Origin of the sequence: Pandoraea captiosa (genome assembly GCF_902459775.1) — a bacterium.
GTDB classification, from domain to species: Bacteria; Pseudomonadota; Gammaproteobacteria; order Burkholderiales; family Burkholderiaceae; genus Pandoraea; species Pandoraea captiosa.
The window spans coordinates 229,819-344,213 of record NZ_CABPSQ010000003.1; the positions used below are offsets into that span (position 1 = coordinate 229,819).

The 114,395-nt window shown below is 62.5% G+C and carries 101 protein-coding genes and 2 tRNA genes (1 of these 103 running past the window's edge); 55 read left to right on the forward strand and 48 right to left on the reverse strand.

Features of this window, described 5'->3' with window-relative positions; all coding sequences use genetic code 11:
• The 4 genes from mobA to PCA31118_RS11610 all read left to right on the forward strand — a co-directional run.
• Window positions 1–140, forward strand: the 3' portion of a protein-coding gene (mobA, locus tag PCA31118_RS11595; RefSeq protein WP_150625371.1) for a molybdenum cofactor guanylyltransferase MobA. 502 nt of this gene lie to the left of the window's left edge; the window shows 140 of its 642 coding nt (coding positions 503–642); its start codon lies off the left edge, out of view; it ends in the stop codon at window positions 138–140.
• A 132-nt stretch (window positions 141–272) separates the two neighbouring features.
• Window positions 273–1,556 (forward strand): molybdopterin molybdotransferase MoeA, encoded by a 1,284-nt coding sequence (moeA, locus tag PCA31118_RS11600; RefSeq protein ID WP_150625372.1) that lies wholly within the window; start codon window positions 273–275, stop codon window positions 1,554–1,556.
• Window positions 1,557–1,690: 134 nt separating this feature from the next.
• Entirely contained in the window at window positions 1,691–1,975 is a 285-nt protein-coding gene (locus tag PCA31118_RS11605) for a hypothetical protein (RefSeq protein WP_047905858.1), read from the forward strand.
• A 93-nt stretch (window positions 1,976–2,068) separates the two neighbouring features.
• On the forward strand, window positions 2,069–2,557 hold the full coding sequence (locus tag PCA31118_RS11610; RefSeq protein ID WP_150625373.1) for a GNAT family N-acetyltransferase: 489 nt from the start codon (window positions 2,069–2,071) through the stop codon (window positions 2,555–2,557).
• A gap of 122 nt (window positions 2,558–2,679) precedes the next feature.
• Here PCA31118_RS11610 and PCA31118_RS11615 read toward each other — a convergent pair whose 3' ends face one another.
• The 5 genes from PCA31118_RS11615 to pncB all read right to left on the reverse strand — a co-directional run bounded on the left by PCA31118_RS11615 (window position 2,680) and on the right by pncB (window position 9,117).
• Window positions 2,680–4,143 carry a DNA recombination protein RmuC gene (locus PCA31118_RS11615; RefSeq protein ID WP_150625374.1) on the reverse strand — a complete coding sequence of 488 codons (1,464 nt, stop codon included), beginning with the start codon at window positions 4,141–4,143 and terminating at the stop codon, window positions 2,680–2,682.
• Window positions 4,144–4,274: 131 nt separating this feature from the next.
• Complete coding sequence (locus PCA31118_RS11620; protein WP_246190215.1) at window positions 4,275–5,267, reverse strand: 2-hydroxyacid dehydrogenase; 993 nt, start codon at window positions 5,265–5,267, stop codon at window positions 4,275–4,277.
• Window positions 5,268–5,305: 38 nt separating this feature from the next.
• Window positions 5,306–6,724, reverse strand: coding sequence for a sodium:proton antiporter (locus PCA31118_RS11625; RefSeq protein WP_150625376.1), 1,419 nt, complete (start codon window positions 6,722–6,724; stop codon window positions 5,306–5,308).
• Between the two features lie 297 nt (window positions 6,725–7,021).
• Window positions 7,022–7,684 carry a LutC/YkgG family protein gene (locus PCA31118_RS11630; RefSeq protein ID WP_150625377.1) on the reverse strand — a complete coding sequence of 221 codons (663 nt, stop codon included), beginning with the start codon at window positions 7,682–7,684 and terminating at the stop codon, window positions 7,022–7,024.
• Window positions 7,685–7,923: 239 nt separating this feature from the next.
• Entirely contained in the window at window positions 7,924–9,117 is a 1,194-nt protein-coding gene (pncB, locus tag PCA31118_RS11635; RefSeq protein WP_150625378.1) for a nicotinate phosphoribosyltransferase, read from the reverse strand.
• Window positions 9,118–9,410: 293 nt separating this feature from the next.
• Here pncB and fdxA point away from each other — a divergent pair, with 293 nt between their 5' ends.
• The 3 genes from fdxA (at window position 9,411) to PCA31118_RS11650 (ending at window position 10,100) form a co-directional block, all read left to right on the forward strand.
• Complete coding sequence (gene fdxA, locus PCA31118_RS11640) at window positions 9,411–9,734, forward strand: ferredoxin FdxA (RefSeq protein ID WP_150625379.1); 324 nt, start codon at window positions 9,411–9,413, stop codon at window positions 9,732–9,734.
• A 128-nt stretch (window positions 9,735–9,862) separates the two neighbouring features.
• Window positions 9,863–9,938: transfer RNA gene (locus PCA31118_RS11645), tRNA-Asn, on the forward strand.
• An 86-nt stretch (window positions 9,939–10,024) separates the two neighbouring features.
• Window positions 10,025–10,100, forward strand: a tRNA-Asn gene (locus tag PCA31118_RS11650).
• A gap of 185 nt (window positions 10,101–10,285) precedes the next feature.
• Here the strand turns inward: PCA31118_RS11650 and oxlT are convergent.
• Window positions 10,286–11,611: an oxalate/formate MFS antiporter gene (oxlT, locus tag PCA31118_RS11655; protein ID WP_150625380.1), complete on the reverse strand. Its 1,326-nt coding sequence runs from the start codon at window positions 11,609–11,611 to the stop codon at window positions 10,286–10,288.
• Between the two features lie 1,233 nt (window positions 11,612–12,844).
• Window positions 12,845–13,663, reverse strand: a complete 819-nt coding sequence (locus PCA31118_RS11660) for a FadR/GntR family transcriptional regulator (RefSeq protein ID WP_174990433.1) — start codon at window positions 13,661–13,663, stop codon at window positions 12,845–12,847.
• Window positions 13,664–14,101: 438 nt separating this feature from the next.
• Here PCA31118_RS11660 and PCA31118_RS11665 point away from each other — a divergent pair, with 438 nt between their 5' ends.
• From PCA31118_RS11665 to PCA31118_RS11700, 8 genes are all read left to right on the forward strand, one after another.
• Entirely contained in the window at window positions 14,102–15,628 is a 1,527-nt protein-coding gene (locus PCA31118_RS11665; RefSeq protein WP_150625382.1) for an FAD-linked oxidase C-terminal domain-containing protein, read from the forward strand.
• The gene (glcE, locus tag PCA31118_RS11670) at window positions 15,628–16,761 is read left to right on the forward strand and encodes a glycolate oxidase subunit GlcE (protein ID WP_150625383.1); all 1,134 of its coding nucleotides are present in this window, start codon (window positions 15,628–15,630) and stop codon (window positions 16,759–16,761) included. Before PCA31118_RS11665 ends, glcE begins: the two co-directional genes overlap by 1 nt.
• Window positions 16,762–16,779: 18 nt before the next feature.
• Entirely contained in the window at window positions 16,780–18,039 is a 1,260-nt protein-coding gene (glcF, locus tag PCA31118_RS11675) for a glycolate oxidase subunit GlcF (protein WP_150625384.1), read from the forward strand.
• Window positions 18,040–18,218: 179 nt separating this feature from the next.
• Window positions 18,219–18,623: a DoxX family protein gene (locus PCA31118_RS11680; protein WP_150625385.1), complete on the forward strand. Its 405-nt coding sequence runs from the start codon at window positions 18,219–18,221 to the stop codon at window positions 18,621–18,623.
• A gap of 103 nt (window positions 18,624–18,726) precedes the next feature.
• Window positions 18,727–19,554, forward strand: a complete 828-nt coding sequence (locus tag PCA31118_RS11685) for a dioxygenase family protein (protein ID WP_150625386.1) — start codon at window positions 18,727–18,729, stop codon at window positions 19,552–19,554.
• Window positions 19,555–19,675: 121 nt separating this feature from the next.
• Entirely contained in the window at window positions 19,676–20,587 is a 912-nt protein-coding gene (locus PCA31118_RS11690; RefSeq protein WP_150625387.1) for a LysR family transcriptional regulator, read from the forward strand.
• A gap of 246 nt (window positions 20,588–20,833) precedes the next feature.
• Window positions 20,834–22,183 (forward strand): hemolysin family protein, encoded by a 1,350-nt coding sequence (locus PCA31118_RS11695; protein WP_150625388.1) that lies wholly within the window; start codon window positions 20,834–20,836, stop codon window positions 22,181–22,183.
• 163 nt (window positions 22,184–22,346) lie between these two features.
• A complete protein-coding gene (locus PCA31118_RS11700) occupies window positions 22,347–23,477 on the forward strand; it encodes a helix-turn-helix transcriptional regulator (RefSeq protein WP_150625389.1) in 1,131 nt (376 codons plus the stop codon).
• A 28-nt stretch (window positions 23,478–23,505) separates the two neighbouring features.
• On the opposite strand, the gene PCA31118_RS11705 is transcribed toward PCA31118_RS11700, so the two are convergent.
• The 3 genes from PCA31118_RS11705 to PCA31118_RS11715 form a co-directional block, all read right to left on the reverse strand.
• Window positions 23,506–24,273, reverse strand: a complete 768-nt coding sequence (locus PCA31118_RS11705) for a flagellar brake protein (RefSeq protein ID WP_174990434.1) — start codon at window positions 24,271–24,273, stop codon at window positions 23,506–23,508.
• A 332-nt stretch (window positions 24,274–24,605) separates the two neighbouring features.
• On the reverse strand, window positions 24,606–25,244 hold the full coding sequence (locus PCA31118_RS11710) for a LysE family translocator (RefSeq protein ID WP_150625391.1): 639 nt from the start codon (window positions 25,242–25,244) through the stop codon (window positions 24,606–24,608).
• 230 nt (window positions 25,245–25,474) lie between these two features.
• Window positions 25,475–25,678 carry a cold-shock protein gene (locus PCA31118_RS11715; RefSeq protein ID WP_044456973.1) on the reverse strand — a complete coding sequence of 68 codons (204 nt, stop codon included), beginning with the start codon at window positions 25,676–25,678 and terminating at the stop codon, window positions 25,475–25,477.
• Window positions 25,679–26,178: 500 nt separating this feature from the next.
• Between PCA31118_RS11715 and PCA31118_RS11720 the strand changes: the two genes are divergently transcribed.
• A complete protein-coding gene (locus PCA31118_RS11720; protein WP_150625392.1) occupies window positions 26,179–26,943 on the forward strand; it encodes a peptidoglycan DD-metalloendopeptidase family protein in 765 nt (254 codons plus the stop codon).
• Window positions 26,944–27,053: 110 nt separating this feature from the next.
• Here the strand turns inward: PCA31118_RS11720 and mdoH are convergent, their stop codons facing one another.
• The 3 genes from mdoH to PCA31118_RS11740 form a co-directional block, all read right to left on the reverse strand.
• Window positions 27,054–29,786, reverse strand: coding sequence for a glucans biosynthesis glucosyltransferase MdoH (mdoH, locus tag PCA31118_RS11725; protein WP_425495358.1), 2,733 nt, complete (start codon window positions 29,784–29,786; stop codon window positions 27,054–27,056).
• Window positions 29,750–31,273, reverse strand: coding sequence for a glucan biosynthesis protein G (locus PCA31118_RS11730; protein ID WP_150625674.1), 1,524 nt, complete (start codon window positions 31,271–31,273; stop codon window positions 29,750–29,752). Before PCA31118_RS11730 ends, mdoH begins: the two co-directional genes overlap by 37 nt.
• Before the next feature lie 374 nt (window positions 31,274–31,647).
• Window positions 31,648–32,298, reverse strand: coding sequence for a LysE family translocator (locus PCA31118_RS11740; protein ID WP_150625394.1), 651 nt, complete (start codon window positions 32,296–32,298; stop codon window positions 31,648–31,650).
• Window positions 32,299–32,400: 102 nt separating this feature from the next.
• Between PCA31118_RS11740 and PCA31118_RS11745 the strand changes: the two genes are divergently transcribed.
• Window positions 32,401–33,318: a LysR family transcriptional regulator gene (locus tag PCA31118_RS11745; RefSeq protein WP_150625395.1), complete on the forward strand. Its 918-nt coding sequence runs from the start codon at window positions 32,401–32,403 to the stop codon at window positions 33,316–33,318.
• A 24-nt stretch (window positions 33,319–33,342) separates the two neighbouring features.
• On the opposite strand, the gene PCA31118_RS11750 is transcribed toward PCA31118_RS11745, so the two are convergent.
• The 6 genes from PCA31118_RS11750 to PCA31118_RS11775 all read right to left on the reverse strand — a co-directional run bounded on the left by PCA31118_RS11750 (window position 33,343) and on the right by PCA31118_RS11775 (window position 40,255).
• Entirely contained in the window at window positions 33,343–34,824 is a 1,482-nt protein-coding gene (locus PCA31118_RS11750) for an MATE family efflux transporter (RefSeq protein ID WP_150625396.1), read from the reverse strand.
• 8 nt (window positions 34,825–34,832) lie between these two features.
• Entirely contained in the window at window positions 34,833–35,621 is a 789-nt protein-coding gene (locus PCA31118_RS11755) for an alpha/beta hydrolase family protein (RefSeq protein WP_150625397.1), read from the reverse strand.
• A gap of 413 nt (window positions 35,622–36,034) precedes the next feature.
• Window positions 36,035–37,321, reverse strand: a complete 1,287-nt coding sequence (locus PCA31118_RS11760) for an MFS transporter (protein WP_150625398.1) — start codon at window positions 37,319–37,321, stop codon at window positions 36,035–36,037.
• Entirely contained in the window at window positions 37,318–38,544 is a 1,227-nt protein-coding gene (locus PCA31118_RS11765) for an amidohydrolase family protein (protein ID WP_150625399.1), read from the reverse strand. Before PCA31118_RS11765 ends, PCA31118_RS11760 begins: the two co-directional genes overlap by 4 nt.
• Complete coding sequence (locus PCA31118_RS11770) at window positions 38,541–40,016, reverse strand: sodium:solute symporter family protein (RefSeq protein ID WP_150625400.1); 1,476 nt, start codon at window positions 40,014–40,016, stop codon at window positions 38,541–38,543. Before PCA31118_RS11770 ends, PCA31118_RS11765 begins: the two co-directional genes overlap by 4 nt.
• Entirely contained in the window at window positions 40,013–40,255 is a 243-nt protein-coding gene (locus PCA31118_RS11775) for a DUF3311 domain-containing protein (protein WP_150625401.1), read from the reverse strand. Before PCA31118_RS11775 ends, PCA31118_RS11770 begins: the two co-directional genes overlap by 4 nt.
• Window positions 40,256–40,612: 357 nt before the next feature.
• Between PCA31118_RS11775 and PCA31118_RS11780 the strand changes: the two genes are divergently transcribed.
• The 4 genes from PCA31118_RS11780 to PCA31118_RS11795 all read left to right on the forward strand — a co-directional run bounded on the left by PCA31118_RS11780 (window position 40,613) and on the right by PCA31118_RS11795 (window position 46,981).
• Window positions 40,613–41,488 carry a GntR family transcriptional regulator gene (locus PCA31118_RS11780; RefSeq protein WP_150625402.1) on the forward strand — a complete coding sequence of 292 codons (876 nt, stop codon included), beginning with the start codon at window positions 40,613–40,615 and terminating at the stop codon, window positions 41,486–41,488.
• 119 nt (window positions 41,489–41,607) lie between these two features.
• Window positions 41,608–42,909 carry a UDP-N-acetylglucosamine 1-carboxyvinyltransferase gene (locus PCA31118_RS11785; RefSeq protein ID WP_150625403.1) on the forward strand — a complete coding sequence of 434 codons (1,302 nt, stop codon included), beginning with the start codon at window positions 41,608–41,610 and terminating at the stop codon, window positions 42,907–42,909.
• A gap of 410 nt (window positions 42,910–43,319) precedes the next feature.
• Window positions 43,320–44,108, forward strand: coding sequence for a response regulator transcription factor (locus PCA31118_RS11790; RefSeq protein ID WP_246190216.1), 789 nt, complete (start codon window positions 43,320–43,322; stop codon window positions 44,106–44,108).
• Window positions 44,105–46,981: a hybrid sensor histidine kinase/response regulator gene (locus PCA31118_RS11795; protein WP_150625405.1), complete on the forward strand. Its 2,877-nt coding sequence runs from the start codon at window positions 44,105–44,107 to the stop codon at window positions 46,979–46,981. Before PCA31118_RS11790 ends, PCA31118_RS11795 begins: the two co-directional genes overlap by 4 nt.
• A 107-nt stretch (window positions 46,982–47,088) precedes the next feature.
• On the opposite strand, the gene PCA31118_RS11800 is transcribed toward PCA31118_RS11795, so the two are convergent.
• The 3 genes from PCA31118_RS11800 to PCA31118_RS11810 form a co-directional block, all read right to left on the reverse strand.
• Window positions 47,089–48,438 (reverse strand): MFS transporter, encoded by a 1,350-nt coding sequence (locus PCA31118_RS11800; RefSeq protein ID WP_150625406.1) that lies wholly within the window; start codon window positions 48,436–48,438, stop codon window positions 47,089–47,091.
• A gap of 78 nt (window positions 48,439–48,516) precedes the next feature.
• The gene (locus tag PCA31118_RS11805; RefSeq protein ID WP_150625407.1) at window positions 48,517–49,170 is read right to left on the reverse strand and encodes a DUF4286 family protein; all 654 of its coding nucleotides are present in this window, start codon (window positions 49,168–49,170) and stop codon (window positions 48,517–48,519) included.
• 208 nt (window positions 49,171–49,378) lie between these two features.
• Window positions 49,379–50,332 (reverse strand): LysR family transcriptional regulator, encoded by a 954-nt coding sequence (locus PCA31118_RS11810; RefSeq protein WP_150625675.1) that lies wholly within the window; start codon window positions 50,330–50,332, stop codon window positions 49,379–49,381.
• Window positions 50,333–50,634: 302 nt separating this feature from the next.
• Here PCA31118_RS11810 and PCA31118_RS11815 point away from each other — a divergent pair, with 302 nt between their 5' ends.
• The 4 genes from PCA31118_RS11815 (at window position 50,635) to PCA31118_RS11830 (ending at window position 53,605) form a co-directional block, all read left to right on the forward strand.
• Complete coding sequence (locus PCA31118_RS11815) at window positions 50,635–50,847, forward strand: hypothetical protein (protein WP_150625408.1); 213 nt, start codon at window positions 50,635–50,637, stop codon at window positions 50,845–50,847.
• Between the two features lie 57 nt (window positions 50,848–50,904).
• Entirely contained in the window at window positions 50,905–51,255 is a 351-nt protein-coding gene (locus tag PCA31118_RS11820; RefSeq protein ID WP_150625409.1) for a hypothetical protein, read from the forward strand.
• 130 nt (window positions 51,256–51,385) lie between these two features.
• A complete protein-coding gene (locus tag PCA31118_RS11825; protein ID WP_150625410.1) occupies window positions 51,386–52,684 on the forward strand; it encodes an O-antigen ligase family protein in 1,299 nt (432 codons plus the stop codon).
• Between the two features lie 27 nt (window positions 52,685–52,711).
• Window positions 52,712–53,605: a glycosyltransferase family 2 protein gene (locus PCA31118_RS11830; RefSeq protein ID WP_150625411.1), complete on the forward strand. Its 894-nt coding sequence runs from the start codon at window positions 52,712–52,714 to the stop codon at window positions 53,603–53,605.
• A gap of 46 nt (window positions 53,606–53,651) precedes the next feature.
• On the opposite strand, the gene PCA31118_RS27010 is transcribed toward PCA31118_RS11830, so the two are convergent.
• Both PCA31118_RS27010 and PCA31118_RS11835 read right to left on the reverse strand, forming a co-directional pair.
• The gene (locus PCA31118_RS27010) at window positions 53,652–53,822 is read right to left on the reverse strand and encodes a hypothetical protein (RefSeq protein ID WP_157123251.1); all 171 of its coding nucleotides are present in this window, start codon (window positions 53,820–53,822) and stop codon (window positions 53,652–53,654) included.
• 129 nt (window positions 53,823–53,951) lie between these two features.
• Window positions 53,952–55,013, reverse strand: coding sequence for a YeiH family protein (locus tag PCA31118_RS11835; protein ID WP_246190198.1), 1,062 nt, complete (start codon window positions 55,011–55,013; stop codon window positions 53,952–53,954).
• Between the two features lie 256 nt (window positions 55,014–55,269).
• Here PCA31118_RS11835 and PCA31118_RS11840 point away from each other — a divergent pair, with 256 nt between their 5' ends.
• Window positions 55,270–55,932: a 2-hydroxychromene-2-carboxylate isomerase gene (locus PCA31118_RS11840; protein WP_150625412.1), complete on the forward strand. Its 663-nt coding sequence runs from the start codon at window positions 55,270–55,272 to the stop codon at window positions 55,930–55,932.
• Window positions 55,933–55,995: 63 nt separating this feature from the next.
• On the opposite strand, the gene PCA31118_RS11845 is transcribed toward PCA31118_RS11840, so the two are convergent.
• The 4 genes from PCA31118_RS11845 to yfiR all read right to left on the reverse strand — a co-directional run bounded on the left by PCA31118_RS11845 (window position 55,996) and on the right by yfiR (window position 60,388).
• Window positions 55,996–57,402 (reverse strand): SGNH/GDSL hydrolase family protein, encoded by a 1,407-nt coding sequence (locus PCA31118_RS11845; RefSeq protein WP_246190199.1) that lies wholly within the window; start codon window positions 57,400–57,402, stop codon window positions 55,996–55,998.
• Window positions 57,403–57,618: 216 nt separating this feature from the next.
• Complete coding sequence (yfiB, locus tag PCA31118_RS11850) at window positions 57,619–58,152, reverse strand: outer membrane lipoprotein YfiB (RefSeq protein WP_484549324.1); 534 nt, start codon at window positions 58,150–58,152, stop codon at window positions 57,619–57,621.
• Window positions 58,153–58,277: 125 nt separating this feature from the next.
• The gene (gene dgcN / locus PCA31118_RS11855; RefSeq protein WP_150625678.1) at window positions 58,278–59,510 is read right to left on the reverse strand and encodes a diguanylate cyclase DgcN/YfiN; all 1,233 of its coding nucleotides are present in this window, start codon (window positions 59,508–59,510) and stop codon (window positions 58,278–58,280) included.
• A 224-nt stretch (window positions 59,511–59,734) separates the two neighbouring features.
• Window positions 59,735–60,388, reverse strand: a complete 654-nt coding sequence (gene yfiR, locus PCA31118_RS11860) for a regulatory sequestration protein YfiR (protein WP_246190200.1) — start codon at window positions 60,386–60,388, stop codon at window positions 59,735–59,737.
• 394 nt (window positions 60,389–60,782) lie between these two features.
• On the opposite strand from yfiR, the gene PCA31118_RS11865 reads away from it, so the two are divergent.
• The 5 genes from PCA31118_RS11865 (at window position 60,783) to PCA31118_RS11885 (ending at window position 67,892) form a co-directional block, all read left to right on the forward strand.
• Window positions 60,783–62,504, forward strand: coding sequence for a putative bifunctional diguanylate cyclase/phosphodiesterase (locus tag PCA31118_RS11865; protein ID WP_150625414.1), 1,722 nt, complete (start codon window positions 60,783–60,785; stop codon window positions 62,502–62,504).
• Between the two features lie 178 nt (window positions 62,505–62,682).
• Window positions 62,683–63,789 (forward strand): S-(hydroxymethyl)glutathione dehydrogenase/class III alcohol dehydrogenase, encoded by a 1,107-nt coding sequence (locus PCA31118_RS11870; protein ID WP_150560610.1) that lies wholly within the window; start codon window positions 62,683–62,685, stop codon window positions 63,787–63,789.
• 359 nt (window positions 63,790–64,148) lie between these two features.
• Window positions 64,149–64,871: an SH3 domain-containing protein gene (locus tag PCA31118_RS11875; RefSeq protein WP_150625415.1), complete on the forward strand. Its 723-nt coding sequence runs from the start codon at window positions 64,149–64,151 to the stop codon at window positions 64,869–64,871.
• A 771-nt stretch (window positions 64,872–65,642) separates the two neighbouring features.
• Complete coding sequence (gene bcaP / locus PCA31118_RS11880) at window positions 65,643–67,037, forward strand: branched-chain amino acid transporter BcaP (RefSeq protein WP_150625416.1); 1,395 nt, start codon at window positions 65,643–65,645, stop codon at window positions 67,035–67,037.
• Between the two features lie 360 nt (window positions 67,038–67,397).
• Window positions 67,398–67,892 (forward strand): cupin domain-containing protein, encoded by a 495-nt coding sequence (locus tag PCA31118_RS11885; RefSeq protein WP_150625417.1) that lies wholly within the window; start codon window positions 67,398–67,400, stop codon window positions 67,890–67,892.
• Between the two features lie 70 nt (window positions 67,893–67,962).
• Here the strand turns inward: PCA31118_RS11885 and PCA31118_RS11890 are convergent, their stop codons facing one another.
• The gene (locus PCA31118_RS11890) at window positions 67,963–68,256 is read right to left on the reverse strand and encodes a hypothetical protein (RefSeq protein ID WP_150625418.1); all 294 of its coding nucleotides are present in this window, start codon (window positions 68,254–68,256) and stop codon (window positions 67,963–67,965) included.
• A 292-nt stretch (window positions 68,257–68,548) separates the two neighbouring features.
• Here PCA31118_RS11890 and kefF point away from each other — a divergent pair, with 292 nt between their 5' ends.
• Both kefF and kefC read left to right on the forward strand, forming a co-directional pair.
• Entirely contained in the window at window positions 68,549–69,274 is a 726-nt protein-coding gene (kefF, locus tag PCA31118_RS11895; RefSeq protein WP_150625419.1) for a glutathione-regulated potassium-efflux system oxidoreductase KefF, read from the forward strand.
• A complete protein-coding gene (gene kefC / locus PCA31118_RS11900) occupies window positions 69,274–71,211 on the forward strand; it encodes a glutathione-regulated potassium-efflux system protein KefC (RefSeq protein WP_150625420.1) in 1,938 nt (645 codons plus the stop codon). Before kefF ends, kefC begins: the two co-directional genes overlap by 1 nt.
• A 92-nt stretch (window positions 71,212–71,303) precedes the next feature.
• Here kefC and PCA31118_RS11905 read toward each other — a convergent pair whose 3' ends face one another.
• Complete coding sequence (locus PCA31118_RS11905) at window positions 71,304–71,729, reverse strand: hypothetical protein (protein WP_150625421.1); 426 nt, start codon at window positions 71,727–71,729, stop codon at window positions 71,304–71,306.
• A gap of 261 nt (window positions 71,730–71,990) precedes the next feature.
• On the opposite strand from PCA31118_RS11905, the gene PCA31118_RS11910 reads away from it, so the two are divergent.
• Window positions 71,991–72,893, forward strand: coding sequence for a ferritin-like domain-containing protein (locus tag PCA31118_RS11910; protein ID WP_150625680.1), 903 nt, complete (start codon window positions 71,991–71,993; stop codon window positions 72,891–72,893).
• Window positions 72,894–73,023: 130 nt separating this feature from the next.
• Here the strand turns inward: PCA31118_RS11910 and PCA31118_RS11915 are convergent, their stop codons facing one another.
• Entirely contained in the window at window positions 73,024–73,431 is a 408-nt protein-coding gene (locus PCA31118_RS11915) for a DUF4148 domain-containing protein (protein ID WP_174990435.1), read from the reverse strand.
• 49 nt (window positions 73,432–73,480) lie between these two features.
• Between PCA31118_RS11915 and PCA31118_RS27015 the strand changes: the two genes are divergently transcribed.
• On the forward strand, window positions 73,481–73,702 hold the full coding sequence (locus PCA31118_RS27015) for a hypothetical protein (protein ID WP_174990436.1): 222 nt from the start codon (window positions 73,481–73,483) through the stop codon (window positions 73,700–73,702).
• On the opposite strand, the gene PCA31118_RS11920 is transcribed toward PCA31118_RS27015, so the two are convergent.
• The 6 genes from PCA31118_RS11920 to PCA31118_RS11945 all read right to left on the reverse strand — a co-directional run bounded on the left by PCA31118_RS11920 (window position 73,688) and on the right by PCA31118_RS11945 (window position 79,961).
• A complete protein-coding gene (locus PCA31118_RS11920; RefSeq protein WP_150625423.1) occupies window positions 73,688–74,635 on the reverse strand; it encodes an SRPBCC family protein in 948 nt (315 codons plus the stop codon). The two genes, PCA31118_RS27015 and PCA31118_RS11920, sit on opposite strands and share 15 nt — an antisense overlap.
• Window positions 74,619–74,975 (reverse strand): ArsR/SmtB family transcription factor, encoded by a 357-nt coding sequence (locus tag PCA31118_RS11925; RefSeq protein ID WP_044456996.1) that lies wholly within the window; start codon window positions 74,973–74,975, stop codon window positions 74,619–74,621. The genes PCA31118_RS11920 and PCA31118_RS11925 overlap by 17 nt, the downstream gene beginning before the upstream one ends.
• Window positions 74,976–75,053: 78 nt before the next feature.
• Window positions 75,054–75,965, reverse strand: coding sequence for a bestrophin family protein (locus PCA31118_RS11930; protein ID WP_150625424.1), 912 nt, complete (start codon window positions 75,963–75,965; stop codon window positions 75,054–75,056).
• Between the two features lie 214 nt (window positions 75,966–76,179).
• Window positions 76,180–77,130, reverse strand: a complete 951-nt coding sequence (mmsB, locus tag PCA31118_RS11935) for a 3-hydroxyisobutyrate dehydrogenase (protein ID WP_150625425.1) — start codon at window positions 77,128–77,130, stop codon at window positions 76,180–76,182.
• Window positions 77,131–77,172: 42 nt separating this feature from the next.
• On the reverse strand, window positions 77,173–78,672 hold the full coding sequence (locus tag PCA31118_RS11940) for a CoA-acylating methylmalonate-semialdehyde dehydrogenase (protein ID WP_044456999.1): 1,500 nt from the start codon (window positions 78,670–78,672) through the stop codon (window positions 77,173–77,175).
• Between the two features lie 50 nt (window positions 78,673–78,722).
• Complete coding sequence (locus PCA31118_RS11945) at window positions 78,723–79,961, reverse strand: ABC transporter substrate-binding protein (RefSeq protein ID WP_150625426.1); 1,239 nt, start codon at window positions 79,959–79,961, stop codon at window positions 78,723–78,725.
• A gap of 194 nt (window positions 79,962–80,155) precedes the next feature.
• Here PCA31118_RS11945 and PCA31118_RS11950 point away from each other — a divergent pair, with 194 nt between their 5' ends.
• Window positions 80,156–81,115: a LysR family transcriptional regulator gene (locus tag PCA31118_RS11950; RefSeq protein WP_150625681.1), complete on the forward strand. Its 960-nt coding sequence runs from the start codon at window positions 80,156–80,158 to the stop codon at window positions 81,113–81,115.
• A gap of 80 nt (window positions 81,116–81,195) precedes the next feature.
• Here PCA31118_RS11950 and PCA31118_RS11955 read toward each other — a convergent pair whose 3' ends face one another.
• The gene (locus tag PCA31118_RS11955) at window positions 81,196–82,176 is read right to left on the reverse strand and encodes a LysR family transcriptional regulator (protein ID WP_246190201.1); all 981 of its coding nucleotides are present in this window, start codon (window positions 82,174–82,176) and stop codon (window positions 81,196–81,198) included.
• A 98-nt stretch (window positions 82,177–82,274) separates the two neighbouring features.
• Between PCA31118_RS11955 and PCA31118_RS11960 the strand changes: the two genes are divergently transcribed.
• Complete coding sequence (locus PCA31118_RS11960) at window positions 82,275–83,501, forward strand: MFS transporter (protein ID WP_150625427.1); 1,227 nt, start codon at window positions 82,275–82,277, stop codon at window positions 83,499–83,501.
• 131 nt (window positions 83,502–83,632) lie between these two features.
• On the opposite strand, the gene PCA31118_RS11965 is transcribed toward PCA31118_RS11960, so the two are convergent.
• Both PCA31118_RS11965 and PCA31118_RS11970 read right to left on the reverse strand, forming a co-directional pair.
• Window positions 83,633–84,493 carry an arylamine N-acetyltransferase family protein gene (locus PCA31118_RS11965; protein ID WP_150625428.1) on the reverse strand — a complete coding sequence of 287 codons (861 nt, stop codon included), beginning with the start codon at window positions 84,491–84,493 and terminating at the stop codon, window positions 83,633–83,635.
• 14 nt (window positions 84,494–84,507) lie between these two features.
• Window positions 84,508–85,041: a glyoxalase superfamily protein gene (locus PCA31118_RS11970; protein WP_150625429.1), complete on the reverse strand. Its 534-nt coding sequence runs from the start codon at window positions 85,039–85,041 to the stop codon at window positions 84,508–84,510.
• A 418-nt stretch (window positions 85,042–85,459) separates the two neighbouring features.
• Here PCA31118_RS11970 and zapE point away from each other — a divergent pair, with 418 nt between their 5' ends.
• The gene (gene zapE, locus PCA31118_RS11975) at window positions 85,460–86,542 is read left to right on the forward strand and encodes a cell division protein ZapE (RefSeq protein ID WP_150625430.1); all 1,083 of its coding nucleotides are present in this window, start codon (window positions 85,460–85,462) and stop codon (window positions 86,540–86,542) included.
• 15 nt (window positions 86,543–86,557) lie between these two features.
• On the opposite strand, the gene PCA31118_RS11980 is transcribed toward zapE, so the two are convergent.
• Window positions 86,558–87,451, reverse strand: coding sequence for a LysR family transcriptional regulator (locus tag PCA31118_RS11980; protein ID WP_150625431.1), 894 nt, complete (start codon window positions 87,449–87,451; stop codon window positions 86,558–86,560).
• Window positions 87,452–87,595: 144 nt separating this feature from the next.
• On the opposite strand from PCA31118_RS11980, the gene PCA31118_RS11985 reads away from it, so the two are divergent.
• The gene (locus PCA31118_RS11985; RefSeq protein WP_150625432.1) at window positions 87,596–88,372 is read left to right on the forward strand and encodes an NAD(P)H-dependent oxidoreductase; all 777 of its coding nucleotides are present in this window, start codon (window positions 87,596–87,598) and stop codon (window positions 88,370–88,372) included.
• 170 nt (window positions 88,373–88,542) lie between these two features.
• The gene (locus PCA31118_RS11990; protein ID WP_150625433.1) at window positions 88,543–89,169 is read left to right on the forward strand and encodes a LysE family translocator; all 627 of its coding nucleotides are present in this window, start codon (window positions 88,543–88,545) and stop codon (window positions 89,167–89,169) included.
• A 160-nt stretch (window positions 89,170–89,329) separates the two neighbouring features.
• Here PCA31118_RS11990 and aceE read toward each other — a convergent pair whose 3' ends face one another.
• Window positions 89,330–92,008 (reverse strand): pyruvate dehydrogenase (acetyl-transferring), homodimeric type, encoded by a 2,679-nt coding sequence (gene aceE / locus PCA31118_RS11995; protein WP_150625434.1) that lies wholly within the window; start codon window positions 92,006–92,008, stop codon window positions 89,330–89,332.
• Window positions 92,009–92,138: 130 nt separating this feature from the next.
• Here aceE and PCA31118_RS12000 point away from each other — a divergent pair, with 130 nt between their 5' ends.
• Window positions 92,139–92,600 carry a MarR family winged helix-turn-helix transcriptional regulator gene (locus tag PCA31118_RS12000; protein WP_150625435.1) on the forward strand — a complete coding sequence of 154 codons (462 nt, stop codon included), beginning with the start codon at window positions 92,139–92,141 and terminating at the stop codon, window positions 92,598–92,600.
• 48 nt (window positions 92,601–92,648) lie between these two features.
• Here PCA31118_RS12000 and PCA31118_RS12005 read toward each other — a convergent pair whose 3' ends face one another.
• Window positions 92,649–93,950, reverse strand: coding sequence for a transketolase-like TK C-terminal-containing protein (locus PCA31118_RS12005; RefSeq protein ID WP_150625436.1), 1,302 nt, complete (start codon window positions 93,948–93,950; stop codon window positions 92,649–92,651).
• 123 nt (window positions 93,951–94,073) lie between these two features.
• Here PCA31118_RS12005 and PCA31118_RS12010 point away from each other — a divergent pair, with 123 nt between their 5' ends.
• From PCA31118_RS12010 to PCA31118_RS12020, 3 genes are all read left to right on the forward strand, one after another.
• The gene (locus tag PCA31118_RS12010) at window positions 94,074–94,733 is read left to right on the forward strand and encodes a glutathione S-transferase family protein (RefSeq protein ID WP_150625437.1); all 660 of its coding nucleotides are present in this window, start codon (window positions 94,074–94,076) and stop codon (window positions 94,731–94,733) included.
• 4 nt (window positions 94,734–94,737) lie between these two features.
• Window positions 94,738–95,064, forward strand: coding sequence for a DMT family transporter (locus tag PCA31118_RS12015; RefSeq protein ID WP_150625438.1), 327 nt, complete (start codon window positions 94,738–94,740; stop codon window positions 95,062–95,064).
• A 140-nt stretch (window positions 95,065–95,204) separates the two neighbouring features.
• Window positions 95,205–95,819: a pyridoxamine 5'-phosphate oxidase family protein gene (locus tag PCA31118_RS12020; RefSeq protein WP_150625439.1), complete on the forward strand. Its 615-nt coding sequence runs from the start codon at window positions 95,205–95,207 to the stop codon at window positions 95,817–95,819.
• A gap of 129 nt (window positions 95,820–95,948) precedes the next feature.
• Here PCA31118_RS12020 and PCA31118_RS12025 read toward each other — a convergent pair whose 3' ends face one another.
• Together PCA31118_RS12025 and PCA31118_RS12030 are read right to left on the reverse strand one after the other, a co-directional pair.
• Window positions 95,949–96,911, reverse strand: a complete 963-nt coding sequence (locus tag PCA31118_RS12025; protein ID WP_150625440.1) for a hypothetical protein — start codon at window positions 96,909–96,911, stop codon at window positions 95,949–95,951.
• A gap of 148 nt (window positions 96,912–97,059) precedes the next feature.
• Complete coding sequence (locus tag PCA31118_RS12030; RefSeq protein WP_150625441.1) at window positions 97,060–98,745, reverse strand: hypothetical protein; 1,686 nt, start codon at window positions 98,743–98,745, stop codon at window positions 97,060–97,062.
• Between the two features lie 172 nt (window positions 98,746–98,917).
• On the opposite strand from PCA31118_RS12030, the gene PCA31118_RS12035 reads away from it, so the two are divergent.
• Together PCA31118_RS12035 and PCA31118_RS12040 are read left to right on the forward strand one after the other, a co-directional pair.
• Entirely contained in the window at window positions 98,918–99,610 is a 693-nt protein-coding gene (locus PCA31118_RS12035) for a hypothetical protein (RefSeq protein ID WP_150625442.1), read from the forward strand.
• Window positions 99,611–99,680: 70 nt separating this feature from the next.
• Window positions 99,681–100,385, forward strand: coding sequence for a hypothetical protein (locus tag PCA31118_RS12040; RefSeq protein WP_150625443.1), 705 nt, complete (start codon window positions 99,681–99,683; stop codon window positions 100,383–100,385).
• A 98-nt stretch (window positions 100,386–100,483) separates the two neighbouring features.
• Here the strand turns inward: PCA31118_RS12040 and PCA31118_RS12045 are convergent, their stop codons facing one another.
• On the reverse strand, window positions 100,484–100,792 hold the full coding sequence (locus PCA31118_RS12045) for a DUF1272 domain-containing protein (RefSeq protein WP_150625444.1): 309 nt from the start codon (window positions 100,790–100,792) through the stop codon (window positions 100,484–100,486).
• 1,037 nt (window positions 100,793–101,829) lie between these two features.
• Between PCA31118_RS12045 and PCA31118_RS12050 the strand changes: the two genes are divergently transcribed.
• From PCA31118_RS12050 to PCA31118_RS12085, 8 genes are all read left to right on the forward strand, one after another.
• Window positions 101,830–102,072, forward strand: coding sequence for a helix-turn-helix domain-containing protein (locus PCA31118_RS12050; protein WP_150625445.1), 243 nt, complete (start codon window positions 101,830–101,832; stop codon window positions 102,070–102,072).
• A gap of 38 nt (window positions 102,073–102,110) precedes the next feature.
• Complete coding sequence (locus tag PCA31118_RS12055) at window positions 102,111–102,851, forward strand: abortive infection system antitoxin AbiGi family protein (protein ID WP_150625446.1); 741 nt, start codon at window positions 102,111–102,113, stop codon at window positions 102,849–102,851.
• A 649-nt stretch (window positions 102,852–103,500) separates the two neighbouring features.
• Complete coding sequence (locus PCA31118_RS12060) at window positions 103,501–104,082, forward strand: hypothetical protein (protein WP_150625447.1); 582 nt, start codon at window positions 103,501–103,503, stop codon at window positions 104,080–104,082.
• A 27-nt stretch (window positions 104,083–104,109) separates the two neighbouring features.
• Window positions 104,110–105,042: a hypothetical protein gene (locus tag PCA31118_RS12065; protein WP_150625448.1), complete on the forward strand. Its 933-nt coding sequence runs from the start codon at window positions 104,110–104,112 to the stop codon at window positions 105,040–105,042.
• 144 nt (window positions 105,043–105,186) lie between these two features.
• A complete protein-coding gene (locus PCA31118_RS12070; protein WP_150625449.1) occupies window positions 105,187–105,429 on the forward strand; it encodes a helix-turn-helix domain-containing protein in 243 nt (80 codons plus the stop codon).
• 287 nt (window positions 105,430–105,716) lie between these two features.
• Window positions 105,717–106,592, forward strand: coding sequence for a hypothetical protein (locus PCA31118_RS12075; protein WP_150625450.1), 876 nt, complete (start codon window positions 105,717–105,719; stop codon window positions 106,590–106,592).
• 485 nt (window positions 106,593–107,077) lie between these two features.
• Complete coding sequence (locus PCA31118_RS12080; protein WP_150625451.1) at window positions 107,078–108,472, forward strand: SIR2 family protein; 1,395 nt, start codon at window positions 107,078–107,080, stop codon at window positions 108,470–108,472.
• Between the two features lie 68 nt (window positions 108,473–108,540).
• Window positions 108,541–108,852: a hypothetical protein gene (locus PCA31118_RS12085; protein WP_150625452.1), complete on the forward strand. Its 312-nt coding sequence runs from the start codon at window positions 108,541–108,543 to the stop codon at window positions 108,850–108,852.
• 59 nt (window positions 108,853–108,911) lie between these two features.
• Here PCA31118_RS12085 and PCA31118_RS12090 read toward each other — a convergent pair whose 3' ends face one another.
• Both PCA31118_RS12090 and PCA31118_RS12095 read right to left on the reverse strand, forming a co-directional pair.
• The gene (locus PCA31118_RS12090) at window positions 108,912–109,172 is read right to left on the reverse strand and encodes a hypothetical protein (RefSeq protein WP_150625453.1); all 261 of its coding nucleotides are present in this window, start codon (window positions 109,170–109,172) and stop codon (window positions 108,912–108,914) included.
• A gap of 65 nt (window positions 109,173–109,237) precedes the next feature.
• Window positions 109,238–112,375, reverse strand: a complete 3,138-nt coding sequence (locus tag PCA31118_RS12095) for a plasmid replication protein, CyRepA1 family (protein ID WP_150625454.1) — start codon at window positions 112,373–112,375, stop codon at window positions 109,238–109,240.
• A 3-nt stretch (window positions 112,376–112,378) separates the two neighbouring features.
• Between PCA31118_RS12095 and PCA31118_RS12100 the strand changes: the two genes are divergently transcribed.
• Window positions 112,379–113,614, forward strand: a complete 1,236-nt coding sequence (locus PCA31118_RS12100) for a tyrosine-type recombinase/integrase (protein WP_150625455.1) — start codon at window positions 112,379–112,381, stop codon at window positions 113,612–113,614.
• Window positions 113,615–114,395 lie beyond the last annotated feature (781 nt).

Consider the following 114,395-nt stretch of genomic DNA (forward strand, 5'->3'; position numbering starts at 1 on the left):
CGTTGTCGGCAGGTGAGCACCGCGTGCGAGCGTGGTTGTCACGCCACAAGGCCGTACAAGTTAACTTCGGTGACGAGCGTCCGTTTTACAATATCAACACGCTGGACGACCTCCATACCGATTCGCCGCACGCCCCCTGAAACGCCGGGCATCGACGCGGCCCGATCCGTCGTCGCCGCTTTAATTGGGATAGATGCGGGATAGATGCTGGATTCATGCGGAATTCATGCGAGATCCGTACCGCATACGTGCCGGATGACGACGCCACACCGATGACAACACTAAACGAAGCCCTGGCCGGCTTGCCGGACTACGACCCCGACCATATGACGGTCGAGGCGGCACGCGCCGTCATCTCGCGTACCGCCAGTCCGGTGTCCGCGATCGAACAAGTTGCCGTGCGCAGCGCACTGGGTCGCGTGCTCGGCCGCGATGTCATTTCCCCGTTGGACGTTCCCGCCTTCGACAATGCGGCGATGGATGGCTACGCATTCGCCGGCAGCGCGCTAAGCGCCGGTGGCCAGGTGCGTCTGCGTGTCGCAGGTCGCTCGTTCGCCGGCCACCCGTTCGACGGCGTGGCCGCTGCCGGAGAGTGCGTACGCATCATGACAGGCGCGCTGCTGCCCGCCGGTTGCGACACGGTCATTCCGCAAGAACACGTGCAGCGCGAAAGCGATGCCGACATCGTCACGTTCGACGCGAGCGCGGTGACCCCGGGCCGGCATGTCCGCCATGTCGGCGAAGACCTTGCTGCCGGTCATGCGGCGTTGCATGCTGGCAAGCGGCTTCGGCCGGCCGCGCTGGGTTTGCTGGCCTCGCTCGGCATCGCCGAAGTGCCCGTGCGCCGACGCATCCGGGTTGCCTTCTTCTCGACCGGCGACGAACTTCGTTCGGTGGGTGAGCCGCTCGCGCCGGGCAATCTGTACGACAGCAACCGCTACACGCTCTTCGGCATGCTGCAGCGCCTGGGCGTCGAAGTGCTGGATCTGGGCGTAGTACGCGATGACCCGCAGGCCATTGAAGACACCTTGCGTACGGCTTGCCGCGAGGCCGATGCCGTGATTACTTCCGGGGGAGTGTCGGTCGGCGAAGCCGATTTCACGCGCGAGATGATGACCCGACTGGGCAACGTCGCGTTCTGGAAAATGGCCATGCGCCCCGGCCGCCCGTTCGCCTTCGGTGAGCTGGAAAGCGAAGGCAAGCGCGCCTTGCTCTTTGGCCTGCCGGGCAACCCGGCCGCCGTGATGGCATCGTTCTACCATCTGGTGCGCGACGGTCTGTTCGTGCTGATGGGCGCCGAGCCGCAGGTCACACCGAGCTTGCCCGTGCCGACGACGACGGCCATTGCCAAACGCCCCGGGCGTACCGAATTCCTTCGCGGGATTCTCGCCGCCGATGCCCACGGTCGCTGGCAGGTCACCGTCGCCGACGCGCAGAGTGCCGGGATTCTGCGCACGATGAGCGAGGCCAATTGCTTTGTGACGCTGGGCACCAAACGCGGTGACGTCGCTGCGGGCGAGTTGGTCGACGTCATTGCATTCGACGGGCTGGTCTGATCACTCACCGCACGAGCGCCTTGGCCGGAACGTCACCGCGCACTTACCCAAAAAGCGAAGCAACGAATCAGCAAAAAACGCCGGCGTCGGCGCTTCGACGACGCTGGCACCACACAAACTGAAAGCACACGGCAATGACAACAAAAAAACAGATCACGTACATCAGTCCCGGCCAAACGGCCAAAGCGCTGGTGCTGGTCTACCTCACCTTCAGCATTCCGCTGGTTTTGCTGGCCTTCCTGGCAGCGTTCATTCGCTACGGCGAACTGCCGGGGCTGGCGATCATCTCCGCACTGGTGCTCAACGCCATTGTGGGTTTTGTGCTCCTCTGGATCGCCTGCCATCTGTATAACTGGGTGGCGGTCAGATTCGGCGGTATCGAAATCGCCCTGAGCGACGCACCGGAAGAAGAGTACTAACAGGCATCCCGTTCCCCCTCGCACTGGCGGCGACTGACGGCGGGGCATTCCCGTCGAAGTGCCGCTTTTTCTTTTTTTGGAGACCCTTCCCCCATGTCCCTGATCCTGCGCGCTGCCACCGCCGAAGACGTCGGCGCCATCCACGGCCTGATGCGAGAACTGGCCGTCTTCGAAAAGCTGCTGGACATTTTCGAGGCCACGCCCGAGAGCGTGCACGAAGCCTTGTTCGGGGACCACCCGGCGGCCGAATGTTTGATGGCGGTATGGGAAGGCAAGCCGGTGGGCTATGCGCTGTACTTCCACAACTTCTCGACCTTCCTCGGTCGGCGTGGTCTGTATCTGGAAGATGTCTACGTGCAACCGACCATGCGCGGACGTGGCGTGGGGCAGAAACTGCTTCGCCAGCTCGCGCGCATCGCCATCGAACGCAACTGCGGACGCTTCGAGTGGACGGTGCTCGACTGGAACCAGCCGGCCATCGACTTCTACGCGTCGCAGGGCGCAACGGTGTTGCCCGACTGGCGCGTCGTGCGCATGACGGGCGACGCGCTTACGCGATTCGCCAACGCTGAGGGCGCTTGAGCGTGCTCAAACGTCCTCAAACGTCCTTATCCTTAGGCTGATTCAAGCAGCATCAAGCGACGCTAAACGGCTTTAAGCGGCTGTAGGCGGCTTTAGGCGGCTTTAGGCGGCTGTAGGCGGCTTTAAGCGTCCTCGTCGCCGTCCAGCTCCACGCCGAGCAGTTCGACGGCCTGCTCGCCGGGCAACGCCTCCACCGCCTTGAGCTGACGCGCCATCGCGCGCGTGCGCACTTCGGCCTTGTCGATCGATCGCGTCACCGTCTCCAGTTGCGACTTCGTCTTGGCGAGTACGTCGCCGAACTTGGTGAACTCAGTCTTGACGGCGCCAAGCACCTGCCAGACTTCGCTGGACCGACGCTCAATTGCCAGCGTACGGAAGCCCATCTGGAGACTGTTGAGCAATGCGGTGAGTGTCGTGGGTCCGGCGACGGTTACACGGTATTCGCGTTGCAGGAGATCGGAGAGACCCGGACGACGCAACACTTCGGCGTACAGACCTTCGGTCGGCAGGAAGAGCAGCGCGAAGTCGGTGGTATGCGGCGGGGCAAGGTACTTGTCGGCAATGGTCTTCGCCTCGAGCCGGATGCGCGTCTCCAACGCCTTCGACGCCTCCTCGACCGCGACCGGATCGGCGCGCTCCTGTGCGTCGAGCAGACGTTCGTAATCTTCGCGCGGGAACTTGGCGTCGATGGGCAGCCAGACCGGCTTGTTGCTGTCGCCGTTTTGTCCCGGCAACGCAATGGCGAATTCCACGCGCTCCGTGCTGCCCGGGCGCGTGGCGACGTTCTTCGCGAACTGCTCCGGCGTGAGCAACTGCTCGAGCAACGCCTGCAATTGCACTTCCCCCCAGATACCTCGCGTCTTCACGTTGGTCAGCACACGCTTGAGATCGCCGACACCGGCGGCCAGCGTCTGCATCTCGCCCAGACCGCGATGCACCTGCTCCAGTCGATCCGAGACCAGCTTGAAGGACTCGCCGAGACGCTGCTCGAGCGTGGCGTGCAGCTTCTCATCGACCGTACGGCGCATCTCTTCGAGCTTGGTCGCGTTATTGACTTCAATGTCCTTGAGTTTCTGTTCGAGCGTGGCGCGCACCTCCGCCAGACGACGCTCGTTGCCCTCGGCCAGTTGCGTCAGTTGTTGATGCTGCGACTCTCCGAAGCGGCGCAACGTCGACGCCTGCTCCTCACGCATTAGCTGTCCGCTTTGTACCAGACTCTGACGCACCGCCTCGATCTGCGCGGCGTTCGACTCGGTAAGCTTGGCGAGCTGTTGCGCGAAGCCGTCGATCTGGTTGTTCTGCACGGTGGCGACACTCGTCATTTGTGCGGCGAGCGTCTGCTGGAACTGCGCCATTTGCGCGCTCTGTTCCCCGCGACCGGCACGCGCCGTCTCGGCGAACTCCTGACGCAGGCCCCGCTCGCTACGATCCGCCGCCTGCAGCAAATCATCGCGGACATGGGCGAGCGAGTCGACGATCGAGGCGTGCAGCGATGCTTCGCCGCCGCGTTGCCACACCCTCACCGCAATCGCGATCATCACCAACAGATTCAGCGCAGCCAGCGCTACCAACACCATCTCGACCATCGCGTTACAACTCCCGTTGACTCACGTTGAGTCCCGTTGACTCACGTTCTACTCACGCTTCATCCTGCCGATCTTGCAACAAACCGGACCCGAATGCCGCTCACTGTCAGCGACCCTTCGGGCCGAAAAATTCAGGCGCGACGTGCCGCCGGATTGAGCAAACACGGCGGCTTGCCCGCTGCCGCACCGAAGCCCAGTGCCGCGATGAGATTGTCGGCCGCGAGACTCGCCATGCCGCGGCGGGTGGCCGCCGATGCACTCGCGATATGGGGCGTGAGCACGACGTTCGGGACCTTCAACAACTCCGGGTGCACGCTCGGTTCACCTTCGAAGACGTCGAGTCCGGCCGCCGCAATCTGTCGCTTCGCGAGCGCCGCCGCCAGCGCCGCATCGTCAACGATGCCGCCTCGCGCCAGATTCACGAGCGTGGCCGTCGGCTTCATGCGCGCGAGTTCGTCAGCGCCAATCGTGTGATGTGTCGCTGCCGAGTACGGCAGCACGAGGATCACGTGATCGGCCGTGCGCAGCAACGTGTCCTTGTCGGCGTAGCTGGCTTTGCATGCGGCTTCGGTGACGGCATCCAGGCGCGAGCGATTGTGATAGATCACCCGCATGTTGAAACCGATCGCCCGACGCGCGATCGCCTGTCCGATGCGTCCCATGCCGATGATGCCTAGCGTGCTGCCGTGCAAATCGGCGCCGAGGAACATGTCATATGCCCACTTGTCCCAGTGCCCCTCGCGCAACCAGCGCTCCGACTCCGTAATACGACGGGCGGTCGCCATCAGCAACGCCCAACCGAAATCGGCCGTGGTCTCATTGAGCACATCCGGCGTGTTCGTCGCCATGACGCCTGCCGCGGTCATCGCCTCGATATCGAAGTTGTTGTAACCCACCGCCATATTGGCCACCACACGCAGATTCGGTGCACCGGCGAGCACCGAGGCGTCGATGCGCTCGCTCGCCGTGGTAATCGCACCGACCTTGTCGGCCAGACGAGCGCGTAATTCGTCGCGCGAAAATACCGTGTCGGCATCGTTGCGCTCGACATCGAAATACTGCGCCAGACGCTCGATCACGTCCGGGAAAATGGCTCGGGCTACCAGAATCTTCGGTTTCACCAGTTGTCTCGCAGAGATTGGCCGCGTGGCAATGCCGCGGCTCAGAAGAATATCAGGGTCATCACAACGAACAGCGGCAGCAGAATCGCGCCCGACCACAGCATATAGCCAAAGAAGCTCGGCATGCGAATGCCGCGTTGCTCCGCAATCGCCTTGACCATGAAGTTCGGTGCATTGCCGATGTACGTGTTGGCCCCCATGAACACCGCCCCGGCCGAAATGGCCGCGAGCGTGGCGGCGCCGGTCGTCATTAACGTGGCCGCGTCACCGCCTGCCGTATTGAAGAAGACCAGATAGGTCGGTGCGTTGTCGAGGAACGACGAGAGCACCCCCGTCGCCCAGAAGTACATCACGTTGTCCGGCGCACCGCCAGGCCCTGTCACCAGACGAATCACCCAGCCCAGCGCACCCGCTTCGCCCGCGCGCAGAATGGCCACTACCGGAATGATCGTGAGGAAGATGCCTGCGAACAGTTTCGCAACCTCCTTCATGGGCTCCCAGTTGAAGCCGTTCCCCTCACGCGCGGTGCGGGGCGTGATTGCCAGCGAGATCAAGGTGACGACGACGAGGCCCGCATCACGCGCGAGATTCTGCAGCGCCACCGGCGTGCCGAACACGTTGAATTCGACGCCGGGCTTCCAGACGCCACTCATCAGCACCAGCCCCACGGCGGCGGCGAGCAACAGGAAATTGCGCTTGCCTTCGAGTCGCAACGGTGCGGCATGCGGTGTCGGGTCCAGTTCGTCGATCTGACGTTCGGTCTTCTGGCGAAAGTAATACGCATCGATCAGGAAGAACAGTCCCAACAGCACCGCACAGACGAAGAGCGTTTCCGGCCAGATGTGCGCGGTCGTCCAGAAGAAGTCCACCCCTTGCAGGAAGCCGAGGAAGAGCGGCGGATCGCCCAGCGGCGTGAGTGAGCCACCGGCGTTCGCCACCAGGAAAATGAAGAACACCACGACATGCACGTTGTGCTTGCGGTTGTCGTTGGCGCGAATGAGCGGGCGAATCAGCAGCATGGCCGCCCCGGTCGTGCCCATGATGCTTGCAAGCACGGTGCCCAACGCCAGCAGCCCGGTGTTGAGCCACGGCCCGCCACGCAGGTTGCCGTGAACGCAGATGCCGCCGGCCGTGGTGAAAAGCGCGGTTAGCAGGACGACGAACGGGATGTACTCCGCGACAACGGCATGGACCGCGCCATACCATGCGGCGCCCGCGCCGTAGACCAGCGCGAAAGGCAGCAGGAACGCAGCCCCCCAGAACGCGGCGATCTTGCCGAAATGGTGATGCCAGAACGCGGGCGCAAGCAGTGGCCCGAGCGCGATCGAGAGCAGCAACCCGGCAAACGGCACACCCCACCAGGCGACGAGCTGCGCGCCATCCGGTCCGGCAGCGAACGCCGCCGGGCTTGCCACTGCGAGCCCCGCCGCAGCCGATGCTCCCAAAATCCCCTTATGCATTGTTTCTGGTTCCTAGTGATTGATGGTCGACTGGGTACGAGTCGACATCCGCGCCGGAGTGCCCATAGCAGCATCAGCTTGGGATATATCCCAAAATCATCTGATGTATCTCGCGAAAACACCGATGCCGTCGACGTCCGGTCGCTTTGCGCAAGCAACGTGCCCTGCCGCCGCGCTCCGGAACGCACGGATGAAAGACAGGGCCGATTCAACGTGGCTTGCGTGGCTTCGTTATGACGTCGTTATGGCGTCGCGTCGTCGTCAGCGCGTTGCATCGCTGTCGTCGCGCCGCGCCGCTCAGGCGCCGTCGACGATGATGAGATGGACGCGGTAGGGGCCATGCGCCCCCAGCACCAGCGTTTGTTCGATATCGGCGGTGCGCGACGGGCCCGCAATGAAATTGGTCGCCCGCGAGAGCTGACCGCGCTCGCTGCGCATCAGCGCGAAGCCGTCTTCATGCCCTGCCACGACGCGCGAGGCCGGCACGATCGCAATGTGCGTTTCCGGCAGCAATGTGGCGGAGGCAAAGGTCTCGGGACCCGACATCATCATCAGCGCGCCGGTCTCGGCAATGGCACAGAAGCAGCCGGTAATGCCGACGAGGTCTTCGCCATGCGGCTTGCGGAATTCCACCTGGCATCCCGCACTGGCCCAATCGAGCTCCCGCAGCGTCGGCCACGCGACCGCTTGCGTCGTGAGTGCGTTGGCTTGCAGGTAGGTTGCCGCGGCCGCCGGCACGTCCCGCATGGCGGGCACGCGTGTGATCGTGCTCGACAGCGCTTCGGCCTTGGCAATGAACGTTGCGATGAGGTCGGCGGACATGGCCGGACGCGGTCCCTGCGGGTGCCGCGCGAGATAGTCCTCGGCCGCTGCCTGCTCGTTCGCGCGAGCCACATCGGGACGATGCTGCGCGTTGCGAATGCGGGCAAAAATGCGATTGCGGGCGTCGGAGGTATCCATGAGCTGTCCTGTGAAGCCAACGCGCCGGTCTGCGGCCGGCGTCGTCACGTGTCGTCTCTCGAGGGCGCCGGCGCAAAGTCCGGCGGGCGTTGCGCAATTATAGCGGGTGGCCCCGAGCGCGCGACGCGCGTTCGCGCACTATCGGAATCGTCTGCCCCTGCGCTCGGACATCGCCGTAGCGCATGCCTACATCAGTGCACCGATCAGCACGCTAATCCGCACGTTTATCAGGACATCTATCAACGCACTTTCACCGGCTCGGGAGCAATCTCGAACACTTGACGCAGATATGCCAGATAAGCATCGTCGTCGCACATGTTCTTGCCCGGCGAGTCCGAGAGCTTCGCCACCGGCTGCCCGTTGCAGCGCACCATCTTGATGACGATTTGCAGCGGCTGATAACCGAGGTCGTTGGTCAGGTTCGTGCCGACGCCGAACGCCAGCTTGCAGCGATCGCGAAAGCGTTCGAACAGTTGCAGCACCTTCGGAATATCGAGTCCGTCCGAGAAGATCATGGTCTTGGTGTGGGCGTCGACACGGTTCTGCGCGTAGTGCTCCAGCAGACGTTCGCCCCAGGCGAAGGGATCGCCGGAATCGTGGCGCGCCCCGTCGAACAACTTGCAGAAGTACATATCGAAGTCGCGCAGGAAGGCGGACATGCCGTAGACGTCCGAGAGCGCAATGCCCAGGTCGCCGCGATACTCCTTCGCCCATGTCTCGAAGCCGAATATCTGCGAATCGCGCAGCCGCGGGCCGAGCGCCTGACACGCCTGAAGGTATTCGTGCGCCATGGTGCCGAGCGGTGTCAAACCGAGCTTCGAGGCGTAGTAGACATTGCTCGTACCTGCGAACTGGTCGCCGAGCTCGTCGCGCAGCGTGTGGATCACTTCCTCGTGCCACTCCTTCGAGAAGCGGCGGCGTGTCCCGTAATCGGCGATTTTGCAGTCGCGATAGTCCACGCGCTCGGCGAGCATGCAGATCTTGTCCTTCAGGCGCTGTCGCCCTTCTTCATACGCCGGGGTGCGCTGCGTGTTGCGGAAGTACACCTCGTTGACGATGGCAAGGACCGGGATCTCGAAAAGAATCGTGTGAAGCCACGGGCCCCGTATCGTGATGTCGATCTCGCCATTGCCTTTGGGCGACGGCTGCACGGTGATGTACTTCTCGTTCAGATGGAACAGGTCGAGAAAGTCGATGAAATCGCTCTTGATGAAGCGCATTGCGCCGAGATAGTGCAGTTCCGACTCGGTAAAGCGCAAGCCGCACAGCAGACGAATCTCGTCGCGGATTTCGTCGACATAGGGCGTGAGGTCCACGCCCTCGGTGCGACACTTGAAGCGGTATTCGACCTGTGCGGCGGGGAAGTGATGCAGGACCACCTGCATCATCGTGAACTTGTAGAGATCGGTATCGAGCAGCGACGTGATGATCATGACGACAGGCTCCGCTAGGAGCACTCACGAGAAAGCATCGAACGCTGCCACGCACGGGTGCATTCGCACATTCGCCAGGCAGCGCACAGGAACATCGATCATCGTACCGCAAAGCGGCGTCACGCATGACATCGCAGCCCGATTCGCGGCGCAGGCGCCTGCCTTCCGACGGGGATGTGTCGTGCCGCATCCAATGCCATTCGGCTCTCGCACCTGCGGCGGCGGGCTGCGTTACAATACGCGTTTTAACGGCCGGTCGAAGCCGTTTCGCGCCCTACTCTGGAGTTGTTGGCATGACGCACGTTGTCACCGAAAGCTGCATCAAGTGTAAATTCACCGACTGTGTGGACGTTTGCCCCGTGGACTGCTTCCGCGAAGGCCCGAACTTCCTGTCCATCGATCCGGACGAGTGCATCGACTGCGCGGTCTGCGTGGCCGAATGCCCGGTGAATGCCATTTATGCCGAAGAGGACGTGCCGGGCGACCAGCAGGAATTCATCGCACTGAACGCCGAACTCTCGCCGAACTGGCCGAGCATCACCAAGACGAAGCCGTCGCTGCCGGACGCCGACGACTGGAAGGACGTCAAGGAAAAGCTGCATCTGCTCGAGCGTTAATCGGCGTCGAGGCGAACGCCGAGCCGCAAGCGTGACTCCGGCGGCTTTCGCACTGTGAACGCAGAAAAAATGCGCTCTGAGTGTTGACAGCGTGTAAAAACCGCCACTATAATCGCTTTCTCTTTTGATCCCCGATAGCTCAGTTGGTAGAGCGCCGGACTGTTAATCCGTAGGTCCCTGGTTCGAGCCCAGGTCGGGGAGCCAAGAATACCGAAGCGATGGCCTCGCTCCCGCGAGGCTTTTGTTTTAGTCGATGCATCGTGACAGCGGTGCATGACTGCCAAGTTTGATCCTCGATAGCTCAGTCGGTAGAGCGCCGGACTGTTAATCCGTAGGTCCCTGGTTCGAGCCCAGGTCGAGGAGCCAAAACACGAAAAAGCCCGTCTTTGACGGGCTTTTTTGTTTTCTGCGACGCAAACGACACCGCACCGACGCAGTCACCTGCCAATGCACTGAAGAAGCCAGCGAAGCCAAAGAAAGCGGGGCGCACTCAGGCGCCCCGCGTTCACATCAAAACCCACCGAATTGCTTCACCGTCCACCGTTGGAGACTCACTCGCTCGCGGGCGCACCGATGGCAACCGACGGGCTCGTCGACGTCTTCGCGCTGTGGCTGTTCTCGGCTTCGATCCAACGGCGACGCATCGGGGCAAGCACGAACTTCGCCCCCACAGCCGCCACGATGCTGATGCTCGCCGCCGCAATGAACACACGGTCCCAGTGACCGCCGACCGCCAGCACCGAAGCCAGCGGCACCAGCAAGGCTGCCGTGCCCTTGGCGGTGTACAGCGTACCGGCATTGGACGCCGCATTCTTGCTGCCAAACGTGTCCGCGCACAGCGCCGGGAAAATCGAGAAGATTTCGCCCCAGCACAGGAAGGTCATCGCTGCGAAGAACACGAACATGTACGGGTTCTGACCGAAGTGCATCAGACCGAGCATCGCCACACCTTCACCAAGGAAGATGATGAACATGGCATTCTCGCGGCCGATCTTGTCCGAGACGAAGCCACACAGCGGACGCGTAAAGCCGTTGCACAGGTTGTCGATCGACAGGGTCATCGTCAGCAGCGGCAGCGTGGCGCCGAACAGCGTCATCGGCATCGATGCAATGCCGTAGTCCTTCGCGATCGGGCCAATCTGCGCCGTCGCCATCAGACCGCCTGCGGCCACGGCAACGAAGCAGATGTAGATCACCCAGAACACCGGTGTGCGAATCATCTGACCCGACGTGTAATCCTGCTTGGTCGCCAGATTGCGTCGCGACACGGTCGCGCCCTTCGGCGCACGCGGCTTGACCAGCAGCAGCGCGAGGATGAAGATCGCCACGCCCTGCACGATACCGAAGTTGAAGAACGCGGCCTCGTAACCCGACGAACGAATCATGTTCGCAATCGGAATCACCGTGATGGCAGCACCGGCGCCGAAGCCCGCCGCCGTGAGACCTGCGGCAAGACCGCGCTTGTCCGGGAACCACTTCAACGCATTACCCACGCAGGTGCCGTACACGCAACCCGCCCCGATCCCTGCGATGACCGCCGCCGTGTACAGCACGGTCAGCGATTCGGCGTAGGAATACATGATCCACGACAGACCCACGCAAACCGCGCCACCCGCGACCACGGGACGCGGGCCAAACCGGTCCACGAGCCAGCCCTCGATCGGCACCAGCCACGTTTCCACCACGATGAAGATCGAGAACGCCACCTGAATGGCCGCCACGCCCCAATGGTGCTTTGCCTCCATCGGTTCGACGAATAGCGTCCACGAATATTGCAGATTGGCCACAAGGCCCATACAGATAATGCCGATCACCAGTTGTGACCAGCGCCCTCCCAGAAAAGAGGTCTTCTCCTCCGGTTGCGCAGCTGCTTGCATGACTTGCCTCCTGTTCCTGTCAGACGATTGACGTCGGCCCGCGATTCGTTGTGCGGTGCCCGACGCCATCGCGTGCGGCCGCGCGCCCCACAAAGGGGTTCGCGCAAACGGCACGCCTCCTGGCGTTGCGTGCGGCTCATGCGTGGCCGCTTGATCGCGGAGCGCTACCTGGCGGCAGGCTCGCAGGGCTTGTGCCCCGGCTGACTGACTCTCGGAAGTGCCAAGGGACACTTCCGGCCCCCACTTCGGCGCGGCGACGCAGACTTTTTCGGGAAGTCCACGCCGGCAAGTTGCCGACTGCCGAAGGGTGACTGGTGATGCAAATTCGAGTGCGGACCGGCTTGCGTTGTCGGCGTATCACGATGGACCGCGTAGATCGCATCGCAAGCCTGGTCCCGTCACTCAGGCGGGCGCGCCTCGCGGACGCGTAATCGCCGGATCGCCTGCCCACGACTGGCAGCAGGGAGATGAGGAACACCCCAGTACACGAACGACTTCCGTGAGTACTGAAGGCGGATGCGACAGGGCAGCCGGTGCGCGACAAACGTCGCACGAAGACTGCCCGAAAGAAAATGCGTGCTTACCCAACTGATGTCTCCGATGAATACCGTGCCGCCTCGACCCCATCGAATTTCCCCCGGCGATTTCACGGGCGCACGACAGGCCGTTTCGACACTTTGAATCTGATATACAAGATTCAATATATCGAATTAAGTATTTTTTATGGTTCCAAAATTAGTCGATGGCCGGAGCACTGTCAACCCGAGAGCGCCCTGAGGGGCGTGTCGAACGTGTCAGGCCGGCCCCGGAGGCGTCGCTTGAAATGCCCCGGAGGTAAGCGCTCGATAACCGGCAAACCGAGACAGACCGCGCCGTTGCGAGGGGCGATGCTTCAGATCGACAGTCGGGCTGCCCCCGGCAGATGAATGCCACCGGGTACCGAGGTCAGGGAAAACGATGAGAGTTTGACGGGTCTTGTCCGCCCTCCGAGCGAGGGCTTCCGTCATGGGGTGGTCCGGGATTGTCCCCGGACTCTCGTGGGACTGTTGCCGCAAGAATCAGACAGGAAAAATCGGAAGAAACTGGGGAGAAGCCGCCTGAGAGCCACCTGAGAGCCACCTGAGAGCCACCTGAGAGCCGTCAGCGTGTCGCCTGGAAGTTGCATTTTCAGCACTACCGGCGCTCGGCGCGCGCGGGAAACGTCGATCCAGGCGACCAGGTCGCTCCGGCCGATCAGGCCGATTCAGTCGGATCGCCGGAATTGTTGCGGATGAAGGTCAGGTGCTCGTGCAACGACCGCTGCGCACTGCCGACATCGTGGGACGCCACGGCATTGAAGATGCGGCGGTGCTGGTCGATGAGTTCCGCCAGATCTGCCCCATGTCCGACAATCGCGCGGTAATTGTCGACGACCGATCCTCTCAGCAACTCGAAGATCGCGTGCATCAGATGCACCAGCACGAGGTTGTGCGTGGCTTCCGCGAGCGCCAGGTGAAAGTGCGCGTCGAGTTCCGGCACGCGGGTCAGAAGCGATTGCCCCCGGGCATCTCCCTCGCCATCGAGTCCGTCGCGCCCGGCTGCGTAAGCCGCCTCCAGCGCTTCGAGCGCTTGCGACAGTCGGGCGATGTCCTCCGGCGTGGCGCGCTCCGCAGCCAGTTCCACAGCCTTGGCTTCCAGCACTTCGCGCATTTCCAGTACGTCGTCCACCGTCTTGCTATGACGCGACATCAATTGCGACAGCGGTTCGGCGAGCAGCGGCTGGCTGGCGTTGGCGACCAGATAACCGCCGCCGGCGCGGCCGACGATCAGTCCCCGCGACTCAAGACGCAAAAGGGCTTCGCGCAGCGACGGACGCGACACGCCCATCTGCTGCGCCAGATCGCGCTCGGACGGCAACGCGGAGCCCGGTGCGAGCCGGCCTTCGACGACCATCGTCTCCAGTTGTTCGTAGACCATGTCGGACAGCCGCAGGCGCGGCGGTGGCGTGACCGGCGCAAAACTGGCGACGGCCCCCGACGACCCGTTGGATTCGCTGGCAGAAAGAGTGGACATAGGCAGGGACGACTCGTTGGACGGCATGTCGGCTTCGGTTCTCGACAGAAAAATCACAGACGCCACGATACAGGATGCGGCTCGGCTTCGGGCGTACCCACTTCACCGTCCCTAGCCCGGCGCGACTAGAGGATCTTCCTCAAATATAGGGTTAACCCGGTAGTCGAAATCGGATCATTCCCTTTACGATGACGTCATCCGACAACTGGTCGACCAGTCTACCAGTAGACCAACGCCAGTGAACTGTCATTACACGTCAACGATCGTCCGAGAGCAAGCCCCATGGGATCGAATGTGTCGTCCGCTGCCAGTCAGCGTAATCCCCACGATAGCCCCGCCAGCGGGGTGAACGGCCAGCCAGACCTGGCACGTCATCCGCACGCGACCCCGGCCCCTACCCCTACCCCTACCCCTACCCCGTTAACGTCGTCTGCGGTCATGGCCACAGCAACCGACTCGGCCCGCTCGGTCGCCATCGACGACGAACCCGTGCTCGACGCGTTGACCGACGCCACGCGCACGGCCCGCCTCGCCGCGTTGCGTGCCGCGGTGCCCGACGCCCAATGGCTCACCGACCGCGAGCAGATCACGCCGTACGAATGCGACGGTCTGGCCGCCTACCGCAAGCTCCCGCTCGCGGTGGTGCTGCCCGCCGACGAAGATCAGGTCTGCCGCATCCTGCGCGCATGTCATGCACACGGCGTCCCTGTTGTCCCGCGTGGTGCGGGCACGGGCCTGTCCGGCGGCGCCATGCCGATTACCGACGGCATCGTGCTGTCGCTGGCGAAATTCAAACGCATTCTCGAAGTCGACGCGTATGCCCGTACCGCTACCGTGCAACCGGGCGTGCGCAACCTCGCCGTCTCGGAAGCCGCAGCACCCTACGGTCTTTATTACGCCCCCGATCCGTCGTCGCAGATCGCCTGCACCATCGGCGGCAATGTCTCCGAAAACTCGGGCGGCGTGCACTGCCTGAAGTACGGCCTCACCGTGCACAACGTGCTGCGTGTGCGTGCGGTGACGATGGACGGCGAGATCGTCGAGTTCGGCTCCCATGCACTGGATTCGCCGGGCCTCGACCTGCTCTCGGTGTTCATCGGCAGCGAGGGCATGTTCTGCGTCGTGACCGAAGTCACCGTGAAGCTCGTCCCCAAGCCGCAGGTCCAGCAAGTCATCATGGCGAGCTTCGACGACGTGGAAGCCGGTGGCAACGCCGTCGCAGCGATCATCGCGGCGGGCATCATTCCAGCCGGTCTGGAGATGATGGACAAACCGGCCACGCAAGCCGTGGAAGAGTTCGTGCACGCCGGCTACGACCTCGACGCCGCGGCCATCCTGCTGTGCGAGTCCGACGGCACGCCGGAGGAGGTCGCCGAAGAGATCGCCCGCGTGTCGGCCGTGTTGCGCGCGTCGGGCGCCACCCGCATTCAGGTCTCGACCTCCGAGGCCGAACGGCTGCGCTTCTGGTCCGGTCGCAAGAACGCCTTCCCCGCCGCCGGCCGGATCTCGCCCGACTATTACTGCATGGACGGCACCATCCCGCGCCGCACCATCGGCACGCTGCTCAAGCGCATCGAAGCGATGGAAGTGCAATACGGGCTGCGGTGCATCAACGTCTTTCATGCGGGCGACGGCAACATGCACCCCTTGATTCTCTTCAACGGCAACGATCTGGACGAATGGCACCGCGCCGAGGCCTTCGGCAGCGACATTCTCGAAGCCTGCGTGGAACTGGGCGGCACGGTGACAGGCGAGCATGGTGTAGGCATCGAGAAGATCAACTCGATGTGCGTGCAATTCTCGCCGGAAGAGCGTGACGCGTTCTTCGCCGTGAAGCGTGCCTTCGACCCCGCCGGTCTGCTCAATGCCGACAAGGCAATCCCCACGCGCGCGCGCTGCGCCGAATACGGCAAGCTGCATGTGCGCGGCGGACTGTTGCCCCACCCCGATCTGCCGAGGTTCTGATGTCGCAAGTCCTCCCCATCACATCACAGGACACACAGGCGAGCGCCGCCGCCCATGCCCTCGCGGCGATTCGCGAACGTGTGCTCGCCGCCACGGCCAGCGGCACGCCGCTCGACATTCACGGTGGCAATACGAAGCGCTGGTACGGCGAGACACCGAGCGGCGAGCCGCTCGACATGCGCGCCTATCGCGGCATCGTGTCGTACGACCCGGCCGAGCTCGTCATCACCGCCCGCGCGGGCACACCGCTTGCCGAGATCGAAGCGGCACTGGCCGAGCGCTCGCAGATGCTGCCGTTCGAGCCGCCGCATTTCGGTGCAGGTGCCACGCTCGGCGGCTGCATCGCCGCCGGACTCGCCGGGCCGCGCCGCCCGCACGTTGGCGCGCCGCGCGACTTCGTGCTCGGCGCTGTCGTCATGAACGGTAACGGACAAGTCCTGCATTTTGGCGGACAGGTGATGAAAAACGTTGCCGGTTACGACGTCTCGCGCGTTCTCGCCGGCGCCCTGGGCACGCTTGGCGTGCTGCTCGAACTCTCGATCAAGGTGTTGCCGTGCCCGGTCGCCGAGGCCACGCTGCGCTTCGCAATGACACAGACCCAGGCGATCGATCAGCTCAACCGCTGGGGCGGTCAGCCGCTGCCGCTAATGGGTTCCGCATGGCATGACGGTGTGCTAAGCGTGCGTCTGGGCGGCGCAGCGGCCGCCATCGATGCGGCCCGGTCAACGATGGGCGGCCATCACGTCGACGTCATCGAAGCGCAGGCCTTCTGGGCATCGCTGCGCGAGCAGACGCACCCGTTCTTCGCCAGCGCCCCCGTGCAGGGAGACGGCGAGCCGCTGTGGCGTCTGTCGGTACCGCCAACGACACCCCCGCTGGCCCATGGCGACGAGCAACTGATCGAATGGGGGGGTGCACAGCGCTGGTGGATCACGCCGCGCCCCGCTGCCGACATCCGCGCAATCGCCGCAGCGGTCGGCGGGCATGCTACGCTGTTTCGCCACGGCAACAAGTCGGCGGGTGCGGCGAGCGTTTTCACACCGCAACCGGCGGCACTGCAAGCGATCGGCGAGCGTCTTCAACAAGCATTCGATCCGAGCCGCATCTTCAACCGTCATCGGTTGTACCGGTAAATCGCTAATTACAGAACGATGCAAACCAACCTCGCAGAATTCCTCCGTCAGACACCGGACGGTGACGAAGCCGAAGCCATTCTCCGCAAATGCGTCCATTGCGGATTCTGTACCGCGACCTGCCCCACCTACCAACTGCTGGGCGACGAACTCGACGGCCCGCGCGGGCGCATCTATCTGATCAAGCAGATGGTCGAAGGCCAGCCGGTGACGCGCGAAACGCAGCGCCATCTGGACCGCTGTCTGACGTGCCGCAGTTGCGAGTCGACGTGTCCGTCCGGCGTGCAGTACGGACGGCTGGCCGATATCGGCCGCCGTCACGTCGATGCGAAAGTCGGCCGCCCCGCGAGCGAGCGCGCGCTTCGCTGGACACTCGCACGTGTGCTGCCCAACCGCACGCTGTTCTCGCCCGCGCTGCGCCTCGGTCAGCAGTTTCGCGGCCTGCTGCCGCGCGCATTGCGCGAGAAGGTGCCGCACCGTCAGCGCTCGGGAAGCTGGCCGCAGGCCAGACACGCGCGCCGCATGCTGATGCTCGAAGGCTGTGTGCAACCGGCCATGTTGCCTAACGTCAACAAGGCCACGGCACGCGTGCTCGACGCCCTCGGTATCGAAATGATCCGCCCGTCGTCCGCCGGGTGCTGTGGCGCGATTCGGCTGCATCTGAACTATCACGACGATGGCCTGAACGACATCCGTCGCAATATCGACGCCTGGTGGCCCGAGATCGAAGCGGGCGCGCAAGCGATCGTGATCAACGCGTCCGGTTGCGGGGCGACGGTCAAGGAGTACGGGCATCTCCTGCGTCATGACCCGCAATACGCGGGCAAGGCGCAACGGGTCTCGGAACTCGCACGCGATCTTTCGGAAGTGCTGCTCGACAATCTCGAAACCCTGCAAAAGCGCGTGCCGCAGCGGCTCACGGGCAAGAACGGCAAAATCGCCTACCACCCGCCTTGCACGCTGCAACACGGCCAGCAGCTCAAAGGGGTGGTGGAGAAGGTGCTTGCCGGGGTGGGTGTCGCGGTCATGCTGCCGCAGGACAGCCACATCTGCTGTGGCTCGGCCGGCACCTACTCCGTGACCCAGCCCGAACTGTCGCATCAATTGCGCGACGCCAAATGGAAATCGCTCGACGCGCTCGAACCCGAGCTCGTCGTCTCGGCCAATGTCGGCTGCATCTGCCATCTGCAAGGCACGGCCAAAGGCGAACATGCCCGCAACCACGCGCCGGTGCAGCACTGGATCGAGCTGCTCGACCGTCTGATCGCAACCGCCTGAGCATGCCCCCACGATTGATTGTCCCGATGAACGGGACAATCAATCCCCTTGCCGCTCGTTTATCTGCACGATTGCGCTCCCTAGAATCGGGGTTAAGTCAGTGGAAGTCATGCGTTGTGACCGACACGACCGTCCATTCATTTAGCCCGTAAATCCCGATTCCCTCACCGGAGCCTGTCATGATCGATGTCAAAACCGCCCCGTACGCTGCACTGCTGCTGCGCGTCTCGCTGGGTATCCTGTTCCTTGCCCACCTGTCGCTCAAGGTGTTCGTCTTCACCGTCCCCGGCTTCGTGGGCTTCATGGGATCGCTTGGTCTGCCGCCCGTCGTCGCCTATGTCACGATGGCGCTGGAGCTCGTCGGTGGTCTGATGCTGATTACCGGCTTTTACGCACGCTGGGCAGCCCTCCCGCTCGCCGCGCTGATGCTCGGCACCATCGTCTCGGTGCACGGCCACAATGGCTGGATGTTCGCCAACAAGGGCGGCGGCTGGGAATTCCCGGCGTTCTGGCTGGTGGCGTTGCTGGTCGTGGCGCTCCTCGGTGACGGTGCATTCGCCCTTCGCCGCTCGCGCACGGCCTGAATGCCTGCATCGACTGCTTCGCCGTTTCGCAGTTTCGCCGTTTCGCCGTTTCGCCGTTTCGCAGTCGTGATCTGTTTAGCGTAGTTTTGCCGGAGTCATTGCCATGTCTGCCCTTCCCACCCTCTTCGTCTCCCACGGTTCGCCGCTGCTCGCGGTCGATCCCGGCCGCACCGGCCCGTTGTTGACGGCGCTGGGGCGTGCGGTGCCGCGTCCGCGCGAGATCCTCGTGATTTCGCCTCACTGGTCGACGCCCGCACCGCGCGTGGGCAGCCTTGCGCAACAACGCACGATCCACGATTTCGGCGGCTTCCCGCGCGAACTGTACGAACTGGAGTACCCGGCGCCCGGCGCGCCTGCCCTTGCCGAGCGCACTGCCCAGCGCCTGCGGGACGCCGGGCTACCCGCCGTCACCGACGACCAGTGGGGCCTCGATCACGGTGCGTGGGTGCCGCTGAGCTATCTGTACCCCGCAGCCGACATCCCGGTGACGCAGTTGTCGCTGCAACGCCAGATGCGTCCGGAATATCAGTACCGCCTCGGGCAAACGCTCGCCCCGCTGGCGCGTGAAGGCGTGCTGATCGTGGCGTCCGGCAGCTTCACGCACAATCTTCACGAGGTGTTCCGCGCTCCGTCGGAAGATCGTGCAGAGGCGCCGTATCTCGCCGAATTCGTCGCGTGGTTCACACAACACCTGGCCACGATGGATCTCGACGCGCTGTTCGATTACCGCGCTCGCGCACCGCACGCCGAACGTGCCCATCCCACGGACGAGCACCTGCTGCCGATCTTCGTTGCGATGGGAGCGGCCGACAACGCTGTGCACCAGACGCACTTCGATACCGGAGCAACCTACGGCGCGCTGCGCATGGACGCCTTCGCATTCGGCAGCGCCGCGCCGTCGCTCGCCGAGGTGAACGCGCTGGCACAATAGCGGCGTCAATGTTTGGGCTTGTTCGAGCTTGTTCGGGCTTGCGGCCACCCGCTGCGCCCGGATGTCCCGTCCGACATCCCGCCCGACATCCCGTCCCCCGTCTGAGGAGCTGTGCCCTGGCATGAACAAACTTCGCGAGATCGAATGCTTCATCGCCGTGGTCGAGTCAGGCAGCTTCGTGAAGGCCGCCGACACGCTGGGCATTTCGAAGACGGCCGCCTCGCGCTACGTCGCCGATCTGGAAGCGCGCCTGGGTACGCGGTTGCTTCAGCGCACCACGCGTCGCCTGTCGCTGACCGAGCCCGGGCAACGCTACGTCGAGCGTTGCCGCCAGATTCTGGCGGAACTCGACGAGGCCGACTCCATGGCCGGTGAGCAGGATGGGGAACCGACCGGGCCGCTGCGCATCAACGCGCCGCATACGTTCGGCGTGCTGCACCTCGCGCCGCTATGGCCCACGTTTCTCGCGCAGTTTCCCCAGGTTTCCCTCGACATCACGCTGAGTGACCGGCTCGTCGACATCGTCGACGAAGGGTACGACCTGGCGATTCGCATCTCCCGTATGCCTGACTCCTCGCTCGTCCATCGACGGCTGGCCGGCACGCGTCTGGTGCTGTGTGCCTCGCCCGGATACCTTGCGCAACGCGGCACGCCGAAGCACCCGAGCGAACTCACCCGCCATGAAACGGTGGGCTACAGCTATTTCCTTCATCGTCGTGAATGGCATTTCGATGGCCCCGACGGTCCTGTGTCCGTTCAGACACATGCGCGGCTGATTGCCGACAATGGCGACACCTGCGTGGCCGCCGCCGTGGCGGGCAGCGGCATCATTCTGCAACCGGCGTTTCTCGTGCAGGACGCGCTGCGCGACGGCCGTCTCGTCGAATTTCTGTCCGAATACACCCAGGGCGAGCGCGGCATCTATGTCGTGTACCCATCGCGCAAATACCTGAGCGCCAAGGTGCGCGCCATGATCGACTTCCTCGTCGAGGCATTCGCCATGCCGGGCTGGCGCGTTCTCGACAACCGATGAGCGTCGGCGACCCGCGAGATCGACGGCAAAGCCTTTTGGGGCAAGGTTGCACGGCCAGTTCGCCGCTCGCTCGCCACCGGTTCGCCGGCAACGTTCGTCGACGTGCTCGGGATGTGCCGCCATCCACCGCGAAAGCCCCTTGAACCGCACATCAACGGTCGGCAAAACACCGCATCACCACGGATATTTATTGGCAACGGTATTTGTCACTTATACTGGTGGGCCTGTCGTCCCATTACTTTTATTTTGGAAAACTTTTTACTGATCGTCGCTGCGATCCTGCTGGTGTTCCTCAACGGCTTTTTCGTGGCGGCGGAATTCGGCCTCGTCAAACTGCGCCAGACGCGCGTTCATGTCATTGCCCGCCAACGAGGTTGGCGCGGCCGTATCCTGGCCAAGGTCCATGGCCAACTCGATACCTACCTCTCCGCATGCCAACTGGGCATCACGCTCGCCTCGCTCGGTCTTGGCTGGATCGGTGAACCGGCCTTCGCGCGCATTCTCACGCCGCTGTTCGAAGTCGTCGGCGTCAGCTCCCCGGAACTGATCCACGCGCTGGCGTTCTTCATCGCGTTCTTCACGATTTCGTACCTGCACATCGTCGTGGGCGAACTCGCCCCGAAATCGATGGCCCTGCGCATGCCGGAAGCCGTGTCCGTATGGACGGCGGCGCCGTTGTACGGCTTCTACTGGCTGATGTACCCGGCCATCTGGATCCTGAACCACAGCGCCAACCGTCTGCTGCGCTGGACCGGCCTCGACCCGTCTCATGGCGCCGACGCCCATTATTCGACCGACGAGATCAAACTGATTTTGCGCCGCGGCGCATCGAGCGAAAAGCTCTCGCGAGACGACTGGAACGTGGTCGCTTACGCTATCGATTTCAGCGATTTGACCGTCTCCGACCTGATGCGGCCGATGAGCGAAGTCGCCGCATTTCGCCGCAACGCCACGTTCAAGCAGAACATGGATACGGCGTACCGTCACCGCTACAGCCGCTATCCGTTTTTCGACAACGATGGCGAAACCGTGCTCGGCGTCGTTCACCTCAAGGACCTGTTCCTCGCAGAACATCACGGGCAGCCCATCGAGGATCTGGGCAGCATGGCGCGCCCGGTCGAGCGCGTGAAGCCCGACATGCCGGCACGCGAGCTGTTCAGCCGCTTTCGTCGGGGTGCGCCGCACTTTGCCATTGTGGGATGGCCGGACCAGAAGCCGATCGGCTTTCTGACGCTCGACAACTTGCTCTCCGCGCTGGTCGGCAAAATCCGTGACGAGTTCCGTCAGACGGAAGACGACTGGACCCGCATGGAAGACGGCACGCTCATCGGACGCGGCAGCCTGCCGATCCTGACGCTCGAACGGGCACTGGGCATCGACATCCCGAGCGAGCACGCGGAATCGGTCGGTGGCCTGATCATGAACGCGCTCGGCTACCTCCCGCGCGAAGGCCAGAAGGTCGACTTCGACGGCTTCTCGGTGGTCGTCAAGAAGATGCAGGGTCCGCGCATCGTGCTGGTACGCATCTATCCCGACGGGGTTCGCGAAGCCCGCGGCGAGCCGCCCGATGTGGCGACACAGCAACGCGAGCATTGATCCCCGTTGATGCCCGTCGCGTTCCCTTGCCAGAATACGCACTATGCGTGACCCCGCCCGATAGAGGCACAACGATGGGTCACGCGAACGTGCGGGGCAAAAGCAGCACATAAGGTCGTCACAACGTCGCCGAGGTGATGTTGGACGACACGGGGAAGACGACATGGGGAAGTTGTCTCTCGACGCTCTGATCAGCACCTGCTACGACGGCGTGCTTGACGAAGCGTGCTGGGATCGCGCGCTGCGCGATTTCAACGAGTGGGTCGGTGGCATGGGATTCCATTCGGTGACGTGGGATCGCGAGCGTCACTGCGCCATACGCGACTCGACATCGCTGAGCGCCTCGCCCGATCTCATTCGCGAGTTCGTCGAGAAGCTGGCGCCGACCGACCCGCGCGTGGCGCTCATGCTGCGCCAGCCGGTCGGCCATGCCATGCGGTGCCACCATCACCTGAGCGATCGCTACGTCGCCCGTAGCGAGCTCTTCAACGAATTCCTCATTCCCAACGGCGTGCGCTACACGTACGGCCTGCATCTGGACGGCGCCGACGGGACCAGCGAATTGCTGGCGATTCTGCGCAGTCCGGATCACGCACCGTTCGAAGACGCCGACGCCGCTCCCGAGTTGGAAACACTGACGAAACACATTGCGCGAGCAGCGCGTCTGCGTGCCGGCACGCGTCATCTGCAGGCGCAGGCGGCAATCGGCATGGCTGTGCTCGACCATCTCGACATGGCCATCGTCATTACCGACGCAACGAGCCATGTGCACTATCTGAACGTGGCCGCCCACCAGATTCTGGGCGACACGCGCAACGTCGGGATTCGTGCAGGGAAATTCTCGGCGTTGCTGCCGAGCGACGACCAGGCGATGCGGCGTCTGATCGCGGGCGCCACGGCGCCGATGCCCGTGGCGGGCAGCCATCGTCTTCACGGCGACAATCAACGCCATTGGGTGGTCACGGTGCTGCCGCTGCGCGAATCGCACGCATGCGCCGCGCCGTGGCAGCGACCGATGGCGATGCTCACGATCGGGGATCTGGACCGGCGCGTGACGTTCGGTCCCTACACGTTGAAGGTGCTGTTTGGGCTGTCACCGGGCGAGGCCCGGCTCGCGCAGGCGCTGGCCGAGGGCCGCGAGGTGGCGCAGTACGCGCAGGACGTCAACATTGCCGTGAACACCGCGCGCGCACAATTACGTCACATTTTCGACAAGACCGGATGCCGTCGGCAGGCAGACCTGCTGCGCCTGCTGCACGCGATTCCGGCGCTGCGAATCGACGCGCCGGGCTGAGCGCCGACCCCGTGGGCTCGTCGCCGATTTATCCGCGTGCGAACGCCTTGCGATTGAGTTCGAGCTGCGTGATGAGCTTTTGCAGACGCGACTCGGCCGTGCGCGAGAGTGCGATGAAGCGGCAGCCGATGTGATACTCGATGTCCTTTGCCAGCGGCACGGCGCGCACCGCGCAGACTTCCAGATCGACCTGCACCGTTCCGTAGTCGCGCAGCTCCATGTCGACCTGCATGAGCATCGAGCCCTTCGGAATTTCAGCGGCCGCCTCGGCCTTCGTGCGCAGGCCGACACCACCGAGCGACAGGTCGAACACGGCCAGACGCATCGGCGTCTCGTCGGGGAATTTGACAGTGCACTGATACGGATCGAGGATCGGCGTCTTCACGCGGAAATAGTCGCGGCGTTGCAGGCGCACGAGCGTTTCCGGATACGACGAATAGAACGCCGGATACCCTTCGTACTCACGCTCCTCCACGTCGCCGATCGGGAAATGCACCTGGATGCCTTCGGGCACGCCCACGAACAGCGCACGCTTGTTGGCGAGCAGCGCGCGGTTCTCCGTCTCGATGCCACCCCAATCGAAGTAGAAGCCGCGCGCTTGCGGTTCGACCTTGAGCAATCGCGTCACGAGCTGGCGCTGGCCGTTCGCGAAGTACACCGTCATGAAGTCGCCGCGCGTCGCCAGATGACGCAGCACGCCACCGATCTCCAGCGGATTGCTGATGCGATAGGTGTCATGCAGTTGAGACTCTTCGTCCGTGGGCGCCGGTGTCACCTGCGGTTCTGTCGTTTCCATACCTGATCTTCTATTTGTCCCCGTGCGGGCCGCGCGAGCGCACGATCCGTACGTAATAAAGCCGTTGCGACGCGCCATGCCGCAGATCCTGGCACCGGCATCGCGACATGAGGGAGTGCCCGTCGGTACTCGCCTGCCGTCTCATGCATCGGGTCAGGGACGTTGAGTCATGGACGTTAACGGTCACTGGCCGAAAATATTGAGTGCTTCTGCGCCCGAAGTTACTGCTCCCCGTATCGTGCGCCACACCCGGGCCTTCCCAAGCCCGCCTACCATGCTTTCATGCGCTTTCATGCGCTTGCCTGCGCTGCCCGACGACCCCCGTCGCCGGATCAGCGATGTACTGCCGCCATCAATGCCCCGAAGCCCATGAACACGCCGCCGCTGATGCGATTGAACGCCTTGAGCACGCGCGCTTCGCGCAGGTAGGGGGCGATGCGCAGGCCGCCGGTCGCGTACACCAGGTACCAGCTCATCTCAATGATGGCGAACGTGCCCAGCAGGATGGAGAACTGCGGCACCTTGGCCGCCGTCGGATCGATGAACTGGGGCAGAAACGCCGCAGCGAAGAGAATGGCCTTCGGATTGCTGGCAGCGACCAGGAAGCCCGCCTTGAAGAGCTTGCCGAAGCTCGCGTCGGCCGCCAGGGCAGGCGTTGCCAATGTGGCCGCTTCGTCCTGGCTACCCACCGGCCAGCGCCAGCTCTTGTAACCGAGGTAAATGAGGTATGCCGCGCCCGCGTATCGCAGGGTATCGAAGAGCATCGGCCAGGCCTTGAGCACCGCGCCCAGACCTGCGGCGGAAATCGACATCATGGCGATGAGTGCCGTCATGCAGCCCGCCATCGTGCCGAGCGACGGACGCAGACCATGGCGCGCGCCATGCGTCATGACGAGCAACATGTTCGGCCCCGGCGTTGCCGAGACGAAAAAAACGGTGACCACATACAGCCACCACGTTTGCAGGCTCATGATTGCCTCGAAAAAAGCGTGTCGCGAAATCGATTTGGCATTGTAGCGTCGAACCGTGACGGTAGCATCGTCCGCGTGCACGTCCTGCACGATTCACCACGATGGCACACCAATCGGCAGGCGCGAAACAAAAAACAAACAGGCCCGATGACTTTCGTCATCGAGCCTGTCGGTCACGAGATATCGCCCCGCCCGAAGGCCGAGGCAACATCGCGAGAAGCGCTCAGCCCTTAGATGGGCTTGATGTTCGCAGCTTGCTTGCCCTTCGGGCCAACCTTGACTTCGAACGAGACCTTTTGGTTCTCTTGCAGCGACTTGAAGCCGTCAACCTTCACTTCCGAGAAGTGAGCGAACAGGTCTTCACCGCCGGCGTCCGGGGTGATGAAGCCGAAGCCCTTTGCGTCGTTGAACCACTTAACAGTACCGGTTTCCATGTTTTTTCCTAATAAAACAATAGCTTGAGGTCGGAATGACCTCGTGATGCGCTGACAATCAAGGGAAAATGAAGGACTAGAAACCAGCGAGAAGCAGGAAAACTACGTCTGACAACAACTTCGCGGCTTGACAATCTGCAGTTGGTTTTATACGTGTCACACCGACGCTTGTCAACAGGGGAAATACCGCAAATTAAGTAACAATTTCCGCAAATAGCGGGGAATTTGGGCGCTCTTTGGGTGTCCGACCCGCCGTTGCAGCCCGTACAATGGGCGTTTTGTCCCGCGCCCATGCCGTTGTCGCGCGTCCGGCCCGTGTTTTGTGCTGTCTGAAATCGTTTTCGAACGTTTTTCCCCTATTGGGCGCACATTCCCCCAAAGTGGCCGGACGGGAAAGATTCGCGACCGTCGGCGGGCCTCCACCCCCAAGTTTTTTTATTTGCCCACGGATGGAGCCTAATCACCTCGCGCGATCCTTGCGATCGCAAACCGAAATTCGCATGCCCGGCCAGTTCCACTGGCTCGCCCGGTGCCGCACGCATCTGATCAGTCTGGCCGTTTGCGCAACACTGGCCGCCTGCGCCGGTTCGCCGACCTATGGTCCGGTGCCCGCCGGCAGCTATCGGGTGCAATCCGGCGACACGCTCTACGGCATTGCACGGGCCAACAACGCGAGCACGGCCGATCTGGTGCGCTGGAACAGTTTGCCCGACGCCGACAAGATCGAAGTCGGTCAGGTATTGCGCGTGGTGCCGCCGCCCGGTGCGACGAGCACGCCCGCGCCGGCGGCTTCGTCAGGCGCCAGTGCGGCGACGCGGCCCCGCCCGCAGACCAAGCCATCGAAACCTGCCGCGAAGCCCGCACCGGCGCCGGCAGCCCCCCGCATAGCGACGAACAAGATTCCGATGACCTGGCCCGCCACGGGCAAGATCCTCGCAAACTACAACGGCAGCAGCAACAAAGGCATCGACATCGGCGGTCAGTCGGGAGACCCGATCTACGCTGCGGCGGCCGGCAAGGTGGTCTATGCCGGTAACGGCTTGCGTGGCTACGGCAATCTCGTGATGATTCAGCACGAAAACGGCTATCTCACGGCGTATGCGCACAACCGGGAATTGCTGGTCAAGGAAGGCGCATCGGTCTCGAAGGGCCAGACGATTGCCAGGATGGGCGACACCGACTCGCACGGCATCGTCAAGCTGCACTTCGAAGTGCGTCAAAAGGGCACGCCGTTCAATCCGAACGAGTTCCTGCCGCCGCGCTGAGCAACGCGCACGCAACCGGTCCGGCACATCAAAAAAAACGGCAAGGCGCGATGCCTTGCCGTTTTTCATTCGCCGTTCGAAGCGCAATCTGACCGTGGTGAGGCCGACGCTCACGCCGACGCCAGAAACCCTTGCGACAAGCCGTTGGCGCGCGCGTCGCACCACTCCGGGTGAGCCCGCGGGTCGGTCCATACCAGCAAATGCAGCGCGGCAAGGGCGCGCGGGTCGTTGAGCAATTCCCACTTTTGCGTGTTGCTCAGCTTGGTCGGCCCTCTGAGCAGGGCAGTTTCCACACGACCGGCGCGCACCGCGTCGCGCTTCGCATCGTCGAGCGTCGGCTTCACGCTCGATGCGATCAGCGCGTTGGCCATCGGATCGACCACGGCATCGACGAAATCGACATGCTTGCCCGTCTCGCTGGTGTACTTCTCGGTCATGCGCAACTCCTTCGGCGGCCACGATTCCTCGGGGATGAGGAACAAACGGGCACGCTTCAGACCACGGCCGAGCGAGACGCGGCTGGAAAACACCGACACCGGAATCGAGATCATCATCGACCCGACGATCGGCATCAGCCACCAGATGAAGTCCGGATTGAGCCAGTAGACGACGCCGCCCCAGCCCATGCCGATCAGCGTTTGCAGTCCGTGGCGGCGAATCGCTTCGCCCCAATGCGTCTGCGCATCCTCGCGCGGTGGCGACTTCCACTGGATGGCGATACCGGTAAGCGCGGCCAGCACGAACTGCGTGTGAAACAGCATGCGCACCGGCGCCAGCACGGCAGAGAACACCATCTCGATGAACATGCTGAGCGTGACCGCGAACCAGCCGCCGAAGCGCTTGGCGCCCTTCACCCAGATGAGCAGCACTGCCAGAATCTTCGGCAGGAAGAGCAGCGTGGCCGTGGCCGAGAAGAGCGCCAGTGCGCGCTCCGGGTGCCACTCCGGCCACACCGGGAACAACTGGCGCGGCGCGGTGAAGTATTCCGGCACGACCAACGTATGCTTGGCCAGCAGGCAGGTCGAGAGAATCAGGAAGATGAACCACAGCGGCGCCGACACATACGCCATGGCGCCGGTGACGAACACGGCACGATGCACCGGGTGCATACCTTCCGCGAGGAACAGACGGAAGTTCATCAGGTTGCCCTGACACCAGCGACGATCGCGTTTGAGCTCGTCGAGCAGGTTCGGCGGCATCTCTTCATAGCTGCCCGGCAGATCGTAGGCGATCCACACGCCCCAGCCCGCGCGCCGCATCAGCGCAGCCTCGACGAAGTCATGCGACAGAATCGCACCGGACATGGCCCCCTTGCCCGGCAGCGGCGCGAGCGCGCAGTGCTCCATGAAGGGCTTCAGACGAATGATGGCGTTGTGGCCCCAGTAGTGCGATTCGCCGAGTTGCCAGTAGTGCAGGCCAGCGGTGAAAAGCGGACCGTAGACGCGGCCGGCGAACTGTTGCAGACGCGCGTAAAACGTCTCGCGACCGGCCGCGAGCGGCGCCGTCTGAATCAGACCGGCGCTCGGATGCGCTTCCATCATGCGCGCGAGCTTGGTCAGGCATTCGCCGCTCATGACGCTGTCCGCGTCGAGCACGATCATGTAGCGATAGTCGCTGCCCCAGCGACGGCAGAAGTCGTCGAGGTTGCCGCTCTTGCGCTTGACTCGCCGCTGACGACGGCGATAGAAAATGCGACCGAATCCGCCGACCTCGCGGCACAGCGCCTGCCACGCATCGACTTCGGCGGTGCAGTTATCCGCTTCGTTGGAGTCGGACAGGATGAAGAAGTCGAAGCGGTCCAGCGAGTCGGTCTTGGCGAGCGATTCGTACGTCGCGCGCAGGCCGGCGAACACCCGGCCGACGTCTTCATTGCAGATCGGCATGACGATGGCGGTACGCGCGTCGGGTGCGATAGGCGCGTCGCCCGCCGCCATCTTCGAGATCATGTGACGCTCGCCGCCGACGAGCAGGACGAAGAAACCGAAGATGGCCGTCCAGAATCCCGCCGAGACCCAGCCGAAAAGCAGCACAAACAGCACCAGCACGGCAAATTCGAGCGGATCGGCGCCGTGATACGGCAACACCGACGCCATGAAATGCGTGGCGAGCGCCGTTTGCGCGATCATCAGGGCGAGCAACATCCAGCGGCGACGGCGTCCCGCCTGCGACCATTTGCCCTTGGGATCGGGCGCGTCGCGCACGAGCGGATCGGGGTCCTTGCGGCCCGTGAGCTTGCGCCACAGGCGCGCGAGCGGATTGAGCGACCACGGACGTGGGATGAGCGACGTGCGGCGCACCGGCGGCGCGACGCGCAACGTCTGCACCCCGCGCACCTCGTCCAGCCCGGCCGCAGCGGCCAGCGAGCCGCCCTCGGTGAGCGCAAGGCGCACCGGTTGCGACGCGAGCACGGCGTCGCTGTCGGACTCGATCTCGGCAAGGTCATGGGCGTGCCACGCCGCCGTCGCCACCGCAGTGGCCACACCGGCGCTTTCGGTTTGCCCATGCGCGGCACCGGCAGCCGCGTTTGCAACGTCAGCGGCGTCAGCGGCGTCAGCGGCGTCAGCGGCGTCAGCGGCGTCAGCGGCATCATCGGCGGAAGCGACCGCCGCCGGGACTTCGCCTGCGGACGACGCGCCCTCGCCAGCGACGTTCGTCACGCGCGCGAGCAGACGCTGCAAGCGTGTGAGGACGTCGAGCGAATCGCCGCCGTCACGCTTGGCTTGCGCGAGCAGGGCGCGACGCTTCTCGGCGGGCAGAGGCAGCCGGTCGACGTACAACTCGTCGACCGGAATATCGGAGCGCTCGCTCACTCGGGGGGTAACAGGTAGCTCCACGTTTCGGATAGGGTGTTACTGCCGTTGCGCAGGTAAGCGCGCATTTCGACGGGTTTCTCGGAATCGAGGCGGCGCATGCGAAGCATGACGCGATAGCCTCCCGTGACGTCATTGCGCTGCGTCTGCACTTCGAGGATCTTGCCGTTGCCGTCGATGGACACATTGCCGTCGACCTTGGCATCGTCCGGCAGCTTCTTGAGCGCCGGGCCCTCGAAGTCGAGCGCGAACAGCAGACTGTCGTCTGGTTTTCCCCGGTAGCCGTGCCCCCGGCGGCTCTGCGTCACCCACGCCAGCGGCGGGCGCTTCTCGTTATCCTTTTGCCACGTCAGACGATACTCAAGCGAATAGGCTTCCTTGGGCTTGGGCGGCGCATCGGGCACCCAGTAGGCGACGATGTTGTCGTTCGTTTCATCCGGCGTGGGAATTTGTACCAACTCTACGCGGCCTTGTCCCCATTTGCCCTTCGGTTCGACCCAGGCGCTCGGACGTAACTCATAATGGTCCTCAAGGTCCTGGTAGTTACTGAAGTCGCGATCACGCTGCACCAGCCCGAAACCGCCCGGGTTGGACAACGAGAAGGACGACACCAGCAGACGCTTGGGATTGACGAGCGGGCGCCAGATCCATTCGCCGGTGCCGGACTGAATGGACAGGCCGTCGGAGTCATGCACTTCGGGGCGATAGTCGGGCACGGATGCCGGCTGATTTTCGCCAAAGAAGAACATGCTGGTGAGCGGCGCAATCCCGAGCTTGGTGACGTTCTCGCGCAGGAACAATTCGGATTTCACGTCGACGGTGGTGTCGACACCCGGGCGCAGCGTGAAGCGGTACGCCCCGGTCGCGCGCGGCGAATCGAGCAGTGCGTAGATGATGAGTTCTTTGGCGCCGGGCGCGGGACGCTGGATCCAGAATTCGGTGAAGCGCGGAAATTCTTCGCCCGAGTTCAGCGCCGTGTCGAGCGCCAGGCCGCGAGCGGACAGGCCGTAGGTCTGGTTCTTGCCCAGCGCGCGGAAATAGCTCGCGCCGAGGAAGACCATGACTTCGTCCTTGTACTTCGGTGTGTTGACCGGGAAGTGGATGCGGAACCCCGCGAAGCCGAGGCCGCGCAGTTGCTTCGGATCGACCTTGATCGCGCCGAAGTCGAACATGTCGGGGCTGTAGCGGATTTCACGTACGCTGTTGCCCGCGAGTTCGTTGATCTTCACGGGACGGTCGTAGTACGAGCCTTCGTGGAAGAACATCAGCTCGAACGGCAGCTTTTGCGAACGCCACAGCGCCTTGTCGGGCTTGAAGCGGATGTTGCGGTAGCGGTCGTACGTGAGGTTCTGAAGCTCCTTGGGGAGGTTCGGATCCTTGGGCTTGTAGCGGCTGTTCGCGAGCGTGCGGGCCTGTTTGGCAACGTCGTCGAGCGAGAAAGCATGCGCCGCCCCCGAGACGAGCGCGCAGACACTGAGCGCGCTGGCGATCGCTACGCGCAGGGCACGGTGGGAAATCATGCGGTAAACGGCGTTGGGCAGGAAATCCATCGGCAGTGGAAAGGGCATGTAACGCGCGTGCCGACCGTAGCCAGCGTGCGCCGAACGCGCAATTTTACCCGTTCATTCACCGATTGACTAAAGATGCATCGGCAAAACCTTCGAAGCGGGCACTCACATTACCTCAATCGTCTGCTGTGACGGCGGTTCCGGCGACTCACAAATTTGTGACTATTTGTGACCAATGGACCATTGGAAAGGATTTCGTCGCCTTTTCTGCCAATTTATCCCCGGTTTTTCGCAAATTTCACCGCTAGCTTCACAGCTTACTTCGCCGCTTACTTCGCCGCTTACTTCACCGCTTACTTCACCGCTTACTTCACCGCTTACCTCCCCTATCGGCTGGCCATCGCGAGCAATCCGCCCAGCGTCATCAGCGCGCCGCCGATCGTGCGCCTGACCAGTTGCTGCTGCCTGACCATGGCCGCGCGCATCCATCCGGCCGAGAAACCCAGCGCCACCAGGCTGAACCATGCCCAATGCGCGAACGACATGAACGCGCCGTAGGCCAGTCCCAGCCCCCATCCCGTGCCCGGGTGCACAACCTGCGTGAAGGTACTCACCACGAACAGCGTGCACTTCGGGTTCAATGCGTTGGTCAGAAAGCCGGTGCGCAGCGCCTGCATCGCCTCGCGCCATTGGGATTCGCCGGCGGCCCCCTCGCCCAGTGACTTCGCGGCGCGGTCCTGGGTCACGTCCACCACCGGCGACCGGTCCCGAAGCGTGCGCCAGCCGATGTACATCAGATACGCGGCGCCGATCCACTTGATGCCGGTAAACAGCCACGGCACCTGCACGATCAGCAACCCCACGCCCACCAGGGTGTATGCCACATGCACCTGCACGCCCGCCGCAATGCCCAGCGCGGCCCATAACCCCGCCCGCCTGCCGTGACGCCAGCTCTCGCGCGTCACCATGGCGAAATCGGCGCCCGGGCTGATCACCGCGAGCACGGTGATGGTCATGACCGCCAACATCTCTTGCATGATGAATTCTCACAGATTCGTTTCCGGAGACACATTCTCCGTAAGGATCTACCGCAAGAAAAACGATGTTTTCGACCTTTCATCCGTGATAATTTCTCACGTATGAAGCGCCCCCTGCCCCTGAACGCCCTGCACGTCTTCGACGTCGCCGCCAGCGAACTCAGCTTCGCGCGTGCCGCCGAGCGCCTGTTCGTCACGCATGGCGCCGTCAGCCGCCAGATTCGAACGCTCGAACTCGCGCTTGGGCTGCCCCTGTTCGAGCGCCGCAATCGCGCCGTCTTTCTCACCCCCGCCGGCGTTCGACTTCACGCGACCACGCGACAGATGTTCGAGCACCTCGCCACAACCGTGGCGAGCCTCCAGCCGCTCGCCACCTCGACCGCCCTCGTCGTCTCCTGCGAACCCACCCTCGCCATGCGATGGCTCATCCCGCGGCTGGGCGCCTTCGCGCAGGCACATCCCGACATCGCACTGCACCTGCACTCTGCGGGCGGGCCGCTCGACTTCGAAAGCACGCGGGTCGACGTCGCGATCCGACGCAACGACTTTTTCTGGGGGCATTCGCTCTCGGCCGAACCGCTGGCGGACGAATGGATCGGCCCCGTCGGTCTTCCCAACGTCTTCGACGCCCCTCGCCTGTCCCGGCTGAACACGCGTACGCGCCCTCATGCATGGCAAGACTGGCAGCGCGCGATGCAGACGAACGCGCAATCGCCTTCGGTGTTGGCGCAGCCCGCCCTGGACATCGGCGCGACCACACCGCCGTTCGAGCACTTCTATCTGAGCTTGCAAGCGGCGGGGGCCGGACTTGGTGCGGCGATCGGATCGGTCTACATGGTGTGCGACGAGTTGCGCGCCGGGCGTCTCGTGGCGCCCTACGGATTCCTGCGCGACGGTTCAGGCTATGTCGCACTGTCGCGCGAGCCGTTCGCCGCGAATCCGGCGAAGCAGGCATTGCTGGAATGGCTGCGCCACGCGCTGGCCGAGGCAGCCGCGCCGTGGATCGTCAATCCGCATTGAGATAGAGGGAGTGGAGGACGGCGATCACGCCCGGGGCTCGTCGCGAGAGCTACTCGTGGGCGGCGCCGATGGCGGCAGAGGGACCGGTGCCGGTCCTGCGGCGGCGCTCGCGGCGTCTTCGGTCTGCGCCACTGCGGGCGGGCCCTTCGGCAGCATGCGCACACCGCGCCAGTTGCCCCACTTGTAGTACGCAAGCGCCATGACGAGCGATACGGCGAACCCCAGCGGGAAGCTCCACCAGATCGCTTCGGCTCCCCAGGTTTTCTGCATCTGCCACGCAAACGGCAGCCGGATCACCCACTGCGAGACGAACAGAATGACGAGCGGCGCCGTGACCGCGCCCGTTGCGCGCACCACACCGAACAACACGATGGTCACGCCGAACAGCACGAACGACCATGCGACGACCGCATTGATGTGCTTTGCCACCGAAATGGCATAGCCATCGCCTGGCAGGAACGCGTTCATGAACTGCTTGTTGAACAACAGAATGGCGATGACCAGCGCGCCGGTCATTACGAAGTTCAGCCCGACGCCTACGCGCCCGATCTTCGAGACGCGGTCCCACAGTCCCGCGCCGACGTTCTGCGCCGTCATGGACGACACGCCTGCGCCAATGGCCAGCGCCGGCATCTGCACATACGTCCACAATTGCGACGCCACGCCATAAGCCGCCGTCGTCTGCGAGCCGTAGCCGTTGACGAAGCCCATCATGACCATCGCAGACGACGAGATCACGACCATCTGCAACCCCATCGGCAAGCCCTTCACAACGATCAGCCGCAACAGCCCCATGTCGATGCGCAGATACTTCCAGTCCTTGCGTTGCAGCCATAGCGGGTCACGACGTCGATACAACGTGTACATGAGCGCGGCGAGGCTCAGTGTTTGCGCGATGAGCGTGGCCCCCGCCGACCCGGCGATACCGAACGGCGGAATCGGTCCCCAGCCGAAGATGAGCAGCGGGTTGAGTGCGACGTCGAGCCCCACCGAGAGCAGCATGAAGCGAAACGGCGTGCGCGCATCGCCCGCGCCGCGCAAGGCCATCATGACGAAGTTGTAGAAATACATGACCGGCAACGCCACGAAGATGATGCGCAGATACGCGATGGCGAACTCGCGCGCGTCGGTCGGCGTGCCGAGCGCCTGGAGCAACTCCGGCGTGAAGACATAGCCGAATGCGGAGACGGCCACCGACATCAGGATGAAGAACGTTGCGCTCGTGCCGACGATACGCCGCGTGAGCACCGGGTTCTTCGCGCCGATGGACTGGCCGATGAGAATGGTGTTGGCCATGCTGATGCCAAACACGACACCAAGCAGGAAGAACAGCAGGATGTTGGCGTTAGACGCCGCAGTGAGCGCCGACTCGCCCAGATAATGGCCGATCCACATGGCGTTGATCGACGCATTGAGCGACTGAAGCACATTGCTGCCAAGCACCGGCAGCGAAAACCAGAACAAGGTTTTGCCGATGGGGCCGCGCGTAAGGTCCTTTTCGGCCATGGTCTGCCTTATTTCGCGTCGAACTTCACGCCGGTGGCGGGCGTCGGCACCGTGCATCGATGTCCGCGTAAGTTGTCGAGAAAGCGCTGGATCAGCGGCAGCACCTTGGCCTCGATTTCGCCATGGCCATAGCCGAACCCCGCAAAGTTGAAATGCGTCGCCCCGTCGACGACCGCCAGCCAGTGACAGCCGGGGGGCATGTCGGCGAACGGCTCGGTGCGCGTCTGCCATTTGCCGTCGAGCGGTTCGTCGCGCGTGCCCGTCACGAGCAGCACGGGCTTATGGATGTCATGCCATGCCCCGGCCGGGAAAATCGATCCTTTGCCCTGCGGGGACAGCGCGATATAGCCGTCGAAGCGGTCGTCGCCGTCGAGGCCGAGTTTGTTCTTGGCGCCCGCCTCGATCATCACGGTGACCGCCCCCATGGAATGCCCGGCGAGCACCGCCGGCCCCGAGCGACATTGCGCCCTCGCCCAATGCAGGGCCGCGCCGGTATCTTCGAGCCGGTCGTCATACGTTTCGGGATCCGTAGTGAGTGCCAGCAAACCGTCTCGCAGTCCGCCGGTGCGTACCCGCTCGCGCAGCGATTCGCGCCCGCTCTCCTTGTGCGCCATCGTCACCGTGAGCCAGCCGTACTTCGAGAGGGCACGGCCGAGCCACGACAGCGCGTCGCGGTCGTCGCCCGCGCCGGGGCTGAGCACGGCCACGCCGTTGCAGGCGGCCGGAGGACGGAAGACATGGAGATTGACGTAGGCGCCGTCGCTGCGTAATACCCGCTCATCAGCGCCGGTTGCCATGGACGTGTTGCTTGCCTGGGCGGATGCAGAGGGTGCGGAGGATGCAGATCCCGGCGCCGTTTTGGTCGCCGTTTTGTTCGCAGCTGCCGCGGGCGCCGGCGCCGCGGTGTCGGCTGCGAAAACGTGAGACGAGAACGTCGCGAGCAGGGACGCGCCGACGCCGCAGGTGCCGAGCGCGACGAGTAACGTCCCGAACGATCGTCCCACGGCCCTGCACGACTTTCCGAGCATCCGTTCTCCTCTGGTATCCGGCAGCGCGCAGCCAACCTGAGCCCGAACGGGCAAGTCCAAGACTACCGAGGAAACAGGTCAGGCCGGGAGCGAGGGTCTCGCGACGACGCTCCGCTGCGATATCACACGATGAGTCATCTTAGCGCGGATTGCGTATCTTGCTCGCAGGAATTTTGCGTCATTCACACCTGTCTCGCGTGCGCAACGCGTAAGTGCCCCAGCGCCGACGCGTACCCCTGCGGGTCGAACCGCCACGTCAGCGCGATCAGCGCCACGTTGAGCACGATGAGCCCGCCCCACGAGGGCATGAAGCTGCCCGTCGCCGCCATCACGGCGCCGGCGGCAAACGGCGCGATTGCCGCGATGCAAAACCCCACCCCTTGCATGAAGGCCGCCAGCGCCGCCGCGTGACGCGGGTGCGCATGATGGTCGAGTGCGAGCACCAGGCCGAGCGAGAACGTGCCGCCAAGACCGAAACCGATCCCGCCGATCCACCACCACGGCGCCGCGTCGGGGGCGACGGCCAGTCCCGCCAGACCGCCCAGCGTCGCCGCCAGTGCGAGCGTCAGCCAGCGACGGCGATCGACGTTGCGTCGCGCCAGCCACGGCAGCACCAGCGCGGCGAACACCTGACACGCCGTCAGCCCGGCGAGCAGCGCGCCGCTTTGCTTTGCGCTCATGCCGCGCTGCTGATAAAACGGCGGCAGCCACGCGACCATCGTCGTGTAAGTGCAGTTGATGAGACCGAAATAGATCGCGAGCGTCCATGCGCGATGTTTGCGCAACAAGGCGAGCATGGACGGCGCCGTCTGCGCAACATTTGCGCTGGCCGTCTGGCACGCAACGCGCAACGCTTCGGCACTGCTTGCGGCACGTCGTGGCGCGGTCGCGTCAGTCACTGAAGATTCGTCGTCACCCGACGCGGCGCGTGCCAATGGCGCTCGCCACCACGCGAAGGCCGCTGCAGCGACCACGGCAAGCCACATTCCCAACCCGATGCGCCAGTCGTCCGCCTCGGCCGCCGCCCACGGACTCATGGCCGCACCCAGACCGCCCCCGCCCATGAGCGCAGCGGAGTACAGCCCCATCATCGACGTCATTCGCCCCGCACGGTAGTTCGCCTTCACCACGCCGGGCAACAACGCCTGAATGATCGCGATGCCGATCCCCGAGGCCAGCGCCGTCGCGATCATCGTGACGGTGTCGTCGGCAACGAAGCGCGCCCCGCAGGCCAGTGCCAGCGCGGCCAGACCGAGCAGCACGCCGCGACGCTCGCCGAAGCGACGCGTCAGCCCGCTCGCGGCAAACGCCCCCGCTCCCATCGCCAGCACCGGCAGCGACGTCAGCAGCGCCGCGACCGGATACGTCATGCCCGTCGCTTCACGGATCTGGGGCAAGAGCGGACTGATGGACGTGAGCGTCGGGCGCAGCGTCAGCCCGACAGCCACGATGGCCAGCCAAAGCGTCATACCGCGACGCCCTCGCTGACCACGACATGCCCGTTCGCCACCACCCAGCGACGCGGCGCGCGCGTCACGATGGCCTGCGCGGCATTCAGGGCGTCGACGAGTACAAGATCGGCACGCGCGCCCACGTGCAGGCCATAGTCCTCGAACCAGCACGTGCGCGCGCCCTGATGCGTGACGCAATCGAGCGCGATGTCGAGTTCGTCGTCGCGACGCAGGTTGTAGCGCAGGCCGATCATCATCGCGCGCTCCAGCATGTCGGGCGAGCCATACGGCGTCCAGGTGTCGCGAATGCCGTCGTTGCCTCCCGCGAGCGGCACACCGGCGCGGCGACATGCCATGAGCGGCGGCACAATGCGCGACGGGGGCGCGGTCGTGACCAGCGCGACACCGGCATCGGCCAGTCGTGCGAGCAACGCGTCGGCCCGCGCCGCGTCGAGCTCACCCAGACAGAATGCGTGCGAGACGACGACCTTGCCCTGCATGCCCAGCGCCAGAATGCGCTCGAGCATCAACTCGAACGAGAACACCCCCATCTCGCCCGGCTCGTGCAAATGGATATCGACGGGGCAGCCATGTTTGTCGGCCAGCGCAAACATCGCGTCGAGCGACGCCCTCGGATCACGATCGATGGCGCAGGGATCGAGCCAGCCCAGCACGTCGGCGCCGCGCGCGAGCGACGCGTCGAGCCATTCGACGGTGCCTGCACGATCGAGTACCCCCGACTGCGGAAACGCCACGATCTGCATGTCGAGCGTATCCCGGAGTGTCTCGCGTGTGGCAAGTACGCCCTCGAGATGGCGCAGGCCCGCCTCGGTGTCGATGTCCACGTGCGTGCGCAAGCGCGTGGTGCCTGCCGCGAGAAACGCACGGCCAAGCGCCAGCGAAGCGGCGCCTGCGTCATGTCCGCTGGCGGCGCGCCATGCGCGCTCGTTATCGATGCGATCGATGAGTCGCGAGCCGCACTCGTTCACGTACCACGGCATGCCCCACGTCGTTTTGTCCAGGTGGGTGTGCGCCTCGACCAGTCCCGGCATGAGCAGCGCGCCGCGCGCGTCGATCCGGCGTACCGCGTCGTGCGCAGGCGCTCCATCGCCCACCTGTGCCCCGGACGCCTGGCTCGCTGGCAGCGACGGCCCGATGGCCGCGATCTTTCCGTGCTCCACGCGCACCTCGACCGGCTTGCCGTCGAGCGCGCGCGCGTTGCGAATTTCCAGTGTCGTCATACTTTCCTCAAAATGCCTGCTTTCACATGACGCGAGCGGGTCAGTGTGCTCACCGCCACGAACGTCACTGCATTGACCGCCAGCGCAACCAGCCCCATGTTGATCGACGCGACCGTGTCCGACGCCCCCGGCAACAGCGTGCGCAGATTGACGTCGAAGCCGACGGCGGCGAGCAACACGAGCGCGCCCGCACCGATGCCCGCAAACGCCCCGTACTTGTTACCGAAAGGTCGGGGCAGCAAGCTCGCCACGAACGACGGGAACAACTGTGTGAGCAGACTCGACGCGAACAGCGCCAGCGCCACGAACGTCGCCCCGCCACGCAACACGAAGAACACCGCAACCAGCCCGAACACCGGCAACACGCGCTTGGCCAGCTTGCCGACGAACGCTTCGCTCGCCTGCGGCGCGAAACCGTCGCGATAGATGTTCTTGGCGATCAACGTCGACGCATTGAGCAGAATCATCGAACCCGGCACCAGCGCGGTCAACACCCCCACACCGCCGATCACGCCCACGAACCACGGCGAGAAGGTCTGCTTCACGATGCGCAGCAGCGCCAGGTCCGAGTCTGCGCCGCTCAGTCCCGGCACTTGCAGAATCGCCGCGAAACCGACGAAGAACATGAACGCGATGACCATCTGGTACAGCGGCATCAGAATCGTGTTCTTGCGCACCGCGCTCTCGGTCTTGGCCGCATACACCGAGGTGAAAACATACGGATACAGGTAGTAACCGAGCGACGTGAGCAGAATCGTCGAGTTGTACCAGGACAGCGTGAGGCCGCTCGTCGGCATTTGCAGGAAGCCGGGGCGCGCCGCCTCGATCCTGTCGAACATTTCACCGAAGCCACCGAAGTAATGCAGCGGCAGATAGATGCCGAGGAATACGGCGATCACGAGAATCAGAATGTCCTTGTAGATCGCGATGCTCGCCGACCCATGAATACCCGACACCGTAATGTAGAGCACCATCGCAATGGCGCCGCACCAGATCGCCACGGCCGGCGGGATCGTCCCATACGAGGCTTCGGACACGATGATGCCAAGACCGCGCAACTGAATGATGAGCAAGGCGCTCATGCCCAGCACGGCCACCACCGACACCACCACGCCCAAGGCGCGCGAGCGGTACGCCGTCGCAAAGAAGTCGGAGAACGACACGCAATTGTGCTTCGTGGCGTGACGCCACGCGGCGGGCAACATCCAGTAGCCGAGCAGATACGCGAGCGCGCCGTAAGCAAGGATGTAAAACGCGGGCGGCCCCTTGCTGTACGCCCATCCGCTCGCGCCCAGGAACGTGAAGGTGGAAAACGCCTCCCCTGCCATGAGCAGGAACACGAGCAGCGTGCCGAAGCCGCGGCCACCCACCGCCCACTGCTCCAGACTCATCGTGCGCCCGCGCCGGGCGCGAATCCCGATGAAGAGGGCAAACGCCAGAAACGCCGCGATGACGGCAAGCGCGGCATTCATGATGCAGCTCCGTCGTGATCGCGGGAAGTCGTGTCGGCGCCCGACGCGCGGGCGGCATCGCGCGAGCCGTCGAACTGGAACATCACCACCATCACGACCGACGTGAGCAGCAGCCAGACGATGTTCCACGTCATCAGAAAGGGCAGACCGGCGAGCCGGGTTCCCACATGTTCGGCGAGCCAGCCGCCGCTGTAAAACGCCGCGACGGGAAGCGCGGCCAGGCAATGCACGGGTTTCATGATGTCTCCAGACCCAAAGGGATTCGTCGGTCGGCCGCGCGTCAGCGTTGGGGGCAGACGCGCGCGGCGCCATGGTTTCGTGCCACTTCGCTGTGTCCAGTGGGCATGGCATGCCGTTTCGAATTGGCATATCATCAACCAAACACACCAAAATGGTTAACCATTTTTGTTGACCATTATCGGTAACGAATTGCCGAAATGCAAGATCGCATTTGGCCTGAAGGCCCTGATCGAGGGTTTACACGCCGTGAGCCGGGATTGACGCCGTGGGAACGTTTGACGTGACCGGAGGACTCGGCACCGCAGGTACAATGCGCCCCACGTCCACGCGATCCACGACCTTCAAGGAGATCCGGCTTGAGCCGCACTGCACCGCCCTCGCCGTCGCCACCACCGTCACCTACGGCAGCCGACACGCCGCAGGGCGCCGCGTCCCGCGCCGCTCGGGACACGCATGCCGCCACCGCGAAGTCGGCGGCATCGGCAACTTCGGTGACTGAGGCAACATCGACGCCGGCGGGCGACGACGCGCCGGGCAGCGCAGGTCAGCAGATCGAGGCAAGGGTCTACGCAGCCATCTCGCAGGCGTTGCTCTCGGGCAAGCTGCGCCCCGGCATGCCATTGCGCGAGCGGAATCTGGCGCAGGCGTTCGGTTGCACGCGCGGCGCGGTACGCAAGGTGCTGGCGCGGCTCGGCTTCGAAGGCAAGCTGGTGCTCGAACCGAATCGCGGTGCGTTCGTGCCGCAGCCCTCGCTCGACGACATCCGTCAGACATATCGCGCGCGCCGTGTGCTGGAGACCGGCGTGATCGCAAGCGTCTGCGGCCGGCTGCGCGACGCGCAGCTCGCGGTGCTCGACGCTCACGTCGCGACCGAAGCCCGCTCGCACGCCGACGGCACGCACGAGCGCTCCATTCGCCTCGCGGGCGAGTTCCATCTGAAGTTGATCGGTATGGCCGACAGCGCCGAGCTCGACGCGTTTGCCCGTCAGCTCGTCGCCAAGACGGAGCTGTACAAGGCCCTCTACGACCCGGCCGAATTCATGCACTGCGCACCGACCGAGCATGCCCAGCTCGTGAGCCAGTTGCGCGATGGCAAGACGCAGGCGGCGATTGCGCTCGCGACTGCCCATCTGGACGAACTCGAAGCACGGGTGCTCACGCGCGCCGCAGCCGCCGAGACGCCGGACTTTCGCGCGATATTTGCCGAAGCCTTTGCCGGTGCAGCGACCTGAATCGGGGTATATTTCGCCTGATCGCGACGGGCTAGCGGCCCGCCTGCCATTTTTTGCCCCCGCTTGCGCAGACAGCCGTTCCGAGTGCTTGACGCAAGCATGAAGCCCGAAGGAAGCCCATGTCCCATCTGGTAGTCCACGGCGGCCAGCCGCTGCGCGGCCGCATCACCCCCTCCGCCAACAAGAACGCCGTTCTCCCGATTCTGTGCGCCACGTTGCTGACCGATCAGCCGGTGCGCCTCATCGGTGTGCCCGAGATCACCGACGTTCGCAAGATCCTCGACATCTTTCGCCAGCTTGGCAGCGACGTCAGCGTCGACTTCGACGCGGGCATTCTCGACGTGCACCACCGGAACACGAAGTTCGATCCGCGCACGGACCATCTGCCCGAAGAGATGCGCTCGTCGATCATGCTGGTGCCGCCGCTGCTCGCGCGGTTCGGTGTCGCTCGCATCGAGGACAACATCAAGGGCTGCACGCTCGGCGTGCGCGAGATCGACCCGCACATCGAAGTGCTGCGTCATTTCGGAGGGCGCGTGGAGCGCACCTCGGGCTCGCTGCTGATCCACGCCGACGAGGCGCGTCCCGCGATCCATCACTGGCTCGACTACGCGTCGGTGACCACCACGGAAAACTTCGTGCTGTGCGCCTCGACCGCCAACGGTCGCTCGCAGTTGAACAATGCGGCCTCCGAGCCGCACGTGCAGGAGTTCTGCCGCTTCATGCAGATGCTGGGCGTGCCGATCGAAGGCGTGGGCACCTCGCAGCTCGCCATCGAAGGGGTTGAGCGCTTTGGCGGCGGTGAATTCCGCTTCGCCGAGGACTTCCACGAGATCACCACGTTCCTGGCGCTGGGCGCGATCACGGGCGGGGAGATCACCGTCAAGAATTCAGCGCCCGAGCAGTTTCCGCTCATCGACCGCACCTTCGCCAAGTTCGGCATCAAGGTCGAGCATCGCGACGGCTGGTCCACCGCCACCGCGCAGGGCAAGCTCAAGGTGCAGACACCGTTCACGCAGAACATTCTGACGAAGGTCGAAGCGGCGCCGTGGCCTTACTTCCCGGTGGACCTGCTGCCGATTTTCATTGCGCTGGGCGTGAAGGCCGAAGGTAGCGCCATGTTCTGGAACAAGGTGTACGACGGCGCCATGGGGTGGTCGACGGAACTCTCGAAGTTCGGTGCGCACGTGTTCCAGTCCGATCCGCATCGTCTGATCACGTTCGGTGGCGTGCCGCTCTCGCCGGCGGTGGTCGAGAGCCCGTACATCATTCGTGTGGCAATTGCGCTGCTGATGGTGGCCGCGAGCATCGACGGCCAGTCGACGATCAAGAACGCGCAGCCGATTCGACGCGCACATCCTCATTTCGTCGAAAACCTGTGTTCGGTGGGCGCGAACGTCGTCTGGACGACGCCGGAATAAGTTGACCGACGGCCCCCCCGGGGGGGCCGGGCTCGCGTTGCGGCGCACGCCGACGGCAGGCGACCCCCCGATCCCCCGCGCGCCGGTTATCACCGCTGCGAACCCGACGGTTGACCTTACCCGAGCCGACCCGATACGCGAGGACACCACCTTTGCCCGACGGCATACGACGTTTGCCCGGCGGAAAATTATTTCCCGCCTGTCGGTATTCGCACCGTATCGGCGCGGCGGCGCAAAGGGAATGTGAAAGAATGACGACCATCATGAGCGATCGTCACCTGCCCCCGCAGTCGTTTGCCGCCCCCGCCACGACATCATCCGGCGCGGCCAGCGCATGGCCAGCCTCACCGCATGCCCGTCAGTTGTCGGGCGTGCGGGTGCTCGTCGTCGACGACAACCAGGAAGACCGCATGCTGCTGATGGACTTCCTCAGCCAGCAAGGCTGCCGAGTCTACATCGCGCAGGACGGCCGCGACGGCTACACCAAGGCGCGCACGGTGCAGCCCGATCTGATCCTGATGGACATCCGCATGCCGGTCTGCGACGGTCTGGGCGCTTGTCGCCTGCTCAAGGCCGATCCGGGCACGCGCCACATCCCGCTCATCTTTCTCACGGCCGCCGCCCTGCCCGGCGAGCGCGTCGCCGGACTCACGGCCGGTGCGGTCGATTACGTCACCAAGCCTTACGATTTCGAAGAAGTGCGGCTGCGTCTTTCCATCCACCTGAAGACGACGGCCCCCGCTTCGCATGGCGAACACGGCAAGCTCGCCCCGCTCCCGGTGCAGGCGCACACGCTGGACGCCGTGCTGTTTCGCGCCACGCGCGCCCTGCTGCTCGACCGGCTGAGCACCACGCCCGAGCTGGCCGGGCTGGCAAGCGCGGTCGGCACGAACACCCGCCGCCTCAATCTGGCGTTCCGGCGATGTGTAGGGGTCACGGTTTTCGACTTCCTTCGCGAAGAGCGCATGAAAGAGGCACGGCGCCTGCTCTCGGAAACCTCGCTCGACGTGCAGCACATCGCCGGTGCCGTCGGCTTCGCCAGCGCCGCCAACTTCGCAACCGCCTTTCGCGAACGCTTCGGCATGCCGCCCAGCGGCTTTCGCGAGCAGGGAGAGCAGGGCGCGCAGGTCGAGCACGCCCCCCAACGCGCCGGTGCGTCCGGTGCGTCTGGTACGCGCGGCACGTCCGGAACGCCATGAGCGATGCGCTGTCGGGCATGCGGGCGCGGGGCGTGCGCCGGACTGTCGCCGTCTGGCTGACGGTCGCCGCGCTTGCATTCATCGGGCTTTTCGGGATTTTCGGGCTCTTCGGCATTTCCGGCATCTGCGGCGCTGATGCCCTGCTGACCGAGCCTTGCGCACCGTGGGCGCCCATCGCGCGCCTGATGCCGGGCGAGGACGCCATTGCGGCGTCGCTCCCGCTTCAGGCTGCACAATCGTCGTCGACAACCGCGATCGATCTTGCCGACGCGCCGTCACCGCTCAGGCTCCAGACGCAATTGCGCATGCTCGAAGACCCGACACGAAGTCTCGATGCCATGCAGGCGCTTGCCGCCCCCGGCTGGCAGGCGATCACCCCGCGCATGCTCAATGCCGGCTACCGCCGCTCGGCCTTCTGGCTCACGGGCAGTGTCGTGAATTCAGGGACAACCCCCGTCACGCGCTGGCTGAGTGTCGGTATCGTGCGACTGGAAGACGTTCGCTTTTATGCTGTACCGCCCGGCGCAACCCAACCGGGCATCACGTGGCGCGCCGGCCACACCGTGCCGCTGGCGCAACACCCCGTCCGCTCGGAGACCTCGGTCTTTCCGATCACGCTGGCCCCGGGCGAGCGCCTCACCTTCCTCGTACGCGTGCAAACGCGCTCAACGGTCAGCCTCGTGCCGCAGCTGTGGCAGCCGGACGACTTCCGCATGGCCGAAGCCCACAATGCGATGGTGGCCATGCTGCTCGTCGGTTCGATGATTTCCATCGGCCTGTATGCGTCCGTGCTGGGCGTGGCGCGTCGCGATCCGGTCTTCGTGCTGCTCGCGCTCACCACCCTCACGCAGGTCGCCCAGGACATGGCGTTCCAGGGCTTCCTGTATCGCTACCTGCTCACGCAGGGCGGCGAGTTCATCGTACGGGCCCCCAGCTTCTTCTCGACGCTGACCGCCGGATGCTTCAGCGCGATGCTGCTCATCTTCTCCGGGCTTAACGGGGTGACGCTGTGGCGCTGGACTTATCGCGCGATGATCGGGCTAATGGGTTTCATGGCCACCTGGGTGTTGTTCGGCGATCACCGTGTGGCCGCCAATACGCATCTGCAATTGCTCTCGGTCTTCAACGTGATCTGGGTCGTTTCGCTGGCCGACGGCTGGCGACGCGGCTTCTCCAACGCGCGCCTGAGCCTGATCTCGTTCTCGCCCGGTTGCGTCGTGCTGTTCTGGCGGCTGGCGATCATCAATGGCCTGCTGCCCGAAGACTGGCTCGCCAACACGGCAATGGGCTGGAGCACCAACATTTCCGTGCTGTTGATGCTCACCATCCTCGTGGCCGGACGCTCGCGCGAACTCGTGCGCGAACAACGCGCGGCGCAGCGCGAAGTGCTGCAAACGCGTCGCGAAGAACAGGCGCGTCTGGCGAATGCCGTCGACACGCGCACCCGCGAACTGCAAGCCGCACTCATCGCCGCCGACGAGGCGAACAGTGCGAAGAGCGACTTTCTCGCGCGCATCAGTCACGACCTGCGTACGCCGCTCACGTCGATCATCGGCTTCGCCGATCTGGTCCAGTCGGGCGGGCGCGAAGACGCCGACCGGGGCCGCATCATTCGCCGCAGCGCGCATCACATGCTCGCGATGGTCAACGACCTGATCGAATATGCGGGCGGCGGCGCGGCCGACTCGCTGCACGTCACGCCCATCTATACGCACGCCTTCATCGAGGGCATTGCGCATGAAGGCATGAGCCTCGCGCGCAAGCACGACAATGCCTTCCTGCTCGACGTACGCGCGCCGTTCCCGCCCTTGCTGGCATTCGACGCCAAACGCGTACGCCAGGTGCTGGGCAATCTGCTCGACAACGCGGCGAAGTACACGGCAGACGGCACCATCACGCTGTCGCTGTCGGCCACGCCCGACGCGACGCTCGCCGACATCGTGCACGTGAGCTTCACGGTGGAGGATTCCGGCTGCGGTATCGCGAGAGACGATCTGCCGCGCGTGTTCGAACCGTTCGCGCGATTCGATCGCGCGCGACGCCTGCCGGGTGTGGGACTTGGGCTGGCCATCGTCAAGCAATGGATCGAGCGCATGGACGGCACGATTGCCATTCACAGCACCCCCGACGTCGGCACACGGGTCACGTTCACGCTGCCATTGCGTGTGGCGCGCGAAGCCGACCTCGTGCCGCAATCGTTCGCGGGGGCCACGCACGCGTTGCCGCCGCTCGACGGCACCGGGCATCGCATCTGGCTGGCCGAGGACTCGCCTGAAATCCGGCAGTTCCTGCATGACGAACTCGCGAGTCTGGGCTTCTCGGTGCGTACCTTCGACGATGGCGTCGCACTCATCGCGGCACTGGGCGAGCCCGATCAGGCATCGCCGGATCTGGTGCTGACCGACCACATGATGCCCAACGCCGACGGGCTCGACGTGGCACGCGCCACGCAGCGCCGGTGGCCGGGCGTCCCCGTGCTTGCGGTCTCCGCCTCGCCGCAGGCCGTGGCCGGCGCCGAAGCCGGCGGCTACGACGCATGCCTGCTCAAGCCCGTCGAGCTCGTCGACCTGCGCAATACGCTGGCGCGCCTGCTCGATCTGCAACGTGACGAAAGCGTCGCCCTCTCCGGCACGGGCGCCGACCCCAACGCCGATCTCGAGCACGCGACACTCGTGCGCCCGTCGCGCGAGTTGCTCGTCGAAGCGCGTCAACTCATCGCCATGGGGGCCATTACCGACCTGATGGACTGGGCGCGCAATCTGAGCACGCTCTCGCCGCAATACGATGTCTTCGCGCGACACGTGCACCAGCTCGCGCAACGCGGCGACCTCGCCGGGCTCGCCGAGCTTTGCGCGTCACCGGCGCAGTCGTGAAACGACAACGGCACGCGCCAGGGCATGCCGTTGTCTGTGCGGGCCATCGCGCCCAACGTGGGGGACGCGGGTGAGCGCCCCCACCTCAGCCGTGCCCCGGTCGCGCTTCAGTCGCGCAGCGGTTTATGGGCTGTCTCGCGCGCCGCGAACAACGCAATGGCGGTGACCGCGAGCGCCGCCGTCACGTACAGCGACACCGACAACGTCGTGCCGTACTGCTTGTACAGACTCACGATGATCAACGGGGCGAAGCCGCCGCCGAGAATGCCCGCCAGCGTATAGGCCAGCGACGAGCCGGCGTAACGCACGCGCGTCGGAAACTGCTCGGTGACGAACGCCGCCTGCGGGCCGTACATGATCGCGTGGATCACCAGACCGACCACCACCGACAGCACGATCAGCGCCGGACTCGACGTGTCCAGCAGCACGAAGAAGCCGTATGCCCAGATCACGGCGCACAACACGCCGAAGCCGTATACCGGGCGGCGGCCCAGCTTGTCGGAAAGCGCCCCGAACAGTGGCACGGTCAGCGCGTTGAAGGCAGTGCCCACGAGCACGGCGGTCAGCGCGAGCGGCCGCGACAGATGCAGGGTGCCGGTGACGTAGGTCAACGTGAAGACGACCATCAGCGCATACAGCACATCCGAGCCGATACGCGAACCACCCGCAACCAGGAGATTGCGCCAGTGCTTGCGAAAGACGTCGGCGATGGGCATTTCCGCCTGACGGTCCGAATGCTGCATCTGCTCGAACATCGGCGTCTCCTCCACGCCGCGACGCACCCACAGGCCGAACGCCACGAGCACGAGACTCAGGAGAAATGGCACACGCCAGCCCCACGAGAGGAAGTCGTCGGGCGAGATCGCCAGCGTGATGAGCGCGATCAGTCCAGTCGCGAGCAAGGTGCCGAACGACGGCCCGACCTGCGTCCACGACGCATTCAGTCCGCGCTTTTTCTGATCGCCGTGCTCGACGGAGAGCAACACCGCGCCGGCCCATTCGCCACCGAGCGCCACGCCCTGCACGAACCGCAGCGCCACGAGCAGCACCGGACTCCAGATGCCGATCGATGCATAGGTCGGGAGCAGCCCCATCAACCCGGTGGTCAGGCCCATCACCACGAGCGTGAGCACCAGCACGGCACGTCGTCCGATCTTGTCGCCGAGATTGCCGAACACGAAACCGCCGAGCGGTCGCGAAACGTAACCGACGGCGTACGTCGACAGCGCGAGAATGGTGCCCGCCAGCGGATCGACCGACGGAAAGAAGAGATGGTTGAAGACCAGCGCAGCGAGCGTGTTGTAGACGGTGAAGTCGTACCACTCAAGGGTCGTGCCGACCATGCTGGCAGTCGCCAGACGGCCCTTGTTGGCCCCGTGTCTGCCCGTCGCCGCCTGCGCGGGAGCAGCGTCGCCGCGCTTGTCGTGAACGTCGCGGGTATTCGAATACGTCGTCATGGATGTCTCCAGAGAGGGCGCGAGCGCCGCCGGCCAGTGCAACCGGGTCGGACGGTCTCGCGCGTGGGGGGCACGACGTCAGTCGTCGTTGGCGCCGAGGCGCCACAGCAGGGCAAAGCGGGTCACTTCCGCGGCGGGTACACCATATGCGGCGGCCAGCGTCTCGGCGGCCGCGCGCACGGCGTCAGGATCCGTGCCCTCGATGAGCACCACGGCGTCGGCCGGGGGAAGCGGCGCGTCTTTGGCGGTGAGCGAGACGGACAGCGTCGGCACGGTCACCTGCAACGTGGCTCGCACGATGCCGTCGCCCTGCACCACCTCGGCAAGTTGCGCGTCCAGGCGCCCACGCGCCTGCGCCACCGTCGTTGCCGGCAGCACGAATGCGGCGAGCATGCCGCCCTGCCCCTGACCGGCTTCGATGTCGAGCGTGCCGACACGACGCTGCGTGCCTTGCATGCGCGCGAAGTTGCGCACCGACCACTCGGTCTGGTGTTGAAAGGCCTGCGCGTACGGCTCGCTGGTGAAAACGGCGGCGTCACGCGTGCAATACAGGGCGAGGTACGGACGGGCGCAGTCGTGCAGCGCCTTGAAGCGGCGGGCGAACTGAAAACCCGGAATTGCCACACGCTCCTGCATGTGTTCGCGGTCGTACCAGCGGTTGAAATCCGCTTCGAAGGCCGGATCGATATTCGTCCAGATACAGAGTTGGGCGCGGGGGGCAGTCACGGTCATGGGGCATCCATCGGTTTCGACAATCGGGGGCCGACCGACACGGCTCGGCGAGGAGCACGCACGGGTCGAGCGTTGCACCGAGTGTGCAAAACGAGGGAAAACGCGTCCAACAAGAAATCAAATTCGCCGTGACAGCAAATTCTTATGACCGCCCGGAATCCGTTGCCCTGCGGGCGGGCGTGCGGGGGAACCCCATGTGTGCGCGCGCTCAGACGTCGTTCGTGCCCCAGGCGGGCGCGGTCATGGCGGCCGCAGGCGGAATGGCGATGTCGGGGCCCATGTTCAGGGCAAACTCGCTGGCGGTGCGTTGCGCCAGACGAGCGACGTTCTCTGCGAGCAGCGCCCCCGTACGGAACGACCCGACGAGCGGAAGATTGGGGAAGTTGGCATTGACGCGCAGCAGGTGCAGGCTGTGCTCGCCCAATTCGCGCTGGATGATTGCGGGCGGCAGCATGGCCACGCCGAAACCGTCGGCGACCAGACGGATGATCGCCGCCACCGACGTCATGCAGTTGACCCGCACCGGCCGCTCGGCGGCCACCGAAAACATGCGCTCGAGCGTCTTGTGCGGCCCCGAATTGCGCGAAAAACTCACGAGCGGATACGCCGCGAGATCCGCCACGTCGAGCGTCTCGCCTTCGAGATTGAGCTTGGGGCTTGCCACCCAGCGCATGGGGAACTCGGCCAGCGGGAGATTTTCCACGCCGGCGGCATGCTGCACATCGGTCTGCAAGACGAGATCGAGCGTGCCGGCTTCGAGTTGCTTGCACAAATTGATGGTCGTCTCGCTCGTGACTTCGATTTCGAGCTGCGGATACTCACGGTGAATGCGCGACGCGAGATCCGGGAACCAGCTATGCACGATCGACTCGACCACGCCGATCTTGAGCACGCCCGGCGGCATGTCCGGGTCGCTCAGCTCGCGTTTCATCTCCTGCCCGAGCATGACGATGCGCTCCGCGTACGCCAGCGCCTTCTGTCCGGCCGCCGTGAGCGTCACCTCGCGCGCGCTGCGGTCGAACAAACGCACGCCAAAGCTCTGCTCAAGCGACGCGATACGGCTCGACACCCCCGCCTGCGTCGTATGCAAACGCTCGGCCGTCAGCCGGAAGTTACGCAGTTTGGCCAGCCAGACGAAAGTTTCGAGAAAACGCAGATTCATGCGAACGGACGACGATAGTTCTGGGAATTGACCCATTTTAGCGGCAACTCCAATCGGGCTAAATCGAGCGATTGGCCGCAATCTGCGGACTATCTCGACCACGAAGTGTTACGGCGTGACGTTCCCATCATGTTTCGCGACGTTTCGTTTTCGTAACGTTTTTCCACGGCGGCGATTCGGCGGCTCGGTCGAGCCCCTTGAAAATCAAAGGGTTAAGCGACGCATGAGGATTGGCACGGGATTTGCTGAATTGAGACGTAACGGCCCGTCGAGGCCGGAGGGCCGACTCTCTGGAGACTGTCATGTCAACCGCCCATTTCCGCCGACCGCATCCGACCGTGGAACTCGCGCGCTGCGTGTTCCGGCAGCATTACATCCGCATCATGCAGGCCGAGCGCCCCGGCAGCTATGCGGTGCTGGTCGACATCTGGCCTATGGACGGCCGTACGTTTGCCAGCATCGATCAGGCCAAGCAGGCGGCCATGCTGTTCATCCGCGACATGGAAAACGAGTGAGTCCGCGTAAGTGATCCCGCGCTGGCGCTCCGGCGCGGCCAACGAGACGAGACCGAAATGAAACATCACCACACACGTTACAACGCCGCCGAGCGTCACGCGATGGCGGCTTCCCTTGCCCGTGGGTCGACACGTCAACCGGTCGTGCTGGACCCGGCAGGCGATCCCTACGCGCGTGTCGCGGTCGAAGCGTACGCCGAGGCTTGTGCGCAGGACCAGCCTTGGCTGGCCGAGGCGCTGCAACGCCAGTACCGGCTCGCGGGCGGCACACCGTCGAGCGCCGCCGCCATGTGGCGGACATTTCACGAGGCGCAACAACTGGCTCGGCAGGGGGACAACTACGACGAGGCCGCCTGGACTCACGTGGCGTTGCACCTGTGCGGCGTGTTGGGGGCAATGAATCTGTAATTGTGAATTTTTGGCGCAATCGCCCTCCGGCGTTGCGCCACACAGACGCCACACAGATGGATAACGCGGCGTGACGGGCATTTCTGGCATACTTCGTGCAAAGTAAATTCACGCAGTTGCCTGGTATCCAATGAGCCTGTCCGCCGCGCCGGCACGAACTTTCCGTCGGCACCTCCTCGCCAAGCTTTTCGGCACACTGATCCTGCTGTTTCCCGCCGTTTCACTGGTTGTGCCGCGCGGTGGGAACACGGTGATGTTCCTGACCGTCGCGCTCGGCGCGATCGTCCTCCTTTCCGACCGGATACCGGGGCAAACGTGCGCCCTGATCAAGACCAAGGCCCACGTCCGAGTCCTTCTCGGCTCGCTGCTGCTGCCGGTGCTGGCCATTGCGTTTGTGGAGGTGCTGCACGGTCACGTCGTCGCCAACACGCTCGATTCGCCGGTTCGGTTCGTGCTGGCGATCGTCGTATTCCTCGGACTGCGCAGGATCGTCGATATCCTGCCGCGATGGGTGGATCTCACCTTCGGCGCCGGCGCCCTGTGTGCGGCGCTCATGGCATGGTATTCGACCACCGATCTGATGGCGGCCAGAGCGGAGAGCTCCTTTCTGAACCCGATCCATTTCGGCGACATCGCCGTGCTGCTCGGCATTCTGTCCGTCGTCTCCATTCACTGGTTCAGGCATGACAAGCCATGGATCGTCGCCCTGAAGATTCTTGGAGCCGCGTCAGGCTGCTATGCCTCCTGGGCAAGCCAGTCCAGAGGGGGGTGGATCGTGCTGCCATGCCTGCTGATCGTGTGGCTGCTGTGGCGCTATCAACCGGTGAGCAGGGCACGTCGCACCACGATTGCCGTCGTCGCGCTTGTGCTGCTGGCGAGCAGTTTCTCCTCCCAGGTCGTGCGCGATCGGTTCGAGTCGATTCGCTCGGATCTGGTCAGCCTGTCCGACGGCAATGCCGACACGGCCACAGGCATCCGGCTCGAACTCTGGAAGGTCGCCGTCACGCTCATCGCCGAGCGGCCCGTGCTCGGTCATGGGGCTCACGGCTATCACGACGCCATGCCGAAGATGGCGGCCTCCGGGCAACTGACGCCCCAGGCGGCCGAACTGGGCAAGGGCGAAGTGCACAACCAGATCCTCGCGTATACCGTCGATTACGGGATTCTCGGACTGCTTAGCATTCTGGGCGTCTACATCGGGCCGGCCATCTTCTTTGTCCGCTCCGCACAGTTGCGGCGCGCCCGCGTCGAGAATCGCGCGGCGTTGATGGGCCTCATGACAGCCGTCGCGTTCGCGGTGTTCGGCCTGACGGTCGAGACGTTCAATCTCAAGGTGACGGTCGCCTTCTACGCGACGATGCTGGCCGTGTTTGCCGCGATCGCCTATCCTGTCGACGCTTCAGAAGACGAAGCGCCTAACGATCGATGAACGGCCTATGAACGCGGCGATCCCGACATGCTAAGTATTCTCATCCCCACCTGGAACAATCTTCCGTTCCTCAAGCTGTGCATCGACAGCGTTCGCCGTCATTCCGGCGAGGCGCACGAAATCCTCGTTCATGTGAACGACGGCAGCGACGGCACCCTGGAATGGGTTCGCGAGCAAGGCCTGCGCTACACGCACAGCAGCGGCAACGTGGGCGTGTGCCTGGCGCTGAACCAGCTCGCACCGCTCGCGTCGCACGACCAGTTGCTCTTCCTGAACGACGACATGTTCGTCACGCCCGGCTGGGACACGGCACTCATCGACGCGGCCCGCGCGCTCGACACGCCCGTCTACTATCTGTCGTCGGTGATGATCGAGCCGAACGCGGGCGTCAGCAAGCAGGTGGTGTCGAAGGATTTCGGCACGACCGCCGAATCGTTCGACGAGGCCGGTCTGCTCGCCTTTGCCGCCTCGCTGGACCGCACCGATGTGAACGGCGTGCCCACCCAGCCGACCCTCGTGAGCCGCAGCTTGTGGCATCTCGTCGGTGGGTACAGCATCGAGTTCGGACCGGGCATGAGCAGCGACGACGACTTCCTGATGAAGCTGTGGCTGGTCGGATGCCGGACGTTTCGCATCGTCGGCAAGAGTGTCGTCTATCACTTCGGGTGCCGCTCGACCGGGCGCGTGGTGAAGAATCGCGGCAGCCGCGAGTTCCTGATGAAGTGGGGGATGACGCAGGCGGAATTCAAGCGCAACTACCTCGACCTGGCGGGAACGCCGGAGGGCGACGCGCTGCCGAACGTCCCCTCGCCCAGCGGCAAGAGCCGTATCAAGCGCGCGCTGCACGGCAGCAAGCCCTACCCGCTCGAAGACCTCGCGCGCTGGGATGCCAACGTGCCGCGCCATCTGAAGCTGGACTGAGCGTCCAGCTCATGCTGTCCGTTCACGCTGTCTGTTCGGATTCGCGTCAGTGCCGTGGGTGGCGGATTCGCGCCCACGCATGCTCGACCCGCTTCACGGCGGGACTCTCCGGGTGACGTGTCCACCACACCCCGAGCTCCCAGACCATGCCTGCCAGTACCGCGATCACCACGAGTGCGCCGATCGTGTACCAGATCTCACCGAATGAGCTTGTCATCGCGGCCTCCCGAAAATGCGTCACGGGCGGTCGACGACCGTCCGTGATTGCATTCTAGGCGACGAAACCCGGCTTGCCCGCGGGGTCTGCCCTAAGACCCGAGGATCGGACGGAGGATTGACGCGTCGATCAAAGCTGCCCCATGCCCAGTTGCACCACCAGACTGCTCACCGACACAGCGGCCCACACGCCGAGGCCCAGCAGGATGGGACGCACGCCCGTCGAGGCCATGCGGCGCAGGTTCGACGACAGGCCAATGGCGGTCAGTGCCACGATGATCAGGAATTCGGCGGCGTCGTGAATCCACGGCTGCAGACTCGCGGGGACCAGCCCGGCGGTACGAATGCCCGATGCGATCAGAAAGCCGAGGATGAACCACGGGAAGATGCGGGCAAGGCTGAAGTTACCGGCGCCGGCACGCTTGGCGCGATAGGCGACGATGGCGGCCAGCGTCAGACAGATCGGAATGATCAGCGTCGCGCGGGTGAGCTTGACGATGGTGGCGTAATCGCCGGCCGCCTTGCTGTAGCTGTAACCGGCGGCCACCACCGACGACGTGTCGTTGATCGCCGTCCCCGCCCACATGCCGAAACCGAGGTCCGACAGGTGGAGCGCGTGACCGAGCAGCGGGAACAGCAGCACGGCGGCAATGTTGAACAGGAAGATGGTCGAGATGGCGAACGCCGTTTCATGATCGTCCGGCTTGACGATGGGCGTGACGGCCGCAATGGCCGAACCACCGCAGATCGCCGTGCCGACGCCGATGAGCAGCTTGAGTTTGTCGGGCACGCCGAGCAGGCGCCCCAGCCCCCAGGCCGACAAGCCTGCGGCGGTGACCGTCACGGCCGTCACAGCCAGCGACTCCAGCCCGGTATGCGCCACTTGCGACAGGCTCAGGCCGAAGCCGAGCGCGATGATCGACCACTGGAGCACGTACTTCGAGGCGAACTTGATACCGGCTTCGTAGCGCGCGCCTGGCGAAAAGAGATTGCGCACGAGAATGCCCAGCAGAATGCCGAACACGGGGCCGCCGACGAGCGGCATCTGACGCCCGAGCAGCAAGGCCACGAAAGCGATGACGGTCGAGAGAATCAGACCTGCCCACGGATTGTGCTGATCCGGCACCAGCGTATCGGGACGCGCGGCCGAGGCCGAAGCGCGGGTCGATGCAGCGTGGGTCTTTGTGGTCATTGCAGGCACTCCTTTCGAATGACTGCAAGTCTAAAAACTCCGCATCGATAATAAAAATCGTTATATCGGATACAAAATATCCAAATTTCCGATAGAGTCGCGCCGGCGACCTAACGTCTTGATTTTCTTGCCGTTTTTATGCCTGTTTTTGTGCCCGTTCTGTGCCATTACAGACGCGCCCACGCGCCGTTACACTGTCTGAGCGCCTACCAGCGCCACCAGCCGGACACGATGCCAACAAAGGAGACCGCGCCTCATGTCGCAAACCGCCGACACCCCTGCCCGCCGGGCACAGTGGTATTTCGATTTCGCCTCGCCCTTCGCGTATCTGCAATTCGAACGTTTCGACACGCTGCCGCGCACGCTTTCCATCGATCTGAAGCCGATCGTGCTCGGCGCGATTCTCGTGCACCTGCAGACGCAGGGGCCCGCGGAAACGCCGCACAAGCGCATCTTCACTTACCGTATGGCGCAGTTCCGCGCGGAGCAGGACGGCATTGCGTTCAGGATGCCGCCGGTGCATCCCTTTCATCCGATTCGCGTACTGCGGCTGGCCCTGTCGCTGGGCGCCACCCATGATGTCGTGCGCACGATCTTTCGTTTCATCTGGGCGCAGGGGCGCGACGTGACCGACCCACAAGGCTGGGCCGACCTGAACGCGCTGCTGGGCCTGTCGGCCGACGAAGCCCTCGTGCGCGCCGAGGCGCCGGAAGTCAAGGCCGCCTTGCGAGAAAACACCGAAGGGGCCATTGCCGCCGGCGTGTTCGGTGTGCCGACGTTTGCCTATGACGGCGAGTTGTATTGGGGTGACGACGCCACGGCAATGTTCCGCCATTGCCTGGCGCACCCGGAGTGGCTGCAATCGCCGGACGTCAAACGATTACAACAGGTGACAGTGGGCGTGCGACGCGAGCGCTGAGGCGCTTGCCGCAGACGAGCCCGGACAAGCCAGGAAACGCCGGGACAATCGGGGACAATCCGGTTATTTCCCGGTGCCGAGCACCAGCGGCAAGGACACGGCATCGGCCATGGCGGCATAGCCGGCGTCGCTGGGGTGCGTGCCGTCGCCACTGTCCAGGCGCGGCAACATGCGCGAGGGCTGCGACGGATCGCGCAGCGCGGCGTCGAAGTCGACGACACCATCGAACGCCCCCGCCGTACGTACCCACTGATTCACGGCGTCACGCACCGCTTCTCGCTCCGGCGGCAGCTTGCCGGGCGGGATCGTGGTGCCGATGATGCGCACGTTGTGCGCGCGCGCGGCAGCAATCAGGGACTGATACCCCGCGATCATCTCCGGCGCAGTCACGATCACATGCGGAACATCGCAATCGAGTCCCGCGTGGGGCGGCACATAGCCGAAATTGATGTCGTTGATGCCGATCTGCACGACGACCGTCTTCACACCCGGTTGCTCCAGCGCATCGCGACGAAAACGCGAAACCAGCCGTTCGCCGTAGCACGCGGAATCGTTCAGCAGACGGTTGCCGCTGATGCCGAGGTTGAGCACGGCGACATCGCGTCGCCCGGCGCTCTCCAGACGTCGCGCCAGCCCGTCCGGCCAGCGGCGGTTGGCGTTGAGCGTACTGCGCATGCCATCGGTAATCGAATCGCCGATCGCGACGATGGCCTGCGAGGGCGCATCCGGCACCACGCTCAGCCCCGCGAGCCACAAGGTGTTGGTAAATCGCGAGGGGAACGACGCCGCCTGAGCGTCACCGACGAAGTCGCCGGCACCGCTCAGAAACGCCGTTTGCTGGGCGATCTTGTGCCATGTCGTCGGTGTCTTCGATTCGCGTGTGAAAAGACTGATGGCCAACGGCGTGCCGGCGCGTACGGCGAACGGCAACGGATCACTCTCCATCGACGCCCCCGGCGCAATGCGGGCTGTCGGCTGCGTGCCGAAGGTCAGCTCGCGCAGGCTCGCGGCATCGATCGCCGCGCCGCGCACCGAGACCGCCAGACTGGCGCGGTCGATGACAAGCGGCTGCGTGCCGTACGCGTTCGAGAAGCGCACGCGCACTTCATTGCCGGAGAGTGTCGGAAACACGATCTGACGCACGGTACGCCCACCGACCGCCGGTGCCCGATTGAACGAGGGCGCGGCGGGGTGTTGCGCCACGGCCTGCGGTGCCGTCGCCCACGCGCCGACGCGCGCGCTGTGCGGGTTAGGGGCATCGGGCACGCGACGCGCTTCCCGAACGCTCGAAGGGGTCGCCGTACCGGTCGCGCTTTGGGCGAAGGCGGGCGACGCAACGCCGACTGCCGCCGTCACGATAGCGGCAGCGGCAACCTTCAACGTGCGACTTGAAACGACACGCAGGGCACGGTGCATGCGGGGCAAGCCCTCGGCAGCGGGGAACCGGTAATTCAGGAGCGTCGGGGGCATCGAAACAACGTAGGCAACATGGGCAAGCGAGGCAGCAGTCGCCATTGTGCCTGATTGTGGCCGTTGGCAAGGACTTACATTGCCTTTCGGGCCGACGCCTTTATCTCTTCCGTCTCTTCCGTCTCTTCTGTCTCGTCTGACTCTGCCCGCCCCCACGCCTCGTTCGGGCGGCGCGCAACGTGGCGAGTCCGAAATGTCGGAACCGGTACGCCGAAATCAGCGTGTCGAAATCACGATGGCAACGCGGCGATTCTGCGCGCGTCCGGCGGGCGTGCTGTTGTCCGCGACCGGATTTCGCTTGCCCGCGCCGATGGTCTGGATCCCCGCACGCTGCATGCCCGCATCGGCGAGCACCCCTGCCACGGCGTCGGCGCGGCGGGCGGAGAGTTGCTCGTTGTAGGCGTCGCTGCCGACCGAGTCCGTATATCCGTAGACACGCACCGCGTTGAGTCCGACCTTCACGAGCGTGCGCCCGATGCGCAGTACGGTGTCGCGCGCAGGGTCGCGCACCACGAACTTGTCGGTATCGAACAACACCGTATCCGACATACCGAACTCCCAACCCTCGTCCGTCTGCGTAAAGCCCTCGGACTTGAGCGCCGCGATCTGCTCGGGCGTGAGGCCGTGCACCGGTGTCGTCTGACAGCCGGCCAGCACACCGACACCCAGCAGACAGACGAGCAGCGCAGCGCGCCGGGCGGAAGTCTTCAGGCGCGCGAGCGCGCGCGCGATGGCGATAATCAGTGCCAAGATGGGAGCGCCGCGCAGTGCGCGCTCACGTGTGTGTTGAGAGCTCAAAACCATTCCCCATTGCAGTGTGAAATCCGGTCGTCATTCCTACTTGTTATGAATACTGCCAGGTGTTGCTCGCCGCCTTATCCCTTGGGGCTTTCCGCGACATGCCAGGTGCCCAGACCGGCGCGCTTGGCCTGATACATCGCCGTATCCGCGGCGCGCAGCAGTGCGGTCGCGTCTTGCGCATGCGTCGGATACAACGCAATGCCGATGCTCATCGATGTGACCAGATCGTCGCCCCCCGGCAACGCAATCGGCTTTTCCATCGACGAGAGTAGCGTCTGTGCGAGCCGCACGGCGTTCGACGTCTGACGCACGCCCGGCAGCATAACGGCGAACTCGTCGCCCCCCAGGCGCGCCACCAGATCGCCCTCGCGCAGCGGCTGCCGCAAACGCTGCGCAATCGCCACGAGAACCGCATCGCCGGCATCGTGACCGAGCTGATCGTTGATGTCCTTGAACCGATTGCTATCGAGGTACAGCAGCGCGACATGCGTGCCCAACTCGCGCGCTTCGCCAAGCGCCTGCGTGAGGCGCGACTCGAAGTAGGCACGATTCGGCAATCCCGTGAGCGGATCGTGGTTCGCCTGATGCGCGAGCGTGGCGTTCTGTGCGCGCAAGTGATTCTGCCAGCCTTCGAACTCGTCGAGCAGCGCGTTGAAGTCGTCACCCAATTCCTTGAGCTCGGCAATCGGCGTGGCGGCCACCCGCTGATGAAACGCCCGCTCGCGCCGCACCGCATGCGCGACTTCCGCCAGCGCGCGCAGCGGTTTCACGATATCGCGATGCATGCGTTTGGCCAGCAGGTTCGCCACGGCAAAGGTCACCAGCAAGCATGCCAGCACTCCGCCAATGCCGCTCACCAGGAAGACGAAGAACTGCTTGCCCTGCCCCTGCACCTCGATCTGTCCGACGACGTTGCCGTCGTGGCGAATGGGCAACGTCACCGGCCCGGGCAACGCAATGTCGGCGACGGTGCGCTCTACCTTGGCCAGCGTGCCGCCGTCCGCGCGCCGCCACATGGCGAACTGGGCATTGCGGGCATCGACCACACGCACCTGCACCACGTCTTCGTCGTTGGCGATGAGGGCGATCGCCTCCTGCGCCGCCACGCGATCGCCGAACACGACCGCCGCTTCGGCCGTGTAGGCGAGCGAGCGACCGACGAGCAGCAGATTGTTTTCGGCGTAGGCACGTAGCGCGATCCATGCCACCAGCGAGAGCGACAGCGCCGCGAGCACGACGGCGGAGACCGCCAGACGCAGGTGCGTGCGTCGCAGCACGCGTTGCAGCGACGGCCGACGCGGGCGCATGCGCGCAGACGCGCTCGAAGGTTCCGTAGCGGCGGCGGCGCCGCGCGAGGGCGAGGACGTCGCAGCGCCCGAGGCCGTCGAGGCCGTCGAGGCCGTCGAGGCGGTCGAAGTGTCCGGCGTCGGTTCGCGAGCGGCGCCGCCGGGGGCTGCATCGCCCGGGACCTGCTGCGGCAGGAGTCCGGCGACGGGGCCAGGTGGTGGATGGGCGGGGGGGAATTGGGTTGTCATGGTGTCCCCGGTTTTCGCGCCAGCTTCAGCACGTTCGGGTGGACACGTACGCCGCTGCGCGCGACGGTGTCGAGGTTGATATCGAATGTCACCCGCTCGGCATCGACGTTCAGGCAGAACATCGTGCCGAGCGTGCACGAATCGTTGCGCTCGCTGATCGTGAGCACGGCATGACCGGCAAGTGACGCCAGGACTTGACGACGCTCGGCGTCGCTGACGGCACCGAGATACAACGCATCGCACAACGAACCGATGGCAGGCTCCGCAGCGGATACCCGGTGCGCATCGACCGGCGGCGTACTGTTCGATGCCGCGCCCGGCGCACTCGATGATGCACCCTGCGGCGCGAGCAGTTCACGCGTGTAGTCGGTTTGACCCACGACGCACAAGCGCACGCGGGCGGGCGGTGTCGGCCAGCGGGTAAAACTGACAATGCCCAGCACGACCTGCCGCACATTGGCGTCGCGCACGCTCGCCGGGGCGACCGACGCGCCCGCGCTCGCGGGCGTCTGCGCCCGAGCGTGACCGAGCGGGACAGCGCTCAGCACCAGACAAAAGAGCATCAGACGCGCACGGATAAACAGAACCGCACGGCAATCGCGCCGCTGGCCCCGAATCACGCTGCTCGTCTTTGTCCAGACGCTATGCAATGCCGCCTTCCTCTTTGCCGAAATGTCCGTCGTCGCCGGAACGCCATTTCCTTCACGGTTGACGCTTTGTGAGTATCGCCTGCCGGAACCAGGCCGCATCATACCGAAGGGCCCGGGTTCGAGCCATACACGGCGATGCCGGATGTCCGCGTCACCGGCGTCCCCAATCGACAGCATGCGCGTACCGGCCCGTTTTCGGAACCCCTTCCGACCTCGTGTTTTCCCTTGCCCGCGAGCGTTTGCAACGTGGCAGAATGGTGCGCATAACCGATTGAAAAACAAAAGGAATCGAGCGCGCCGATCGCTCGATTATCGAGATAAAAATCGCGACGCCAGGGAGGTGTTGCATGACGTTCCTGAACGCCGGCGGGACCGGCATTCGGGAGGTACGGACATGAATGATCCCGTACCTCGCCCGGTGCCCGACGTACAGGCGGAACTGAGCCGCGCTGCGCTCGACAGTGCGCCGTATGCCATGTTCGTGTGCACGGACGACGGCATGCTGGAGCGCATGAATACCGCCTTTACGCGCCTGACCGGCTATCGGCCGGACGACCTGCTTGGCAGGCGCAGTTTCCTGTCCCTGCTCGATCCGGCCGAACTCGCCCGCCGACGCCTGCCCGCCCTCGCCAGTCTGTCGGCCATCGAGCCCGTGCCGTACGACGACGAGTGGCATCTGCTCACGCACATCCGAAGCTGGCTGCCGATCCGCCTGGCGCTCTCATGTGTCGAACACGCCCCGGGCGAGCGCCGATGGGTCGGCATCGTGCTCGACCTCTCGCAGCAAGTCCAGGTGGCGTCACGGCTGTGGTACGTCACCCACCACGACCCGGTCACGAGCCTGCCCAATCAGACCCTGCTCAACGAGCGACTCGAACTCGCCATCCACCGATGCGCCCATCAGGGCGTCGGGCTGACGGTATTGCTCCTGGAACTCGATCATCTGCGCAAGCTGCGCAGCACGTTCGGGCCGCCGACGGCCGAGCTGGCGTTACGCATCGCCGCCGAACGCCTGCGTGAAGCCAGCGGCCCCGAAGATGCACTCGCCTGTCTCGGCGGCAGTCAATTCGTCATCGTCACCAACGAGACGGGGGACGGCGCGCGGTTGCTGGCGTCGCGAATTCAATCGCGGCTTGCCCAATGGGTGGACGTCGATCAGAACGCCGTGGCGCTCGACGCCAGCATCGGCGCGGTCAGTTATCCCGACCATGGCAACACGCCGGAAACGTTGTTGCGTCGCGCCCACCTTGCGCTCGGCGTCGCCAGCGCCGCCGGTGGCGGTGTGCGCTTTTTCAGCAGCGAGATGGACGCGCAGACGCGGCGCCGCAACGAACTGGAGGGATTGCTGCGCGTGGCGGTACATGAGCACGCGCATTCGCAGCTTCATCTTGTCTATCAGCCGCAGGTTACCCTCACGAGCGGCGAAATTCGCAATGCGGAAACCCTCCTGCGCTGGCGTCACCCGACACTTGGTGCGGTCGGCCCGGCCGAGTTCGTGCCGGTGGCCGAGACTTCCGGTCTCATCCTGCCGCTGGGCGAATGGGTCATGCAAACCGCCTGCCGGGAAGCCAGCCGCTTGTTGCGCCGATGCGGCCACCTGCCGCGCATCTCCGTGAACGTCTCGGCCCAGCAGTTCGCGCGTCAGGATGTCGTGGGCATGGTCGAGCGGGCGCTGAATGCGAACGCGCTGGAGCCACGCCATCTTGAAATCGAGATCACGGAGACCGTGTTGCTGGGCGACTCCAGCGCCGCCGTGGGCTGCCTGCGCGCGCTGCACGAGATGGGCGTGGAGATCGCCGTCGACGACTTCGGCACCGGCTACGCGAGTCTGGCCTACCTCACCCGCTTTCCCGTGCATCGGCTCAAGATCGACCAGAGCTTCGTGCGCGACATGCTCACGCATGCGCCCAGCCACGCCATCGTGAGCGCAGTCATCGCCATGGCGCACTCGCTCGGACTGCGCGTCACGGCCGAGGGCGTGGAGACGAAGGCGCAGGCGCAGCGGCTCACCGAACTGGGCTGCGACGAAGCACAGGGATTCTGGTTCGCCCGCCCCGTCGACGCCCAGGGCTTCTATCACCTCCTGGCGCCGCTGGGCAGCGGAGCGCGGCGCTGATCGCGCTGGTCCTTGCCGGTGCTTGCCAAATAAGGCCCCGGCATGCCTGGCAAATCGTGCATCCGGCCCCGCCTTTTTTGTCGAGATGGCATGTCAAGACTCGCGCGTGACTTTAGAACGCGGTATGGTACGTCGCGAAGGGATTCCCCCGAACGACGTTGCAACGAGGAATAACGCCATGAAAACCAAAGCCGCCATTGCCTGGGAAGCGGGCAAGCCCCTTACCATCGAAGAAGTCGATCTGGAGGGGCCGCGCGCCGGCGAAGTGCTGATCGAGGTCAAGGCCACCGGCATCTGCCATACGGACTACTACACACTCTCGGGCGCCGACCCGGAAGGCATCTTCCCCGCCATCCTCGGCCATGAGGGTGCGGGCGTGATCGTCGACGTCGGCCCGGGCGTCACCACGCTCAAGAAAGACGACCACGTCATTCCGCTGTACACGCCGGAATGCCGTCAGTGCAAATTCTGTCTGTCGCGCAAGACCAACCTGTGTCAGGCGATCCGCAGCACGCAGGGCCGCGGCCTGATGCCGGATGCCACGTCGCGCTTCTCGCTCGACGGCAAGCCCATCTTCCACTACATGGGCACTTCCACCTTCTCGAACTACATCGTCGTGCCCGAGATCGCCGTGGCGAAGGTTCGCTCGGACGCCCCGTTCGACAAGGTTTGCTACATCGGCTGCGGTGTCACGACCGGCGTGGGCGCGGTCGTCTACTCGGCGAAGGTCGAAGCCGGCGCGAACGTCGTCGTCTTCGGTCTCGGCGGTATCGGCCTGAACGTGATTCAGGGCGCGAAAATGGTCGGCGCCGACAAGATCATCGGCGTCGATATCAACCCGGGCCGCGTCGAACTCGCGAAGAAGTTCGGCATGACGCACTTCATCAATCCCAATGAGGTCGAGAACGTCGTCGACACCATCGTGCAACTCACCGACGGCGGTGCGGACTATTCGTTCGAATGTATCGGCAACGTCACGACCATGCGTCAGGCGCTGGAATGCTGCCACAAGGGCTGGGGTCAGTCGTTCATCATCGGCGTGGCCGCAGCCGGTCAGGAAATCAGCACGCGTCCGTTCCAGCTGGTGACCGGCCGCGAGTGGAAGGGTTCGGCGTTCGGCGGCGCGCGCGGGCGCACCGACGTGCCGAAGATCGTCGACTGGTACATGGAAGGCAAGATCAACATCGACGACCTCATCACGCACACCCTGCGCCTTGACCAGATCAACGAAGGCTTCGATCTGATGAAGCGTGGCGAGTCGATCCGCTCCGTCGTGCTGTACTGATTGCGCGCAACTGCACGCATGCGTGTGGTTGCCGTACCCCGACGGACGAGAATGCAACGGCGGCGGCATGCTTTGGAAGCTTCGAAAGCTTCGGAAGCGCATGTCGCCGCCGTTGGCATTTCCGGGCGTGCCGAGCATCGTGACTGCGCAACACCGGCATAACGGACACGCGCAGGTGACGAGCAGGTGACGAGCAGGTAACGCGCAGGAATATCGCTGCAACGTTTCGTTACGCGATAGCGCAAACCATCGGGCGACGCGGCGGGTCGAACCGGCATGCAGAGCGCAGCGCCTGATGGGGAGGGTCGAAGGGATTGGCTTACCGGAGGGTGCTGCTTCGTCACAACAGGGAGACGACCATGAACAAACGAACCTTGCCGCTCGTTCTCGCGGGTACTGCGATGCTCACTACGCTTGCGGCGCTGCCCGAAGCGGCGTCGGCGCAGTCGGGACAGGCCGTCATCAATGCGTCGGCCAACGTGCGCGCCGGTCCGGCCACCGACTACCCTGTCGTCGCGCAAGCGGCGGCCGGCGTGCCCGTAACGGTGTACGGCTGCATCTCCGGGTATTCGTGGTGCGACATCGGTTTGCCCGGGACGCGCGGCTGGATTTACGCGGCGCTGCTGAGTTACCCGTATCAGGGCAATCCGGTGCCCGTGCTCAACTACGGGACGATGATCGGGCTGCCGATCATCACCTTCTCGATCGGTGCGTACTGGGGCAACTATTACCGGAATCGGCCTTGGTACAACGACCAGCGCTACTGGCATCGTCCGCCGCCGGGTCCCCGGCCGCCGCACTGGAATCCGGGGCCGCCACCGCGTCCGCCGGGTGGCTATTACCCGGGGAATCGCCCGCGTCCGCCGGGACATGGTGCGGGGCCTGGGCCGGGTCCGAGACCGCCGGGGCATGGTGCGGGTCCGGGTCCACGTCCGCCGGGACAGGGGGGTGGTCCGGGCCCGCGTCCGCCGGGTGGCGGAGGGGGAGGCGGGCATGGGGGTGGACATGGGGGTGGACATGGGGGCGGCCACGGCAACGGTGGCCGACCGCCGGGGGGAGGCCCGGGCGGACAGAACCGATAGCGCCAAAAATCGGGGTGGTTGAACTCGGGTGTATGAGGGCGGGGGTTATCGGTGCCCTGACGGAGCGACTTTCAGGTGGAGCGCAGTCAGGGTATCGGTAACCCCCGCGGCCCGGGCGGATGCCTGAGCGAGGCGGAGATACCGGGATGTGGTTTTCATCACCACAGGAACAGGAACAGAAAACGCCCCCACGAACGAATCGCGGCAGCAAATTCAGCAACCGCTGCACGCGCTGTGGGAAAAACGCTTAAAATGTGAGCAATTCCGGCCAGGCGGAGGTGCCGAACTGGCGCCGATGGCCGGACCGCAGGACAGCGAGCCCTTGCACACATGATGTCTTTCGACGTCGACGTGCAGTCAAACATTGCAGACCCTTCAGCAGACCCATCTCCGGTGTGCCGTCGCGAAAACCGCGACGGTCACGGCAGTCCGGCAGGATCCTCGGTAAGTCTCGATCGTGTTCGTCCCGCCCCGGCGTGCTCAACGGCGCGTCGTGGCATGCCTATCGCCTCGCCGTCACCGACGCGCGCCACCCGCGCCCGCCGGTGACGGCTGATTGCCGTTGCGTCGCCCGATTGGCGAGCGCCGGCAGCGCTAGCGCATCGACGTGGTTCGTCAACCCCTGTGGCCGTCCGCCACGCATGGGAACGAGCGGCCACAAGCCCGGGGTGCCCTTGCAGCCAGGTCGCGGGACACGTCTCCCGTGGATTTCCCGATGGCGCACGTCGTGCGTGCGCCAGGGACATACGTTGCAGGAACCTATTGCAGTCAATGAGTCTTTTCCGAACCAAGAACATCGAGAACATGCTGGCCGCCGGCCGCACCGGCAGTCTCAAGAAAGTGCTGGGCCCCGTCGACCTCGTCCTCATGGGCATCGGGGCCATCATCGGCACCGGCATCTTCGTGCTCACCGGCACGGGTGCACTGACCGCCGGCCCGGCGCTCACCCTCTCATTCATCATCGCGGCCATGGCCTGCGGCTTCGCGGCGCTGTGCTATGCCGAGTTCGCGTCCACCATCCCCGTCTCAGGTTCCATCTACACCTACAGTTACGCCACCCTCGGCGAAATCGTCGCGTGGATCATCGGCTGGGACCTGATGCTCGAATACGGCCTCGCTTCCTCCGCCGTGTCCGTAGGGTGGTCGGGGTATTTCCAGTCGCTCGCAGCCGGGTTCGGCATGCACCTGCCTGCGGTAATCACCGCCGCACCCGGCAGCGTGCCCGGCGTGACGACCTTCATCAACCTGCCCGCCGTCGTCATCATGCTGCTCATCACGTGGGTGCTGTCGTACGGCGTGCGTGAATCGGCGCGCATCAACAACCTCATGGTGGCGATCAAGATCGGTGTGGTGCTGCTGTTCATCGCCGTGGGCGTTTGGCACGTCAAACCCGCCAACTGGACGCCGTTCATGCCCTTCGGCACCAGCGGCATGTTCAATGCGGCGGCGCTCGTCTTCTTCGCGTTCATCGGCTTCGACGCCGTGACCTCCGCCGCCGAAGAAGTCCGCAACCCGGGTCGCGACCTGCCCGTCGGCATCATCGGCTCGCTCATCGTCTGCACCCTGCTCTACGTGGCCGTGGCCGCGATCATGACCGGCATCGTGCCGTTCGCGCAGTTCGCCGGAGTTGATCATCCGGTCTCGCTGGCCCTGCAATACGCCGGACAGAACTGGGTCGCCGGGTTCGTCGATCTCGGGGCGATTCTCGGCATGACGACCGTCATTCTCGTGATGACGTACGGCCAGACACGCATTACCTACGCCATGTCGCGCGATGGCCTGCTGCCGCCGCTGCTCTCGCACATCCACCCCACGCACAAGACACCGTTCGCGGGCACCTGGATCGTCGGGGTGATCTTCGCCGTGATTGCGGGGTTCGTGCCGCTGGGCGTGCTCGCGGAACTGATCAACATCGGCACCTTGTCGGCGTTCGCACTCGTCTCCGTGGCCGTACTTGTGCTGCGTCGCACGCGTCCCGACCTGAAGCGCGCGTTTCGCGTGCCGGGTGCGCCGGTCGTGCCGCTCATCTCGGCCGGTCTGTGCCTGTTCCTTATGGCGCATCTGCAAGCCGCCACCTGGATCGCCTTCGTGGTCTGGCTGGCCATCGGCATGGTGATCTACTTCACGTATGCCCGTCGCAACGCGCTGCTGCACAAGCACGGCTGAGCGCAGAACCACGCGCCGTGACGCTGCCTCAGACGACACCGATCGCACGGATTGATGCGTCTCGCGCGCATACGCGACTGAGCGTATAGTCCGGTTCAGGCACTCAAGGGCCTGGGGACTTGGGGCTCGGGCGATACATAAGTGTCCCCGGGCCCCTTCCACATGCGCCTTCGACGTTGTTGCCCCCGCCGTTGCTTCACCCGCCTTCGCCGCACTCGCATCACGCAAGTCGCTCGTGCTTACCGCCGTCGTTGCCTCTTTTGGTTGTTTCTCGTCGTTGTTTCTCGTCGTTGTCTCTTGCGGTTATCTCTTGCGGTCGCTCACCGCGTCCGACACATCGCTCTGCCAAGGAAAAAGAACATGCGCCGTTATGTCCTGCTCGCTGCCCTGCCTGTTGCGTTCGCCGCAGGTGTCGTGTCCTCGCACTTCGTCACTTTCATGCCCAGCGCCGTCGCGCAAGGTGCCCCTCTGACACCTTCGACACCTTCGACACCGTTGACACCGCAGATCATCGACGTCGGCGCCATGACCGACGAACAGATCGGCAAGCTCGTGCCGAACGTCGGTACACTGCGCAGCCGTACGCTGGTCGCGACGCAACACGGCACGGTCGCCGTGCAAAGCGGCAACGTGCCGCGTCACACCCATCAGGATGCCGACGAAATCCAGTATGTCGTTTCCGGCAGCGGCACTTTCTGGCTGGGCGACCAGCAGCGCGAGGTGCATCCGGGCGACCTGATCGTCATTCCGCGCGGCACCGTGCATGCCGGATCGCAAAACACCAATGGTGAGTTCAAGGTGCTGGCGATCAAGCTGCCGCCGCAAGCGCCGAGCGATATTCAGTGGGTGAAATAAGGACGTCGAGGCGCCGGCAAAGAGGGGCGGCGCACGCACTCGTGCGCGTGCCTCGCCCCTGGCGCGGCATTCAGCCGAAATTGCGGTTGAGCCAGACGGCACCGTAGCCGAGCGCGAACATCGTCAGCAACAGCGGCACGGAAATGCGAATGATCTGAATGACCAGCGGACGCGGCGGCAACGCCTCCTCCTGCGGCATACGTCCGGCCTCATGCAGCGCGCCCGTGCACAACGCCGCCGCCACCGCACTCGCAAACACCCAGAAGGTCTGGTTGTATAGCAAAGCGATGAGCAGCAACGTGAGCGCCACGTTGCGTCCGTGATAGATCAGATTGACGGTATTGCGAAAGGCTTGCGGCGACATGTCGGAAAAGCACTGACGCGTGCACGGATGCACCGCCTGCGCAAAGAGTGTTGTTTTTGTCGTTTTGACCTGCGCCCCCCACAGCGTGTCGTGAGATGTCGCGGCCCTTGAGAAGCTAAGCAGAGCTTATCCAGTCCTAACGGCGTTTGCCAGCCGAGTCTTTAGCCGAGCCTGTCGCTGAATCTTCAGGCCCGTGCGCCCGGAATGGCGCGCGCATGACGCGCATCCCCATGGCCCGCGGGCGCGTTGCGCGCCATGGAACACGTCATACGAATGGGGTATCCTCCCCCGCATGACAGCCCCCGCCTCCACCCGTATCCAGCATGCCACTCGGGACGCCAGCGAGCGTGCCCCGAAGCGTGCCGTCTATGTCATCGTGGCGCATCCGCGCTGGCGCGACTCGCGCGTGAATCGCCGCCTTCTCGAAGCCGCACGCGGCATCGAAGGCGTCGACGTCAACGATCTCTATTCGACGTATCCCGACTTCAGCATCGACGTGGCAGCCGAGCAGCAACGTCTCTCGCGTGCCGATCTGATCGTGCTGGTGCATCCGATCTACTGGTACAGCATGCCGCCGTTGCAAAAGCTCTGGTTCGACGAAGTGCTGTCGTGGGGCTGGGCTTACGGTCAGGACGGCCACGCGCTGGCGAACAAAGACCTCTGGCTGGTCGCCAGCACCGGCGGCCCGGAAGACAGCTATCGGCGCGACGGCTATAACCAGCACGAATTCTCTGCGTTCCTGCCCCCGTACGAACAGACCTCGCACCTGTGCGGCATGCGCTTTCTGCCGCCGCACGTGCTGTATGGCGCGCGTCGCTGCGACACCGCCGCGCTCGACGCACATGTCAGCGCATTCGCCGGGCGTCTTGCAACGTACCCCCACTGGCCGGAACTCGTCTCGATGGCTGACGCCGCCGAATGCCAGGCCATTCCGGCAACCGATCGCCCGCGCTGTGCGACCGGGCTGACGGGGGCCGACGCGAACACAAGCGTCAGCGACACCGGGAGGTCCGTCTGATGGAACATGTGCCTGCCTGGCTGCTGGCCAGTCTGATTTATCTCGCGGCCGCCGTCATCGTCGTGCCGTTGTCACGCGCCCTCGGTCTGGGCGCCATCATCGGCTATCTCGCCGCCGGGATCGCGATCGGGCCGTGGGGACTCGGCCTCGTCTCGCGCGTGGAAGATGTGCTGCACTTCGCCGAGTTCGGCGTGGTGCTGATGCTGTTCCTCGTTGGCCTCGAACTGGAACCGCGGCGTCTGTGGAGCCTGCGACGGCCGATTTTCGGCTGGGGTTCGGCGCAGGTCATCGGCTGCGCCGTGCTGCTCTTCGTCGCAGGCATCGCGCTGGGCGCCCCGTGGCGCATTGCGCTCGTCGCCGCCCTGGGCCTTGCGCTGTCGTCCACCGCCATTGCGTTGCAGGTGATGGCCGAACGCAACATGCTCGCCACCGCCAGCGGTCAGGCGGGTTTCTCCATCCTGCTGTTTCAGGACGTCGCCGCCATTCCGATTCTGGCGTTGCTGCCGCTGCTCGCGAATTCCGTCGACAGTCACGCCATGACGGGCACGACGCGCGCCCTCGAAGCGTTGAAGATCGTCGGCGTGATTGCCGCCATCATCCTCGGCGGACGACTGGCGCTGCGTCCATTACTGCGCTGGATCGCCAACAGCAAGACCCCGGAGATCTTCACGGCGGCGGCTCTCCTGCTCGTCGTCGCCATCGCGACTCTGATGCAAGTCGTCGGGCTATCCATGGCGCTCGGCGCCTTCCTCGCTGGCGTCCTGCTTGCGGAGAGCGAATATCGTCGCGAACTCGAAACCGACATCGAACCGTTCAAGGGATTGTTGCTGGGCCTGTTCTTCATCGCCGTGGGCATGAGCATCGACTTCGGCGTGTTGCTCGCGCAACCGCTGCGCATGATCGCGGTCGTCGTCGGCTTCCTGGCGCTCAAGGGACTCGCGATCTACAGCCTGTCGCGACTGATGCAACTGCCGTATCAGGAACGGCCGATCTTCACGCTGCTGCTGGCCCAGGGCGGCGAGTTCGCGTTCGTCGTCTTCCAGTCCGCCGGGCCACAGGTGCTGCCCCCGGCCGTGTCGTCATTTCTGATCGGCGCCGTGGCGCTCTCGATGCTGATCTCGCCGCTGCTGCTCGTTGCCATCGACAAGTGGTTGTTGCCGCGCTACAGCATGAAGGGCTCACCGCGCATGGAAGAGATTTCCGAGCCGCAGACGGCAAACGTCGTGATTTGCGGTTTCGGGCGTTACGGGCAGATCGTAGGTCGTGCGCTGATGCCCCAAGGCGTGTCCGTCACCGTGCTCGACCACGACCCCGACACCATCGAAAGTCTGCGGCAGTTCGGCTTTCGGGTGTTTTATGGCGATGCGACGCGTCTCGATCTGCTGCGCATCGCGGGCGTGGCGAACGCGCGCGCCGTCGTGATTGCCGTGGACGACGTCGATCAGTCGCTCGAAATCGCCGATCTGATGCGCGAACACTTCCCCGGCGTACCGGTCGTCGCCAGAGCGCGCAACGTCGGCCATTTGTTCCAGCTTCGCGAGCGTGGCGTGCAGCACATCGAGCGCGAAGTCTTCGAGTCTTCGCTGCGCAGCGCACGCTCGGTGCTCGAAGCGCTCGGATGGCCCGCGGCCGAAGCCCGCGAGGCGACCATGGCGTTCAGGCGCGCCAATGTACAGCTGACGGACGACATGTATCCCTCCTATCAGGATCGCAACAAGATCATCGCCACCGCGAAGGAGGGGCGTCGTCAGTTCGAGGAGCAGATGGCGCGCGAGCGTGCGACACGTCGCGCCCAGCGCCAGGTGACGTTCGGCTGGGATGGTGAGCATGCCCCCGACGACGCCCGCGCACCAGCCAAGTCATCAGCTAAGTCATCAGCCAAGTCAACGGAGGACACGGGGCAGACGGCGGACGGGACGGAAAACCGTCGCGCCTGACGCGATAGCGCACGGCGCTAACGCCCGCGACCCATCGAATCCGCCTGTCGCATCGACAGGAAGATTGGTCATGGCGCGCCGATCGGTTGCCGTCAGTCGAACGGCTTGAAGTGGCCGTCGGTCGGCGCACGTGCATCGGCGCGAAGCCGCGTTTCGGCGTCCACACCAGCGAGCCCGCGATAGTACAGATGCACGGCAATGGCCGCCGAATAGCGACGGATTTCCACGAGCGTGAGATGCGCATGCTCGGCGGACGTGAACATCAGATACGGCGATTCCTCTTCAATCAGACTCGCGACCTGATGCAAACCGTGGCGATGCAATACCTCGGTGAGTTCGTCGCGGCTGCGATGCGTATGGGCATCGGTGGTCGGGTACATCATTCGCAGCAGGACAAGCGGATGATCGGCGACGGCAAGCGACAGCGCCTGTACGACAGCGTGACTATCGAGCGCCGTGGCCACGGCGTCACCTTCGGGACGATGCTGCGGAAAGAGTTGCTCAAGGGTCAGCGACATGATGTGTCCATGGCAAGTAGCTGCAAAAACTGCGACAGCGGTTCTACAGTCTAGTCACGTCTTCCCCCGCGATATAGCGCATGGCGCGAATACCTGCGTTGCACGCGCCGCAACAATTACGAAATATTTCGACGCCGCTTCACGACGATGCTCCTGATGGCGCCGACAAAATCGGCCCGCCTGTACGGCACATGCGTATGGCTGATGGTATGATTTTTGCCGACGCCGACAGGACTCATACCGATGCGATATCCCGATCAGATGTCCGACACGTTAGCGGCAGCCGTGGCTGAGGCCGACCATGTCATGCGCCATTGGCAATACGACGCCGAGGGGCCCGTGAAAATTGGTTCGGACTCCCACAAACGCATGTTCTGCCGCATGCTGTTGGAGTCTCACAATCCCTATAAGCCTGCCGTCATCGAGTGGCCGAAGCTGCCGCCCGATGCGCTCAAGCGCCTGACGGCCCTGCCCATCTGGGACATTGCCGTGCAGACGGAAGGCCGTGCGTCCATTCGTGTGGCGACCTACGCCGCCACGATCCAGGACCCGCTGCTGCGCGAGGCGCTCGTCATGGACGGCGACGAAGAAGCGCGCCACAAGGTCGTGCTGTCCCGACTGGTCGAAGCCTACGGCATCGAACTCGCGCCGGAGCCCCCCTACCCGCCGCCCAAGGATCCCGAATGGGCGTGGATGAAGACCGGCTTCAGCGAATGTATCGACAGCTTCGTCGCGTTCGGCCTGTTTCGTTCGGCGCAGCGCTCCGGCTACTTTCCCGAAGCGCTCGTCGAGACGTTCGAACCGGTCATTCAGGAGGAAGCGCGCCACATTCTGTTCTTCGCGAACTGGGTCGCGTGGTATCGGCGCACGTTGCCATTCTGGAAGCGGCCGTGGTTTTACGCGCGAGTCGCGGCCGTGTGGGTGACGCTGATTTGGGATCGCATGGCGATTGCGCGCGGCATCGACACCGACGGTGTGGCGCGCGACGCCAACTTCCCTGCCACCGGCACCGCCGATATCGGCGAATCGCTCAAGCCGCGCGATCTGATTGCCCTGTGTCTGGAAGAAGATGCGCGACGCATGGACGGCTACGACAAGCGCCTGCTGCGTCCGACGTTCGTGCCGAAACTCGCGCGACTCGCGTTGCGCTTCATGAAGACCTGAGGGTGACCGGGGTGTGGGCGTTCCTGCCCCCTCACCCGCGCCGCAAAGACAAAAAAAACCGTCCCGAGTACGACACTCGGGACGGTTTTTTTCGTGTGCTACGGCGCCGGCCTTGTCAGCCGGTCGGCGATCAGCTGCCCTGGAATTCGTTCAGTTGACCGGCAGCGCGGGCGCGGGCGAGGTCTTGCTTCACTTCGGCGCGCGACACGCTCTGACCTTGCGACGCAAGGATCGGGTAGCCGACATCGGTCTCGGCGAGCAGGCCTTGAGCGCGAGCGTCAGCCAATTCCGACTTCACATCGGCGCGGGTCTTGCTCGGGCCCGATGCGACGTACACCGGATAGTCGGCGTCACCTTGCGGGATCAGACCATTGGCGCGCGCTTGCGCCAGATCGGCCAGCACGGCAGCGCGGGTCAGCGGTTGACCTTGCGAAGCGACGTTGGGGTAGTTGTTACCGTTCTCGGCAGCATTGCTGGCAACAGCACCCAGCGAGGCGACAGCGGCGATAAGGGCGATAGCGATGTTCTTGCGGTTCATTTTCAGACTCCTGTCAGTTGCGACGACTTTGTTTTGAATTGCGCCGTCGATGGAAGGAAGTCTAGAACTCGCCATCGCGATGAAAAACGCGAAATTTGTTCAGGAACTATTGCGCGTTTTAATGGGAATTAACGCACCACATCGGTGCATTCGCACACATGAAAACGCCGCTGGCGTCGGTGGTACCGACCCGCAGCGGCGTCGCAATGCCTTGGAATACTCGGCAACGCCGTCGGTCGCCGAGCCAGTCACCGAATCAGTCGTCGAGTGAGGCGCCCAGCGCGTCGAGCAGGAAATTCGTGCCGCGCTCTCGCGACCCGGCGTCGTCATAACCGTCCAGAAACGCGCCTTGCTCGGTCATGACGAGGTGCGTGCCACCATCGCGCGCCTTGAGGTCGATGGTCGCGAGCGACACCGAAATCTTGCGCGTATCCAGATGCATTTCGTAGGCGTACACCAGGCGCGTATCCGGCACGACGTCGTAGTACAACGCGTCGAACGTCGACACCATGCCGCTCTGCCATTTGCCCTTGGCCACCTCGCGTCCGCCGGGGCGAACGTCCATGGACCGCTCGATCAACGTCAGCCCTTCGCCGCGCGCGAACCAGCGGTCCTTGGCCTCGCGCTCGACCAGTGCGCGGAACACGCGAGCAGGAGATGCGGGGTACTGGCGCTCGATGCGAAACGTTCCGTGCACGACGCTGCGGGCCGTCGGCGCCTCGGCCTCGCGCATGACTTCGCGCCCGAGCTTGTCGAGTGTCTGCGTCCAGCCCTGTCCTGCGCCTTCGGGCATCCAGGCGAACGCGGGGTCGAGCACCGTATATCGCTGTTCCACGTCCAGCCGTGTGCCCTGCGCCACATCGGTAAACGTTGCCTGCGTGAGCGCGCCGAACAGTTCGTGTCCCTTCTCGTCGGTCACCTTCATGTCGATCACGAGGCGCTTCGGGGCATCCACTTCGACGAAGCGACCGCGAATCCAGTGCGACTCGCCCTCGGGGGACTGCATGCGCAAGTCGAAAGCGCCGCCCTCGCGCGCCTCGATCTGCGCCTCGGGGATCGTGTAACCGGTGGGGCAAAACCAGCGTTTGACGGCCTCGGTCGTCGTCCACGCGCCGAACACCGTTTCGCGGGCCACCGCGTAAGTCCGGCCAACGGTCAACGGACGGGGCTGCGTGGTCGCTTTTGCTTCACTTGCTGTCGTCATGAAGGTCTCCTTCGGGCGGCAGGCTGGCCAGATACTCGCCCAATCGGTCGAGATGGCCCTCCCACTCGTGACGGCGCTGATTGATCCATCGCTCGGCGAGGCTCAGCGCCTGAGGTTCGATCCGGCACGTGCGCACACGACCGGCCTTTTCCGTTCGCACCAGACCCGCGCTCTCCAGCACGGACAGATGCTGCATGACCGCCTGCAACGACATCGCCAGCGGTTGCGCAAGCGCACTCACCGACGCCGGCCCCTGTGCCAGCCGCACGAGCATGGCCCGGCGAGAGGCATCGGCCAGTGCCTGAAAAGTCAGATCGAGGGTGTTGTCATGGTCAAGCATGTACTTGAGTATAGTCGCGTCAGAAACTAAAGCAAGAACTTTAGTATTAAAAATTGAGGAAGGCGTCGCGCCGCGAGCTCAGGTGATGATGTGATGCTCGCGGGCGCGCACCTGCGCGGTGTGCTGGCGGTGCAGGATTTCTCGCAGTGACTGCTCGATGGTCTCGGACATGGCGTCGAGCGCCAGATCGTTCGGCTCCAGTCCGAACGGCTCCTCGATCTCCGCGCTCACGGCTTCCAGCGCAAAGAACGTGTACGAAATGAAGGCAACGATGACCGGCGTCATGGGACCGATGGAGTCGATCAGGCCGAACGGCAGGAGCACGCTGTACAGATAGGTCACCCGATGCAGGATGACGCCATACGTGAACGGGATCGGCGTGGTGGCAATCCGCTCGCAGCCGCCGATCGCTTCGCCCAGTCGGTCCAGATGCATCTCCATGACCTGCGCGAGCGGCGCTTCGATCTGACCGCGCATACGGCGCTCGCGCAACCATTCGCCGGCCATCAGCAGAATCGTGATCGGCTTGAATTGCTTGCGCGCCAGGCACGCCACGTCTTCCTGACTCAGCAAACGCTCGAAGTCGGCGCGCGGGTCCGTGCCACGCAATTGATGACGCATGCCATGCACGAAAGCGATCAGATAGGCAACGAAGCGGGGCGAATCCGACGTGTCGGACACCAGCGTCATCGACTGACGCGAGAGCGCCCGCGTTTCATTGAGCACGCTGCCCCAGAGCATGCGGGCCTCCCAATACCGGGCGTAACTCGTGGTGTTGCGAAAGCCGAGAAAGATCGCGAGCGTAATACCGATCAGCGAGAACGGGATGAACGTGAGCGGGATCTTCCATTCGAAAATGCGCCCATGGGCGAGCGTGACGGCAATCGAGATGATCGTGGTGAAGATGAGCTGCGGTGCGATCTTGGGCAAGATCGAGCCACGCACGACGAACAGCATGCGCAGCCAGTGCAGGTTGGGACGGACGATCATGGCGACGAAGGCGCTCGCAAGCGCTGGGAAACCGGCCGTGGGGGTAGCCGTTGGGCCCGGATGATACGCCCATATTCGCGGCATTGAAATGATTTCGGCCCATGGCCCGGGACTCTCCCACCGAATCGTCGCAATGACCGACCGATGGCAAAACGCCCGTCGGGCGAACCTTCGACGGGCGTTTGCATCGTCCTGCACTTCACCGGGTCGGACGTTACTTCACCTCCAGCGCCTGTGCGAGCGTCACCGGGTCCTGGAAGATGCTCGAAAAGTCGAGTCCCCCATGACCGTTCGCGCGATGGACCTCGAAGATGCGCCGGGCCAGATCGCCCAATGGCGTCGCCACGTTGCTGGACTCCGCAGCGCCATGCGCGAGACGCAAATCCTTCGCCATCAGATCGGTCGCGAAACCGCCTGTATAGCCACGTGACGATGCGGCATTCTCCATCACGCCGGGACACGGGTTGTAGACCTCCAGCGTCCAGTTGCGTCCGGAGCTTTGCTGCATCACGGCCGAGAGCACTTTCGGGTCGAGGCCGTTGGCGATGCCCAGACGCAGTGCCTCGCTCGTTCCCGCCATCAGAATGCCCAGCAGCATGTTGTTGCATAGCTTGAGGGTCTGGCCGGCGCCGAGCGGGCCGCCGTGGTGAATGGCCTTGCCCATGTTGCCGAGCAATGGGCGCATGCGCTCGACGAGCGCTGCGTCGCCGCCGACCATGAACGTCAGCGTGCCCGCAGCAGCCCCCGCCGTGCCGCCCGAGACCGGGGCGTCTAGCAGTTGTGTGCCCGAGCGGGCAATTTTCGCCAGTTGACGTGGGATCTCCGGCGGCACCGTACTGCTGTCGATGAGCACGGCATCCTGCGGTGCGTTGGCCAGCACGCCTTGCGGACCGTCGTATGCGGCGAGCACGTGCTCACCGGCGGGCAGCATCGTGATGACGACCTGCGCATCGCGCACGGCATCGGGAATCGACTGCGCCGCTTTTCCGCCAGCGGCCACCAGTCGCTCCACCGCTGCGCCCGACAGATCGAAGCCGCGCACCGCATGCCCGGCGCTCACCAGATTGGCCGCCATCGGGCCGCCCATGTTGCCCAGGCCGATGAAGGCCACGCGTAGCGCCGCCCGAGTCTCCTGCCCAGTCCCTTGCTGAATTTCCGTAGCCATCGTCTGTCTCCGACATCTTCGATGTGTTCAGGGGCACGCGAATTACTTCAGCGTAATCGTGGTGTTGACGCCCGCCGGGCCGGTGCCGCGCGCTTGCCAGCGCGCCGTGACGGTCTTCGTCTGCGTCCAGAACAGGATCGCCTGCTTGCCGTTCGGCCCCAGATCGCCCAGCTTCGACGCCCGCGACCCCGTGAAGCTGAACCAGGCGACCGGCACCGGAATCGGCAGGTTGATGCCGACCTGACCGACGTCGATCTCATTCTGGAACTGACGCGCCGCGCCGCCGTCCTGCGTGAACAGCGCCACGCCGTTGCCGTTCGGGTTTGCGTTGACGAAGGCGATCGCCTCATCGAGCGTATCCACGCCCGTCATGCACAGGACCGGCCCGAAAATTTCCTCGCGATAGATCGACATGTCGGCCGTCACCCCGTCGAAGATCGTCGGGCCGACGAAGTTGCCCTGCGGCGCTTCGCCGACCGCGTGGCCGCGTCCGTCGAGCAGCAGCTTTGCGCCCTCTTCCACCCCGGCGCCGATGAGCTTTTCCACACGTGCACGCGCCTGCTTCGAGACGAGCGGACCCACGTCCGCCTTGCGATCCGTGCCCGGCCCGACCTTGAGCGCCCGCGCACGTTCGACCAGCTCCGGCACCCACTCGCGCGCTTCGCCCACGAGTACCGCGACGGACGTGGCCATGCAGCGCTGTCCGGCGGCGCCGAATGCCGCACCCAGCAGGTGATTGATCGCCTGCTCGCGGTCGGCGTCCGGCAGGATCACACAGTGATTCTTTGCGCCCATCATGGCCTGACAACGCTTGCCCGCCTCCGACGCGCGACGGTAGATGTGCGTGCCGACATGCGTCGAGCCGATGAACGACACGGCCTTGATATCCGGGTGATCGCAAATGGCGTTGGCGATGTCCGGCCCGCCATGTACCACGTTAAGCACGCCCGGCGGCAACCCGGCTTCGAGCGCGAGTTCCGCGAGACGCAGCGATGCGCTCGGATCCTGTTCCGACGGCTTGAGCACGAAGGTGTTGCCGGTGGCGACGGCCAGCGGAAACATGAAGCAAGGGAGCATCACCGGGAAGTTGAACGCGGTAATACCGGCACAGACACCGAGCGGTTCGATGAGCGTGTAGACGTCCACGCCACCGGCCGCATTCTGCGCATACTCGCCCAGTTGCAGGGAGGCAATCGAGCACGCGTGCTCCACGACTTCGAGTCCACGCCCCACTTCGCCTTCCGCGTCGGGCAGCGTCTTGCCGTGCTCGCGCGTGATCAGTTCGGCCAGCTCGCTCGTGTGATCGCGCAGCAGTTGCTGAAAGCGCAACATGACACGCATGCGATTGGCCTGCGACGTATTGCGCCAGCCCTTGTAAGCGGCCTTGGCGGAGGCCACTGCCGCGTCGAGTTCTTCGGGGGTCGCAAACGGCACGCGCGCGACGACTTCCTGCGTCGCCGGGTTCACGACGTCACGCCATTGCGACGTCTTCGATTCAACACGCTTGCCGTCGATGAGCAGCGGAATGGTGGGTAGGGACATGACACGCTCTCCAGATCGAAACGAATACGGATGAAAGAATTCGGGGAAAATTACTTCGCGGCCGTGCTCGTCTTCACGAGCGAGCAAGTCGATTTCGACAGCGGCTGGAAGGCTTCCGTCGCCGGGACGGTGGCCACTTTCGTGTAGTAATCCCACGGTCCTTTGGACTCGGCGGGAGACTTCACCTTGAACAGATACATGTCGTGAATCACGCGACCGTCGGGACGAATCGACGCGTTGTGCATGATCGGATCGCGAATCGGCAATTCACGCATTTTCTGCGCAACGACCTTGGCTTCGACGCTCTTGGCAGCCGCCACCGAGCGCAGGTAGTGCAGCACGCTCGAATACACACCGGCCTGGACCATCGTCGGCTTCAGGTTCTTGTACTTTTTCTGGAAGCGGTCGGACCACTTGCGCGAGGCGTCGTCGAAATCCCAGTAGAACCCGTCGGTAAACAACAGGCCCTGTGCGGTGTTGAGACCCAGAGCGTGAACGTCCGACAGAAACACCAGCAGCGCCGCGAGCTTCTGCCCGCGCTGCACGATGCCGAATTCCCGTGCTTGCTTGAGCACGTTGACGGTGTCCTGACCGCCATTCGCCAACGCCACGACCTGCGCCTTCGAGCTTTGCGCCTGCAACAGGAACGACGCGTAATCGGACGCATTGAGCGGATGACGTGATTGACCGACGACCGTGCCGCCGAGCGTCTTCACGATATCGGCGGCGTCTTTCTCCAGCGAATGCCCGAAGGCGTAGTCGACCGTGATGAAGTACCAGGACTTGCCGCCGTCACCCACCACGGCGCGTGCGGTGGCAGCCGACTGGGAATAGGTGTCGAACATCCAGTGAAAGCCCGTGGGCGAGCAGTCTTCGTTTGTCAGACGTGTGGTCGCCGGGCCGGAGAAGAGGACGACGCGCTGCTTGTCCATCGCGAGCTTCTGCACGGCGAGCGCGGCAGCGGAGTTGGTCAGGTCGGCAATCGCATCGACGTTGTCCCGGTCGAACCACTCGCGCGCCTTGTTGGCCGCCACGTCCGCCTTGTTCTGGTTGTCGGCCGAGACCAGTTCGACCTTCATGCCTTTGCATTCGGCGGCCAGACAGTCGTCGATGGCCATTTGCGCCGCCACGACCGACCCGGCGCCGCCCATTGCGGAATACGTTCCCGACATATCGGTCAGCACCCCGACTTTCACGGGACGATCCGGCAACTGCGCAAACGAACCGACGCACGACAATCCCAAACCCGCACCGAGTCCCAGCGCGAGCAGCCACGGCTTGATCTTCATCGCTTTTTGTCTCCTTGAGGTCTTTATTGAGGTCTTTTTCGATCTCTTCTTGGTCTCTTATGCTTTTGCCGCCGACGTCTATGCGTGGCGCTCATAAATTGTATTTGTGCGAATTTGCTTTACATAGCGCATCGCTGCATCTACTTTGTGCAGAAATACACATAGGAGACAGCGCAATGGCACGTACCGGCGCGATGCGATCGACCAGTCCCTCCGGCGCCCCGGGGGCCGAGCCGCGCCCGGACTGGGACGACCTTCGCTACTTTCTGGAAGTTGCACGAACCCAGCGGGTCAGCGCTGCGGCCGTGCGCCTCGGCGTGGATCACACGACCGTCTCGCGACGCGTGCGCGCGCTGGAGCAGGCGCTGGGCACGCTACTGTTCGACAAGTCGCGCAATGCGGGCTTTGCTCTGACGCCCGAAGGGCAGCAATTACTCGTGTACGCCGAACAGATGGAGACGGCGCTGCAATCGGCGTGCGAACAGGTGGCCGGTCTGGGACAGACCCTCTCGGGCCATGTGCGCATCGGTTCGACCGAGGCTTTCGGTACCTATTTCGTGACACCGGTGCTCTCGCGATTTCAGCGCGAATATCCCGCGATCGATTTCGACGTGCTGCCCGTGCCGCGCTTCGTGAGTCTGTCCAAACGCGAGGCCGATCTGGCCATCACCATCGAGCGTCCGCAGCGCGGGCCGTATGTGTGCAGCAAGCTATGCGATTACCGCTTGCAGTTGTACGCCACCCCCGGCTACCTCGCGCGCTACGGCGAGGTAAAAACGTTCGCCGACCTCGCGGATCGCCGGTTCATCAGCTATGTGAACGAACTGACGTTCAGTAACGAGTTGCGCTATCTGGAGGACATCGTGCCGGGCGGCAATGTGGTGCTGCGCAGTACCAGCGTCATTGCGCAATATCAGGCGGCATTGCAAGGCGAGGCGCTGGCGATCCTGCCGTGCTTCATGGCGGCGCAAGACCCGCGCCTCGTGCCGCTGCTGGTCGACGACGTGGTCGTCACCCGCAGCTTCTGGATTTACTGCCACGAAGAGTTGCGCACGCTCAAGCGCATTACGGTGCTGTGGGACTATCTGCGCGACGCCGCCCAACGCAACGACGCGCTGCTGCAAGGCACGGCGGGGCAGTTGCAGCTCGCTTGACGGCGACCTAATGTGGGGTCGGTCAGATTGGCGTTGGGTAGGTGTCGCGTTGGTGTCGCGTTGGTGTCGCGTTGGTTGCGTCAGCGAATCTTGCGTTGCTCTTCCTCGATGACACCGGGCACGACCGCACGCATGACCTCGATGAAGCGGCGTAGTCGTGCGGGGTAGTACTTCGCATACGGATAGATGAGGTACATCGGCAACGGCGTTGAGCGCCATTGCGGGACCAACTGGATGAGGCGGCCCTGAGAGATGTCCTCGGCCATCACCCAGGCCGATGCCACCCCGACCCCAAGCCCCCGCAATGCGGCACTGCGCAACGCGAACAGATTGTCGGTACTCATGCGCGGATCGAATGTAATGCGCTCCGATTCGTGCGTCTGCCGATGTGCCAGCGTGAGCTCCGTGCGGTAGAACGTGGTGAGGGCAAGCCACGGCAGCGCCATCAGGTCGGCCGGCCGCTGCGGCGGCGTGCGTCCGCGCACCAGTTCGGGCGACGCCACGACGATGCGCGGCACGTCGGTCAACAAAATCGCCACGTTCGAGGGATCGCGCAACTCGCCCACATGAATGGCGCAATCGACGCCTTCGGCAATGAAGTCGGGCTCCCTGTCTTGCAGGAACCAGTGGACCTTCATGCGCGTGTAACGCTCAAGGAAATCGACCAGCGGCCCGATCATCATGTCCTGCCCGAATGCGTGCGGTACGAACACACGCAGCGTGCCCTCCGGCTCGTCGCCCGTGCCGCGCAAATCCGCTTCGAATGCTTCCCAGCTCGTCACCAGTTCCTTGGCTCGCGCGAAGCAGCGCTCCCCGTCTTCCGTGAGTTTCATCCGGTGGGTGGAGCGCTGAAGCAGTCGCAGACCGAGCGAGCGTTCGAGCATTTGCAGACGCCGGCTGACGGTCGGTTGGGTCGTGCCGAGCAAGGCGGCGGCGGCCGACAGACTGCCGGATTCGACGATGCGCACGAAGGTCTGCATCAGTTCGACACGGTCGGCGCCACTGGGCCGCGCCGCCGCTGTGCCAACCGCCGGATGTGGGGAATCGAGAGATTCTTTCATACGCCGCACGTATAAAGGTTGTACGGATTATAGGCCTACCGCTGCACCGCACCAAGCGAGACACTACGCCCCGTGCCTAATCCACTGGAGCCTCACTTATGAGTTCCGCTCAGCTTTCGAACACCGCCCCGACCGCCCGCCCGCAGCCCGAGCTCTCCGCCCGGCTGATCCTGCTGCTTGCCACGGGTACCGGTCTTACCGTGGCCTCGCTTTACTATGCGCAACCGATGCTCGGCATCATGACCGACGACATCCACGCGGCCAATACGACCGTCGGTTGGGTGCCGACGCTCACCCAACTGGGTTACGCGCTGGGCATTCTGCTGCTGGTGCCCCTTGGCGATCGCATCGACCGCCGCCGTATCGTGCTGACCAAGGGGGTGATTCTCACGCTCGCCCTGCTGCTTGCCGCCTTCGCTCCGGGCATCGGCACGCTGCTCGTCGCCAGTCTCGCCATCGGGTTGACGGCGACCATGGCGCAGGACATCGTGCCCGCGGCCGCGGCGCTCGCGCCCGAGTCGATTCGGGGACGTGTCGTGGGCACGGTCATGACCGGTCTGCTGCTTGGCATTCTGCTCTCGCGCGTCGTGTCCGGTTTCGTCGCGCAGAACTTCGGCTGGCGGGCGATGTACGTCGTCGCCGCTATCAGCGTGGCGGCTTTCGGTCTGGTGGCCTGGCGTGGCCTGCCGTCGTTCCATCCGACGACGCAGCTGACCTATCGCCAACTGATCGGCTCGGTGGTAGGGCTTTGGCGCCGTCATCCGGCATTGCGCCGGGCCGCGTTCGCGCAGGGCCTGCTCTCCGTCGGCTTCAGCGCTTTCTGGTCGACGCTGGCCGTGATGCTTCACGAAGCGCCCTTCCATCTGGGCGCCGCGGCTGCCGGTGCGTTCGGGCTGGCGGGTGCCGCCGGTGCGCTCGGTGCGCCGATTGCCGGTCGCATCGCCGACAAGAAGGGACCGCAGGTCGTCACGCGTCTGGGGGCCGCCATGGTGGCCGTCTCGTTCGCCGCCATGTTGTTCGCACCGATGCTCAGCCCGCATGCGCAACTGTGGCTGATCGGCCTGGGCGCCATCGGCTTCGACCTTGGGGTGCAAGTCGCGCTGATCTCGCATCAGACCATCGTGTACGGGATCGAACCGGCAGCCCGCAGCCGCCTGAACGCGGTGCTGTTCGTCTGCGTGTTCATCGGCATGTCGCTCGGCTCGGTGCTCGGCTCGCAGGCATTGGCTTACTTCGGCTGGACAGGTGTTGCGTCGCTCGCCACGCTGGCCGCCCTCGGGGCACTGGCCGTTCGGATGTGGCCGGGCACGACGTCGGCGCACTGAGCGATCTGGCGACGATCTTGCGACTTAGGGACCTGCGGCAGATACACCGAAATACGTAACAAGGGCCTTGCAGACAACCCACCGTCTGCAAGGCCCTTTGCGTTGGCGCCAACGATCCGTGACGAAGACGCTTAGCGGACGGCCGCCTTTGCCACCCCCGCCAGCGCACGTTCGAACAACTCGTGGGCGTCGATGTCCGCGAGGTCGAGCCCGAACCGCCCCTGCAGCACGTCGGCAAGGTGAGAGGCACCGGCAATTCGGGTCTCTTCGAGCACATCGCCGTTCGGACCGCGCTCGACGAGCCGGGTGTCGAGCAACGCCAATCGCCCGTGCGGCAGCACCCGGCACGCCATGAGATGATTGGTGAAGATGGACTCCGGCGCGCTCGACGTGTACCAGTTGCCAAGCTTGTAGTCGATCCACTCGGCCGGTCGCGGCGTGAAACGATAAGTCGGCAGCCATGTCTGCGCCGACTTCACGCTCAGGCGGTATTCCGCAATCGCGTTGTCGTGGCTCGCCCGTACGTTTTCCAACTGAAACGTTTCGAGCGGCGTCGATTGCGCTTGTGTTGTATTCAGACGCAGCGGCGCGGTCAGCGTTACCGACCCGAAACCCACGTCCGCCAACCAGGATTCGCCGTCCAGCTCCACGCGCAGCAACATGTGCGTGAGCGGTGCTTCGACCGTGAACGTGCGGCCCCAGGCGACACGGCCGATCAACGGCGTGACATCGAATCCCAAATGGGTGAGCGCACTGGCGAAGAGCGCGTTTTGCTCGAAGCAGTAGCCACCGCGCTTCGCGTCGATCAGCTTGTCGGCGACCGATGCCAGATCGACGTTGACCGGCTTGCCACGAATCGGATCGAGGTTTTCGAAAGGAATGACCTGCGGGTGCAGCGCATGAATCGCGCGCAGCACGGCAAGCGAAGCCTCACGGGGGCCGGTATAACCGATGCGTTGGAAATAGCGTTCAGGATCGAAAGCCTGGGACATACGTGGCCGCCTCTTCAGTCGCTCGATTCGCAGAAGCGAATATGGTTGTTGAACGGATCCGTCACGGTCATCTGCTGCCCCCAGTCGAGTGCTTCGATGCCGGGGTTCATGTTCGGATAGCGCTTGGCCGACAGTTCGCGTTGATACGCCTGCACGCCGCGCATGAAGACGAAGGTCGTCGCCCCCGGGCTGGCGTCGCCGTAATGGCCGGACAGGTGCAGCGTCATGCCGGCGCGCGAGACCTGGCAGTACAACGGCATGCCGTCGGCGAAGCGATGCTCCCAATCCAGTCGGAAGCCCAGAAAGTCGACATAGAATTCGCGCGCCTTGGCTTCGTCGAAGATCCGGTGGATCGGCGCGACGGTATCGAACACGATGCCGTCATCGGCCGCCGATGCCACCTTGGCGGCGAGCACATTCCAGTCGGCAAAGCCGAACTGCGCGGCGATGGCTTCGAGGGACTGCGCGTGGGAGATATCGATGCCCTCGCGCGCGAGACGTTCGCGCAGGGACCGGGCCATGACTTTGGCGTCGAGATAGGTTCGCATGTTTGCCATCCTTGTGTCGTTCGATAGCGGCGCATTCGATCAGTGCTCGCGTTGCTGATGCGCGCCGCCTGAGGAACGGGACGGACATGCGTGACCTGCGATGCTTTCACCATTCCCTGACGGGAGCGAGCGGCAGGCAGCATCGGCCTTGGCGGCCATTCTAGCAGTAACGCCGGGCCGTCTGCCATCCGGCGATAACGCTGCCCCGGTAACGCTGAACCGGCAACGATGACCCGCTAGCGCGAGCCGCCCTGCGGCGTCACCCCGCCTACCGCGGTCCACCGCGTCGGATGCAATGCCGAAATGCGATGGCCGCCTGCCGAATTCCGTATTGGCCGGGATTGCAGCACGTCGGTATAGTGGCGCTCGTTGGCCGACGCGACACCGTCGGCATTCGCTTTTTCGGAGCCTGTCTTTCATGATCGACGCCGCGCGCATTACGCAAGCGCTGGCCGAGCGCCATATCACCCCCGACCTGCGCCAGCGCGACGCCATCGCCGCCCTGACAAAGATGACGCAGATGACGAAGATGACGCACCGGTCAAACCTGACGACGGCCGGGGCGTCGCCCGACGGCCCCCCGTACGACGGCGTGTACTGCTACGGCTTGCCCGGACGCGGCAAAAGCCTCGTCGTCGACGCCGCCTTCGCCGTGGCGACCTGCGAGAAGCGCCGCGTGCACTTCCACGAGTTCCTGCGCGACATTCACCGCCAGCTCGTGCGCGAGCCGAAGTGCGACGACCGGCTCGCCGCCGTCGCCCATCGATGGCTCGACGGCGTCGAATTGCTGTGTTTCGACGAGTTCCACGTTCACGATATCGCCGATGCCTTCCTCATCGGCCGCTTCCTCGACATTGCGCTCGCGCGCGGGGTACGGCTGGTACTAACGTCGAACTACGCGCCGCAGCAGTTGCTGCCCGACCCCGAGTTTCACGAGCGCTTCGAGCCGACCATCGCGGTGATCCTGCAGCGCTTCGCGATCATCCATTTCGACGGCGCGACCGACTACCGCCTGGGCGGAGAAACGGCGCAGATGACGCGTTGGATTTCCCCATTGGCGGCAGCGCAAGACGTCTTTCCCGCGCGATATGCGGAACTGGAAGGACACCCCGCGTCGGGACCGACGCAGGTGACGATGGCCGGGCGGCCGCTGGCAGCGCGCAGTGCCGGCGCGCGGGTGTTGTGGGCCGACTTCGATGCCCTGTGCGTGGCGCATCGCTCGCATCTGGACTACCTCGGCCTTTGCGAGCAATGGCGGGTGCTGTTCGTCGACGAATTGCACGTCGAACAACTGCGCCGTCCCGATACGCTGCAACGTCTGCTCTGGCTGATCGACATTTGCTACGACCGGCAGTGCACATTGCTGATCGCGTCGGACGCGCCCCTCATTGCGGCGCTCGACGCCCTGCGGGACTGGCGCGATCTCTCGCGCACGATCAGCCGTCTGGCCGAGATGGGATCTCGCGATTACGAGCGTCGGACGCTGCGTACCCCACACTAAGCGTGCCTTGCCGATCTACACCACGCTTGCAATGCGCTCGCGCAACCAGCGGTGCGACGGATCGCGATGCACACGTTCGTGCCAGTACATGGAGATTTCGAACCCGGGCAGGTCGATGGGGGCAGACGTGATCTGCAGGGCTGGATCGTCTCGCACGAGCCGCTCGGGCGCCATCGCAACCAGGTCGCTATTCGCCAGCGCCGAGCGCAGAAACAGAAAGTGAGGCACCGAAAACACGACGCGTCGCGACATGCCTTGCGCCGCGAGCACATCGTCGGTACTCGCCCGGAAGCCGCCACCGTCCTGTGAAACGATGGCGTGATCGAGCTCGCAGAATTGCCTGAGCGTGGGGCGACGTCGCAGCTTCGGATGTCCCCGGCGCCCCACGAGCACATACTGCTCGGTGAACAGCGCCTGGCGATGCAGCCCTTGCGGCGCGTTCTCCGTCGTATGAAAGATGACGTCGACACTTCCCTGCTCCGCCTGACGCGCCATTCGCGACGGCACCAGATCGAGCACGGCCAGACGCACCCGTGGCGCTTGCACACGCAATTGCCGAAGCAACGGCAACACGATGGTCGATTCGGTGTAGTCGGTCGCGGCAATGCGCCAGATCAGATCGGCACTCGCAGGTTCGAAGGGCGCCGCGGGAGCCACGGCACGCGAGAGCGATTCGAGCGCCTCGCGCAGCGGTTCGCGCAACGCCTCGGCACGCGCGGTCGCGCGCATGCCGCGTGGCCCCGGCAACAGCAGCGGGTCGTCAAGCAGCTCGCGCAACTTCGCCAGATGCACGCTCACCGCCGGCTGAGAGATATGCAGCCGCTCGGCTGCACGCGTGACATTCAACTCGGCGAGCAGCACGTCGAGCGTGACGAGCAGGTTCAGATCGAGGCGTCTCAAATTAACCATCGTTATACCTGACATATTAGGAATTCATTTCCAATATACCGCCTGGCGCCCTAAGCTGCATGCGTTCTCCCTGCTGTTGCGCGAACCGCCGCAGCAGACCACGCAAAAGCAATCGACTGCGCCGAATGGCGACGGAGTTTGAAAATGAATGTCCTGATCGTTTATGCCCACCCGCAACCGCGCTCGCTCAACGGTGCGCTTCGCGACTTCACCGTGCAACATCTGCAAGCCGCCGGCCACCACGTGCAGGTCTCGGATTTGTATGCGATGCAATGGAAGACCACCATCGACGAACACGATGCGCCGCAACGCGATCCGTCCGAACCGTTCCATGCATCGCTCGACTCCATGAAGGCCTATCAGAGCGGCACCCAGAGCCCCGACATCGCGCGCGAGCAGGAAAAGCTGCGCTGGGCCGATACGGTCATCTTCCAGTTCCCGTTGTGGTGGTTTTCGATGCCCGCCATTCTGAAAGGCTGGGTCGACCGGGTGTATGCCTATGGTTTCGCCTATGGCGTGGGTGAGCATTCGGATACGCACTGGGGGGACCGCTATGGGGAAGGCAGCCTCTCGGGCAAGCGCGCGATGCTGGTCGTAACCACCGGCGGCTGGGAGTCGCACTACAGCGCCCGGGGAATCAACGGCCCCATCGACGACGTGCTGTTCCCGATTCAGCACGGCATGCTGTTCTATCCGGGATTCGACGTTCTCCCGCCGTTCGTTGCGTATCGCACATCGCGTGTCGATGGCGCAACGTTCGAGACGATGACGCGGGCGCTCGGTGCCCGGCTCGACAGCCTCGCCACGACCGCGCCGATTCCCTATCGTCGACAGAACCACGGCGACTACGACATCCCGGCGCTCACGCTCAAGAACGGAATCGCCGACGGAAAGACCGGTTTTGCGGCACATATTGCCTAAGGGGCTCAGGCGGCAGTGAATGGCTTGAATGGGCTTGAATGATGGAACGGAGCCAAAGCCCCGGTGCGTCGGCCTTTGCCGGGCCGCTGGCGTGCCGGGTTGCTACCGGCGGCGGCATCTGCAAGACTGGCGACTTCGCGCCGTCATGGCGCCGCTAACGGTGTCTCGTCATGCAACACGCCACGCTTGCGATTTACGCCACGGCCGCATTGATCGGCGGCCTGATTCCCGGTCCCAACACGCTGCTTGCGCTGGCAAACGGCGTCTCCGGCAACTGGCGCGTGGTGCTTGTCGGGATGTGCGGTGCGGCGCTCTCGGACGTGATTGTCGTGGCGGCCGTCGGCGCCGGACTTGGCGCCTTGCTCATGGCGTCGGCCTCATTGTTCGCCACGATCAAATGGATCGGCGTGGCCTATCTGGTATGGCTGGCGATCCAGCTGTGGCGCGCCGAGCCGCAAGACCTGAGTCGCGTGCGTATCAGGTCCGACCTGAGCGCACGACGCGTCTTCCTGCGCAGCTTTGGTGTTGCCCTGACCAATCCGAAGATTCTGCTGTTCTTCTCGGCGTTCCTGCCGCAGTTCGTCGATACGTCCATGCCGCTTGCACCGCAATATGCCGTGCTGGCCATCGTCTCGGCAGCGATCGACATCGTCGTGATGACGCTTTACGCAACCGGCGGTGTGCAGGCCGCTCGGCTGATGACGGCCCGCGGGCTCAGGCGGCTGAACCGGGTGTGCGCCGTCGTCATGTTCACGCTCGCCGGCGGGCTCGCGCTCTATCGCAAGAGCGGCAGCTGACGCTGCGCCCGTGCGCCGCATGAGCGACATGGGCCACATGGGCCACATGGGCGATCTGGACGACTGGTGAAGCACGGCGCGCCCCCGCGCCGCGCCTCACCTTCCCCCTCGTCCATCCACGAACGTACAAACTCGATACTCCCGAGCGTCCGAAAACGTCTCAGACGGTCGTCGGATCGAGTTTTTCGGGATCGATGCCGTACTTTCGGATGGCCTCGCCAACGCGCTCGCGCGGCACCGTGCCGGCATCCGCCAGCGCGCCGAGCGCCGCAAGCACGATGAAGTGACGGTCCACCTCGAAGTACTTGCGCAGCGACTCGCGGGTGTCCGAGCAACCGAAGCCGTCGGTGCCGAGTGTGACGAAGCGGCGGTCCTGCACAAACGGGCGAATCTGATCGCCGACGATCTTCATGTAGTCCGTGGCGACCACGACCGGCCCCTCGCGATCGCCCAGACATTGCCGGACATACGGCACGCGTGGCGGCTGATCCGGATGCAGCAGGTTCCAGCGCTCGACGGCCAGTCCTTCGCGACGAACCTCGGTCAGACTCGTCGCACTCCAGATATCGCTCTGCACGCCGAAATCGTCACGCAACAGCACACTGGCGGCGATCACTTCGCGCAGGATCGCGCCACTGCCCATGAGTTGTACGCGCGGCGTGTCGGCTGACGCGGGCTCGCCTTCGCGCAACAGATACAGCCCCTTGAGGATGCCCGACTCGGCGCCCTCGGGCATGGCCGGGTGCGCGTAGTTTTCGTTGAGCAGCGTGACGTAGTAGTAGATGTCTTCGTCATCGACATACATGCGCTGCATGCCGTTTTGAAGAATCACCGCCAGTTCGTACTGGAACGTGGGGTCGTATGCCACGCAGTTCGGAATCACCGAGGCCAGCACGTGGCTGTGCCCGTCGTCGTGTTGCAGCCCCTCGCCCATGAGCGTGGTGCGCCCGGAGGTCGCGCCGAGCATGAAGCCGCGCGTTCGGGCATCGCCTGCGGCCCAGGCGAGGTCGCCCACGCGCTGAAGGCCGAACATCGAATAGAAGATGTAGAACGGAATCGTGGCGAAGTCGTGCGTGCTGTAAGACGTGCCCGCGGCAATCCATGAGGCCATTGCGCCCGATTCGTTGATGCCTTCTTGCAGAATCTGCCCGTCGAGCGCTTCCTTGTAGTAGCTCAGTTGCCCGGCGTCCTGCGGCGTATAGCGTTGTCCGAGCGACGAGTGAATGCCGATCTGGCGGAACAACGGCTCCATGCCGAAGGTGCGCGATTCGTCCGGCACGATGGGAATCACGCGCTTGCCGATCTCGGGGTCCTTGAGCAACGCCGTGAGAATGCGCACGAACGCCATCGTCGTCGACAACTCGCGCTCGCCGGTGTCCTTCAATTGCGCTGCGAACGTGCTCAGCGGCGGAATGGCGAGCGGTGCGCGAAGGCCGAAGCGCGCCGGTTGATGCCCACCCAGTGCCGCACGTCGCGCCGCGAAGTAGCGGCCCTCAGGGCTATCCGCGTCGGGGCGCAGATAGGGCATTTCCGGCAATTGTTCGTCGGAGACGGGGAGATCGAAGCGATCGCGGAAAGCGCGCACGGCGTCGGCGCTCATTTTCTTCAACTGGTGATTGACGTTCTGCCCCTCGCCCGCTTCGCCCATCCCGAAACCCTTCACGGTCTTGGCGAGGATCACAGTCGGGCGTCCCTGCGTCTTCATCGCCTGGGCGTACGCGGCGTAGACCTTCAGCGCGTCGTGACCGCCACGTGCGAGTTGCCAGATGTCGTCATCGCTCAGGTGTTCGACCATCGCCAGCAACTCGGGCGACGTGCCGAAGAAGTGCTCACGCACATAGGCGCCGTTCTGCGACTTGAACGTCTGGTAGTCACCGTCGACGCACGCCATCATGCGCTCGCGCAGCAGCCCGTGGACATCCTTTTCCAGCAGCGCATCCCAGCCGCTGCCCCAGATCACCTTGATGACGTTCCAACCCGCCGCACGGAACGTGCCTTCCAGTTCCTGAATGACCTTGCCGTTGCCGCGCACCGGGCCGTCCAGGCGTTGCAGGTTGCAGTTGACCACGAAGATCAGGTTGTCCAGACGCTCGCGCCCGCCCAGCGAAATCGCGGCCAGCGATTCGGGCTGATCCATCTCGCCGTCACCGAGGAAGGCCCAGACCTTGCGTCCCTGATGTTGCTTGAGACCCCGGTATTCGAGATAGCGCATGAAGCGCGCCTGATACGCCGCCGTGATCGGTCCGAGCCCCATCGACACCGTCGGGAATTGCCAGAAATCAGGCATCAGGCGCGGGTGCGGGTACGACGAAATGCCGGCGAGCCCCGCTTCACGGCGATAGTTGTCGAGCTGTGCTTGCGTGATTCGCCCTTCGACATACGCCCGCGCGTAGATCCCCGGCGCGGAGTGTCCCTGCACGTAAATCATGTCGCCGTCGAAGGTGTCGGTGCGGCCCCGGAAGAAGTGATCGAAGCCCACGTCGTAGAGCACCGCCGCCGATTGATACGTTGCGATGTGACCGCCAACGTTCGAATGCTTGCCTGCACGAAGCACCATCACCATTGCGTTCCAGCGAATGAACGCATTGAGCCGCCGCTCGATGGCGAGATCACCCGGATAGACGGGCTGACGCGACGGCGGGATTGTGTTGACGTAATCGGTCGTCACGCGCGTATGGAAGTCGCCGTGCTGCGCAAAGTCCCAGGCGGCCAGCCGATCGATCAGAAAGTGGGCGCGCGAGCGGCCCTCCACGGTGGTGACGCCTTCGAGCGCGTCGAGCCACTCTCGCGTTTCCTGAATATCGGTGTCGGCGCTCGCCACTACGGGCAGTTGGGTCATGACATGTCTCCTCGAGATCACGGAAGGGCGCGATCGCAAGTTATGCGTTGCATTTGCAATCGTCTTGCCCGCCATTCTAGCGATGTACAATTGCAACTGCAACTCACCCATGAAAACGACAAGGACATTCATGAGTACACCCGAACCCGATCTCTGGTTCTCTTTCGTGCGCGCCCATCGCACGATGATTCGCGAAATCGAGCGACGGCTGGCGGCCGCCGACCTGCCCGCGTACGCGTGGTACGACACCCTGTGGGGTCTTGAAAGCGGCCCGCAGGGTACGCGTCGCATGCACGAACTCGCCGACGTGCTCGCCATCGAGCGCTATAACCTGACGCGTCTGATCGACCGGCTGGAGCAGGAAGGGCTGGTCACGCGCATGCGCGACCCGGACGATGGCCGCGCCGCCTATGCGACCATCACCGACAAGGGGCGCGCGCTTCGCAAGAAAATGTGGAAGGTCTATCAATCCACCGTGGCGGAGTTGTTCCTCAGTCAGTTCCGCGAGAAGGACATCGCGCCGGTGGCCGAAGCGCTCGATCGCGCCAGTACGGCGGCGCGCGCGTTTCTGGTGGAGACGAAGCCGCGATAGCTGTCGATAGCTGTCGGGAGCGAACGCTCGTGCGTGCCTGCGACGCTGTCAGACGATGCCGTAGCGGCGTGTCGCCTCAGCGATTCGGGCACGTGCAAACGTGCCTTCGCTTACCAGCAAGCGAAGCGCATTGAGCACGATCCAGCGTACGCCCGGCGTGTCGCCGCTTCTGAGACTCTCGCCGCTTTCGTCCCTGCCGCCCAAGGCGTCGTTGGCGTAGCTGCCGTTACTGTCGTCGCTGCCGAGCGCCAGGAAGCGTGCGGGAACGTAGGCACCGATCTGATGGGCGATATGGCGCGCGTAGCCGGTCACGGCCAGGACAGGCGTACGTCCGTCGCCAAGGCATTGCGTCAGGTGAGATACGCTGGCCGCAGGCTCCCCACGCAGCATCGCCACGCGTTCGGCGTCACCGGCTTCACGGGCCAGACGCGTATAGCTCGGGCAACTCCAGACCTCGCACGCCACCCCCCAATCGAGTTGCAACCACCGCGCCGCTTCCATGACATTGGTGAGCGCCCTGCCTGCTCCGCACAGACGAATCGTATAGGGCGGATGCGTCTGTGGCAGCGCACGCAGGCGGTACATGCCGAGGAACGCGTCGCGGGCGTCATCCGGGCCGAGCGGCGGCCCTTCACCGCAAGGGGCATCGTGCGCACTCAGATAGCAGAACCCCGATTCGCCGCGCACGTACAACGCGTCGAGCGCTGCGCATAGCAGGGCGCGCAGTTCCTGCGCCGTTGCCGGATCGTACGGCAGCCAGTCCGATTGCGCGGCGAGCCACAACGGCAACTCGGGCCGCACGCGCTGTTGCCTGTCGGGTGACCAGACGCTTGCGTCGTTGAAGAAGATGCCGCGTCGGGGCGCCGTTGCCGAAGTGGCACCGTCAAGCCCCATCGCTTCGACCCCCGCCGTCAACACGCCGCGCAATGTGGGTGAGTGCAGCCAATAAAGCAACGGCCGCTCCGGGGCCGACGTCGGGCGAAACCACGTGGCGATCGCACTGGGCAGCGATGCCGATTTGCCCCGGCGCTTGCGGAGGGACGTCTGCGCCGCCCGCCCGGCACCTGCTGCCGCCATCTCAGCCCGCGCACGCGCCGGGTCGACGATCCACACCTGATCGGACATATCGACATGAGACAGCGCGTTTGCGATATGCACGAGGGCATCCAACGGCGATGTCGCAATGCCTGACAGACGCATGTCGCGACCGTCCCCGACGCTTGTCACATGCCCTTCCCGCCTGTCACTGCCCGGCATACCGAACGCCTGCAACTTTCCGATGCAGGCCAGCGCCGCCTGCCGCGTTGCATCGTCCACCGACGGAAAACCCCGATCCGACATCGCCCTCATGGCGCCTCCTTCATGTTCGCGCGTGTTTCCACACATCTTGCGATTCGCCTGGGAAACTCTTACGATTGCAATTGCAATCATTGTATTTGCAATCGCAAATCCGAACAACATCCCGAGGTGCCCATGACGCCGACACTCACCAAGACCCCGCCCCTGACGTTCTACACGGCCAATACCCCTAACGGCCTGAAGGTCAGTGTGTATCTTCACGAAGCTGAACTCGAGCATGAGCAGGTCAACGTCGATCTGTCTGCGGGCGAGCAGAAACAACCGGCGTTTCTGGAACGCAACCCGAATGGCAAGATCCCGGTCATCGTCGATCATGAACGTGACGTGACCGTCTTCGAATCCGGCGCGATCCTGACGTATCTCGCGTCGCAGACGGGTGTGCTGCAACCCATGTCCCAGACGAAGGCCGTCGCCGTGAACCAGTGGCTTCACTTTCAGATCGGTGGCATCGGCCCGATGCTCGGGCAGTTGTGGTGGTTCCTTCACGGCTCGAAGACGGGCAATGCCGAGGCGATCGCGCGATATCGCAAAGAGTCGCTGCGGCTGATCGACGTCGTCGACACGCGTCTGGCGCGCTCACCCTACCTCGCCACGGACGACTATTCCATCGCCGACATCGCCGCGTTTTCGTGGCTGCGCACGCATGACGAGCTCGGCCTCGACCTGACGCCATTCCCGCACGTGCGTCGTTGGCTGGCGCAGGTCGAGGCGCGTCCGGCGGTACAAGCCGCCATGGTTGCCAACCGGGGCGAGGCCCGGTCGAAGGAGGTTTGATGCCATGGCCTGGATCTATCTGCTACTTGCCGCCGTGCTGGAGATCGCGATGGGATTGGCGCTGAAGTTCAACCAGGGATGGACACGTGTGGTGCCCAGCGCAGTCGCTATCGCCGCCGCATTGGCGAGCATCTATTTGCTCGCGCTCGCACTGCGTTCGCTGCCGGTGGGCATGGCTTACGCCATCTGGACCGGCATCGGCACGGTGGGCCTCGTGGTGGCCGGTGTGATCTGGTTCGGCGATTCGCTGCCGTGGACACGCATCGGCTTTCTGACGCTGACGATCGTGGGTATCGCGGGGTTGCGGTTTTCCGAGGGCGGTGCCACGTAATCATCGCCGCCCGTTCCCGGTGCACGGCACAGGCGCGACACCACTGCCGCGAGGCGACGATTTACGCCCGACCGGGCAGACCCTATACTGCCCGCAGCGAGCGACATCCAGCCTCACCATTGCATTGACAAGGGCGTGACATGACACACGATGTGACCAGCGTCGAACAACTCGAAGCGATTTACGGCGAACCGAGCGAGCGTGCCATCTGGAAGGAACTGACGTATCTCAACGAGGACTATCAGGCGTTCGTGAAAGCCTGCCCGTTCGTCGTGTTGGCGTCCGTTGGCGAAGGCGGCACCGACTGCTCGCCGAAGGGCGATCCGGCGGGGTTCGTGCAGATTCTGGACGAGCGCACGCTGGTCGTTCCCGACCGACCGGGCAACAATCGGATCGACAATCTTCGCAATATCGTCAACGATCCGCGCGTATCGATCCTGTTCCTGATTCCGGGCGTAGGCGAGACGTTGCGCGTGAACGGTCATGCCCGCGTTTCGGTGGACCCGGCGTTGCTCTCGCGCTTCGAAGTCAACGGCAAATTGCCGAAGACCGTTATCGTCGTGTCGATCGACCGCGTTTATTACCACTGTGCAAAGGCCATCGTTCGCTCACGGCTATGGGACAAGGAATCTCAGGTGCCTCGCGAATCGCTGCCGAGTCCCGGCGCCATGCACCGCCGACTGTCCGGCGGCACGTTCGACGGTCAGGCTTATGACCGAGATCTGGAGAAGAACACCCTGGCGGGCTTGTACTGAGCATCAGAAAGGCGCCTTCGGGAGCCTTGTCGCTTTGGGGTAGCCGACGGCGCAATGCGTCAATGAGTTCGCCAGTGGGCTCGAAATAGTTGACGTCAGGTAGTGCCCCAGCGGTAATCCGGTTCGCGGTCAGTGAGCCGGGTAACTGATGTTATTGAGCACTTCGCCCTTGTCGTCAAGCGTGACGTCCCTTCTATCCGCCAGATATCCGTTTTTCCCGAAAACCAGCGTTACCGTGCGTTCCTGCATCTTCTTGCCATCGCATACGAGCGTCGATTGTGCCTTGTAGTGATCGGCATCCTGGCCGGCGATCTGACTGTAGGTTTCCATGCAGCCGTTCCGGTTCAGAAAACCCGTAACGACATCGCGCGTTTCGTCGTAGAAGAATGTGAATCGAGTCTGGTCGGGATAGACGATGCTCTGAAGATTGAAACGATCGCTGTAGGTGAAGGCATAGCGTTTGCGCCATGCATTGTCGAGTTCAGACAGTTGATCGCCCTCGAACGCGTAATTGGCAGCGGTCCCTCCCGGCCCCTGAATTTTGGCGAGATGCGCACCATCGTAGATGAACGTCACACCCTGCGCGTCGGGCGCCATTAGCTTGACCACACGCCCCGCAGCGTCTGTTTCGACCGCCATGCCAGCGACGGAGACCAGCTTGCCGCTCCAATCGTAGGTCTGCACGCCCACGGAGAAGCCGGGGTGCCGGACTTCGATCCCCGTGCGGGATATCTTGACCGTAGCGAAAGTCTCCGGGCTGGTCAGCAGGATATCGGCGCCGTTCCGGGCCAGCGTTTGCAACGTCGTCCCGACAAGCTTCGTTCGCGTCGCACGGTCGGGCTCGAAGCGAATCGCATCGCCGAATTGCTGACGCGTGCCACAGTTTTCGATGGTCACCGAATCCTTCGCAACGACAGCTCGCGTCTCGATATCTATGTGCTTTTCCTCCTTCGCCGTCTTGAGGTGAATCGCATTGCACCAACCTACCCCCAGCGCGTTCTTATAGGTGTTGCGTGATTTGTACTGGTGCACGACCGAGCCCCACGCGGGCGACATGGCAGCGATCTCGTAATGCATTTCGAGATTCTCCATGTTCACACCGACACCCAGTGCGTTCACGGACGAGGCAACACAGCATAACGATAGGAGGAGCGGGATTCTCATGGCGTACGAGATGACGAGGTTGAAAGCACGAGATAGGGGGCGGGTTAGCGTCACGGATTGGCGTCACGAATTGGCGTCACTTAAGGCGTTCGATCTCCCGATAGCCGTCTGCCTCATAGTTCACCTTCCACGTTTCACCGGAGTCTTCGCGAGTCTGAATCGCCTCGCCAATCAAATCTCCGTCGACGAATGTGCCTTGTACGCGCATGACGCCCTTGAACGTCACCTCGCCTTTGCCCTCCGGCACACAGACATCGCCGTTGAAACGGCAAGTCCCCTGATACGTTTGCTTGCTGGTATCTCGGAGCAGAACACCACGACGCAGGCCTGCGGCTGGATCAACGATGACCGATGTCTTGTCGACACTGTCGAAAAGCGAGTACCGCCGCCCCGCTGTCATGTCGACCGAGCTCCTGACCTCGGTTTGCGCAAGCGAGCATTTGTATTCCTTCGCTGTGTCGGATCGATAACAACGACTTCGTGCCACGGTAATCGGCGTTGGAACGGAAGACCGAAAATCAGGAAGGAAAAAGCCGAACAGGTCACCCGTGATGAACTGCTCCTTAAGGACTTGTTCGAGCAACGTCACATAAAGCGCGAACGGTGTGAGCCGCGAAACCATTGTCTCGTCGATGCCGTACTGGGCAATGGCACGGCGGAACGCCGGATCTATAGCGGGTGTGAAAGGGTAGGTGAGCGCTTCACGATGCTCCTGCGTGTTTGCTAGTTTGAGCGACAAAAGCAAGTTCTTGGCTTGCAGAACGAACATTTCATCGTTGACGTTTGGTGCATCGGGTTTGATCCGCTTTAGCGGCCCATCGAGGATGCCGCAATACAAGCCCATGCCGAGCGTCTCGGCCGCCGAGGCGACACCCGCGTACAGCTTGTCCGTCAGTGCGCCGGGTTTGCCAATACCATGACGGAGCGCTTCGAAACCCACGGCATTCTGGTGAGCAATGAAAATCGCCATGGCGTGCTCTGGATTTTCTCGGCTTGCCTGTGCCGTTTTCAGAACAGCGCATACGTTCGTGCCCTCGTAGACGACCATCATGCTGTACGCCTGCCGGACATGCATCAGATATCCGAAGTCTCCATCGGACGGCACCGCCGCACTCGGCTTCGGATGCGTGTGCGCACTGGATACGCTTTCCCCTTCGCATTTCAGCCCGTTGACTTCGATCTGGACAGACATGTCTTCGCCGTCCTGTATCTTCCCGACCACCCAGTTGATCCCACTGTTTTCCAGGCTCCCCTTGCCTTCGATCTGATCCCGAAGTGCCTTTTCCTGTGCGGCATAGGTGGCGGGATCCATCTGCGCCTTGCCCGCTACCAGCGTCGCATATCGGTTCATCAGTACATTCCGATCCTCGGACCGCGCCTGGGCCTTGATGCCCAGACAGGCGCCGGCCTCTCTATTGTTGGCTAGCGTCGTCGCGCCCAGACGCCTCAGACCTGCTGTCCACTCGGCAGGGACAAACAGCTGTGCAGGTAGATCCGCCGGCGCCTTGGCAATCTTTAGTCCGGCGAGCAGGTACTCAGATTCCGTGAGTTGCGCATGCGCGCTCGACACGGAGAGCATGGCGGCGAGGCCAAGCGATAGCGCAACGCGGGCGAGTTTGGAGCGACAAGTCACAGTAAAAGGCCTTTGGCATCTTCGATCCATCCGTCGCGGCGCGAAAAAAGCGTCTCGACCGGATGCCAGATTCATTGCGCGCAGTAAGGTGAAAACGCGCTGCGACGACTGCGGCAGGGCTTGGGACATCGTCCATCCAAGCGATGTCCCGCCGTGACCGTTACGTTATATCCGGCTTTTTATTACCGCCATCCTTCATTTGCAGGATGTCGGTTCAGAGTGGCCCTTCCTATACTTTTTCCACCTGAAAACTCGGTGGCGCGCAGCGCGCGTCGCCAATGACGCTCCTATGCGACTCTCCATGCGCACGTCGGTCTTGTCATGTGCCCTTGCCGCGCTGCTGCTCAGTGGCTGCTCGTTCGCCCCCAGGCTTCCGGCACAGCAACCCCTAGGTTCGGGCATCTTCGACCAGAAGCCGGAGCAATCTCCGCAGGCGAAGCTGCGTGGTGGCCCCAATGCGAGGCTTGCCGTCATGCTCACGCGCAATACCGTGGCCAACACGCGCTACATTCTCGAGCGCCGGGTCGATTACGAAATAAATGGGACCGGCAACTCGTGGTCACAGCCTTATGGCGTCCTGCTCGATGCGTCGTTTCCCTTGTCGTGGGTCGCCAACTCGCTGAAAAAGCAGTTCGGCACCGTCAAGCAAATCTCGACGCTCGCCGAGCTTCGTAGCGGGAGCTTCGACGGGCTGGCCTTGGTAGACATCCTCTACGAGCCTTATGCAAAAGGCATCTCCGAGACGACGTCTCGCGTCACTGTGACGTTCTACGACGCACAAGGCCGCTACGTCGGCGTGGCGGGAAGCCGGGAGTACAAGGTGGACAGCGGGTTTTGCTGCTGGACCTATGCAGAAGTCATTGCACTCACCCGTAAGCAGCAACGCCCGCTGATCGACGCGCTCTCGGAGTTCGACGCGAACCTGCCATCCGTCGTGGACCGGTCTGCGTCGCCCGACAGAACGGCGGGCAAGCAAAGCGTGTCGGCGAAGTGATCGAAATTCGCTTTTGCCCCACGCCGCCCTTGTGCGTTTCCACCCTTCCGTCAACGCAATCGAGTCATCCATGCGACCTCTCCTGACGAGCCTTCGGCGCCACGGCCTGATAACGGCGATGCTTTGCTTTGCAGGCACACCGTCCGTGTACGCGCAAAGCTGCGACTGCACGCAGATCGTGAGTTCATGCACCGGTTCGGTGGCAATGACGCCCACCGGAAGCCAAAAGGGGCTGTACGGGGCCGATCTCACCATCAGCGCCAACGCACAGCAGTGCGCCAAGGTCGAGTACTTCGTCGACAACACACCGGCGTTCACGATTCTGGTCAACGGACGCTCGGGAACGGACCGCGTGATGGGAACCAGTGAAACGCCGATGACGGCGGACCGGGTGACCTATCAAAGTTGCCGCGTCTGCAAGGCCGGCGCATCCAATGCTGCGGAGAAATCGGCGGCACAAACGCGCAATGAAGCGGAAATGCTGTTCGATGCTGCGCTGGACAGAAACGACTTCAATCCGTACAGCAAGGATGAGGCGTTCCAGCGTCTGGCAGGCAATGCCGGTGCTGTAGATGGTGCCAACATGGCGGCGATGATGAGCGTGATGCAGAGCATGCAGCAGCTCCAGGCGACGGTCGGACGAAGTGCGAGTGTGCCCGCAGCGGTAGCCGTGTCACCCAGTGCGGCACCCGCGAAGAAGACGACCGATACGTGCACGTCGAAAGGCTTCAGAACGTGTGATTTCGGCTGGCCGGAAGACGTGCCTCGTAAGTGACGTGCCCCCCTGTCGCAAAAATGTTGGCTGAGGTTGCGAACTTTCCGTGATTTGCCGTCGACGTAAATCGTCGGCTCCCGCGGGAAGCCGATGCCGGATTAACGATTCTGTGGGGCGATGTGCCGCAGTTGCGACGCAAACGCCCGGTGACTGTCGATATCCACAGGCTTGTGCGTGACGACCGACGTCGGTGGATTCCCCGCCACGTTGTTCCCGCCCTTCCAGTCGCGCGCGGGCCGAACGGGGCGCGGTGCGAAGCCGCCGCCGCAGTTCGGACAGACATTTTCCAGTACGGTATCGACGCACGTCTCGCAAAACGTGCATTCGAAGCTACAGATACGGGCCTGCGTCGATTCGGGCGGCAGTGCCACTGCGCAATGTTCGCAGCTTGGCCTGAGTTGCAGCATGACGTTCTCCTCTCGGGGCAGTGAAATCACCGCCATCGTAAGGGGACGCAATTTTTCCGACAATCGCACATTCCGCCATTCTTGATTCAATCTCTGCCAACCCAGCGAATCGCCGGGCAGCAACGAGAGGGAACGCCGGTCAACGCGCCGAGGAATGCAGGATTCGTGAGGCGTATGCGCCTCGTCTTTAAGAGGCTGCGCTGCTCCAGGCGAATTCGCGTCGCGATCATTTGGTCAAGGTCGGGGGACGGCTGGGTCTTCTGTTGACCAGTCTGCGCAAATGCAACGCCACTGATTGCCCAAAAGATCACGAGACATGCACGTGGGATCGCTCGCATCATCGCTCCCATGGGAGTTTTGGACGGGGTATGTACACTTCGACGGTCTTCACCTTCGTATCGGGCGACAGGTACGCCATCGTTTCGCGGATCGTCTCGTTCGAGCTAATACGGGTATCGCCAAATGCCTGCGTCTCTAGAACGACACTGCCGTCCCCCGTCTGAATCACACCTCCCCCTTGAAGTGAATGCCACCTCGCACCGGATGTGTTCGTGATATCGCAGTACACGTCAGGGGTGAACCACCCTGATTGCTTGCACACGACCTTCAGGTCGGGGTTATCGTTGAATGCCTTGATTTCCGGTGGTGACACAGCACCGCAGCCGGTCACGAGCGCGGAAACTGCCACAGCTCCCCCAAGAGCCGTTCGAAATCTCTTCATCTGGAATCCCCGTTTGGCGTCGAGTCTTATCGAATGCGTTCGGTCTGGCTGTTGCCGCAACGCTCACAACGCCCAGTGTTGAACCCATGTTCGAGCAAGCGTTGTTCGACACCTGATTGCACCCGACGTGACCACACCGTAGGCAGCGATACAGCAACATCCCGCATCACGAGCAGTTACGGGTTCCTTTGCACATCGACTTGTTCTTGTTCTCCGTAGTTGATGGCTGGGCATGATAACCAGCGTCGGTTACGATATCCCAAGTTAGACTAACCCACGTTATTGAATAGTCCATATCCGGTTCAAGAATGACCGGATGCCGAATCCTATTCATGATCCGAAGTACCAAGTGTTCCGTCAGATGTTGTTGGATGCCCGCAAGGAGAAGGGGCTACAGCAGGTCGAAGTTGCGGAGAGACTCGGGAAGACCCAGTCGTTCGTGTCGAAGTACGAACGGGGGGAGAGACGTCTCGACTTCTGTGAGTTCATCGAGGTTGCAGCAGCGCTGGAAATTGATGTGAACGCCTTCGTCCTTCGTTATCGCCATCAATTGAAATAATCGCACTACGCCTTTGAATTTTCCTAACCATAAGAAAAATGAAGCCAAAGTCCAACACGCTATTTCATTTCACAAAAAATCAAGAAACCCTAAAAAAAATATTAATAAATGGGTTTTGGCCGCGATACTGTCTCGAGGATGTCAAGTGGATCGGATATGAGAAATTCGATTACGTGTCATACCCAATGGTGTGTTTTTGCGACATACCTCTGTCTAGAATATCAGAGCACGTTGATTTTTACGGGAGCTTTGGAATTGGTCTGACCCGGCAATGGGCTGAGACGAATGGCTTAAATCCGATTTTATATGTTGCCCGCGAGAATGGCGTAACCGCGACGTTTCGAGAATTCAACGAGCACGCTAGCATTCACAAGACTGAGGCCCAACGCGAGGCGGCCAAAGTGAGCATGAGGTACCTCCTCGCCCACACCAAACCCGCGGAAGGAAATATGGTATTGGATGGAAAACCGGTTGAAAAAGTTTTCTACCAAGAGTCGGAATGGCGGTACGTCCCAAAGAATAAGGATATTCCTGAATATCTAATCAAAAGCAAGTTTGAAAATGCAGACGAAATTGAAAAAGCCAATACAAAAACACTTGAGCACTGCTTGTTAAAATTTAGCCCAAAGGATGTCCGTTATATTTTTGTCAAAGCAGATGCAGACATCCCGAATATCATAAACTTCATCCAGGAAAAATTGGATCATTATCCCGGCGCCGACCAGAAAGTACTGATGTCGCGCGTCGTCTCGCTAGAGAGTCTGAGCGAGGATCTTTGATAGGTGTTCCTGCTTGACGCACCGGAACCGCTTCGATATGCAAGGGCGTGTTTATGTCACTTCCCGCATGGACCTTATCCAGCGGCCGCCTTCCAGCGGCAGAACCCGGACGCGCTCGCGTGACGGTACTGGCAGTCGTAAACGACCCCACGTTCTTGGCACTGGGAGAGCCCCGTTTGTTGATATCGCGACGTACTGGCGCGAACGCGGAATTTGGACAATCACATGCAGGAGTGAAGATCGAAGCGTTTCAGACTTGCCGGTTTTGGTGAGCCACTGGATGCCGCTCCCGTCCCTTCCATCTTTAGACTGACATTGCCGAGGCAGCACACACCTGCGAGCCCCAATCGTTCGTGTCGACGTACGAACCGAGGAAACGACGCCCGATTTTTATGAGTCCATCGAGATTGTGCCAACGCTGGGGATCGATGCGATTGAGTTTATCGAACGATGTTAATAATCGAATTAGAATCTGCAAAGATGCAGACGCACGTGGCGAGCGAATTTTGGCTTATCGTGGCTTGAACCGGTGAACGAATTGGTTGTTTCTATCTCATCAAGTTAGAATTTAACACCCAGAGCATACTAATAAACGGCATGCCTTGGCATGTAATTCCGCAACTCATTACAAATAGAAAATTTAAACCAGATGGACTTCCTGAGCACATACGGAAAAGAGATATTGGCACTTGTTGCGCCTCTAGGTACCTGGCTCGTCAAGTATAGGGCTCGTGCCAAAGTTATTTGGGCCAGCCCTCACTCCTTCACATTCTTGATTCAGGAACCTCAAATCGGCCCAGAGGGAGAAATCCTTAACTCAACCCAAACAGCCACAACTGCGTCGATTAGAGTTATGAATCTTGGTCATGATCCCGCAACAAAAGTGGAACTTGTATTTAACTGGAAGCCCCAGTATCTCAACATATGGCCGGTCCGCCATTACGAAGAGAAAATTGATCAGGATCGACGCCACATCATGATTTTTAACACTCTTTCTGCGAAAGAGGACGTCAATATCGAGATAATGTCGATCAATACACCACTCCCAGAACTGATCCACGTCCGGACAGCGGAGTGCGTCGGTAGGCGGACCAATATGATGTGGACCCCGTTCGTTCCAAAGTGGCAGATAAATCTAGCAGTAATTTTTATGGCTTTGGGTGCCAGCGTTGTGGTCTATGGAGCTTTGTCTCTGCTACAGTTGGTAATACTGAAAACACCGTCACTGTAACCACTACCTCCCGAGGCCACTCAGAACGTGCTCGAAGCTCACGCAATCGGCATCAAATCCCTTGATACTCCCATCTACCGGATTTTTCCGCGAAAACGCTTCTTGCAAGCTCTTGAGGAAAAAGCACTCGTACTAGTTGCGCCACGTTTGTGGGACGACCCGTTAGAAATTGACCTAGCGATCGCAGTGAGGTGGAATTCGAGCGGCGGTACAGCTCAAAATATTATTCAAAATTTCCCCTCCGCCTTTGCTCAAAGTTGGTCGGCAACGCAGGAATCGGACGCTCTCTTGCGCGCGTACTCGCGGATCCAAAAGGACCGCGAGACCAAGCGTAACGTACATAAAGACGAGGAAGGGATCCGGGTCCGGACTACGCCTCGCAAGTTGCTGCAAGCAGTCATTGACGCAACGTCATCCAACAACAATGTCAGTTGCTTCATCGGGCGGGTGATCTACATGACCGATGACCAGCTTATGCATGAGATCGCTGACTTGATTCGTAGGGAGGGATTTAATGCCTTGTCGCCCCCACTACACCGCGCACAACGACTTCTACTAAAGAGAACTGCATTCTCGACAGAAGCGGAAGTTAGAGTCATCGTCGCACACAATGCCGAAGAGGTTACGGCTGAGAATTTGCTATCAGTAAAAATCGACCCAAATAAGTTGTTCGAGGAAATTGCGTTCGACCCTCGGCTAGAGCTTTTTGAGGAAAGAGAACGTCAGAATGACGTCCGAGATCTGGGATATACGGGGAAAATTCACGATTGGACGCTGTACCGCTCCAGGATATTAGAAATCCCAATGCCTAATGACTGGAGTCCGCCGGCACACGCTCCCGCCCAAGGACTCAGACACCTCTGGGAACCTTCATACCGCGAGAAGCGCGTCTCCCTGAGTCGCGTGACTTTGAACCACACCTACGATCCCGACACGTCTCACATTCAGACGAAGGAGTAATAAATTGGACGCGGATGAATCGCCTGAAAACACTTGCCCCGGAATATTCTCGTCGGGATAGGACCTAACTCTAGGCAGAGTGCCTGTTGTTCCACTTCGTTGCCCAAGTGACGGTGCGATCATCTATCACGGAGATCACACCTCATGAACTTCTTCCCACATCACCAACATCGCCTCGACGTTCTCGCCGAAATTCTCGTCACCACTCGGCAAGCCAAACGCTTGACAACAAAACAGCTTGCCGCCCGACTTGGCAAACCCGAGACATTCGTTCTCGACTACGAATCCGGCAAATATCGGCTTGATCTTCCCGAACTTGTGGATATCGCTGATGCCATCGGGATCGACATGATCGAACTCATCAATCTCTACCAACAGAGGATCTGACCCGCTCCGTCAAGGGACATGGATGGGATAACAGATCACATAATTATTATATTTTTCTCTTCTCGTTATCCCGCAGGGCAGGACCACACAAGACAACCACCCGTTTTGGTCACGTCAACCACAGGGGCAAGTACGTCCTTAGATAGATTAGCTGCAAACCTAGATCGGTAGATCCGTGTATTCAGTGGTGTTCTCTTCGGACCGACATCTCCGGCGTATGATTACTGGGGCATTTTGTCGCCCAGATTTCGTGTTTTCGCTTCGCAACCCTGAAACGAGAATCATCGATGAGCACATCTCCCGATCCGACCTCGCAGCCATCGTCTATCGTAGACGTGGACAGCTTGCGATCTGAGCTTGAAAAGCTTAACCCCAGCGCACAACGACGAATCCTTGAGAAGTTCGCCCTTGCTGCGCTCGGAGCGATTCCGTGGGTCGGTGGATTTCTTAGCGCCCTCGCTACCTACAAGACGGAAGAAGGCACGCTCAAGACCGATTCGCTGCAAACGCAGTGGATTGAAGAGCATGAACGACGCATGGGAGATCTGAGCAGAACCATGATTCAGATCGGGCAGCGGTTCGAGGCGTTGGGAGATGAAGTCAACGAGCGTCTAGCAAGCGATCAGTATCTCGACATTGTGAGGAAGGCGTTTCGGACATGGGACGAGGCGGACACCGAAGAAAAGCGACGCTACGTCGCTAACCTCGTGACGAACGCCGCAGGCACGGGCCTGTGTTCAGACGACGTGATTCGTCTCTTCATCGACTGGCTTCACACCTACCACGAAGCCCACTTCGCTGTAATTCGCGAGATCTACACGAACCCCGGTTCCACTCGATATGACATCTGGGTAGCCATACGTGGGCAGCTTGTTCGCGAAGATTCGGCAGAAGCGGATCTATATAAACTGCTTATTCGAGATCTCAGCACTGGTGGGGTAATTCGCCAAGCACGGGATACCACGGATGACGGGCAATATTTGAAGAAGCGCCCGACCCCAACCCCTCGGGGGCAGGCATCCTCCACGATGGAATCGGCATTCGAGCGAACAAAGCCGTATGTTCCGACCGAATTGGGCAAGCAGTTCGTGCACTACACCATGAACGAGGTGGTCACCCGCGTTGGGGGAAACGGCGACCAAGAAAGTCACGACACCGCCTGAAATCGGACCAAAGGGAATCCCCAAAAGCGCCTGAGATGGGAGTTGATCCCAAGGCTCTCACCCCAGAATCGTACACACCGACAAAACGCGTGGATTGCCAAATGCCTCCAATCCCGCGTAAAATGGCGCTCTTCGCGGGCGTCGTATAATGGTAATACCCTAGCTTCCCAAGGCTCGAACCATAACGACGCGGCGTGAAACTCCGCGTCGTTGCGCTCCAGCTTTCCTCCCAACCTCCATGATTTCTTCATGGGGCGTCACCAGAAGTACCCCCACCGTTTTTCGTCGGCCTCAGAGAATCACTGAGCGCCCCCAAACCCGATTCGTTAACTCCAAAGTAGAAGTCACTGAACGTCACCCTGACATCTCGTGTGCCTTGACTCCTGATTCCTTAACGCTACATCACGTTATCCGCATATGTGAAATATACAATTCCGCTCAGCATGGCATACTTCCGAAAAAACACGTGTTTCGGGGATTGCTCCATGCCTATGGACTATAAGCAGTATCAGGAAGAGGTAACTGCAGACATTTCGTCTGTACTAGCGGCGGCAAGCTGCCAGCCCATACTATTTGTCGGTTCTGGTTTCTCAAAGCGTTATGCTTCCGGTCCTAACTGGGAAGAACTGTTACGTCTACTCGCTGAGCGTTGTCCCGTAATCGATAAAGACTTCGCATACTTCAAGCAAACGTATGGAAGCGACTACATCAAGATCGGTAGTCTCTTCGCAGACGCATATCACGAATGGGCTTGGGGCACGGGTAAATCCAATTTTCCCGATGAGTATTTCTCTGATGCATACCCACGCGACGTGTTTATCAAGCACGCTACAGCCCAGATCCTGTCGTCTCTCGGCCCGTCGAACAAAGGTTCCTATGGTTCACCTGAACTAGACGCAGAGATAGCCGCTTTGAAGGCGATCAGCCCGCATGCGATTATTACAACGAACTACGACGAGTTACTAAGCCCTCTGTTTCCAGACTATGAGCGGGTCGTCGGTCAGCAAATTTTGCGTCGCGGTTATCTCGCGATTGGCGAAATCTTCAAGATTCACGGATGCATCACCAATCCGCTGTCACTGATCCTAACGCAGGACGACTATGATCGCTTCAACGAAGACCACAAATATCTGAGCGCCAAGCTCTTGACGTACTTCGTTGAGCATCCACTGATCTTCATCGGATATAAGGCCGAGGACCCCAACATCAAAAGTGTGTTGCACGACGTAGACCGAATGGTGCGTGCGGACTTTCAATTGGTTCCAAACATATACATTCTTGAATGGGACCCCACTTTGACGGAGAAATCATATCCAGCCCGGGATAAGGTGATTTCAGTAGGTGACGATACCAACATCCGTATCAAGAGTATTACTGCAGCGTCTTTTGAATGGGTGTTCCAGGCGTTTTCCAATGGCGGAACACTTGAGAAGGTCAACACAAAACTGCTGCGCGCCCTGATGGCCCGAGCCGTGGACCTTGTTCGGTCAGACATTCCGAAAAAGAGCGTAGAAATTGATTTTCAAACGCTCGAACATGCTGTTGAGAGCGGTGATACCTTCGCCAAGCTTTTCGGCGTGACGTCTATCTCCGATCCGTCTCAGGTGAATTTGAGTTATCCCTATACTCTTACCGGGGTTGCCGAACAACTCGGTTACAGCTATTGGGGTAAAGCTCTCGACCTAATCAAGATCCTTACAGACCAAACAGGGTTCGACATGAAAGCCTCTGACAACGCGTATCACATCACGATGCGCATCGGAAAAGCGAAAGGGAGTGTCACCCACAAGTATTCGCAAAAGGCCGTCGACTTACTCTACAAGGTACTCCATGGGCAACAGTACTCTATCGAACACGCCGATACGAACGACTCACAATAAATCCGTCACAGCAAACTTATCTAGTTCTCGCTCTCAGAGTACATCGAACCTTTGAAACAACGAACGTCATGCCCATCTACGCCGCAATCAATCAACTAAAGACCAGCATTCCAGCAACACAGGCGTCCGCGCAAGCATTTCTGTCCACGCTCCCGCGAGAAATACAGCAGCAGTTGATCTGCGCAATCTACATCGGTCGCGAACACATTTATCTTGATCGTCTCCGGACAGATATGGCTATCAGTCGCATCCAGACCGACCATATCGACGAGAACGATTACGCACGGATAATTCACGAGAAAGCAGACAACATCACCACGTATCTGGATTCCCTCATAAGATGCGCCAACACGTCTGGATTTGACTTGAATCGCCTTTGAAGCTAAGGATTGGCGCTTCGTTCAAATGTCGCCACTTCGATTTGGCGAATAAATTTACGTCATGTTTTTGCCCGATGATGCCGGCACTTGATCATCTGGTAGTAGGTACTCGCCCCGTCCTTCGAAAGCCCCGCCTCTGCGACGAACTGCTCGATGATCTCCTTCCGCGTCACCTGCTTGCGGCGCATCATCCGCTTGTAGATTTCCGTTGCGATCTGCATCTTCGTCTTGGTCTCCTCAACCGGTAGACCTGTGTCAGATTGATACGTCCTGTCATCACTACTTCCACGTGAACTGGCGTCGTCAACATCAAGAATCATGATTACCTCCGGTGATGGTGAATTTCGACCACCATCACCGGCTCCGTTGCGTCAGACAACTGTTTTCATTGCTTCACTTCTTCTGATGCCCTCTCGGCGATGACACCTTCTGCCGTTCTCCTGGCCCTCTCCTCGAAATCAGGGGATTTCTCGCGCAATCTATCAAACTCGGCTTGCATGTATAGGTTCATTCGCTCAACCGCTTGCGAATGAATCTGCTTGTAGTCGATCTTCTTTTGCTTGCCATCGGGAAGCGTTATGTTGGTCGAACGCCTCTGCCCGTGTGCTACGCCCACCAACCCAAGCAGATTGCCAAGTAAGCCCGCCGGTTTGTTGAGTGAATCCTTGCGCCATACACGATCCTGCGCCCAAAGAGACTGGATACGTGTCCCGACCTTCCGACATTCCTCCACGAACCCTTCCAATTCGACAGGTGAGTATTCAACCTCCGTCAGAAACCCACTTTCGTCGTCATAGATGCCCGCGGAGATGAATAGCTGGCGCAACATTTCTATGCGCTCCCAATCCCGATTCTGGTCCGTCAGCATCGGAGGGCCGCCCTTGAACTGCTCAAAACGTGCAAGTTCAACCGAATATCTTGCCCAACTGTGATTACGAAGCATCAGGTACTGACGCACTTGACGAGGTAGATTCCCGTCGTCAAATTCCGCCACCTTCTCTATCGTCACGGGAGCGCCCAAGTACGACTCCACACGGTATGCCATGTACAGGTTTTCTTCGTGCGGCGTCAGTTTTTCGTTGTGACGCAATTTATCGAAAATGGGGTTCATGACGTCGTCAGAAACCTGCTCAGACGCAAGTACAACATCGGCGGCACGTCTGTGCGCGAGCACGGTACTGGAGGCCGCTGCACCGTTGCGTCCCTCGCGATTTAGCTCCCGATCCGTTTCGATGATGTTGACGACCCAACCGGTCGACTTCCTCAGATCGATGAAGTTGTTCTTGAGAAGATTTTTCGACGCCCGCTGAAGCGCGGTGACATACGAAAAAATCGTCAGGAACTCGTCCTCTTCCTTGCTCAGATTGGCCTTGATGACACGTATCCCCGTGGTGTCCTCAATCGACTCCAGATGTGCCAGCGATGGTTCGTATCTCACGAGGTCGAGCTTGACAACTTCCGGGTCGGTTTCCAAATCGGCTGTTTCCGGTGAAATCCAGATGTGGATTTCCTTTGGATTACGGACTCGGGATAGCTGCTGGTCGATGTCAAAATGCGTCGTGATCTCCGACTTGAAGATGCCAAACGTGGCGTCAACGAGTGCTTCGCCGTTCGGAAACGTGATATCGATTCCTGTACCGATAGCAGGTGAGGCCAATAACACATCACATTTAAGAATGCGGTTCGACACGTCGCCCAGAAATTGCTGAACCTCTGCGTCCTGCGAGTTATCGGAAGTCACCTTGAAGATCTTCTTGCTTTCCCCAAAGAGCGCTCGAAACCGGATTTCCAGCGCGTCTATTTCCGTCTTGGAGTTTGAACAGACGTACAAACGCTTACCGTCCGCCAGCATCCGTTCCATTACGGAACGCAAATGCCCATCCCCTTGATATATACGGATTTCCTTACCGTCCCCGGTTGGGTAAGTGTTCTGGATCACATGGTAAGAACGGTCTTTCCCATCGGACAAGATTTCACGCAACATGATCACCGTCGGAGCGTTCATGTCGGCGTCGAGCAAATACACAGACTTCGCATTGCGCAGGTAATATCGGAATACGCTGTAAATGCGGCGGCGGTCAAGCCTCAACGTCTTCGACACCATCAGATGAGAAATCACCTGCTCGACCTCATCGAGGATGATGACGTCGTACTTGTCTTCTTGCGTATTCAAACGCCCCTGGAGACTGTCCATGCAGACCGCATAATGGCGGGTGGGATTGATATTCACCTTCACCTGTTTCGCGGGGCTTGGTTCGCCAGTCCCATCGGTATTTTTTTCGTTTCGCGTCACCAAATCGAAATAACACGTCAACCCCAGCCGTTGTGCCATCGACCTGAGTAGCGTCTGCCTGTGACCTATGAGCAGGACGCTTTTTCTTTCGCGTTTCGCTTCATCGACAACATTACGGAGAACCGTCGTCTTCCCACTTCCTTTCGGGCTCTTGATGATCGTTACTCCATCTTGAAGCGGGATTAGCTCGGCGGGTAGAAACCGCTCCTGAAGGAGTCCGGGAGGTGACGTGTCGAAGTTGAACATTTCGGTGTCAGTGTTTTGCTCACGCAGCCACGTGTCAAACGACTCCCGAATCCAACTTTCAACTCGTCGGTCGTACTCGTGCAAATCGAACGTCGGACTACCTCGATCAGCCCAGTAGGTTCTTCCACATGCGACGCAGTGAACACCCATCCCAACGCCATCTGAGGAGTGGACGACGAACGCACTTGCCCGGGAATCGACATGAACAGGGCAGTAAACCGGCGTCCGAACATCAGCCTGATTCAGCGGAATCACCCCACCCCCTGCTAACCGGAGTTCGGTGGTTTTGACGATCCAGTGGGTTGACGTTGAACTGGCCTTGCGTTTATGGGTTTGCTCTGTCCCATCTGAATCTACGTAGGCAACAGCTTCTTCCTTGATCTTGCCGTTGTCTGCCAGCAGGAGGATTTGCCCGATTTCGGACGAGTCAAGGATGCCGTCGAAGACTACAGACTCACAGCCTCTGCTGCCGTAGAACACCCGTGCGGGTTCTGCACATGCCGCGTCAGCAAGAAATTTACCGACCAGTCCAACCATGACCTGCCTGTAACGCGTCGCATCAATAATCGGCTCGGAGAGCTGGAACACTATTCGAAAACGATGTTCGTCTTCGGTGTGCGAAGCCGTCGTATAAGCCAATGCCGCGTGAGCCTTGATATACGGATGCTCAATCGCATCGGTCCAGCTCATACCGTGGTCAACGTCGATGGCGATAAACCCCGTTCGTTCGAAGTTCGCCTGCGATCGGTGACCGTCTTTGTACTGAGCCGAGAATGCCACCCCCATGGAGATGACCTTCGCCAACTCTTCCCGGGTCATGTCGAACGGCTCCCACCCCTTCCCAAGGTTTCCGTCGTTCTCGTTCTTATTGATGATGTGCTGATTCAGCGAGACTGCAAAAGCCGTGCTCACACCTTGCCCCGTTTTTTGGTTGTCTCTCGCCCAAACACCCGTGATGCTGCCCCATCTTTTGACGGTAGACACCTCATGGGATTACACAAGCGAGCGAATTCTAAGAATTGGTTTTACAGCTTCCAGATCAAGGGCAAGCGTTTTCTGGGGTCGACTGGCACACCTAACAAGACCGTTGCGGCTCAGGTGGAGCGTGACGCTCGCGCCAAGGCCCATGCGCGGATATTTCTTGGACAGGTGGATGAAATTCGCTTGATGGACGCGATCCATCGCTATATCGAATCCCGAAAAGACAAGCCCTACTGGCCTGCGATGGACAGTATCGCAAGAAAGATCAACGGTCACAAGGTGATACCTCGTGGTGGTGGCGTGCGTTCCTGTCACTCGTTACCGGCCGACATGATGCTTCACGAGTTGACTACGCGGGATGTCGAACGCCTTGTTCAACACCGGAAGGTCGAAGGAAATTCACCCCAAACGATCAAGCACGAAATCGGGCTGATCCGTGCCGCGATGAATGAAGCCGCCCGACTCGGATACCGAATCAACCGGGAAATAATATTCCCGGTAATTCGTACCCAATCTCGTCTGCGTTATCTGGACCAGTCCGAAGAAGATGCCCTACTTCGCGCCCTTCACCCTGACACCCTACTCACTGAGATGATGTCCGAAAAACTCCACACCCCGGACATGGTGCGGATGGTTCAGGACAACTACGATCTCGCGATATTTCTGCTTGACACCGGATGTCGGTATTCGGAAGCCGCGAACATCCCGTGGTCGTCCATCGACATCGAGGACCAGACGATCAATCTCTTTCGTTCCAAGGTCCAGAACGAAAGTATTTTGCATATGACACAGCGGTTGTATGAGGTCATGTGCCGACGAGCGTGCTCGAGGTCTGTGTCAGACCGTCATGTGTTCAAGAATAAACAGGGGGAATCCCGGGGATATTCCACAAACGCCTTCAAAAAAGCGTTCGTTCGTGCCGGACTGAATACCCCAACGATGGTGAAAGAACGTGGAGGGAAAGTCACCCTACACACACTTCGCCATACGTTCGCCAGTAAACTCGTGAGAGCCGGTATCAGCCTATACGAAGTGTCCGTTCTGCTCGGACACTCAGATCCCAAGATGACACAGCGATATGCTCACCTTGCACCGAACGAAACAAGCCGGAAAGCGGTTCAGGTGATCGATAAAATGGTGTCACCCGACACGTTGAGCTTGACAACAAATATCGCCGTCAATCACCCATCCCTGCGGGACGGGACGATTTCCGTCAACAGAACTCAACAGCGGTGCGTGTGACGGTGTCCGTCACACTTCCTCTGTTTTCGTTCTGCCCCTTCCTCCTCATTTTTCCCGGAGTCCCCCCCCATCCACCCTCGTCCCTCCAACCAAAAAGGCAGAGTGATTTTGATTTATATAGAATGAATTTATAGAGTCTGCCTTTTTTTTGTTTTTCTGTTAAGAGGGGACAGATTTCCTTCCCGCAGATGGATACGGGAATAAGGGTGGAACCGGGAAACAACAAGTTTTGACGGGGGACTGACTGGGGATCGTATCGCAGGAAGTTGTCGGTACAACCCTTCGGTGGATGATCTTGATAGACGAAACTTTGGACGGAACATCGATCTCTTTTTGATGGAGTGATGATTACATCGATTTTTCCTCCAAAATCACCCATCCCCTCTTAACAGAAAAACAAAAAAAGGCAGACTCTATAAATTCATTCTATATAAATCAAAATCACTCTGCCTTTTTGGTTGGGGGAGTGCGAAATAAGAGGGGAAACGAGAGGAAAACGAGAAATTGGGGGGACGTCGGAGTGTAGAGGCGGGAAATCACCCCGAACGTAGACGTTGGAGATGAGATCAGGACGAAGACCGGGACGGATGACGGGAACCGTCATCCCAGATACCGGTCGAGTCCTGTTGACGGAGAACATCCCGACCGGGAGGGAGGGTGATCGACGGCGATACCCACAAAAAAGAAGCCCGCTTGGTGAGAAACGGGCTGAGTGTAGGGGTAATGCGTGTATGACACCCGAAAACGGGTGCAGAAATCATGCCGACGGGCAGGAAGCAAT

Excerpts from the sequence above, each read along its gene's own strand:
- moeA (WP_150625372.1), top strand. The coding sequence starts at position 273 with ATGACAACACTAAACGAAGCCCTGGCCGGCTTGCCGGACTACGACCCC.
- PCA31118_RS11605 (WP_047905858.1), top strand. The coding sequence starts at position 1,691 with ATGACAACAAAAAAACAGATCACGTACATCAGTCCCGGCCAAACGGCC.
- PCA31118_RS11610 (WP_150625373.1), top strand. The coding sequence starts at position 2,069 with ATGTCCCTGATCCTGCGCGCTGCCACCGCCGAAGACGTCGGCGCCATC.
- PCA31118_RS11615 (WP_150625374.1), bottom strand. The coding sequence starts at position 4,143 with ATGGTCGAGATGGTGTTGGTAGCGCTGGCTGCGCTGAATCTGTTGGTG.
- PCA31118_RS11625 (WP_150625376.1), bottom strand. The coding sequence starts at position 6,724 with ATGCATAAGGGGATTTTGGGAGCATCGGCTGCGGCGGGGCTCGCAGTG.
- PCA31118_RS11630 (WP_150625377.1), bottom strand. The coding sequence starts at position 7,684 with ATGGATACCTCCGACGCCCGCAATCGCATTTTTGCCCGCATTCGCAAC.
- pncB (WP_150625378.1), bottom strand. The coding sequence starts at position 9,117 with ATGATCATCACGTCGCTGCTCGATACCGATCTCTACAAGTTCACGATG.
- fdxA (WP_150625379.1), top strand. The coding sequence starts at position 9,411 with ATGACGCACGTTGTCACCGAAAGCTGCATCAAGTGTAAATTCACCGAC.
- oxlT (WP_150625380.1), bottom strand. The coding sequence starts at position 11,611 with ATGCAAGCAGCTGCGCAACCGGAGGAGAAGACCTCTTTTCTGGGAGGG.
- PCA31118_RS11660 (WP_174990433.1), bottom strand. The coding sequence starts at position 13,663 with ATGTCCACTCTTTCTGCCAGCGAATCCAACGGGTCGTCGGGGGCCGTC.
- PCA31118_RS11665 (WP_150625382.1), top strand. The coding sequence starts at position 14,102 with ATGGCCACAGCAACCGACTCGGCCCGCTCGGTCGCCATCGACGACGAA.
- glcE (WP_150625383.1), top strand. The coding sequence starts at position 15,628 with ATGTCGCAAGTCCTCCCCATCACATCACAGGACACACAGGCGAGCGCC.
- glcF (WP_150625384.1), top strand. The coding sequence starts at position 16,780 with ATGCAAACCAACCTCGCAGAATTCCTCCGTCAGACACCGGACGGTGAC.
- PCA31118_RS11680 (WP_150625385.1), top strand. The coding sequence starts at position 18,219 with ATGATCGATGTCAAAACCGCCCCGTACGCTGCACTGCTGCTGCGCGTC.
- PCA31118_RS11685 (WP_150625386.1), top strand. The coding sequence starts at position 18,727 with ATGTCTGCCCTTCCCACCCTCTTCGTCTCCCACGGTTCGCCGCTGCTC.
- PCA31118_RS11690 (WP_150625387.1), top strand. The coding sequence starts at position 19,676 with ATGAACAAACTTCGCGAGATCGAATGCTTCATCGCCGTGGTCGAGTCA.
- PCA31118_RS11700 (WP_150625389.1), top strand. The coding sequence starts at position 22,347 with ATGGGGAAGTTGTCTCTCGACGCTCTGATCAGCACCTGCTACGACGGC.
- PCA31118_RS11705 (WP_174990434.1), bottom strand. The coding sequence starts at position 24,273 with ATGGAAACGACAGAACCGCAGGTGACACCGGCGCCCACGGACGAAGAG.
- PCA31118_RS11710 (WP_150625391.1), bottom strand. The coding sequence starts at position 25,244 with ATGAGCCTGCAAACGTGGTGGCTGTATGTGGTCACCGTTTTTTTCGTC.
- PCA31118_RS11715 (WP_044456973.1), bottom strand. The coding sequence starts at position 25,678 with ATGGAAACCGGTACTGTTAAGTGGTTCAACGACGCAAAGGGCTTCGGC.
- PCA31118_RS11720 (WP_150625392.1), top strand. The coding sequence starts at position 26,179 with ATGCCCGGCCAGTTCCACTGGCTCGCCCGGTGCCGCACGCATCTGATC.
- PCA31118_RS11730 (WP_150625674.1), bottom strand. The coding sequence starts at position 31,273 with ATGATTTCCCACCGTGCCCTGCGCGTAGCGATCGCCAGCGCGCTCAGT.
- PCA31118_RS11740 (WP_150625394.1), bottom strand. The coding sequence starts at position 32,298 with ATGCAAGAGATGTTGGCGGTCATGACCATCACCGTGCTCGCGGTGATC.
- PCA31118_RS11745 (WP_150625395.1), top strand. The coding sequence starts at position 32,401 with ATGAAGCGCCCCCTGCCCCTGAACGCCCTGCACGTCTTCGACGTCGCC.
- PCA31118_RS11750 (WP_150625396.1), bottom strand. The coding sequence starts at position 34,824 with ATGGCCGAAAAGGACCTTACGCGCGGCCCCATCGGCAAAACCTTGTTC.
- PCA31118_RS11755 (WP_150625397.1), bottom strand. The coding sequence starts at position 35,621 with ATGGCAACCGGCGCTGATGAGCGGGTATTACGCAGCGACGGCGCCTAC.
- PCA31118_RS11760 (WP_150625398.1), bottom strand. The coding sequence starts at position 37,321 with ATGACGCTTTGGCTGGCCATCGTGGCTGTCGGGCTGACGCTGCGCCCG.
- PCA31118_RS11765 (WP_150625399.1), bottom strand. The coding sequence starts at position 38,544 with ATGACGACACTGGAAATTCGCAACGCGCGCGCGCTCGACGGCAAGCCG.
- PCA31118_RS11770 (WP_150625400.1), bottom strand. The coding sequence starts at position 40,016 with ATGAATGCCGCGCTTGCCGTCATCGCGGCGTTTCTGGCGTTTGCCCTC.
- PCA31118_RS11775 (WP_150625401.1), bottom strand. The coding sequence starts at position 40,255 with ATGAAACCCGTGCATTGCCTGGCCGCGCTTCCCGTCGCGGCGTTTTAC.
- PCA31118_RS11785 (WP_150625403.1), top strand. The coding sequence starts at position 41,608 with ATGTCCCATCTGGTAGTCCACGGCGGCCAGCCGCTGCGCGGCCGCATC.
- PCA31118_RS11790 (WP_246190216.1), top strand. The coding sequence starts at position 43,320 with ATGCTGCTGATGGACTTCCTCAGCCAGCAAGGCTGCCGAGTCTACATC.
- PCA31118_RS11795 (WP_150625405.1), top strand. The coding sequence starts at position 44,105 with ATGAGCGATGCGCTGTCGGGCATGCGGGCGCGGGGCGTGCGCCGGACT.
- PCA31118_RS11800 (WP_150625406.1), bottom strand. The coding sequence starts at position 48,438 with ATGACGACGTATTCGAATACCCGCGACGTTCACGACAAGCGCGGCGAC.
- PCA31118_RS11805 (WP_150625407.1), bottom strand. The coding sequence starts at position 49,170 with ATGACCGTGACTGCCCCCCGCGCCCAACTCTGTATCTGGACGAATATC.
- PCA31118_RS11810 (WP_150625675.1), bottom strand. The coding sequence starts at position 50,332 with ATGAATCTGCGTTTTCTCGAAACTTTCGTCTGGCTGGCCAAACTGCGT.
- PCA31118_RS11815 (WP_150625408.1), top strand. The coding sequence starts at position 50,635 with ATGTCAACCGCCCATTTCCGCCGACCGCATCCGACCGTGGAACTCGCG.
- PCA31118_RS11820 (WP_150625409.1), top strand. The coding sequence starts at position 50,905 with ATGAAACATCACCACACACGTTACAACGCCGCCGAGCGTCACGCGATG.
- PCA31118_RS11825 (WP_150625410.1), top strand. The coding sequence starts at position 51,386 with ATGAGCCTGTCCGCCGCGCCGGCACGAACTTTCCGTCGGCACCTCCTC.
- PCA31118_RS11830 (WP_150625411.1), top strand. The coding sequence starts at position 52,712 with ATGCTAAGTATTCTCATCCCCACCTGGAACAATCTTCCGTTCCTCAAG.
- PCA31118_RS27010 (WP_157123251.1), bottom strand. The coding sequence starts at position 53,822 with ATGACAAGCTCATTCGGTGAGATCTGGTACACGATCGGCGCACTCGTG.
- PCA31118_RS11835 (WP_246190198.1), bottom strand. The coding sequence starts at position 55,013 with ATGACCACAAAGACCCACGCTGCATCGACCCGCGCTTCGGCCTCGGCC.
- PCA31118_RS11840 (WP_150625412.1), top strand. The coding sequence starts at position 55,270 with ATGTCGCAAACCGCCGACACCCCTGCCCGCCGGGCACAGTGGTATTTC.
- PCA31118_RS11845 (WP_246190199.1), bottom strand. The coding sequence starts at position 57,402 with ATGCCCCCGACGCTCCTGAATTACCGGTTCCCCGCTGCCGAGGGCTTG.
- dgcN (WP_150625678.1), bottom strand. The coding sequence starts at position 59,510 with ATGCGCCCGCGTCGGCCGTCGCTGCAACGCGTGCTGCGACGCACGCAC.
- PCA31118_RS11865 (WP_150625414.1), top strand. The coding sequence starts at position 60,783 with ATGAATGATCCCGTACCTCGCCCGGTGCCCGACGTACAGGCGGAACTG.
- PCA31118_RS11870 (WP_150560610.1), top strand. The coding sequence starts at position 62,683 with ATGAAAACCAAAGCCGCCATTGCCTGGGAAGCGGGCAAGCCCCTTACC.
- PCA31118_RS11875 (WP_150625415.1), top strand. The coding sequence starts at position 64,149 with ATGAACAAACGAACCTTGCCGCTCGTTCTCGCGGGTACTGCGATGCTC.
- bcaP (WP_150625416.1), top strand. The coding sequence starts at position 65,643 with ATGAGTCTTTTCCGAACCAAGAACATCGAGAACATGCTGGCCGCCGGC.
- PCA31118_RS11885 (WP_150625417.1), top strand. The coding sequence starts at position 67,398 with ATGCGCCGTTATGTCCTGCTCGCTGCCCTGCCTGTTGCGTTCGCCGCA.
- PCA31118_RS11890 (WP_150625418.1), bottom strand. The coding sequence starts at position 68,256 with ATGTCGCCGCAAGCCTTTCGCAATACCGTCAATCTGATCTATCACGGA.
- kefF (WP_150625419.1), top strand. The coding sequence starts at position 68,549 with ATGACAGCCCCCGCCTCCACCCGTATCCAGCATGCCACTCGGGACGCC.
- kefC (WP_150625420.1), top strand. The coding sequence starts at position 69,274 with ATGGAACATGTGCCTGCCTGGCTGCTGGCCAGTCTGATTTATCTCGCG.
- PCA31118_RS11905 (WP_150625421.1), bottom strand. The coding sequence starts at position 71,729 with ATGTCGCTGACCCTTGAGCAACTCTTTCCGCAGCATCGTCCCGAAGGT.
- PCA31118_RS11910 (WP_150625680.1), top strand. The coding sequence starts at position 71,991 with ATGTCCGACACGTTAGCGGCAGCCGTGGCTGAGGCCGACCATGTCATG.
- PCA31118_RS11915 (WP_174990435.1), bottom strand. The coding sequence starts at position 73,431 with ATGAACCGCAAGAACATCGCTATCGCCCTTATCGCCGCTGTCGCCTCG.
- PCA31118_RS27015 (WP_174990436.1), top strand. The coding sequence starts at position 73,481 with ATGGAAGGAAGTCTAGAACTCGCCATCGCGATGAAAAACGCGAAATTT.
- PCA31118_RS11920 (WP_150625423.1), bottom strand. The coding sequence starts at position 74,635 with ATGACGACAGCAAGTGAAGCAAAAGCGACCACGCAGCCCCGTCCGTTG.
- PCA31118_RS11925 (WP_044456996.1), bottom strand. The coding sequence starts at position 74,975 with ATGCTTGACCATGACAACACCCTCGATCTGACTTTTCAGGCACTGGCC.
- PCA31118_RS11930 (WP_150625424.1), bottom strand. The coding sequence starts at position 75,965 with ATGATCGTCCGTCCCAACCTGCACTGGCTGCGCATGCTGTTCGTCGTG.
- mmsB (WP_150625425.1), bottom strand. The coding sequence starts at position 77,130 with ATGGCTACGGAAATTCAGCAAGGGACTGGGCAGGAGACTCGGGCGGCG.
- PCA31118_RS11940 (WP_044456999.1), bottom strand. The coding sequence starts at position 78,672 with ATGTCCCTACCCACCATTCCGCTGCTCATCGACGGCAAGCGTGTTGAA.
- PCA31118_RS11945 (WP_150625426.1), bottom strand. The coding sequence starts at position 79,961 with ATGAAGATCAAGCCGTGGCTGCTCGCGCTGGGACTCGGTGCGGGTTTG.
- PCA31118_RS11950 (WP_150625681.1), top strand. The coding sequence starts at position 80,156 with ATGCGATCGACCAGTCCCTCCGGCGCCCCGGGGGCCGAGCCGCGCCCG.
- PCA31118_RS11955 (WP_246190201.1), bottom strand. The coding sequence starts at position 82,176 with ATGAAAGAATCTCTCGATTCCCCACATCCGGCGGTTGGCACAGCGGCG.
- PCA31118_RS11960 (WP_150625427.1), top strand. The coding sequence starts at position 82,275 with ATGAGTTCCGCTCAGCTTTCGAACACCGCCCCGACCGCCCGCCCGCAG.
- PCA31118_RS11965 (WP_150625428.1), bottom strand. The coding sequence starts at position 84,493 with ATGTCCCAGGCTTTCGATCCTGAACGCTATTTCCAACGCATCGGTTAT.
- PCA31118_RS11970 (WP_150625429.1), bottom strand. The coding sequence starts at position 85,041 with ATGCGAACCTATCTCGACGCCAAAGTCATGGCCCGGTCCCTGCGCGAA.
- zapE (WP_150625430.1), top strand. The coding sequence starts at position 85,460 with ATGATCGACGCCGCGCGCATTACGCAAGCGCTGGCCGAGCGCCATATC.
- PCA31118_RS11980 (WP_150625431.1), bottom strand. The coding sequence starts at position 87,451 with ATGGTTAATTTGAGACGCCTCGATCTGAACCTGCTCGTCACGCTCGAC.
- PCA31118_RS11985 (WP_150625432.1), top strand. The coding sequence starts at position 87,596 with ATGAATGTCCTGATCGTTTATGCCCACCCGCAACCGCGCTCGCTCAAC.
- PCA31118_RS11990 (WP_150625433.1), top strand. The coding sequence starts at position 88,543 with ATGCAACACGCCACGCTTGCGATTTACGCCACGGCCGCATTGATCGGC.
- aceE (WP_150625434.1), bottom strand. The coding sequence starts at position 92,008 with ATGACCCAACTGCCCGTAGTGGCGAGCGCCGACACCGATATTCAGGAA.
- PCA31118_RS12000 (WP_150625435.1), top strand. The coding sequence starts at position 92,139 with ATGAGTACACCCGAACCCGATCTCTGGTTCTCTTTCGTGCGCGCCCAT.
- PCA31118_RS12005 (WP_150625436.1), bottom strand. The coding sequence starts at position 93,950 with ATGAGGGCGATGTCGGATCGGGGTTTTCCGTCGGTGGACGATGCAACG.
- PCA31118_RS12010 (WP_150625437.1), top strand. The coding sequence starts at position 94,074 with ATGACGCCGACACTCACCAAGACCCCGCCCCTGACGTTCTACACGGCC.
- PCA31118_RS12015 (WP_150625438.1), top strand. The coding sequence starts at position 94,738 with ATGGCCTGGATCTATCTGCTACTTGCCGCCGTGCTGGAGATCGCGATG.
- PCA31118_RS12020 (WP_150625439.1), top strand. The coding sequence starts at position 95,205 with ATGACACACGATGTGACCAGCGTCGAACAACTCGAAGCGATTTACGGC.
- PCA31118_RS12025 (WP_150625440.1), bottom strand. The coding sequence starts at position 96,911 with ATGGAGAATCTCGAAATGCATTACGAGATCGCTGCCATGTCGCCCGCG.
- PCA31118_RS12030 (WP_150625441.1), bottom strand. The coding sequence starts at position 98,745 with ATGTCCCAAGCCCTGCCGCAGTCGTCGCAGCGCGTTTTCACCTTACTG.
- PCA31118_RS12035 (WP_150625442.1), top strand. The coding sequence starts at position 98,918 with ATGCGCACGTCGGTCTTGTCATGTGCCCTTGCCGCGCTGCTGCTCAGT.
- PCA31118_RS12040 (WP_150625443.1), top strand. The coding sequence starts at position 99,681 with ATGCGACCTCTCCTGACGAGCCTTCGGCGCCACGGCCTGATAACGGCG.
- PCA31118_RS12045 (WP_150625444.1), bottom strand. The coding sequence starts at position 100,792 with ATGCTGCAACTCAGGCCAAGCTGCGAACATTGCGCAGTGGCACTGCCG.
- PCA31118_RS12050 (WP_150625445.1), top strand. The coding sequence starts at position 101,830 with ATGCCGAATCCTATTCATGATCCGAAGTACCAAGTGTTCCGTCAGATG.
- PCA31118_RS12055 (WP_150625446.1), top strand. The coding sequence starts at position 102,111 with ATGAAGCCAAAGTCCAACACGCTATTTCATTTCACAAAAAATCAAGAA.
- PCA31118_RS12060 (WP_150625447.1), top strand. The coding sequence starts at position 103,501 with ATGGACTTCCTGAGCACATACGGAAAAGAGATATTGGCACTTGTTGCG.
- PCA31118_RS12070 (WP_150625449.1), top strand. The coding sequence starts at position 105,187 with ATGAACTTCTTCCCACATCACCAACATCGCCTCGACGTTCTCGCCGAA.
- PCA31118_RS12075 (WP_150625450.1), top strand. The coding sequence starts at position 105,717 with ATGAGCACATCTCCCGATCCGACCTCGCAGCCATCGTCTATCGTAGAC.
- PCA31118_RS12080 (WP_150625451.1), top strand. The coding sequence starts at position 107,078 with ATGCCTATGGACTATAAGCAGTATCAGGAAGAGGTAACTGCAGACATT.
- PCA31118_RS12085 (WP_150625452.1), top strand. The coding sequence starts at position 108,541 with ATGCCCATCTACGCCGCAATCAATCAACTAAAGACCAGCATTCCAGCA.
- PCA31118_RS12090 (WP_150625453.1), bottom strand. The coding sequence starts at position 109,172 with ATGATTCTTGATGTTGACGACGCCAGTTCACGTGGAAGTAGTGATGAC.
- PCA31118_RS12100 (WP_150625455.1), top strand. The coding sequence starts at position 112,379 with ATGGGATTACACAAGCGAGCGAATTCTAAGAATTGGTTTTACAGCTTC.